This window comes from Geminicoccus harenae, from assembly GCF_019800005.1.
Taxonomy (GTDB): Bacteria; Pseudomonadota; Alphaproteobacteria; order Geminicoccales; family Geminicoccaceae; genus Geminicoccus; species Geminicoccus harenae.
This window is the reverse complement of the sequence record NZ_JABGCL010000004.1, coordinates 57,312-171,664: the sequence shown is the minus strand read 5'-3', so window position 1 is coordinate 171,664 and position 114,353 is coordinate 57,312. Positions and strand designations below refer to the sequence as shown.

The 114,353-nt window shown below is 69.6% G+C and carries 100 protein-coding genes and 1 pseudogene (2 of these 101 cut by a window edge); 61 read left to right on the top strand and 40 right to left on the bottom strand.

Translation table 11 applies throughout. From position 1 onward, the window contains the following. Positions 1-204 carry the 5' portion of a ribonuclease HII gene (rnhB, locus tag HLA95_RS04755; protein WP_222182679.1) on the bottom strand. 408 nt of this gene lie to the left of the window's left edge, so 204 of the gene's 612 nt are visible here — the first part of the coding sequence; it begins with the start codon at positions 202-204; its stop codon lies off the left edge, out of view. 23 nt (positions 205-227) lie between these two features. After that, a complete protein-coding gene (locus HLA95_RS04750; RefSeq protein WP_322100100.1) occupies positions 228-1,238 on the bottom strand; it encodes an asparaginase in 1,011 nt (336 codons plus the stop codon). 330 nt (positions 1,239-1,568) lie between these two features. On the opposite strand from HLA95_RS04750, the gene HLA95_RS04745 reads away from it, so the two are divergent. Both HLA95_RS04745 and HLA95_RS04740 read left to right on the top strand, forming a co-directional pair. After that, on the top strand, positions 1,569-2,309 hold the full coding sequence (locus tag HLA95_RS04745; protein WP_191062492.1) for a hypothetical protein: 741 nt from the start codon (positions 1,569-1,571) through the stop codon (positions 2,307-2,309). Between the two features lie 163 nt (positions 2,310-2,472). Beyond that, entirely contained in the window at positions 2,473-3,408 is a 936-nt protein-coding gene (locus HLA95_RS04740) for a hypothetical protein (RefSeq protein WP_222182616.1), read from the top strand. Between the two features lie 48 nt (positions 3,409-3,456). Here HLA95_RS04740 and HLA95_RS04735 read toward each other — a convergent pair whose 3' ends face one another. Continuing rightward, positions 3,457-4,848, bottom strand: a complete 1,392-nt coding sequence (locus HLA95_RS04735) for an aminotransferase (protein WP_191058846.1) — start codon at positions 4,846-4,848, stop codon at positions 3,457-3,459. Positions 4,849-4,998: 150 nt separating this feature from the next. On the opposite strand from HLA95_RS04735, the gene hemH reads away from it, so the two are divergent. After that, entirely contained in the window at positions 4,999-6,078 is a 1,080-nt protein-coding gene (hemH, locus tag HLA95_RS04730; RefSeq protein WP_191058845.1) for a ferrochelatase, read from the top strand. Positions 6,079-6,318: 240 nt separating this feature from the next. After that, a complete protein-coding gene (locus HLA95_RS04725) occupies positions 6,319-7,962 on the top strand; it encodes a calcium-binding protein (protein WP_191058844.1) in 1,644 nt (547 codons plus the stop codon). Between the two features lie 16 nt (positions 7,963-7,978). Here HLA95_RS04725 and HLA95_RS04720 read toward each other — a convergent pair whose 3' ends face one another. Then, positions 7,979-8,326 (bottom strand): hypothetical protein, encoded by a 348-nt coding sequence (locus HLA95_RS04720; RefSeq protein WP_191058843.1) that lies wholly within the window; start codon positions 8,324-8,326, stop codon positions 7,979-7,981. A 146-nt stretch (positions 8,327-8,472) separates the two neighbouring features. Next, on the bottom strand, positions 8,473-9,135 hold the full coding sequence (locus HLA95_RS04715) for a TetR/AcrR family transcriptional regulator (RefSeq protein ID WP_191058842.1): 663 nt from the start codon (positions 9,133-9,135) through the stop codon (positions 8,473-8,475). A 233-nt stretch (positions 9,136-9,368) separates the two neighbouring features. On the opposite strand from HLA95_RS04715, the gene HLA95_RS04710 reads away from it, so the two are divergent. The 4 genes from HLA95_RS04710 to HLA95_RS04695 all read left to right on the top strand — a co-directional run bounded on the left by HLA95_RS04710 (position 9,369) and on the right by HLA95_RS04695 (position 15,397). Next, positions 9,369-10,538 (top strand): efflux RND transporter periplasmic adaptor subunit, encoded by a 1,170-nt coding sequence (locus HLA95_RS04710; RefSeq protein ID WP_191058841.1) that lies wholly within the window; start codon positions 9,369-9,371, stop codon positions 10,536-10,538. Positions 10,539-10,548: 10 nt separating this feature from the next. Beyond that, positions 10,549-13,707: an efflux RND transporter permease subunit gene (locus HLA95_RS04705; RefSeq protein ID WP_191058840.1), complete on the top strand. Its 3,159-nt coding sequence runs from the start codon at positions 10,549-10,551 to the stop codon at positions 13,705-13,707. A 151-nt stretch (positions 13,708-13,858) separates the two neighbouring features. Continuing rightward, entirely contained in the window at positions 13,859-14,779 is a 921-nt protein-coding gene (locus HLA95_RS04700) for a DMT family transporter (RefSeq protein ID WP_222182614.1), read from the top strand. Between the two features lie 63 nt (positions 14,780-14,842). Next, on the top strand, positions 14,843-15,397 hold the full coding sequence (locus tag HLA95_RS04695) for an NADPH-dependent FMN reductase (protein WP_191061365.1): 555 nt from the start codon (positions 14,843-14,845) through the stop codon (positions 15,395-15,397). On the opposite strand, the gene HLA95_RS04690 is transcribed toward HLA95_RS04695, so the two are convergent. Continuing rightward, positions 15,382-15,945 carry an AAA family ATPase gene (locus HLA95_RS04690; RefSeq protein ID WP_191061368.1) on the bottom strand — a complete coding sequence of 188 codons (564 nt, stop codon included), beginning with the start codon at positions 15,943-15,945 and terminating at the stop codon, positions 15,382-15,384. The genes HLA95_RS04695 and HLA95_RS04690 overlap by 16 nt on opposite strands. Before the next feature lie 136 nt (positions 15,946-16,081). On the opposite strand from HLA95_RS04690, the gene zapE reads away from it, so the two are divergent. After that, positions 16,082-17,254, top strand: a complete 1,173-nt coding sequence (gene zapE / locus HLA95_RS04685) for a cell division protein ZapE (protein WP_255591480.1) — start codon at positions 16,082-16,084, stop codon at positions 17,252-17,254. Positions 17,255-18,138: 884 nt separating this feature from the next. Here zapE and HLA95_RS04680 read toward each other — a convergent pair. Both HLA95_RS04680 and HLA95_RS04675 read right to left on the bottom strand, forming a co-directional pair. After that, on the bottom strand, positions 18,139-18,477 hold the full coding sequence (locus HLA95_RS04680) for a hypothetical protein (RefSeq protein WP_222182612.1): 339 nt from the start codon (positions 18,475-18,477) through the stop codon (positions 18,139-18,141). Between the two features lie 133 nt (positions 18,478-18,610). Continuing rightward, complete coding sequence (locus tag HLA95_RS04675; protein WP_222182610.1) at positions 18,611-19,120, bottom strand: extensin family protein; 510 nt, start codon at positions 19,118-19,120, stop codon at positions 18,611-18,613. Positions 19,121-19,342: 222 nt separating this feature from the next. Here HLA95_RS04675 and HLA95_RS04670 point away from each other — a divergent pair, with 222 nt between their 5' ends. From HLA95_RS04670 to HLA95_RS04660, 3 genes are all read left to right on the top strand, one after another. Further along, positions 19,343-20,302 (top strand): divergent polysaccharide deacetylase family protein, encoded by a 960-nt coding sequence (locus HLA95_RS04670; RefSeq protein ID WP_222182608.1) that lies wholly within the window; start codon positions 19,343-19,345, stop codon positions 20,300-20,302. After that, positions 20,292-20,807 carry an RNA pyrophosphohydrolase gene (locus tag HLA95_RS04665; RefSeq protein ID WP_255591478.1) on the top strand — a complete coding sequence of 172 codons (516 nt, stop codon included), beginning with the start codon at positions 20,292-20,294 and terminating at the stop codon, positions 20,805-20,807. The genes HLA95_RS04670 and HLA95_RS04665 overlap by 11 nt, the downstream gene beginning before the upstream one ends. Positions 20,808-20,894: 87 nt before the next feature. Beyond that, positions 20,895-21,461, top strand: a complete 567-nt coding sequence (locus tag HLA95_RS04660) for a hypothetical protein (protein ID WP_222182606.1) — start codon at positions 20,895-20,897, stop codon at positions 21,459-21,461. 357 nt (positions 21,462-21,818) lie between these two features. On the opposite strand, the gene HLA95_RS04655 is transcribed toward HLA95_RS04660, so the two are convergent. After that, the gene (locus tag HLA95_RS04655; RefSeq protein ID WP_191061086.1) at positions 21,819-22,865 is read right to left on the bottom strand and encodes a LacI family DNA-binding transcriptional regulator; all 1,047 of its coding nucleotides are present in this window, start codon (positions 22,863-22,865) and stop codon (positions 21,819-21,821) included. Between the two features lie 805 nt (positions 22,866-23,670). On the opposite strand from HLA95_RS04655, the gene HLA95_RS04650 reads away from it, so the two are divergent. The 6 genes from HLA95_RS04650 (at position 23,671) to HLA95_RS04630 (ending at position 27,658) form a co-directional block, all read left to right on the top strand. Beyond that, positions 23,671-23,829, top strand: coding sequence for a hypothetical protein (locus HLA95_RS04650; protein WP_191061085.1), 159 nt, complete (start codon positions 23,671-23,673; stop codon positions 23,827-23,829). A 74-nt stretch (positions 23,830-23,903) separates the two neighbouring features. Next, the gene (locus tag HLA95_RS04645) at positions 23,904-25,109 is read left to right on the top strand and encodes a trans-sulfuration enzyme family protein (RefSeq protein ID WP_191061084.1); all 1,206 of its coding nucleotides are present in this window, start codon (positions 23,904-23,906) and stop codon (positions 25,107-25,109) included. A gap of 9 nt (positions 25,110-25,118) precedes the next feature. Next, the gene (locus HLA95_RS29055; protein ID WP_322100099.1) at positions 25,119-25,622 is read left to right on the top strand and encodes an MFS transporter; all 504 of its coding nucleotides are present in this window, start codon (positions 25,119-25,121) and stop codon (positions 25,620-25,622) included. Continuing rightward, positions 25,532-26,083 (top strand): hypothetical protein, encoded by a 552-nt coding sequence (locus tag HLA95_RS04640; RefSeq protein ID WP_322100106.1) that lies wholly within the window; start codon positions 25,532-25,534, stop codon positions 26,081-26,083. The genes HLA95_RS29055 and HLA95_RS04640 overlap by 91 nt, the downstream gene beginning before the upstream one ends. After that, on the top strand, positions 26,080-26,286 hold the full coding sequence (locus tag HLA95_RS04635) for a hypothetical protein (RefSeq protein WP_191061621.1): 207 nt from the start codon (positions 26,080-26,082) through the stop codon (positions 26,284-26,286). The genes HLA95_RS04640 and HLA95_RS04635 overlap by 4 nt, the downstream gene beginning before the upstream one ends. Positions 26,287-26,350: 64 nt before the next feature. Next, positions 26,351-27,658, top strand: a complete 1,308-nt coding sequence (locus HLA95_RS04630) for a calcium-binding protein (protein WP_191061620.1) — start codon at positions 26,351-26,353, stop codon at positions 27,656-27,658. A 54-nt stretch (positions 27,659-27,712) separates the two neighbouring features. On the opposite strand, the gene HLA95_RS04625 is transcribed toward HLA95_RS04630, so the two are convergent. Continuing rightward, complete coding sequence (locus tag HLA95_RS04625; RefSeq protein ID WP_222182602.1) at positions 27,713-28,543, bottom strand: alpha/beta fold hydrolase; 831 nt, start codon at positions 28,541-28,543, stop codon at positions 27,713-27,715. A gap of 140 nt (positions 28,544-28,683) precedes the next feature. Continuing rightward, on the bottom strand, positions 28,684-29,499 hold the full coding sequence (locus HLA95_RS04620; RefSeq protein ID WP_222182600.1) for a DeoR/GlpR family DNA-binding transcription regulator: 816 nt from the start codon (positions 29,497-29,499) through the stop codon (positions 28,684-28,686). Between the two features lie 223 nt (positions 29,500-29,722). On the opposite strand from HLA95_RS04620, the gene HLA95_RS04615 reads away from it, so the two are divergent. The 7 genes from HLA95_RS04615 to HLA95_RS04585 are packed head-to-tail and all read left to right on the top strand — an operon-like array spanning position 29,723 to position 40,328. Then, positions 29,723-30,628 carry an ABC transporter substrate-binding protein gene (locus tag HLA95_RS04615; protein ID WP_255591500.1) on the top strand — a complete coding sequence of 302 codons (906 nt, stop codon included), beginning with the start codon at positions 29,723-29,725 and terminating at the stop codon, positions 30,626-30,628. 8 nt (positions 30,629-30,636) lie between these two features. Continuing rightward, positions 30,637-31,668: a quaternary amine ABC transporter ATP-binding protein gene (locus HLA95_RS04610; protein ID WP_191058779.1), complete on the top strand. Its 1,032-nt coding sequence runs from the start codon at positions 30,637-30,639 to the stop codon at positions 31,666-31,668. Between the two features lie 38 nt (positions 31,669-31,706). Further along, positions 31,707-33,641 (top strand): ABC transporter permease, encoded by a 1,935-nt coding sequence (locus HLA95_RS04605; protein ID WP_191058782.1) that lies wholly within the window; start codon positions 31,707-31,709, stop codon positions 33,639-33,641. Then, a complete protein-coding gene (locus HLA95_RS04600; protein WP_191058778.1) occupies positions 33,638-34,528 on the top strand; it encodes a phosphotransferase in 891 nt (296 codons plus the stop codon). The genes HLA95_RS04605 and HLA95_RS04600 overlap by 4 nt, the downstream gene beginning before the upstream one ends. Next, the gene (locus HLA95_RS04595) at positions 34,525-36,969 is read left to right on the top strand and encodes a GcvT family protein (RefSeq protein ID WP_191058777.1); all 2,445 of its coding nucleotides are present in this window, start codon (positions 34,525-34,527) and stop codon (positions 36,967-36,969) included. Before HLA95_RS04600 ends, HLA95_RS04595 begins: the two co-directional genes overlap by 4 nt. Before the next feature lie 4 nt (positions 36,970-36,973). Then, the gene (locus HLA95_RS04590) at positions 36,974-39,382 is read left to right on the top strand and encodes a GcvT family protein (RefSeq protein ID WP_191058776.1); all 2,409 of its coding nucleotides are present in this window, start codon (positions 36,974-36,976) and stop codon (positions 39,380-39,382) included. A 19-nt stretch (positions 39,383-39,401) separates the two neighbouring features. Further along, complete coding sequence (locus tag HLA95_RS04585; protein WP_191058775.1) at positions 39,402-40,328, top strand: choline/ethanolamine kinase family protein; 927 nt, start codon at positions 39,402-39,404, stop codon at positions 40,326-40,328. Positions 40,329-40,331: 3 nt separating this feature from the next. Here HLA95_RS04585 and HLA95_RS04580 read toward each other — a convergent pair whose 3' ends face one another. Next, entirely contained in the window at positions 40,332-41,444 is a 1,113-nt protein-coding gene (locus HLA95_RS04580) for a hypothetical protein (RefSeq protein ID WP_222182598.1), read from the bottom strand. Continuing rightward, positions 41,441-43,618: a ComEC/Rec2 family competence protein gene (locus HLA95_RS04575; RefSeq protein ID WP_222182596.1), complete on the bottom strand. Its 2,178-nt coding sequence runs from the start codon at positions 43,616-43,618 to the stop codon at positions 41,441-41,443. The genes HLA95_RS04580 and HLA95_RS04575 overlap by 4 nt, the downstream gene beginning before the upstream one ends. Before the next feature lie 87 nt (positions 43,619-43,705). Between HLA95_RS04575 and gltX the strand changes: the two genes are divergently transcribed. From gltX to HLA95_RS04550, 5 genes are all read left to right on the top strand, one after another. Then, entirely contained in the window at positions 43,706-45,133 is a 1,428-nt protein-coding gene (gene gltX / locus HLA95_RS04570) for a glutamate--tRNA ligase (RefSeq protein ID WP_222182594.1), read from the top strand. Positions 45,134-45,279: 146 nt separating this feature from the next. Further along, entirely contained in the window at positions 45,280-46,584 is a 1,305-nt protein-coding gene (locus tag HLA95_RS04565; RefSeq protein WP_191058460.1) for a citrate synthase, read from the top strand. Positions 46,585-46,708: 124 nt separating this feature from the next. Then, the gene (locus HLA95_RS04560; RefSeq protein ID WP_191058461.1) at positions 46,709-47,911 is read left to right on the top strand and encodes a pyridoxal phosphate-dependent aminotransferase; all 1,203 of its coding nucleotides are present in this window, start codon (positions 46,709-46,711) and stop codon (positions 47,909-47,911) included. 161 nt (positions 47,912-48,072) lie between these two features. Continuing rightward, a complete protein-coding gene (locus tag HLA95_RS04555) occupies positions 48,073-48,318 on the top strand; it encodes a hypothetical protein (RefSeq protein WP_222182592.1) in 246 nt (81 codons plus the stop codon). Between the two features lie 42 nt (positions 48,319-48,360). Continuing rightward, positions 48,361-49,056 (top strand): HAD family hydrolase, encoded by a 696-nt coding sequence (locus tag HLA95_RS04550; RefSeq protein ID WP_223861406.1) that lies wholly within the window; start codon positions 48,361-48,363, stop codon positions 49,054-49,056. Positions 49,057-49,079: 23 nt separating this feature from the next. On the opposite strand, the gene HLA95_RS04545 is transcribed toward HLA95_RS04550, so the two are convergent. Both HLA95_RS04545 and HLA95_RS04540 read right to left on the bottom strand, forming a co-directional pair. Beyond that, complete coding sequence (locus HLA95_RS04545; protein ID WP_191058463.1) at positions 49,080-50,540, bottom strand: DUF2231 domain-containing protein; 1,461 nt, start codon at positions 50,538-50,540, stop codon at positions 49,080-49,082. Between the two features lie 91 nt (positions 50,541-50,631). Beyond that, positions 50,632-51,138, bottom strand: coding sequence for a DUF192 domain-containing protein (locus HLA95_RS04540; RefSeq protein WP_222182590.1), 507 nt, complete (start codon positions 51,136-51,138; stop codon positions 50,632-50,634). On the opposite strand from HLA95_RS04540, the gene HLA95_RS04535 reads away from it, so the two are divergent. Next, positions 51,137-51,652 carry an adenine phosphoribosyltransferase gene (locus HLA95_RS04535; protein WP_191058464.1) on the top strand — a complete coding sequence of 172 codons (516 nt, stop codon included), beginning with the start codon at positions 51,137-51,139 and terminating at the stop codon, positions 51,650-51,652. The genes HLA95_RS04540 and HLA95_RS04535 overlap by 2 nt on opposite strands. A 647-nt stretch (positions 51,653-52,299) precedes the next feature. Next, complete coding sequence (locus HLA95_RS04530) at positions 52,300-54,741, top strand: ATP-binding protein (protein ID WP_191058465.1); 2,442 nt, start codon at positions 52,300-52,302, stop codon at positions 54,739-54,741. A gap of 137 nt (positions 54,742-54,878) precedes the next feature. On the opposite strand, the gene HLA95_RS04525 is transcribed toward HLA95_RS04530, so the two are convergent. The 14 genes and pseudogenes from HLA95_RS04525 to HLA95_RS04460 all read right to left on the bottom strand — a co-directional run bounded on the left by HLA95_RS04525 (position 54,879) and on the right by HLA95_RS04460 (position 72,673). Continuing rightward, entirely contained in the window at positions 54,879-56,114 is a 1,236-nt protein-coding gene (locus HLA95_RS04525; protein ID WP_191058466.1) for an MFS transporter, read from the bottom strand. A gap of 3 nt (positions 56,115-56,117) precedes the next feature. Beyond that, the gene (locus HLA95_RS04520) at positions 56,118-57,392 is read right to left on the bottom strand and encodes an MFS transporter (protein WP_191058467.1); all 1,275 of its coding nucleotides are present in this window, start codon (positions 57,390-57,392) and stop codon (positions 56,118-56,120) included. A gap of 231 nt (positions 57,393-57,623) precedes the next feature. After that, positions 57,624-59,213, bottom strand: coding sequence for a helicase HerA-like domain-containing protein (locus HLA95_RS04515; protein WP_255591475.1), 1,590 nt, complete (start codon positions 59,211-59,213; stop codon positions 57,624-57,626). Between the two features lie 81 nt (positions 59,214-59,294). Then, a complete protein-coding gene (locus HLA95_RS04510; RefSeq protein WP_191060076.1) occupies positions 59,295-60,149 on the bottom strand; it encodes a universal stress protein in 855 nt (284 codons plus the stop codon). Between the two features lie 26 nt (positions 60,150-60,175). Then, positions 60,176-62,927 (bottom strand): annotated as a pseudogene (locus HLA95_RS04505) (HAD-IC family P-type ATPase). A 143-nt stretch (positions 62,928-63,070) separates the two neighbouring features. Continuing rightward, positions 63,071-63,484, bottom strand: a complete 414-nt coding sequence (locus HLA95_RS04500) for an iron-sulfur cluster assembly scaffold protein (RefSeq protein WP_191060077.1) — start codon at positions 63,482-63,484, stop codon at positions 63,071-63,073. Continuing rightward, positions 63,481-64,686, bottom strand: a complete 1,206-nt coding sequence (locus tag HLA95_RS04495) for an aminotransferase class V-fold PLP-dependent enzyme (protein WP_191060078.1) — start codon at positions 64,684-64,686, stop codon at positions 63,481-63,483. The genes HLA95_RS04500 and HLA95_RS04495 overlap by 4 nt, the downstream gene beginning before the upstream one ends. Then, positions 64,683-66,326, bottom strand: a complete 1,644-nt coding sequence (locus HLA95_RS04490) for an NTP transferase domain-containing protein (RefSeq protein ID WP_306422238.1) — start codon at positions 66,324-66,326, stop codon at positions 64,683-64,685. The genes HLA95_RS04495 and HLA95_RS04490 overlap by 4 nt, the downstream gene beginning before the upstream one ends. 113 nt (positions 66,327-66,439) lie before the next feature. Further along, positions 66,440-68,764, bottom strand: a complete 2,325-nt coding sequence (locus HLA95_RS04485) for a xanthine dehydrogenase family protein molybdopterin-binding subunit (RefSeq protein ID WP_191057858.1) — start codon at positions 68,762-68,764, stop codon at positions 66,440-66,442. A gap of 100 nt (positions 68,765-68,864) precedes the next feature. After that, complete coding sequence (locus HLA95_RS04480) at positions 68,865-69,317, bottom strand: DUF29 domain-containing protein (RefSeq protein WP_191057859.1); 453 nt, start codon at positions 69,315-69,317, stop codon at positions 68,865-68,867. A gap of 113 nt (positions 69,318-69,430) precedes the next feature. Further along, complete coding sequence (locus HLA95_RS04475; RefSeq protein WP_191057860.1) at positions 69,431-70,129, bottom strand: XdhC family protein; 699 nt, start codon at positions 70,127-70,129, stop codon at positions 69,431-69,433. After that, the gene (locus HLA95_RS04470) at positions 70,126-70,446 is read right to left on the bottom strand and encodes an XdhC family protein (protein ID WP_191057861.1); all 321 of its coding nucleotides are present in this window, start codon (positions 70,444-70,446) and stop codon (positions 70,126-70,128) included. The genes HLA95_RS04475 and HLA95_RS04470 overlap by 4 nt, the downstream gene beginning before the upstream one ends. Next, positions 70,443-71,735, bottom strand: a complete 1,293-nt coding sequence (locus HLA95_RS04465; RefSeq protein ID WP_191057862.1) for a vWA domain-containing protein — start codon at positions 71,733-71,735, stop codon at positions 70,443-70,445. Before HLA95_RS04465 ends, HLA95_RS04470 begins: the two co-directional genes overlap by 4 nt. 17 nt (positions 71,736-71,752) lie before the next feature. Further along, positions 71,753-72,673 (bottom strand): AAA family ATPase, encoded by a 921-nt coding sequence (locus HLA95_RS04460; RefSeq protein WP_191057863.1) that lies wholly within the window; start codon positions 72,671-72,673, stop codon positions 71,753-71,755. Between the two features lie 254 nt (positions 72,674-72,927). Between HLA95_RS04460 and HLA95_RS04455 the strand changes: the two genes are divergently transcribed. Beyond that, complete coding sequence (locus HLA95_RS04455) at positions 72,928-74,739, top strand: M2 family metallopeptidase (RefSeq protein WP_191057864.1); 1,812 nt, start codon at positions 72,928-72,930, stop codon at positions 74,737-74,739. 17 nt (positions 74,740-74,756) lie between these two features. On the opposite strand, the gene HLA95_RS04450 is transcribed toward HLA95_RS04455, so the two are convergent. After that, a complete protein-coding gene (locus HLA95_RS04450; RefSeq protein ID WP_191057865.1) occupies positions 74,757-75,185 on the bottom strand; it encodes an OsmC family protein in 429 nt (142 codons plus the stop codon). Between the two features lie 66 nt (positions 75,186-75,251). After that, the gene (locus HLA95_RS04445) at positions 75,252-76,697 is read right to left on the bottom strand and encodes a helix-turn-helix domain-containing protein (protein WP_191057866.1); all 1,446 of its coding nucleotides are present in this window, start codon (positions 76,695-76,697) and stop codon (positions 75,252-75,254) included. A gap of 176 nt (positions 76,698-76,873) precedes the next feature. Between HLA95_RS04445 and aceA the strand changes: the two genes are divergently transcribed. From aceA to HLA95_RS04430, 3 genes are all read left to right on the top strand, one after another. Beyond that, on the top strand, positions 76,874-78,157 hold the full coding sequence (gene aceA, locus HLA95_RS04440) for an isocitrate lyase (RefSeq protein WP_191057867.1): 1,284 nt from the start codon (positions 76,874-76,876) through the stop codon (positions 78,155-78,157). A 22-nt stretch (positions 78,158-78,179) separates the two neighbouring features. Then, entirely contained in the window at positions 78,180-78,419 is a 240-nt protein-coding gene (locus HLA95_RS04435) for a DUF4170 domain-containing protein (RefSeq protein ID WP_191057868.1), read from the top strand. Between the two features lie 207 nt (positions 78,420-78,626). Beyond that, positions 78,627-79,568, top strand: a complete 942-nt coding sequence (locus HLA95_RS04430) for a hypothetical protein (protein ID WP_191057869.1) — start codon at positions 78,627-78,629, stop codon at positions 79,566-79,568. A gap of 77 nt (positions 79,569-79,645) precedes the next feature. Here HLA95_RS04430 and HLA95_RS04425 read toward each other — a convergent pair whose 3' ends face one another. From HLA95_RS04425 to HLA95_RS04405, 5 genes are all read right to left on the bottom strand, one after another. Continuing rightward, positions 79,646-80,440, bottom strand: coding sequence for an FAD binding domain-containing protein (locus HLA95_RS04425; protein ID WP_191057870.1), 795 nt, complete (start codon positions 80,438-80,440; stop codon positions 79,646-79,648). A gap of 21 nt (positions 80,441-80,461) precedes the next feature. Further along, positions 80,462-82,828, bottom strand: a complete 2,367-nt coding sequence (locus HLA95_RS04420) for a xanthine dehydrogenase family protein molybdopterin-binding subunit (protein WP_191057871.1) — start codon at positions 82,826-82,828, stop codon at positions 80,462-80,464. A 71-nt stretch (positions 82,829-82,899) separates the two neighbouring features. Beyond that, a complete protein-coding gene (locus tag HLA95_RS04415; protein ID WP_191057872.1) occupies positions 82,900-83,373 on the bottom strand; it encodes a (2Fe-2S)-binding protein in 474 nt (157 codons plus the stop codon). A 172-nt stretch (positions 83,374-83,545) separates the two neighbouring features. Next, entirely contained in the window at positions 83,546-84,655 is a 1,110-nt protein-coding gene (locus tag HLA95_RS04410; RefSeq protein ID WP_222182584.1) for an SRPBCC family protein, read from the bottom strand. Positions 84,656-84,724: 69 nt separating this feature from the next. Next, positions 84,725-87,058: a thiamine pyrophosphate-binding protein gene (locus tag HLA95_RS04405; protein WP_222182582.1), complete on the bottom strand. Its 2,334-nt coding sequence runs from the start codon at positions 87,056-87,058 to the stop codon at positions 84,725-84,727. Between the two features lie 137 nt (positions 87,059-87,195). Between HLA95_RS04405 and HLA95_RS04400 the strand changes: the two genes are divergently transcribed. The 9 genes from HLA95_RS04400 (at position 87,196) to HLA95_RS04360 (ending at position 93,821) form a co-directional block, all read left to right on the top strand. Further along, entirely contained in the window at positions 87,196-87,384 is a 189-nt protein-coding gene (locus tag HLA95_RS04400; protein ID WP_191061463.1) for a hypothetical protein, read from the top strand. Further along, on the top strand, positions 87,381-88,805 hold the full coding sequence (locus HLA95_RS04395) for an amidase (RefSeq protein WP_222182580.1): 1,425 nt from the start codon (positions 87,381-87,383) through the stop codon (positions 88,803-88,805). Before HLA95_RS04400 ends, HLA95_RS04395 begins: the two co-directional genes overlap by 4 nt. Then, positions 88,802-89,671: a DMT family transporter gene (locus HLA95_RS04390; protein ID WP_191061818.1), complete on the top strand. Its 870-nt coding sequence runs from the start codon at positions 88,802-88,804 to the stop codon at positions 89,669-89,671. The genes HLA95_RS04395 and HLA95_RS04390 overlap by 4 nt, the downstream gene beginning before the upstream one ends. Positions 89,672-89,803: 132 nt before the next feature. Continuing rightward, positions 89,804-90,703: a type I methionyl aminopeptidase gene (gene map / locus HLA95_RS04385; RefSeq protein WP_159715791.1), complete on the top strand. Its 900-nt coding sequence runs from the start codon at positions 89,804-89,806 to the stop codon at positions 90,701-90,703. Positions 90,704-90,713: 10 nt separating this feature from the next. After that, positions 90,714-91,493: a type I methionyl aminopeptidase gene (gene map, locus HLA95_RS04380; RefSeq protein ID WP_222182578.1), complete on the top strand. Its 780-nt coding sequence runs from the start codon at positions 90,714-90,716 to the stop codon at positions 91,491-91,493. A 147-nt stretch (positions 91,494-91,640) separates the two neighbouring features. After that, complete coding sequence (bamE, locus tag HLA95_RS04375; protein ID WP_223861581.1) at positions 91,641-92,057, top strand: outer membrane protein assembly factor BamE domain-containing protein; 417 nt, start codon at positions 91,641-91,643, stop codon at positions 92,055-92,057. Positions 92,058-92,063: 6 nt separating this feature from the next. Beyond that, positions 92,064-92,588, top strand: coding sequence for a hypothetical protein (locus HLA95_RS04370; RefSeq protein WP_222182576.1), 525 nt, complete (start codon positions 92,064-92,066; stop codon positions 92,586-92,588). Between the two features lie 8 nt (positions 92,589-92,596). Then, positions 92,597-93,022 (top strand): hypothetical protein, encoded by a 426-nt coding sequence (locus HLA95_RS04365; protein ID WP_191060374.1) that lies wholly within the window; start codon positions 92,597-92,599, stop codon positions 93,020-93,022. Positions 93,023-93,239: 217 nt separating this feature from the next. Next, a complete protein-coding gene (locus HLA95_RS04360) occupies positions 93,240-93,821 on the top strand; it encodes a Uma2 family endonuclease (protein ID WP_191060373.1) in 582 nt (193 codons plus the stop codon). Positions 93,822-93,831: 10 nt separating this feature from the next. On the opposite strand, the gene trhA is transcribed toward HLA95_RS04360, so the two are convergent. The 4 genes from trhA to HLA95_RS04340 all read right to left on the bottom strand — a co-directional run bounded on the left by trhA (position 93,832) and on the right by HLA95_RS04340 (position 97,971). Next, positions 93,832-94,437 (bottom strand): PAQR family membrane homeostasis protein TrhA, encoded by a 606-nt coding sequence (gene trhA, locus HLA95_RS04355; RefSeq protein WP_255513219.1) that lies wholly within the window; start codon positions 94,435-94,437, stop codon positions 93,832-93,834. An 86-nt stretch (positions 94,438-94,523) separates the two neighbouring features. Next, on the bottom strand, positions 94,524-95,117 hold the full coding sequence (locus HLA95_RS04350) for a BPSL1445 family SYLF domain-containing lipoprotein (protein WP_159715789.1): 594 nt from the start codon (positions 95,115-95,117) through the stop codon (positions 94,524-94,526). A gap of 136 nt (positions 95,118-95,253) precedes the next feature. Further along, the gene (locus HLA95_RS04345) at positions 95,254-96,876 is read right to left on the bottom strand and encodes an electron transfer flavoprotein-ubiquinone oxidoreductase (RefSeq protein ID WP_191060372.1); all 1,623 of its coding nucleotides are present in this window, start codon (positions 96,874-96,876) and stop codon (positions 95,254-95,256) included. A 117-nt stretch (positions 96,877-96,993) separates the two neighbouring features. Next, positions 96,994-97,971 (bottom strand): TMEM43 family protein, encoded by a 978-nt coding sequence (locus tag HLA95_RS04340; protein WP_222182574.1) that lies wholly within the window; start codon positions 97,969-97,971, stop codon positions 96,994-96,996. Between the two features lie 47 nt (positions 97,972-98,018). On the opposite strand from HLA95_RS04340, the gene HLA95_RS04335 reads away from it, so the two are divergent. From HLA95_RS04335 to mgtE, 16 genes are all read left to right on the top strand, one after another. Continuing rightward, entirely contained in the window at positions 98,019-98,663 is a 645-nt protein-coding gene (locus tag HLA95_RS04335) for a DNA-3-methyladenine glycosylase family protein (protein ID WP_222182572.1), read from the top strand. Then, positions 98,660-99,058: a type VII toxin-antitoxin system MntA family adenylyltransferase antitoxin gene (gene mntA, locus HLA95_RS04330; protein ID WP_191059855.1), complete on the top strand. Its 399-nt coding sequence runs from the start codon at positions 98,660-98,662 to the stop codon at positions 99,056-99,058. Before HLA95_RS04335 ends, mntA begins: the two co-directional genes overlap by 4 nt. A gap of 2 nt (positions 99,059-99,060) precedes the next feature. After that, positions 99,061-99,501 (top strand): type VII toxin-antitoxin system HepT family RNase toxin, encoded by a 441-nt coding sequence (hepT, locus tag HLA95_RS04325; RefSeq protein WP_191059854.1) that lies wholly within the window; start codon positions 99,061-99,063, stop codon positions 99,499-99,501. Between the two features lie 91 nt (positions 99,502-99,592). Next, positions 99,593-102,307 carry a DNA gyrase subunit A gene (gene gyrA, locus HLA95_RS04320; protein ID WP_222182570.1) on the top strand — a complete coding sequence of 905 codons (2,715 nt, stop codon included), beginning with the start codon at positions 99,593-99,595 and terminating at the stop codon, positions 102,305-102,307. 31 nt (positions 102,308-102,338) lie between these two features. Beyond that, complete coding sequence (gene coaD / locus HLA95_RS04315) at positions 102,339-102,842, top strand: pantetheine-phosphate adenylyltransferase (RefSeq protein ID WP_191059853.1); 504 nt, start codon at positions 102,339-102,341, stop codon at positions 102,840-102,842. 4 nt (positions 102,843-102,846) lie between these two features. Beyond that, entirely contained in the window at positions 102,847-103,890 is a 1,044-nt protein-coding gene (gene queA / locus HLA95_RS04310) for a tRNA preQ1(34) S-adenosylmethionine ribosyltransferase-isomerase QueA (protein WP_191059852.1), read from the top strand. Continuing rightward, positions 103,887-105,020 (top strand): tRNA guanosine(34) transglycosylase Tgt, encoded by a 1,134-nt coding sequence (gene tgt, locus HLA95_RS04305; RefSeq protein ID WP_191059851.1) that lies wholly within the window; start codon positions 103,887-103,889, stop codon positions 105,018-105,020. Before queA ends, tgt begins: the two co-directional genes overlap by 4 nt. Positions 105,021-105,142: 122 nt before the next feature. Next, complete coding sequence (locus tag HLA95_RS04300) at positions 105,143-106,129, top strand: aliphatic sulfonate ABC transporter substrate-binding protein (RefSeq protein WP_191059850.1); 987 nt, start codon at positions 105,143-105,145, stop codon at positions 106,127-106,129. Between the two features lie 4 nt (positions 106,130-106,133). Then, positions 106,134-106,967 carry an ABC transporter permease gene (locus HLA95_RS04295; RefSeq protein ID WP_191062607.1) on the top strand — a complete coding sequence of 278 codons (834 nt, stop codon included), beginning with the start codon at positions 106,134-106,136 and terminating at the stop codon, positions 106,965-106,967. Next, the gene (locus HLA95_RS04290; RefSeq protein WP_222182566.1) at positions 106,964-107,734 is read left to right on the top strand and encodes an ABC transporter ATP-binding protein; all 771 of its coding nucleotides are present in this window, start codon (positions 106,964-106,966) and stop codon (positions 107,732-107,734) included. The genes HLA95_RS04295 and HLA95_RS04290 overlap by 4 nt, the downstream gene beginning before the upstream one ends. Next, positions 107,731-108,240 carry an OsmC family protein gene (locus HLA95_RS04285; protein WP_222182564.1) on the top strand — a complete coding sequence of 170 codons (510 nt, stop codon included), beginning with the start codon at positions 107,731-107,733 and terminating at the stop codon, positions 108,238-108,240. Before HLA95_RS04290 ends, HLA95_RS04285 begins: the two co-directional genes overlap by 4 nt. A 173-nt stretch (positions 108,241-108,413) precedes the next feature. Beyond that, positions 108,414-109,364: a transcriptional regulator GcvA gene (locus HLA95_RS04280; protein WP_222182562.1), complete on the top strand. Its 951-nt coding sequence runs from the start codon at positions 108,414-108,416 to the stop codon at positions 109,362-109,364. Positions 109,365-109,404: 40 nt separating this feature from the next. Next, a complete protein-coding gene (locus HLA95_RS04275) occupies positions 109,405-110,151 on the top strand; it encodes a carbonic anhydrase (RefSeq protein ID WP_191061847.1) in 747 nt (248 codons plus the stop codon). A gap of 59 nt (positions 110,152-110,210) precedes the next feature. After that, complete coding sequence (gene larB / locus HLA95_RS04270; protein WP_222182560.1) at positions 110,211-110,906, top strand: nickel pincer cofactor biosynthesis protein LarB; 696 nt, start codon at positions 110,211-110,213, stop codon at positions 110,904-110,906. A gap of 80 nt (positions 110,907-110,986) precedes the next feature. Next, positions 110,987-113,269 (top strand): NADP-dependent malic enzyme, encoded by a 2,283-nt coding sequence (locus tag HLA95_RS04265; RefSeq protein WP_191061627.1) that lies wholly within the window; start codon positions 110,987-110,989, stop codon positions 113,267-113,269. After that, positions 113,266-114,353: the 5' portion of a magnesium transporter gene (mgtE, locus tag HLA95_RS04260; protein ID WP_222182558.1), read on the top strand. The gene runs 289 nt beyond the window's last position; only the first 1,088 of its 1,377 coding nucleotides appear in the window; the start codon lies at positions 113,266-113,268; its stop codon lies off the right edge, out of view. The genes HLA95_RS04265 and mgtE overlap by 4 nt, the downstream gene beginning before the upstream one ends.

Genomic DNA, 114,353 nt, shown 5'->3' with positions numbered 1-114,353 from the left:
GAGCCGGGTGATCTCGCGCACCGAGGCGGCACCCAGCGCCACGATCGCCTGCTCGCGCAGGATGGCGGCGAGGCGCTGGCGCTCGGCGGCGCGCAGGGCCTTGCTGTCGGCCAGGCCTTCCACCGGCGCTGGCAGGATCACCGCGCAGGCGACCACCGGGCCGCACAAGGGCCCGCGGCCGACCTCGTCCACGCCGGCGATCATGACCGGCCCGCCGCCCGTGATCCTCAACGGATGGCCTCCGCGAAGGCCGGGGCGAGCATGATCCGGCCGACCTCCAGCCCGGCCACGTTGCGGATCGGCTTTTCGCCGAAGGCTGCAAGGGCGCCAGGCTCGGCGCCGTCCAGCCAGCCGAGCCGGCCGAGTGCCCCCAGCAGCATCGCCTCGGCGGCACGGGTGGCACCGTCCACCGCCTTCAAGGCCAGGCCCTGGCCGGTGCGGCGGTTGCCGGCGAGGAAGATGCCCTCGGCCCCGGTCTTGGCGACGATCCAGGGGGCGGCCTGCATCAGCGCGGTGCAGAGCCGGCCGGTGCCGGCTACTAGGTCGGGATGGGCGGTCATCGCATTGGCGATCCGGCGCAGGGCCGCGGCACGGGCCGGGAACAGGCGGTCGGGACAGGCGAGGCGGGCGGCGGCGCCGGCCAGCGCATCGAGCGGGATCGGCCAGGACGGCACGCCGCAGCCGTCGATCCCGGGTGCGGGCAGGGGATCGATCCCGGTCAGCTCGCGCAGCACCTGGTCGACCCGGCGCTGCACCGGATGGTCGCGCTGGAGATACGTCGTGAGCGGTGCCTGGAGCTGGCGGGCTGTCATCAGCATCCCGGCATGCTTGCCCGAGCAGTTGTTGCACAAGGGCGAGGGCGGCTGCCCGGCCAGGAGGCGCTGCCTCTGGGCGTCCGGGAAGAGCGGCGGGTGGCTGCCGCAGCGCAAGTCGGTCTCGGCAAGGCCGGCCCGTGCCAGCCACGCCCTGACCCGCGCGACGTGGCGGGTCTCGCCGTTGTGCGAGGCGCAGGCGAGCGCCAGGTCGGCGGCATCGCCGCCCGATGCGTCCAGGGCCCCGGTCTCCACCAGGGGCACGGCCTGGAACGACTTGATCGCCGAGCGGGGGAAGACCGGCTCCGCGACATCGCCCAGCGCCAGCGCGAGCCGCCCGGTGCGGTCGGTGACCGCCAAGCGGCCGCGATGGCGGCTCTCGATATGGCCGCCGCGGGTCACCAGCACCGCGACCGGATCGTCCACCCTGTTCCTCCGATGCCGAAGCCAACATGCACGCGGCTGTGCGCGTGGCATGGGCCGGGCGGCGGCGCAAGCCTCGGGCGGCGGCGCGCGGGGGACCTGCGCCGGGAGCAGGGCAGACCCGCTCCTACGGGATTGTCACTGGTCCGAAGGTAACTTGTGCCCCAGTTTCCGGATGAAGCAGGTGTGACACTCCAATCTCCGGAAATAAGTATGACAAGCATGGAACGGCGGCATTTTCTCGGGGGCCTGCTTGGCCTTTCCACCGCGGCTGCATTGCCGTCCCTGAGCCAGCCTGCGGCTGCTGCCTCGAAGTTCCCCGTCTGGCAGTGCATGCGCTGGGACAAGCTGCCCGGCAGCTTCAGCGCCTGCGGCATGCGCAACATGACGATCTTCTACGAATCGGCGCTGGTGACCAACAAGGCGGTGGACCTGAAGAAGCTGGACAAGGTCGCGGCCCAGATCCGCTCGGCCAGGCCCGCCATCGTCACGCTCGACATCGAGTGCTGGGACCCGGCCACGGCGTCGGGGCGGGACAAGCTGATCCGCTCGATCGAGCGGATCCGCTCCAAGATCCCGAGCTCGGTGAAGCTCGGCTACTGGGGGATCATGCCGGGCTATGCCTATCCGGACTATGTGGCCGGTGGCAGCCGGCTCGCCCGGCAGCGCAGCGCCAACAACGCGATGCGCCCGCTGGCCGCCAAGTGCGACTGGATCATGCCCTCGCTCTACACCTATGACGGCAACCGGACGCGCTGGGCGAAGTTCGCGGACATCATCCTCGCGGAGGCCAATGCCTACGGCAAGCCGGTGATGCCCTGGGTCTGGCCGCAGTTCCACGACCAGTCGCCGGACAAGAGCCTGCGCTACAAGCTGATCCCGGGCGGCTTCTTCCGCAGCGAGCTGGAGAAGGCCCGGGCCAAGGCGGATGCGGTCTGCCTGTGGGGCACGCGGGTGGCGCAGAGCGGCGGCCCGATCCAGCGCCTGACCTGGCAGCCCAATGCAAGCTGGTGGCGGGAGACGCAGGTCTTCCTCAAGGCAACCGGAAATGCATCGAAGAGTTGCAAACTCTAATGGCATAGATTGTATTGCGGCCGCTCCATGCGGGGCGGCCGGTCACCCGCCCGGTTGATGTGCCGGCTATCTGCGGGCAAGACCTGACCAATTACCGGAAATCGATGTCGTCGTGGCGGCCCTGCGGGGACGATCGACCGGTTCTCTATTCTGGAAAGCGGCAATGCAGCGACGAGATTTCCTGGCCGGGATGGTCGCCACCCCCACGGCGCCGGCGCTCACCAGCCTCCTGTCCGACCTGCGCGGCGGCCGGCCGGCGCCCAGCCCGACGCCGACGCCGACGCCGACGCCCCCGCCCAACCCGACGCCGGCTCCCACACCTACGCCCACGCCCGACAAGAAGAACTTCATCGTCTGGGAGTGCATGCGCTGGAACAACGGCCCGGCCAGCCTGGCCGGCTGCGGCATGCCGCGCATGCCGATCTACTACCAGAACGCGCTGATCACCGGCGAGGAGCCGGACTACGGGAAGCTCGACAAGGTCATCGCCGACATCAAGGCGAAGAACCACAAGATGGTGACGCTGGACGTGGAGCGCTGGAACGCCGCATCCGATCGCGAGCGGCCCAAATACATGCGGCTGATGGACTATGTCCGCGAGCGCGTCCCGGCCGACACCAAGCTCTCGCTCTACGGGATCATGCCCAAGCCCCGCTATGCCGACTATGTGAAGGGCGGCGAGCGGCTGGCCTACCAGCGCAGCGAGAACGAGAAGATGCGCCCGCTGGCCGCCAAGTGCGACTGGATCATGCCGATGTTCCACGCCTATGAGGCCAACCGGGCGAACTGGGCGAAGTTCGCCCGGACGATCATCAACGAGGCCCGGATCTACAACAAGCCGGTGATGCCGTGGCTCTGGCCGCAGTATCACGACCTGGCCAAGCCGGAATCGCTGCGCGGCCAGCTCCTGCCCGGCGCGTTCTTCCGCGAGCAGCTCGATATCGCCTACGAGCTGGCCGACAGCATGTGCCTGTGGGGCACGCTGATCGTGAAGCCGGACGGCACGCGGCTGCGCGCCGACTGGAACAGCCAGTCGCCCTGGTGGCTGCACACGAAGGCCTTCCTCCAGGAAAAGGGTCGGAAGGCCTGCGCGATCTGAGCGGACGGCCGGGCAGGGGTGCCCGGCCGTTGCCTTTTCAGGAGGCGGTCAGGCCGCCTGCAGCTTGTCCATCGCGTCGTCCAGGCCCGACCAGAGCCGGTCGAACAGCTGGTCGATCTCGGCCTCGTTGATGATCAGCGGCGGGCAGATGCCGATCGCATCGAACGGCAGGCCGCGCAGGATCAGGCCGTGCGGCAGGCAGGCATTGACCGCGGTGACCGAGGCCTTGGCCGCGGCCGGGAACTGCTCGCGGGTCGCCTTGTCCTTGACCAGCTCGACCGCACCGATCAGGCCCACGCCGCGCGCCTCGCCGACCAGCGGGTGCTGCTCCATGGCCTTGAGGCGCTTCATGAAGTGCGGGGCGACCGACTGGACGTGGCCCAGCGTGTCCTCCTCCTCGTAGATCTTCAGCGTTTCCAGGGCGACCGCCGCCGCGACCGGATGGCCGCCATAGGTGTAGCCCATGCCGATATTGCCGAGCTCGGCCGAGCGGTCGGCCAGCACCTGGTAGAACTCGTCGCTCATCAGCAGGCCCGCGATCGGCAGGTAGGCCGAGGAGAGCTGCTTGGCGACGGTCATCAGGTCCGGCTGGATGCCGTAGGTCTGCGAGCCGAACATCTGCCCGGTCCGGCAGAAGCCGCAGATCACCTCGTCGGCCACGAACAGGATGTCGTGCTTCTTCAGGATCGGGAGGATCTTGGGGAAGTAGCTGTCCGGCGGGACGATCACGCCGCCAGCACCCTGCACCGGCTCGGCGACGAACGCGGCGATCGTGTCGGCGCCATGCTCCTGGATCAGGTCCTCCAGCTCCTGGGCGAGCCGGTCGGTGAACTGCTCCTCGGTCTCGCCCTGCTGGCCCTCACGGTACAGGGTCGGCGGGGTGACGTTCAGGAACCGGTCGGCCATCGGCAGGTCGAAGCCCTTGCGGGCATATTCCAGTGCTGTCAGGTGGCCCGCTGCCAGCGTGATGCCATGGTAGGCGCGCCGGCGGCTGATGATCTTCTTCTTCTCGGGCCGGTCCTTGGCGTTGTTGTAGTACCAGATCAGCTTGATCGCGGTGTCGATCGCCTCGGATCCGGAATTGACGAACCAGACCTTGGTCAGGCTGTCCGGGGCCATCGCCAGCAGCTTCTCGCCCAGCTCGATCACCGGCGTGGTCGAGCGGTGCGCGAACTGGTGCGAATAGGGCATGACCTCCATCTGGCGGCGCGCCGCCTCGACCAGCCGCTTGTTGTCGAAGCCCAGCGCCGCGCACCACAGGCCGGCCAGGCCTTCGATGTACTGCTTGCCGTCATCGTCCTCGACCCAGACACCCTTGCCCTTGGTGATCACCAGCGGGCCCTGCTTCTCGTGAACGCGCAGGTTCGTGTAGGGATGGATCAGATAGGCGATGTCGCGGGCCGCGAGCGAATTCGGCGCGTGGGTCGATGCTTGGGTCATGATGGCGGCGTTCCATGAAGCCAACGGGATTGGCCTTCATGGTAGGGCCCGCGGCGGGCCAGGGCCACCCCCGCCGGCGGCGGCCTTGTCCCGCACTTGCACATGGCCGGTTGGGCATTATCTGGCAGGTGCCAGTCCGGAGGGGGATCGATGATCGGGCAGATCGAGCGGCCAGGCAGCCGCGTTGCGCCACCAGCCGCCGCCACCGGCCCGCTGCCACCGGGCCATCCGCCCGTCCTCCGCGAGAAGATCGGGGTGATCCTGTCCAATCTCGGCACGCCGGACGGGACCAGCTACTGGCCGATGCGCCGCTATCTGTCGGAGTTCCTGTCCGACCGCCGCGTGATCGAGAAGCCGTTCCTGCTCTGGCAGGCTCTGCTCCAGGGCGTGATCCTGACCAAGCGGCCCGGCCGCAAGGGCAAGGACTACGAGACCATCTGGAACAAGGAGCTGGACGAGGGGCCGCTCAAGACGGTGACCCGCTCCCAGGCCGAGAAGGTCCAGGCGGTCCTGGCCGAGCGCTACCCGAACGTGGTCGTCGATTTCGGGATGCGCTACGCCAACCCGGCCCTGCCGGCGGTGGTGGAGCGGCTGTTCCGCCAGGGCTGCACCCGGCTGGTCCTCCTGCCGCTCTACCCGCAATACAGCGCCGCCACGACCGCCACCGGCTGCGACGTGGTGTTCAAGAAGCTCATGAACATGCGCTGGCAGCCGGCCCTGCGCACGGCACCGCCCTATCACGACCATCCGGGCTATGTCCGGGCGATCGCCGACAGCATCCGCGACCATCTGGCCGGGCTGGACTGGCAGCCGGACAAGCTGGTGATGAGCTTCCACGGGATGCCCAAGGAGTACCTCCTGCGCGGCGACCCCTATCATTGCCAGTGCCACAAGACCGCGCGGCTGGTGTTCACCGAGCTGGGGCTGGAGCCGGAGCGGACCCAGGTTTGCTTCCAGTCGCGCTTCGGGCCGGACGAGTGGCTGCAGCCCTATCTGGACGAGACCATGGCCGCCCTGCCCAAGCAGGGCGTGAAGAAGGTCGCGGTGATCTCGCCGGGCTTCTCGGTCGACTGCCTGGAGACGCTGGAGGAGATCGAGGGCGAGAACCGCGAGATCTTCACCCATGCAGGCGGCGAGCAGTTCACCTACATCCCCTGCCTGAACGACGGTGACGCGGGCATCCGGCTGATCGTCGAACTGGTCGAGCGCGAGCTGGCTGGCTGGGTGTAAGCCGGGCCGACTGGCCGGCTCCCGGAGCGGCGTTCCGGCCAGCGCGCGGCTGCCATTCCCGGAAGGCAGCCGCGCTTGGCCGCCAGCGTCACCACTAGCTGAATCTGACAAGTAGCCACAGGAGCCGAGTCGAGATCGCGAGCTGACCTCCGAGTAGGTTGCGCCACATCGAATGATGACGTACTCTTAACGTTATTTTCATCATGTCGATGGATGAGGCCACCACCGCAGGACAGTTCCATGGCCAGCATCAATGGTACCAGCGGCGCAGAGTCGCTGCGCGGGACGACCGGCGCGGACGTCATCTGGGCGCGCGGCGGCAACGACACCGTAAGAGGCCTTGCCGGCAATGACCGCCTGTATGGCGAGGCCGGCAACGACTCGCTCTACGGTGGTGACGGCAACGACCGCATGGGTGGTGGCCTGGGCGACGACCGGCTGTTCGGCGACGGCGGCAATGACACGCTGTTTGGCGATGCCGGCCGCGACTATCTCTGGGGTGGCGCCGGGAACGACGACCTGGCCGGCGGGGCCGGCAACGATGTCCTACGGGGTAATTCCGGCGACGACATCCTGCGCGGGGATGGCGGCAACGACCTGCTGGAAGGTGGCGCCGGCAACGACCTGTTCTACGGCGGGACCGGGTCCGACCGGTTCCTCGGTGGCGACGGGATCGACACGGTCTCGTTCGTCCACGAGTCGTATGGCGTCTTCGTGCACATGGTCGGCAACTATGCGGCCAATGGCGATCCCGAGATGGTCGACCCCACGATCGTGGAGCGGCTCGAAGGCGTGGAGCGGGTGCGCGGCAGCAACCACGACGACCTGATGTTCGCCCAGATCGAGGACGGCTTCCCCATTACCTGGGACAATCCGCTGGCGTTCTTCGGCCTGGGCGGCAACGACCGCATCGTCGGCGGCAGTGCCGGCGACGAGCTGGAAGGCAATGACGGCAACGACTTCATCAGCGGCGACGCAGGCAACGACGTCCTGCGGGGCGGCAATGGCGACGACGTGCTGGAAGGCGGTGCCGGCAACGACCTGTTTTATGGCGAGGCAGGCGCCGACACGTTCATCGGCGGGGATGGGATCGACACGGTCTCCTATGCCGGCGAAGCGCGCGGAGTCTTCGTTCATCTGGCCTCGGCCTATGCGCCTGGCTCCTGGCCGGAACTCGAAGAGACACTGACCTACGAGTCGCTGACGGGCGTGGAACGGGTGCGGGGTACGGCGCATGACGATGCCCTGCGCGGCGTCATCTCGAGCGAGGAGGAACTGAACACGCCCATCGCCCTGTTCGGCCTGGGCGGCAACGATTCCATCACCGGCGGGTTCTCCGGTGACGAACTGGAAGGCAACGACGGCAACGACTTCATCGACGGCAAGATCGGCAACGACCAGGTCAACGGCGGCGCAGGGGCCGACCTGCTGGAGGGGGGCTTCGGCAAAGGCGACGACCGCCTGACGGGCGGCAGCGGGAGCGATACCTTCCGCTACCTGGTCAACCGTCATGGGGATGAGCCGGACGATCCTCCGAACTTCAATCCGGACAATACCGGCGCCGACACCATCACCGACTTCCGTCCGGGCGAGGACAAGCTCGTCTGGAGCGCCCGCGCCGAGGGCAGCGGCAGCGTAGTGTCCTATGCCCAGGGCGCGTTGTTCGACGTGCTGGACACCAACGGCGACGGCGAGATCAGCGGGCTGGACCAGTTTGCCGACAGCAAGCTGGTCGAAGGTGTGCGCAGCCTGGTGATTGACTTTTCAGCGCTCCTCAACGCCACGCTGCCGCCGGGCGACGACCTGAAGGGCACGTTGAGCGGCGACCGTCTCACCCTGCTTGGCGTGAACAGCCTGGATGCTCAGGACATCGCGATCGGGTAGCGACGGTGCTGGGCCCTCAGTGCCGCTGCTCGCCGGTCATGGCCACCACCCTGCCGTCCTGGAGGGTGAAGGTCCTGGTACTGAAGCCGGAGCAGAAGCCGGCCGCCTTGCTGGACCGCTTGCCGTCGCGCCAGTAGTAGCGGGTTTGGACCACCAGCCGGTCGGACGTGTCCTCGAGCACGTCGGCCTGGGTCACCTGCATCGAAGGGCTGATGCAGCGGGCACCTTCCTCCCAGGCATGCGCCCGGTAATAGGCTTCGATGGCGGCGACGGCGTCCGGATGGTCGGGCAGCGGCGGCTGCAGGATGCTGCAGCCGACCAGCGCCGCCAGCGCCGCTGCCGCCAGCCAGGGTCGCATGTTCATCCGGGTCGTACCTCGTAGCTGAACGCGTTCCTGTGGGCAGGTTTGCCCTGATCCGGGCTGGCTGGGAAGGCATCTGGCCCCGGCGCCTGATCGATACGGAATGATCGGATCCGGCTGCCTCGCCCAGAACGGCGTGGGCTGCCGGCCTAGCCGATGGCGTCGGCCGGTTGCGGATCGTGCTGCGCTTCGTTCCCGCCGGGCCAAGCGCGCATTGCCGCGTCGACGGTGGCCAGCAGCTCGTCCCGGCTGGCCCCGTCGCGCGCCTGGATCGTCATGCCCTGCGCCACGGTCTGGTAGAAGGTGGCGAGGGCTGAAATGTCGGTGCCATCAGGCAGCTCGCCTTCCGCCAGCGCCTGGTTCAGCCGGTCGCACAGCCGCTGCAGCGACGCCTTGCGCCGCCGGGTGAGCTCCTCGGCCAGATGGCTGAACTCCTCGCCGCAATTCATCGCCGAGGTTACCGCCATGCAGCCGCGCGGCAGGTCCGGGCGGGTCAGCCGGTCGGCCGTGGCGCGCAGTACCGCCAGGACCGCAGCACGGGCGCTCGGCGCCTGGGCCATGATCTGGGCAGCGGAGCTCAGCACGTCGCCCTGGTAGCGATCGAGCGCCTCCAGGAACAGCCGCTCCTTGTCGCCGAACGCGGCGTACAGGCTGGGCGGGCTGATGCCCATGGCCAAGGTCAGGTCGGCGATCGAGGTTCCGGCATAGCCCTGGCGCCAGAACAGCAGCATGGCCTGCTCGAGTGCCGCGGCACGGTCGAACGAACGGGGCCGCCCGCGTCGCTTCAGGCAGGAATCGTCGGGATGGGTCATGATGGACGATAGATTGGCGCCGCATGGACCGTGAGCAAGGTCCGGCACCCGGGCGGGGGCGCAACGGCGGGAAGTGATATTTGTCACCATCCCCAGGGTTTGACGTGCATTTATCGCTGCCCATTTCGTAGCAACTGATACAGAACCTGGGAAATCATCATGCCCGAGGCTATCGTTGCCAGCCCTGACCTGGGCCGGCCTCGGAGGCTGCATGCCGCAGGTGGGGGACAGTCATGACGACCCGTCGGATCTGGCGCATCGGCGCCGCCTTTGCTGCCCTGACAGCACTTGCCGCGTGCGGGGAGGACGACCAGCAACAGGCCGAGGCGGCGCCCCCGCCGCCCGCCGTCACCGTGGCGAAGCCGCTCGTCCAGGAGATCGTCGACCGGGACGAGTTCACCGGCCGGTTCAACCCCTATGCCATCGTCGACGTGCGCGCCCGGGTGTCCGGCTATCTCGACCAGATCGCGTTCACCGACGGCCAGATGGTCAAGAAGGGCGACCTCCTGTTCGTCATCGACCAGCGGCCGTTCCGCAATGCGCTGCAGGAGGCCGAGGCGAACCTGGTCAGTGCCCGCGCCCGGCAGCAACTGGCCGCCACCGACCTGGAGCGGTCCCGGGCCCTGGTGTCGAGTTCCGCAGTCGCCAAGGCGACCTTCGACCAGCGCCTCCAGGACAAGCAGGTGGCCGATGCCGGCGTGCAGTCGGCGGAAGCGGAACTGGCCAAGGCGAAGCTCGACCTGGAGTTCACCGAGGTGCGCGCGCCGCTGGATGGCCGGATCTCGCGCCGGCTGGTCGATGTCGGCAACCTGGTGGCGGGCGAGCCGTCCGCCACCATCCTGACCACGATCGTGGCGCTCGACCCGATCTATTTCGACTTCGACATGAGCGAGAGCGAGTTCCTGGCCTATAGCCGGGCCGCGGCCGAGGGCCGGATGGCGTCCCAGCGCGACGGCAAGGTGGAGGTCTCGCTGCGCCTGCCCGACGAGCAGAACTGGTCGCTCAAGGGCACGCTCGACTTCCTGGACAACCGGATCGACCCGGCCAGCGGCACGCTGCGCGCCCGCGCGATCGTCGCGAACCCCGACCTGTTCCTGACACCCGGCCAGTTCGGCCGCCTGGGCATGCCGGGCTCCGAGCCCTACCAGGCGATCCTGGTGCCGGACCGGGCCGTGCTGAGCGACCAGGCGCGCAAGCTGATCATGACGGTCGATGCCGAGGGGGTGGTACAGCCCAAGGTCGTGCGGATCGGACCGCTCCATGACGGCCTGCGCGTCGTGCGCCAAGGCATCACCGGCCAGGACGACGTGATCGTGGACGGGCTCGTGCGGGCGCGGCCAGGGGCCAAGGTGACGCCCGAGGCCGGCAAGGTCGAGGTCGAAGTCGCGGCGACGGAAAACTGAGGAGCGGTCGATGCGCTTCACCCATGTGTTCGTCGACCGCCCGATCCTGGCGGCGGTCGTCTCGATCATCATCACCATCGTCGGCGGCATCGCCTATCTGGGCCTGCCGGTGGCGCAATATCCCGAGGTGGCCCCGCCCACCGTCACGGTGCGGGCGACCTATCCCGGCGCCTCGGCGGAGACCGTGGCCGACACGGTGGCAGCCCCGCTCGAGCAGGAGATCAACGGCGTGGAGGACATGCTCTACATGTCCTCCCAGTCCACCGCGGATGGTGCGCTGACCATCACCATCGCCTTCGACCTCGGCACCGACCTGGATAAGGCGCAGGTGCTGGTCCAGAACCGCGTGGCGATCGCGGAGGCGAGCCTGCCCGAGGAGGTCCGGCGGCTGGGCATCACCACCCAGAAAAGCTCGCCCGACATGCTGATGGTCATCCATCTCCTGTCGACCGATCCGGCGGTAGACCTGCTCTACCTCTCCAACTACGCGGTGCTGCAGGTCCGCGACGTGCTGTCCCGGGTCGACGGGGTGGGCGATGTCCAGCTGTTCGGTGCGCGCGAATATTCGATGCGGGTCTGGATCGACCCGGAGCGCGCCGCCGCCCTGGACCTCACACCCGGCGAAATTGTGGCAGCCCTGCGCGCGCAGAACGTCCAGGTGGCCTCCGGCGTGCTGAACCAGCCGCCCAACCCGTCGCCGGGCGACTTCCAGCTCAATCTGGAAACCAAGGGCCGGCTGGTCGAGCCCAAGGAATTCGCCAACATCGTGGTCAAGACCGACGGCAGCGGGCGGGTGACCAGGATCCGGGACGTGGCCCGGGTCGAGGTCGGTGCCGTCGACTACTCGACCATCGGCTATCTCGACGAGGACCCGGCTTTGCCGCTGCTGGTGTTCCAGCGGCCCGGCTCCAACGCGCTGGCGACCTCCCAGGCGCTGCACGCCACCATGGAGGAGCTGTCGCACAACTTCCCCGAGGGCCTGGAATACCGGATCATCTACGATCCGACCGAGTTCATCGCGGAATCGGTGCACGAGGTCTACAAGACCATCTTCGAGGCGGTGGCACTCGTCGTGGTCGTGGTGATCCTGTTCCTCAAGACCTGGCGGGCCTCGATCATCCCGATCCTGGCGATCCCGGTCTCGCTCATCGGCACCTTCGCGGTGATGGCCGCGATGGGCTTCTCGCTCAACAACCTGTCGCTGTTCGGCCTGGTGCTGGCGATCGGCATCGTGGTCGATGACGCGATCGTCGTGGTGGAGAATGTCGAGCGCAACCTGGCGGCCGGCATGACGCCGAAGGAGGCGGCGCACCGGACCATGGACGAGGTCGGCACCGCACTGGTGGCGATCGCCCTCGTGCTGATCGCGGTGTTCGTACCGACCGCCTTCATCACCGGCATCTCCGGCCAGTTCTACCGGCAGTTCGCGCTCACCATCGCCGCTGCCACCGGCATCTCCCTGATAGTGTCGCTGACGCTGAGCCCGGCCCTGGCCGCACTGCTGCTCAAGCCCCACGACCCGCACCACAAGCCCGGCCTGCTGGCCCGGCCGGTGCATGCCTTCTTCCGCGGCTTCGACCATGTGTTCGACCGGATCTCGGGCGGCTATGCCGGATTGACCCGGCGGCTGGTGCGCCTGCCGGTGCTGATCCTGCTCGTCTATGCCGGCCTTTTGGGCTTCACCTGGCTCCAGGTGGAGCGCACGCCCGGCGGCTTCATTCCCGAGCAGGACCAGGGCTACCTGATCACCGTGATTCAGCTCCCGCCGGGCTCGTCCCTGGACCGTACCGACCAGGTGGTGCGCGAGGTGGCGGGGCTGATCCGCGAAACCCCCGGCGTCGCCCACAGCGTGGCCTTCTCCGGCTTCGACGGCGCCACCTTCACCAACACGCCGAGCGGCGGCGTGATCTTCTCCGCCCTGGAGCCGTTCCCCGAGCGGGTGGCAGGGGGCCATGATGCCAACGCGATCCTGGCCGACTTCCGCCAGCGCCTGAGCGGGGTCCAGGAGGCGATGGTGTTCAGCCTGATGCCGCCGCCGGTCCGGGGCCTCGGCACGGGCGGTGGCTTCAAGATGATGATCCAGGACCGCAACGGCCGCGGCCTGCCGGCCCTGGAGGAGGCGACCCAGGCCGTGGCCGGGGCCGCCAATGCCGAGCCGGGCCTCACCTCGGTGTTCTCCCTGTTCAGCACCAAGACGCCCAAGGTCTATGCCGACATCGACCGGGTGCAGGCGGAGATGCTGGAGGTTCCGGCGTCCCGGGTGTTCGAGGCGCTGGAGGTCTATCTCGGCTCCGCCTACGTCAACGACTACAACCTGTCCGGCCGCACCTTCCGGGTGACCGCGCAGGCGGACTGGCCCTATCGCCAGACCCCGCGCGACGTGGCCAGGCTCAAGACCCGCAGCGACAACGGCGCGATGGTGCCGCTGGGCTCGGTCGCGACCTTCCGCGACATCACCGGGCCCTACCGGGTGGCGCGCTACAACCTCTACCCGGCGGCCGAGCTGCAGGGCTCGACCCTGCCGGGTACGTCCAGCGCCCAGGCGCTGACGGCGATGGAGCGGCTGGCGGGCGAGCTGCTGCCGAGCGGCTTCGCCTATGAGTGGACCGAGCTGTCGCTCCAGGAAAAGCTCGCCGGCAACACCGCGGTGTTCGCCTTCATCGCGGCGGTCGTGTTCGTGTTCCTGGTGCTGGCAGGGCTCTACGAGAGCTGGCTCCTGCCGCTGGCGGTGATCCTGATCGTGCCGATGTGCGTGCTGGCGGCGATCAGCGGCGTGCTGGCCGCGGGCTTTGCCAACGACATCCTGGTCCAGATCGGCCTGGTCGTGCTGATCGGCCTGGCGGCGAAGAACGCGATCCTGATCGTGGAGTTCGCCAAGCAGGCCGAGGAGCGCGGCATGGACCGGCTGGATGCGGCGGTGGAGGCGGCGCGCACCCGGCTGCGCCCGATCGTCATGACCTCCCTGGCCTTCATCCTGGGCGTGGTGCCGCTGGTGCTCAGCACCGGGGCGGGGGCGGAGATGCGCCGCACGCTGGGCACCACCGTGTTCGCCGGCATGCTGGGAGTGACCCTGTTCGGCCTCCTGTTCACGCCGGTGTTCTACGTGGTCTGCCGCTGGCTGGCTGGCCGGCGGCGTGGCCGGGCCCAGGCGGCGGTGCCCGCCGCGTGACCAGCCAGGCGGCGGGGAGGGTGCGACACCATCCCCGCCGCTCCGTCCCAACGGCGCCGACGGGCTTGACCGGCCTGGCGGCGCCGTTTCTTTTGCATGGTCGGGACAGCACGCGGGGGTCCGCGCGGCCCGATGGGGGACATGGCTGGGCATGGGCGGCGAGCGGCTGGTCTTGTGGGGCAACCTGGCCGGGATCGCCGGCAACCTCATCTGGGCGACCACCATCCCGGTGACGGAGATCCTGCTGGCGACCTGGCCGCCTCTGGCCCTGGCCGCCGCCCGGCTGACCGTCGCGGCACTGGGCGTCCTCCTGCTGTTCCCGCTGCTGCGCCGCCCGCTGCGGCTCGGCGGCATCCCCTGGCCGGTCGTGCTGCGCCTGTCCTGCCTCTACATGGTGCCGTCCGTGGTGCTGATGATCTGGGGCCAGGACCTGTCCGACCCGATGGCGGCCGCGATCGTGTTCACCACCATGCCGCTGGTGTCCGCCATCATCGGCGCGGTGCAGGGTACGGAGCGCGTGCGGACCAGCCTGCTGCTGGGCGTGGGCCTGGCGATCGCCGGCGGCGTGCTGGCCAGCGGCAGCTTCGACGAGGGTGCGCCCGGCTTTCGCGGCGGCGAGCTCGTGCTGCTGGTCTCGATCACGCTCTGGACGCTGTTCTCCCGTGCCACCGTGCGCGACCTGGACGGCCACGATACGCTGGCACAGTCGCTGGTGACGCTGGCAGCCGGCGGGGCCACGCTCACCCTCTTGTCTGCCGGGCTGACCGGTGCCGGCTGGCTGCCGCCGGCAGCACCGGACGGGCGGGAGATCCTGCTGCTGCTCTGGATGGGCTGCATCGGCATCGGCCTGTCGACGCCGCTCTGGTTTTTGTCCGTGCGCCTGCTGGGTGTCACCGTCGCGTCGATGCACCAGAACCTGCTGCCATTCTATGTCGTGGTGCTGGCGGTGCTGCTGGGCCAAGGCGGGATCGGCGGCCGCACCCTCGCCGGCGCCGCCCTGGTGAGCCTGGGCGCACTGGTGGCCCAGCTCCCCTGGGCCAGGATGTGGCGCGGCCGGGTCACCTCTGTCTGAGCCCTTGCCCCGCAGGACGGTCGCTGCAAGTTCAGAAGACGGGCCATCGTCCGGGAGGGCAGCATGCCGCGTGTCGCCGTGATCGTCGGAAGCCTCCGGCGGGATTCCATCAACCGCAAGCTCGCGCAGGCGCTGGCCAAGCTCGCCGGGAGCCAGTGCCAGTTCGACCTGCTCGAGCTGGCGGACATCCCGCTCTACAACGAGGACCTGTTCGATCCGGAGCCGCCGGCAGCGGTCCGGCGGATGAAGGAAGCGGTGACGGCGGCCGACGCGGTGCTGTTCGTGACGCCGGAATACAACCGCTCGTTCACGCCGGTCGTGAAGAACGTGCTGGACTGGGGCAGCCGCCCGGTCGGCACGAGCTGCTGGCAGGGCAAGCCCGCCGCGATCGTGGGCGCCTCGCCGGGGGCGATCGGCACCGCCGTGGCCCAGTCCCAGCTCCGCCATGTCGTGGTGGGCCTCGGCATGGTGCTGATGGGCCAGCCGGAGATGTATCTGAGCTTCAAGGCCAGCATGCTCGATCCCGAGCACAACGTGGTGGAGGACCGCACCCGCCAGTTCCTGGGCAACCACCTGACGGCCTTCCTCGCCTGGATCGAGCGTCACCAGCCCGGCTGATCCTCCGGATCGGCGTCCATCAGCCGGTCCAGCAGGAACGCCGCGCGTGCCGCCACGGGCAGGCGCGGCACCTCGATCAGCGTGTAGCCGAGCTCGCCATAGGTCCTGACCATCTCGGCATGGGTGCGCGTGGCGATCTCGAGGGATTGCCGCCGCTCCCGGTCCTGGGCGTAGATCTCGGGCCAGGGCGGGCAGACGAATACCTGGTGATGGTAGCGGTGCGCGCGGGCGGCTTCCGTCACTTCGGGCGGCACCGGCAGCCCCTCCAGGCGCAGATAGCCCAGCACGTCCGGGATGCCGCGATCGAACCAGAGCCGGGAACTGCCGGTGACGTGGTGGAAGTTCGCCGTCTCGCGCGCCAGCATGGCCAGGGCGAAGCCGCTCCGGTCGCTCCAGGGAAGGGCACTGCCGCCGCTTCTCATCTGCTCCTGGATGATGGCGCGGCCGGTCTCGGCCACGCAGCGCTCACCCATTCTTTGCAGCTCAGCGAGCAGCGTGCTCTTGCCGGAGCCGGGGCCGCCGGTGAGCACGATACGGCAAGGCTCCATCAAGGGTCGTTCCTCCGATCGTGGGTGGGGTGTGGCGATGGGCGCCGGATGGGCCGATTCTTGCCCTGGGCTTGCCAATCTACCGGGAGTCGGCCTAGTCGCCGGCACCATGACCATTTCCAGCAAAGGCAGGATCTTGACCGGACCTCTCGCGCTCTATCGGGAGAAACTCGCTGACGGCGGGCTGAAGCCTGATCCCGACCAGGAGCGGGCGGTCCAGCGTCTGCAGCGCCTGCACGACGAACTGGCGGCCCGTCCGTCCCAGGACGGCAATGGCAGCGGGTTCTGGAGCGGCCTGTTCGGCCGCAAGGCGTCGCCCGCCCCGCCGGTCAAGGGCCTCTATCTCTGGGGCTCGGTCGGCCGCGGCAAGTCGATGCTGATGGACCGGTTCGTCGCGGCCACGCCGGAGCCGAAGACCCGGCGGGTCCACTTCCATGCCTTCATGCTGGAAGTGCAGCGCCGGCTGCACGAGCTACGCCAAGCCGGCGCCGAGGGCGATCCGGTCGGGCGGGTGGCCGATGCGATCGCCGCGGAGACGCGGCTATTGTGCTTCGACGAGTTCCACGTGGTCAACATCGCGGACGCGATGATCCTGGGCCGGCTGTTCACCGGCCTGTTCGACGCCGGCGTCACCGTGGTCGCCACCTCGAACTGGCCGCCGGACCGGCTGTACTGGGACGGGCTCAACCGCGAGCGCTTCCTGCCGTTCATCGCCCTGCTGAAGCAGAAGGTCGACGTGCTGAGCCTGAACGGCCCGGTCGACTACCGGGTCGAGCGGCTGCGCGACCTCGCCACCTGGTTCTCGCCGCTGGACGAGGCTGCGGCCGAGGCGGCGGAGCGGCTGTTCCTGGCGCTGACCGACGGGCAGCCGGGTTCGCCGGTCGAGCTGTCGGTGGGCACGCGCAGCCTAAGGGTCGCCCGGGCCGAGGGGCCGGTCGCCTTCTTCGACTTTCCCGAGCTGTGCGACCGGCCGCTGGGGGCCGCCGACTATCTGGCGATCGCCGAGCGCTTCCGGGTCGTGTTCCTGACGGGCGTCCCGGTCCTCGCTCCGGCCCGGCGCAACGAGGCCCGGCGCTTCATGACCCTGGTCGACGTGCTCTACGAGAACCGCCGGCTGCTGGTCGTCACCGCCGCCGGGCGGCCGGACGAGCTCTACCCGGTCGGGGAAGGCGCCTTCGAGTTCCAGCGAACGGTCAGCCGGCTCCTGGAAATGCAGAGCAGTGCCTGGCTGGAAGCCGCGGACGCGGCGGGCGGCGAGCTCCTGCGCCGGGACTTCGCCCCGTTCGCGCTGACCTCGGACCTGAACTGAGCAGCGCCAGGCATCCGCGGAGGTGGCAGCGGCGATGAGGGCCAGTGCCGCGGGCAGGGCCGTGAACGGCATCGCCAGCACGGTCATGGCCGGGCGTGCCGCATGGACCTGGCCCAGGCCGTCCCAGAGCAGCCAGGCCGCGAGGAGGAGGAAGCCCGCGACCGCCGCCCAGGGCAGGGCGGCACCGAGCCCGCCGCTCACGGCCGGCAGGACCCGGCGCCAGCACCAGGCGACGGTCAGCATGCCGGCTACCGGGGCAGTGGCCAGCAGGGCCAGGAGCAGGGGCGACACCTGCTCAGGTGCCGCCATGCCGCTCGCCGCCCCAGCCCAGGCCAGCGCCCACTGGTTGAACGTGCCATGGCTGAGCCAAGCAGCCACGAACGCCCCGACGGCAGCGCCCAGGTCGGCGTTCGGCCGGGCCAGCAGCACCACGGCGGCAGCGATCCCGGCGGTGAAATGGGCCGGCAGCGAGACCAGGCTGCGGACCAGCAGCAGCGTGCCGTCCTCGCCCGTGCCGGCCAGGTAGAGCAGGTTCTCGTAGCTGCCGAAGCCCAGCGAGATCAGGATCGCGGCCTCGGCCCGGGTCAGCGCCGCCTCCACCGGCAGGCGCGGCGCCAGCACCAGCCAGAGCGCCAGGGTCTTGGCCAGTTCCTCCAGCAGGCCGGATTCCAGCCAGCCGCTGGCCAGGGTGGCGCCCGCAGGCGGCATGACGGAGGCGAACGGTGCCACGATTGCGAACGGGGCCAGCAGCGGGGCCAGCAGCATGCCCAGGCCGAACGCGTCGACGCGCTGGCGGGGCGTGGCGGCATGGCCGGTGCGGGCAAAGGTCAGGAGCAGGAGCAGGCCGGGCATCGCCACCACACCCGGCAGCCAGAGCAGGCTGCTCATGGCAGGTCGCCACCCGGAGGGGCGACCAGCAGGCCCAGCAGGCCGGACAGCGCCAGCGCCGCGGCCAGCACGAGCGGCGGCAGCAGCAGGGGGCGCAGGCGGCAGGGCCGGCCGATCCGGCCCTGGCCGGCCAGCACCGCCAGCACCGCATGCGCCAGCACGAGGACCAGGGCGGCTGCCATCGGGCGGCCGTGCCAGAGCAGCAAGAAGGGGCTGGCCAGTGCCGCCGCGGCCGCGGCCGGCAGCCCGGCCGACAGCGCCCACCACCCGCCGAACAGGAGGGCCGGCCACGCGGCCGGCCTGATCCCGCCGCCGCTCTGCGCCTGGTCGTCCATGGAGCGCCTTCCGCTGATCGCCTGCCGCATCGCTAGCCGGTTTCACGGCGGGCGTGCGGGGGCATCATGGTTAACGCACATTAAGGTACCGTAGCCGGGCGGGTGCTCCCGTGGCCGGCCGTGCCGCCCGTCCTCAGCCCACCTGGCAGAGCCGCCAGGGGCCGATGTCGACATGGAGATGGTCGTGATGGAAGCGGTCAGCCGGCGGGCCCAGCACCACCTGGAAGTGCCGGCACGCCGCCTTGCCGACCGCCCGCAGGAACCGGCCGGCAGCGTCGCGCCGATACCAGTCCCGTGCGACGTCGATGCGCCTGCCATCCGCCAGCCGGAAACCGCGCAGGTCGAGCGCACGCCCCGTGGCATGGAGGCTCGGCCGGCTGCTGTTGCCGGTCATGGAGCGGCAGGACCAGCTTCCGGCGGTGAGCACCTCCGCCACCGGCGCACCGGCCTCCGCCCATGCCAGCCGGTCCAGTTCCGGCACGAAGCCCGCCCAGGCGGCTGCCATGGCGCAGGACGTCTTGGGCGGCGGCACCAGCGCCGGCCCGGCCCGCTCGAGGATCAGGGGCTGGTCCACTCCGCAGGCACCGCCCGGTGCCGCCGGCCAGGGGCTGAAGCGTGCGCCGGTGGCGGCGAGAGCCGCCATGCAGCCGGGATCGGTCGGGGGTGTGGCAGGCTGCCGGGTAGCGCAGCCGGCGAGCACTGCCAGCAGGGCCAGGGCTGCGACGCGGAAAGGGACGTGAAAATGGGCTTTCAGCATTAACGCGATGTTCACCGGCAGGGAGCGAAGATGGGTGCAGGCGGTGGCGGCCCGCATTGGATTGCGGAGCGGCCCGCCATCGCCATGCCCTGACCGATCGGAGCAGCCTTGCCCTTCCTGCGCCAGTCGTTTCGCCGACTATGCCGCTTCCCGCTGCTCCCCTGGGCGCTGGTCGGGCTGCTCCTGGCTGCCCTGGCTTGGGCGGGCGGTGCGGCGGTCCTGGCCGCGCCTGTGGGGGATGCCCCGGCAGCGGTCGAAGTCGCGATCCTGCGCATGCCGGCCACGGCCGCTATACTGCCCATGGGACCGCCTGACGCCGCGCCTGCCGCCGCCCGGCCGGCGGAACCCAATGGTGCACGGGTAGCGGTGATCCTGGCCGGTGCCGGGCTCGATCCGGCCCTGGCGCGTGCGGCACTCGACCTGCCGGCACCGGTGGCGCTGGCCTGGTCCGCCTATGCCGACCAGCCACCGCCGTTCCAGGCGGAACTGCGCCGGCGCGGCCACGAGATCTGGCTGGACCTGCCGGTGTCGCAAGGCGATCCCGCCCGGTTCGACGCAGGCCCGCTGGCGATCTCGCCGACCCGAAGCGATGCGGACAATCTCGACCGGCTGGCGGGTGCCCGTCACCAGGTCCCGGCACCTGCCGGCGTGCTGCTGGAGCCCGGTGCCTTCGGTGCTAGGCCACAGCGGCTGCTGCCGGTCCTGGCAGCACTCGAGGAGCACCGGCTGCCGGTGGTGCTCCACGGCGAGTTCGCCACGCTGCTGGCCCGGGAGGCCTCAGCAGAAGTCGGGCTGGCCCAGGGCTCCCTGCGGGTCACCAGCCTGCCGGCCAGGGTCGACGAGTTCCTCCACATGCTGGGGGCTGCGGCCTCGGCCGATGGCCGGGCGCTGGGCGTGCTGCCGAGCCATCCCCTGGCGATCGAGCGCCTGGCGCGCTGGCTGCGCGGCCTGCCCGCTGAAGGCTTGACGCTGGTGGCACCTTCGTCGCTCCTGCGCGCCCAGGCCGGTGTCGTGCCGGCCGACGAAGGCGGGGCCGCTCTGGCGGCGGGCCGGCAGCATGAGGGATGAGATGGACGAGGAAGGTAGCTGCATCGTCACCGTCGAGCCGCTGGCAGGCTATCGCCCCTGTGTCGGGATCCTCCTGCATCGGCCGGGCCGGGGCCTGTTCCTCGGGCGGCGGATCGACACGATGGTCGAGGCCTGGCAGCTGCCCCAGGGCGGGATCGACGGCGGCGAAACACCGCTGACCTCGGCGGTGCGCGAGCTGCGCGAGGAAGCGGGCACCGATGCCGCCAGCCTCGTGCGCGAGAGCGGGTGCTGGCGCGCCTACGACCTGCCGCCCGACCTCGCGGCGAAATCCTGGCAGGGGCGCTACAAGGGGCAGACCCAGCGCTGGTTCCTGTTCCGCTTCGACGGCGACGATGCCGACATCGATCTGGTCGGCCATGGCGAGGAAGCCGAGTTCGCCGAGTGGCGGTGGGCCATGCCCGACGAGGTCATGCGGCTGATCGTGCCGTTCAAGCGCGCGATCTACCGGCACGTGTTCCAGGAGTTCGCGCCGGAGCTGGTCTAGGCGGTGCGGCCGGCCGTGGTGCCGGGGCGGCGGAGAGGCCGACGGGGAGCACCCGCCGCAGCCCGGGGGAGCGGTCCGCGGCTACTGGTGCTGCTGCTGGGCGCCCTGCTGGCCGCCTGCGGGCGCACTGCAAGCCCGCCGCCACAGCCGCCACCATTGCCGCCGGCAGCCGCAATCCCGGCGCCCGCGGTGCGGGCGGATGACCAGGAACGGCTCTGCCGCGGGCTGCGGCAGGTGGTGGCGGCCTGGCCGGACGCGTTCATCAGCCTGCGCGGCCAGCCCATCGGACCCTCCCGCTGGCAGGCCCCGCCGCTGGACGACGCGTTCGCCCGCTGCCGGATCGAGGGCAGCGGACGGCTCACCGCCAGCCATGCCTGCCTGGCCCGCCCGGGCGGCGTCGTCGACCACGCGGTGGCGGCCGCGGGCTTCCAGGCGACCGCCGCCCGGCTCGACCGCTGCCTGGCCGACCCCGACCCGGCCGCGATACGCCGCTGGGTCAAGGCGGGAACCGTCGAGCTCGCAGGCGGCGAACGGCAGGTCCTGTGGCACGACGAGGCAGCCTGGCCCCGCCCCGCCGTGCAGCTCAAGCTGGAGGAGGATTACGACCAGCCGGGCGCCTGGCGCCTGCGCCTTGCGACCTACACCATGCGCTGACGAGGCCGAGGGCTGCGCCGGCCGGCGGGAGTGGCGGCCTGGGCATGATCAGCACGCGCGCGGTGCTCGACCAGACCTGGCCAACGAGCGTGCCCGGCCGGAAGCTGCCTCGCCGCCCATCGCCGTGGCGCAGCCTCGCGAATATGGTCCCGCCCCGTAACGCTGATGAGCGGCGGAATCGGCGAAACCATGAGCTAGAGTCAGGCGCGGCGCTGCTGGAACCGGCTGGGCGAATGGCCAGAAGGCGGATGTTGCCCCACCTCCCGTCCCAGCGGTGCGTTCCGTGAACCCATCTGCACCGACGGCGGACGGAAGAACCGAGAAAGCCAGGGAGCTGCCGTCATCCCATGGGCGAATTCATGCCTGAGGCGGCGGGGCGGTGCTGGCGCGCAGCACGAGGGGCGCGTCGAGAACCAGGTGCTCCACCGGCTGCTCGACCCGCTCGCCACGGCCGGCCAGGCGGGTGAGCAGCCGGTCGGCGGCGACGTGGCCCATCTCGTAGGCAGGATTGAGCACGGCGCTGAGCGGCGGGTGGCAGAGCGCGTACCAGTCCTGGTCGTCGAACCCGACGAGCGAGATCTCGTCCGGGATGCGCAGGCCGGCCCGGCGCAGGCCGACCAGCACGCCCTGGGTCATCATGTTGTTGGTGGCGAACAGCGCGGTCGGGCGAGGGTCCAGCTCCAGGAGGCGATCCACGGCGCGCTCGCCGCCCTCGGCCAGGAGGTCGGCGCGCAGGACCAGCGCCTCGTCATAGGCGATGCCGTGGCGAGCGAGGGCGCGCCGGTAGCCTTCCAGCCGGTGCCGGTCGAAGGTGGCATCCATGGGGCCGGTGACGATCGCGATCCGCCGGTGGCCCTGCTCCAGCAGATGGCCGACCACTGCCTCGGCCGTGGCCCGGTTGTCGATCGTGACCGTGTCGGCCTCCAGGCCCGGCACGTCGGAATCGACCAGGACCACCTGCACGCCGCGCTCCTGGGCCTCGTGGAAATGCTCGGCGCTCGCCGCCGAGGTCGCCGCGATCAGCCCGTCGATCTGCTTTTCCACGAGCACGCGGACCAGCGCGCGCTCGCGCTCCAGCGAGTTGCCGGTATTGCCCAGGATCACGCTGTAGCCGGTCTGGGACAGGCGTGATTCCACGCCGCTGGCGATCCCGCCGAAGAACGGGTTGGCGACATCGGCCAGCAGGAGGCCGATCGTGAAGCTCTGGCGGCTGCGCAGGCTGGCGGCGATCGAGTTCACCACATAGCCCAGCCGCAGCGCGGTCTGGCGGACCCGCTCCGCTGTGGCCGGGGTGGAGCCGCTCTCGATCCCGGCCAGCACCCGCGACACCGTCGCCTTGGACACACCGGCCGCCTTGGCCACGTCCTCCATGGTCGGCCGCCTGCGCCACTCCATCGCACGCATTCCTTTATCCATCCGCCGCGCCCGGTTCGGCTGCCAGCATATCGCCGCTGATGGCACGGATCATCCGGAATGAAATCGGTTTAGTAAATCGGTTCCAAACATGTGCCCGTTCATGTCGGCTTTTGGGCGAGCTGCATGGGGCGCGATCTGGCAGGTATGGGGAGCCCGGGCGGATGATGCCGTAGGTGATCGCCTGGGCGAAGTGCCGATCTGCTGGGTCAAGCTCATGCCTGGTCAAACAGGCTGGCCGCGCCGAGGCCACCCATCCTTGTCACACGGCAATGAATCACGTTCGTCGACGCGTGCTGAAGCTGCCCTGATGCTCGTCGGCATGCTGCAGCGCTCAATCTCGATGCGGCGTGGTGCCGGCAGAGCCGAAGCTGAAAGACGCCTGTTTCCAAGTACGACTGCGGCCGACCGGGGCCGCTCGCAGTGGAGGGGGCGGCAAGCCGCATACCGGATACGACCGCAGCAATGTCGGGTGACGCGCGGGCGGATGTGGGCGTGCCGGTTGCACCTCAAGATAGTCCAGGCCCTGCAAGGGATGCGTCGCGCGCCGCTTGAAGGTAGTGGTCCATCTTGCTGCAGTGTTCCGAGCCAAACGTGGCTCTCCAGCCGGCCGATCACCTTCTTTCGCCGAGCGCGGATCGCCGACGCCGCCGGCCGCGACGCTGAGCAGCGGGCCTGCCGGGCTCCACCGAGTTTCCCGAGAACCGGCCACCGGTGGGCACCTCCGCGAACGCTGCGCACCCTCCTGATCCAGTTGTCTGCGGCGGGTAGCCTGGTTGGCGTCTCGGCGACGCTGTTGACGGGAACGTGCCCGAGCCCCTGGATCTCCGCGCGCGGCCTGAACCGCCATCCTGCTGCGGTGCTGGCCCTGGACGATGCCGAACTGAACGTCCATGCCGACCTGGTCGGCAGCCGGCGTCTGGCCGACTTCCTGGCCCACCTGATCCGGCACTGACCGGCAGGTCGCGCTGACGGGACAGGACAGCGCGCCTAGACTGGCGGCATCTTCCCTTCCTGGAGACCGGGCTCTTGGCTGATTCCGCTTCCCTCGGCGACGCGACCCTGAGCCTGCATGGCGGCGCGGAGGACCGTCGGGTGGGTGCGCCTGCGGCACCGCCGCCGGTGCTGGCCACCAGCTTCTTCACCCATCCGGACGCGGTCGGGTTCGCGGCCGCCGAGATCGACGCGGCGACGCCGCATTTCTATACCCGTTGGAGCAACCCGACCCTACAGCTGCTGGAGACCCGGCTGGCCGCGCTGGAAGGCGGCGAGGCGGCGGTGAGCTTTGCGAGTGGCATGGCGGCGGTGACTGCGCTGTTCCTCGACCGGCTGCGGGCGGGTGACCACCTGATCCTGTCCGAGGTCTGCTATGCCGGGGTGGCGGAGCTGGCCCATGCCCAATTGGCCGGGCTCGGGATCGCCACGAGCTTCGTCGACACGTCGGATCTGGCCGCGGTGGCGGCGGCGTTCCGGCCGAACACCAGGCTGGTTCATGTCGAGACGCCGGCCAACCCCACGCTGCGCATCACCGATATTGCCGCCGTGGCGGAACTGGCCCGTGCGCGGGGCGTGCCGCTGTCGGTCGACAGCACGATCGCGACCCCGCTCGGCACCCGGCCGCTTTCGCTGGGTGCGGACTATGTCATCCACTCGCTGACCAAATATCTGTGCGGCCATGGCGATGCACTGGGCGGGGCCGTGATCACCAGTGCCCAGCGGGCCATGTCCCTGCGCAAGGAGAGCCTGATCCATCTGGGCGGCTCGCTCTCGCCGTTCGCGGCCTGGCTGATCATGCGGGGCATGGAGACGCTGGCGCCGCGGATGGCCCTGCACGAGAGCAACGCCCGCAGGCTCGAGGCCTGGCTGGCGGAGCATCCCAAGGTCCTGCGCGTGCTCTGGCCGGGCTCGCCGCGGCATCCGCAGCACGAGCTCGCCCGGCGGCAGATGCGCAACTTCTCCAGCCTCCTGTCCTTCACCCTGAAGGAAGACAATGCCCGGATGGCACGCCGGGTGGCGGAGCGGCTGCGGGTGATCTCGCCGGCCGTGTCGCTCGGCAAGACCAAGAGCCTGCTGTTCTACATTCCCACCGATGACATCATCGGCGCGTCCTGGCGGATGGGCGAGGCGGCGGCGGGGCGCTACCGGACGCTGGCGGGGGAAGGGGTATTCCGCTTCTCAGTGGGGCTGGAGGACGCGGACGACCTGATCGCCGACCTGGACCAGGCCCTGGCCTGAGCCGCCAGCGTGGCCGCGGTCGCGAATGGCATCCATGCGCACGGCACGCGCGCAGCCGAGTTGCGGCGTGCCGTGGCCTGTCGGCACAGCTGGAGCGGGTGGCCAATCTCCAGGCCATCTGCCCGCACCGGGACATCGGCTGCCTGCTTCTTCGTGGCGCTGTCCATCTGTGCCGCCATCCTGAACAGCACCACGCCCTCGACACTTTATGCCGTCTACCAAGCGCGCTGGCAGCTCGGCGCCACGACGCTGGCCGCGATCTTCGCGATCTACTCGGTAGCCACGCTCGCCGCCCTGCTGGTCCTGGGCCGCCTGTCCGACCGGCGGCTGGTGATCGTCCCGGCCCTGCTGGTCTGCGCCGCGGGGTGCGTGCCGCCGTCATGGCCTCGGTCGCGTTCACGGCGGGCGCGTCGCTTGGGCCCATCATCAGCGCTGCCGCCCTGCAGCTCGGCTGGTGGCCCACCCGGCTGCCCTTCGCCCTGCTGGCTGGCCTGTCGCTCGTCACCGCGCTGACCCTGGTGGCACTGCCCTGGCCGGCTGCGGCACGCGAGCCCGCCACCAGTGTCGCCAACTGGCCGGAGCGCCCCGACGGCGTGCTGCCGACCCTGCATGCGATCCGCGTGCCGTTCGTCGCCGCGGCCACCGCACTGATCCTGGCTTGGTCGATCGGCTCGACCTTCATGGCGCTGGGGCCGACCTTCACCGCCCGGCTGTTCGACCTGAACGATCCGGCCGTCGGCGCCTTCACCGTGGTGGGCTTCCAGCTGGTTGCTGGCATCGTCCAGTTCATCTGCCGGCAGCGTGACCCGGCAACCTGCATGATCCGGGGTGCCGTGCTGGTGGTGGCGGCCCTGCTGGCCTGCACTTTTGGTGCCTGGGTCGGCCTGCCGCTCCTGTTCGTCGGCAGCGTGCTCGCGGCCGGGATCGGCTATGGCGCCGCGTTCGTGGGGGCGGCCGGCACGGGAACCTGGTGACCCCACCCGACCAGCGCGCGACCTTCGTGTCCCTGTTCTACGTGGCCGGCTATTTCGGCAACACCATCCCGCTGGTGGCGCTGGGCGTGGTCGCCGATGCGGTGGGGCTGCTGGGCGGACTGGTCTTCCTCGCGACGGCGGCGGTCGCCCTGATCCTGCCGCTCCTGGGCTTGGCACGCCGGCTGCCGGCCGGACGCGACTGACGGTAAATGGACAGATCATTGCCGGTCTGACATGAAGCGCGCGGACGCCGATCAGCAAGGGGGCATGCAAGTGGCGGTCGTGACAGGCTCGATGCAGGACGACGTACTGGAAGGCACGGAGGAGCGTGACCTGATCTTTGCCGAGGACGGCGACGACCAGGCGTGGGGCCGGGGCGGCGACGATGTCATCGAGCTGGGGCAGGGCGACGATTTCGGCCGCGGCGGCGATGGCAACGACCTGATCAGCGGGTTCGAGGGCGGCGACCTGCTCGTGGGCGATGCCGGCGATGACATCCTGCGCGGCGGCCTGGGCAACGACCGGCTACAGGGCGGCGACGGCGCCGACACGCTCCAGGGTGGGAACGGCGACGATGTCCTGCTGGGCCAGGCGGGCCATGACCTGCTGCAGGGCGGGGAGGGTGACGACACGCTCAATGGCGAGGCCGGCGACGACCGGATGCAGGGCGGGGCGGGCAACGACCTGCTCCAGGGCGGCCTCGGCAGCGACACGATCTTCGGCCAGGACGGGGACGACCGCATCATCGCCCAGGCCGAGGAGTACGAGGTTCCGGCCGAGGGGGAGCACTTTCTGTTCGGCGGTGCCGGCGACGATTTCATCATGGCCCCCTACACGCAGAGCACCATCCATGGCGGCAAGGGCGACGACGAGATCCTGCTCGGCCTGGACGACATCTACCTGCCGTCCTTTCCCGGGACGGTCGTGGATGGCGGCGATGGCGACGACCGGGTGGAGGGCGGCTATGGCAATGACCTGGTCCGCGGCGGCACCGGCGACGACTATATCGACATCAGGGACGGCGACGACCGGGTCTCGGGCGGGCTCGGCGACGACATCGTCTGGGGCCAGAGCGGTGACGACGTGCTCGACGGCAACATGGGCGACGACACGCTGGTGGGCGGCAACGGCCACGATCTGCTCAGCGGCGGCAGCGGCAACGACCTGTTCGCCGTCCACTTCATGGACTTCTTCCTTACGGACCGGGAAACGCGGGTCCACCAGGCGGACGACCTGATCCTGGACTTCGTTCGCGGGCAGGACCGGCTGCAGATCACCTTTGCCGCCGAGGGCCACCCTGCCACCGGCGAAGGCGGCGGCCGGGCGGTGGTCCGCTTCCAGGATCTCGACACGGATGGCAGCGGCGTGCTGGACGGCGGCGACGCGGCCGTGTCCGTCCAGCCGGTCAGCCATGACGGCGAGACCAGGGCGTCGCTCGTGATCGATGCCGCGAAGCTGCCGTATCAGTCCCTGGTCGCCACGCACGGCACGATCACCCTGTTCGGCGTCACGGCACTGGGTGCGGCGGACATCGATGCGGCGACGTCGATGAGCGCCTTTCATCCGCCGGCATGAGACCGGCAGCCCGGCGGCCGCGTCGCCGCCGGGCTCGTGCCGAAGCTCCCGGCCTCAGCCCTTGATGAACGCCAGCAGGGCCCGGTTGATCACCTCGGCATGGGTCGTGCACATGCCGTGCGGGAAGCCGTCATAGGACTTGAGCGTGCCGTTCTTCAGCAGCTTCACCGATAGGGGTGCGGAATCCTCGTAGGGCACGATCTGGTCGTCCGTCCCGTGCATGACCAGGACCGGTACCTCGATCTGCTTCAGGTCCTCGGTGAAGTCGGTCTCGGAGAAGGCCTTGATGCAGTCGTAATGGGCTTTGGCACCGCCCATCATGCCCTGGCGCCACCAGTTGTCGATCACACCCTGCGAGACGGTCGCACCTTCCCGGTTGAAGCCGTAGAAGGGGCCGGCCGGGACATCGTGGTAGAACTGGGCGCGGTTGGCGGCCAGGGCCGCGCGGAAGCCGTCGAACACCTCGATCGGCAGGCCGCCCGGGTTCTTCTCGGACTTGACCATGACCGGCGGCACCGCGCCGATCAGCACGGCCTTGGCCACCCGGCCGGGCTCCGCGCGGGCGACATAGTGCGCGACCTCGCCGCCGCCGGTGGAATGGCCGACATGGACCACGTTCCTCAGGTCCAGTGCCGCCACCAGCTCGGCAACGTCGGCGGCATAGGTGTCCATCTCGTTGCCGGTATCGGTCTGGCTGGAGCGCCCGTGGCCACGCCGGTCGTGCGCGATCACCCGGTAGCCCTCCCCCAGGAAGAACAGCATCTGGCTGTCCCAGTCGTCCGCGCTGAGCGGCCAGCCGTGGTGGAACATGATCGGCTGGGCGTCCTCGGCCCCCCAGTCCTTGTAGAAGATCTCGGTGCCGTCCTTGGTGGTGATGGTGCTCATCGGTCGAACCTTTCCTGAAGCGCCTAGTGCCGTTCACGCGAACGAAAGCACAGTGCAGCCTTGCAAGAATCGGGCTGGAGCGGAACCGACAGAATCCGATGGGTTGGGGGATTACGTTCGGCGGGCGGCGTGGTCGGGACTCACGGCGCGTCTGCCGGCGCTTGCGCGGGCTCGGGCGCGGCCGGGTGGGCGTCGCCCGCTGCCGCTAGCCAGACGAGTTCGGTGCCGGCCAAACGCGCCTGCAGGGCAGCCGGCGGCGGGACATCGCACACGATCGTGTCGACCTGCTCGAACCGGCACACCCGCACCCTGGCCCTGGCGCCGAGCTTGCTGCCGTCCGCCGCCACGACCGTACGGGCGGCGGCATCGATCATCGCCCGCGCGACCCGGGCCTCGTCGAGGTCGAAATCCATCAGCCCGTCCGTGGCATCGATCGCGCCGATCGACAGGATCGCAACGTCCGCACGGAACTGCTCGATCAGCGCCAGCGCTTCGGGGCCCACCGCGGCACCGATGTCGGCCCTAAACGCGCCGCCGGCGAGATAGACCCGGTGCTCGCGCCGCCCGAGCAGGGTCCGGGCGATCTCCAGCGCGTTGGTGACGACGGTGAGCCCGCGCCGTTCCAGCAGGGCCTCGGCCACGAAGGTGGTCGTCGAGCCGCCGTCCAGCATCACCGTCTGGCCGTCCTGGATCTGGCCCGCCACCGCCCGGCCGATCCGGCGCTCGATCTCGGTGCGCTCGCTCAAACGCCGGGAAAAGGGCGGCTCGGCCTGGGCCAGCGGCAGGGCCACGGCACCATGGGCGCGCACCAGCCGGCCTTCCTCCACCAGCGCCCGGGTGTGACGGCGCACGGTCTCGTCCGACACGTTCAGGTGCTGGGCCAGTTCGCTGATCGTGCAGCGGCCACGCTCGCGCAGCGTGGTCATGATCGCGGTCTGCCATTTGGTGGGGAACATGCACCGGCCTCGTTGCGTCCGGCGCGGAAGCTGGGGCGCTGTCCTCGCGAAATCAACAAAGTTGTGGTTTTCCTGTTGACCTCGCCACCGTTGCAGGCGGACAGTTCCGGTAAAGGACCGAATGACGGACGGGTGCCAGGCCCGCCACGTCCAGCGGCCCGATAAAGGGGAGGGAGAAGCTATGGTGAGGCGTCTCTTGCTGTCCGCTGCCGTGGCGCTGCCGATGGCGTTCCATGGTGGCGATGCCGGTGCGGTCGAATCGAACGACCCGATCAAGCTCACCCTGCACGACTGGACGGGCCAGCACATCACCACCCGGATCATGGGCTCGGTGCTGGAGAAGGCCGGCTACAATGTCGAATATGTCCAGGCCGACTATCTGGCCCAGTTCGCCGGACTGAAGACCGGCGACCTCCATGTCGCCATGGAGATCTGGGAGACCACCGGCCGCGAGGCGATGGACGAGGCCACCGAGACGGGTCAGGTCGTGAACCTGGGCGAGACCGGGATGCAGGCGATCGAGGAGTGGTGGTACCCGGCCTATCTGAAGGAGCAGTGCCCGGGCCTGCCGGACTGGGAGGCGCTGGCCGACTGCGCCGAACTGTTCTCGACCGCCGAGACCGCGCCGGACGGGCGCTATCTGGGCGGGCCGGTGACCTGGGGCGGGTTCGACGAGGAGCGGGTCGAGGCCCTGGAGCTGCCCTTCGTCGTGGTCCATGCCGGGACCGACGCGGCCCTGTTCGCCGAGCTGGAGAGCGCGTATCAGCGCAAGGCGCCGATCCTGCTCTGGATCTATGCGCCGCACTGGGCGCCCATCAAGTACGAGGGCGAATGGGTGGCGTTCCCGCCCTATGAGCCCGCCTGCTACGAGGACCCGGCCTGGGGCATCAATCCCGACCTCACCCATGACTGCGCCAAGCCGCGCGGGCCGATCTGGAAGGTCGCCTGGCAGGGCGTGGCCGAGAAGTGGCCGGGCGCGCACAAGGCGATCCAGGCCTTCCAGGTCGAGAACGACGAGATGGGCCGGATGATCGGGGCAGTCGACCTGGACGGCCGGCCGATCGAGGCGGTGGTCGAGGAGTGGGTTGCGGCCAACGAGAGCCGCTGGAAGCCCTGGATCGGCCAGTAGGGCCGGCCATGGCGGCCGCCCGCCCGGTCAAGCTCGCGGCAAACGGCATCTGGAAGCTGTTCGCTGCCGATGGTGCCGCCCTGGACCGGCTGGGGCCGGATCCCGACGATGCCGCGCTGGAGCGGGCCGGGCTGGTGGCCGGGGTGGCCGATGCCAGCCTCGCCATCGGCGAGGGCGAGATCTTCGTCATCATGGGCCTGTCCGGGTCGGGCAAGTCCACGCTGGTGCGCTGCCTGTCCCGGCTGATCGAGCCGACCAGGGGCCAGGTGCTGCTGGACGGCCAGGACCTGACCCGCGCGTCGCCGGCCGAGCTGATCCGGCTGCGCCGCCACAAGATGGGCATGGTGTTCCAGAACTTCGCGCTCCTGCCGCATCTGACGGTGCTGGGCAACGTCGCCTTTCCCCTGGAGGTGCAGGGGGTGGCCAGGGCCGAGCGCACCAGGCGGGCGCGGGAGATGATCGCCTTGGTGGGCCTGTCCGGCCGCGAGCACGACCTGCCGCACCAGCTCTCGGGCGGCCAGCAGCAGCGGGTCGGCATCGCCCGCTCGCTGGCGGTGGGGCCGGACCTCTGGTTCCTGGACGAGCCGTTCTCGGCCCTGGACCCGCTGATCCGCCGCGAGATGCAGAACGAGTTCCTGCGCCTGCAGGCCGGCCTGAAGAAGACGATCGTCTTCATCACCCATGATTTCGACGAGGCGATCCGGCTGGCCGACCGGATCGCGATCATGCGCGGCGGGCGGATCATCCAGACCGGCACGCCCGAGGAACTGGTGCTGCATCCGGCGGACAGCTACGTCGCGGAGTTCACCCGCGAGGCGCCGCGCGCGCGGATCCTGACCGCCCGCGCCATCATGCGCCCGCTGGACGAGCGGATCGAGGTGGCGGGTGCGGTGGATGCCGGCGCCAAGGTCCAGGCGATCGCCGCGAAGGTCGAGGCAGCGCCGATCCCCCACCTCGTCACCGAGGGCGACCGGCCGGTGGGGCTGATCGATCGCTCGGCCGTACTGGCCGTGCTGCTGGGCCGGGAGATGGTGCGGTGAGCCTGGCGCTGGTCCGGCCGGCCACGAGCGCGCGGCCCATGCGCCCGGGCCTGCTGCTCTGGACCCTGATCCTGGCAGTGACCCTGGCGCTGGCCCTGCTGCCGCTGCCCTACCCGAAATGGCTCTCCGAGGTGCCGCGGGCCTGGCGGCTCGGCTGGGACAAGGACGTGTCCGCCTTCCTGGCTTGGCTGGTCGAGGATGCAAGCCTCGGCCTGTTCAGCTTCCAGGAGCTCACCCGGGCGATCTCCTGGCTGCTCGGCTGGCCGCTCGAATGGGCGACCGCCCTGTTCGCGACCGGTGTCATGCGCGGCCAGGGCTCGGCAGCAGTGCAGGTCCTCCCGCCCATGCCCTGGTTCGCCGTGGTGGCGGCTGCCGCCATGCTCGGCTGGCATTGGGGCGGGCGGGGCCTGGCGGCGCTGGCCGGGCTGGCCTTCCTCTACCTCGCCGTGTTCGGCCAGTGGGCCAGTGCCATGGTGACGCTGGCTTCGATCGCGATCGCGGTGCCGCTCGGCGTGGCGGGCGGCCTGCTGATCGGGATCGCCGGCTTTCGCAGCCGGAAGGTGGCGGGCCTGATCACCCCGCTGCTCGACCTGATGCAGACCGTGCCGATCTTCGCCTATCTCGTGCCGATCCTGTTCCTGTTCGGCTTCGGCCCGGTCGCGGCGACGCTCGCCACGGTGATCTACGCCATGCCGCCCATGGTCCGCATCACCATGCAGGCGCTGCACGCCGTGCCGCAGGAGGTGAAGGAATATGGCGTGATGGCCGGCTGCACCCGGCACCAGCTCACCTGGAAGGTGCTGGTGCCGGCGGCACGGCCGAGCCTGCTGGTGGGCGTCAACCAGGTCATCATGCTCTCGCTCAACATGGTGATCATCGCCTCGATGATCGGGGCGGGCGGGCTCGGCTACGACGTGCTGACCTCGCTGCGCCGGCTCGACATCGGCGGCGGCCTGGAGGCAGGACTCGCCATTGTGCTGCTGGCGGTAGCCCTCGACCGGCTGAGCCGCGCCACGCAGGAGCGGGCCCCGGGGCAGGGGCAGCGCTTCTGGATCCTGTTCGTCGCGGTCCTGCTGGGCCTCTATCTGCTGGGCCTGCTTCTGCCCGGCATCGCCCGCTACCCCGACGCCTGGACGCTTTCCACCGGGCCGTTCTTCGCGGACCTGGTCGGCTGGATCAACGTCCACTTCTTCGACACGCTGGAGGCGATCAAGACCGCGATCGTCCTGAACCTGCTGGTGCCGGTCCGGCGCTTCCTGACCGAGCTGCCCTGGCCGTGGGTGGTGCTGGTGACGGTGCTGGCCGGCTGGCGCCTCCAGGGTCCGCCGCTCGCCCTGCTGCTGCTGGGGTTCGGTCTGTTCATCGTGTTCAACGGCCAGTGGCAGAACGCCATGCTGACCGTCTATCTGTGCGGCGTGTCGGTCCTGGTGGCCGCCCTGATCGGGATTCCGCTGGGTATCCTGGGCGGGCTCAGCAGGCGGGCATGGCGGGTCCTGGAAGCGGTGATCGACACGCTGCAGACCCTGCCGAGCTTCGTCTACCTGATCCCGGTGGTGATGCTGTTCCGGGTGGGCGACTTCACCGCGATGATCGCGGTGGTGCTCTACGCGCTGGCGCCCGCGGTCCGCTACACCGCGCACGGCATCCAGCAGATCCGGCCGGTGCTGATCGAGGCCGGCACGGCGGCCGGCTGCACCAACCGGCAACTGCTAACCCGGATCCGCCTGCCGCTGGCGCTGCCGGAGATCATGCTGGGCCTCAACCAGACGATCATGCTGGCCCTGTCCATGCTGGTGATCACCGCCCTGGTCGGCACCCGCGATCTCGGCCAGGAGGTCTATGTGGCGCTCACCAAGGCCGATACCGGCAGGGGCGTCATCGCGGGCCTCTGCGTCGCGTTCATCGCGATCACCGCGGACCGGCTGATCCAGGCGGGCGTGGCGCGGCTCAAGGCGAGGGGGGCGGTCGCGTGACACCGGACGAAGCCGCAGCATTGGTGGCGGCACTGCCGATCTGGCGGGGAGCGGTGACGCCCGAGCCCCTGGGCGGCGGCATCACCAACCTGAACTTCGTGGTGGCCGATGCCGGCAAGCACTTCGTGGTCCGGGTCGGCCACGACATCCCGCAGCATGGCATCGTGCGCGCGAACGAGCTGGCGGCCAGCCGTGCCGCCGCGGCGGCGGGCCTGGCACCCGCCGTGGTCCATGCGGAGCCGGGCATCCTGGTGCTGGACCATGTCGAGGCCCGGCCGTTTTCGGCAGAGGACGTGCGGGCACCTGCCAATCGCGACCAGCTGGTGGCACTTCTGCGGGACTGCCATCGCCTGGTGCCGCTCCATCTGCGCGGTGCCGGCTTCATGTTCTGGGTGTTCCACGTCCTGCGCGACTACGGGCACACGCTCCGCGAGGGGAACAGCCGGCACCGTGAGCGCCTGCCTGAATTCGCAACGCTGGCCGACCGGCTGGAGCGCCTGGTGCAGCCGGTCGAGATCGTGTTCGGGCACAACGACCTGCTGCCGGCCAACATCCTGGACGACGGCAGGCGGCTCTGGCTGGTCGACTGGGAATATGCCGGGTTCAACTCGCCGCTGTTCGACCTGGGCGGGCTCGCCTCGAACGCGGAGCTGGAGCCTGGCGAGGCGCTGGCCCTGGCCGAGGCCTATCACGGCCGGCGCCTGACCGACCGCGACCGCGTCCAGGCTCAGGCGATGGCGGCAGCCTCGCTCTTGCGCGAGACCATGTGGAGCATGGTCTCCGAGATCCACTCGACCCTGGACTTCGACTATCCGGCCTACACGGCCGCCAATCTCGCGCGTCTGGAGGCGGCGGTGGCCGCGCTCGACGCCATGGAGCGGGCATGAGCGAGCTTCCTTCCAGTGCCGCGATCGTCGTGGTCGGCGGCGGGATCGTGGGCGCCTCGGTGGCCTATCATCTGGGCCAGATGGGGGCGGGCGAGGTGCTGCTCCTGGAGCAGGGCCGCCTCACCTCCGGCTCCACCTGGCATGCCGCGGGACTGGTCGGGCAGCTGCGCAGCAGCGCCAACATCACCCAGCTCCTGGGCTACTCGGTGGCACTCTACGACCGGCTGGAGGCCGAGACCGGGCACGCCACCGGCTGGAAGCGCAATGGCGGGCTCCGGCTCGCCTGCAATGAAGAGCGCTGGACGGAGGTGCGCCGCCAGGCCACCACCGCCCATTCGTTCGGCCTGGAGATGCACCTGCTCTCGCCCAAGGAGGCGCAGGAGCTGTGGCCGCTCATGGCCGTCGACGACGTGGTGGGTGCCGCCTTCCTGCCGACCGACGGCCAGGCCAGCCCCAGCGACATCGTCCAGGCGCTGGCCAGCGGGGCGCGCAAGGCCGGCGTGGTGATCCGCGAGGGCGTAGCGGTCCAGGAGATCCTGGCGGAAGGCGGCAAGGTCATCGGTGTCAGGACGTCCGGTGGCACGGTCCGCTGCGGCAGGCTGGTGCTCTGCTGCGGCCAGTGGACCCGGCAGCTCGCCCGCACCGCGGGCGTCAACGTCCCGCTCGTCCCGGTGCAGCACCAGTACCTGATCACCGAGGCGATCCCGGGTGTCACGCCGGACCTGCCGACCCTGCGCGATCCCGACCGGCTGACCTACTACAAGGAGGAGGTCGGCGGCCTGGTGATGGGCGGCTACGAGCCGAACCCGCTGCCCTGGATGCTGGAGGTGCCGGACCAGTTCGAGTTCCAGCTGCTCCAGCCCGACTGGGACCATTTCGAGCCGATCATGGAACTGGCGCTGGGCCGGGTACCGGCTTTGGAGACCGCTGGGGTCAAGCAGCTGGTCAACGGCCCGGAAAGCTTCACCCCGGACGGCAACTTCATCCTAGGGGAGGCCCCGGAACTCTCCGGCCTGTTCGTCGGCGCCGGGTTCAACGCATTCGGGATCGCGTCCGGCGGCGGTGCCGGGATGGCGCTGGCGGAATGGGTCAGGAACGGCGAACCGCCCTTCGATCTCTGGCCGGTCGACATCCGCCGGTTCGGCCGCGCCCATGCCGACCCGGACTGGGTGCGCACCCGGACGCTCGAAGCCTACGGCAAGCACTACACCATGGCCTGGCCCTTCGAGGAGCACGAGAGCGGCCGGCCGCTGCGCCGCTCCCCGGTCTATGACCGGCTGAAGACACAAGGTGCCTGCTTTGGCGAGAAGCTCGGCTGGGAGCGGCCCAACTGGTTCGCGGCCGAGGGCGAGGATGCGCGGGACGTCTATACCTATGGCCGGCCGAACTGGTTTGCGGCGGTGGCGCGCGAGCACCGGGCCTGCCGCGAGCGGGTCGTGGTGATCGACCAGACCAGCTTCGCCAAGTTCCTGGTGGTGGGCCGGGATGCGGAGACTGCCCTGTCCTGGCTGTGCGCCAACGACGTGGCCCGCCCGCCCGGCACGCTCACCTACACCCAGATGCTGAACGCACACGGCGGGATCGAGTGCGACCTGACCGTGGCGCGGCTGGCCGACGACGAGTTCTACCTCACCACCGGCACAGGGTTCGCCACCCACGACCTGGACTGGATCCGGCGCAACCTGCCGGATGGCCTGGACGCGCGGGTGGTCGACGTCACTTCGGCCCATGCGGTGTTCTCCCTGATGGGGCCGCGCTCGCGCGACGTGCTCCAGGCGCTGACGGCGGATGATGTCGGTAACGACGCGTTCCGGTTCGGCCGCTGCCGCAGGCTGGCCCTGGCCGGTGCGCCGGTGCTGGCGCTGCGCATTACCTATGTGGGCGAGCTGGGCTACGAGCTGCATGTCCCCGTCGAGTTCGCGGCCACGCTCTATGACCGGCTGATGGCGGCCGGCCAGCCGCATGGCATCGCCAATGCCGGCTATCGTGCCATCGAATCGCTCAGGCTGGAGAAGGGCTACCGCGCCTGGGGCTCCGACATCGGCCCGGATCACTCGCCGCTGATGGCGGGCCTGGGCTTTGCCGTGAAGCTCAAGAAGAACCTGCCCTTCCTCGGGCGCGAGGCGCTGGCGGGCCAGGCGGCGGCAAAGCTGCCCCGCCTGCTCGCGGGCTTCACCGTGGCCGACCCGGAGGTGGTCCTGCTCGGCCGGGAGACGATCTATCGTGATGGGCAGCGGGTCGGCTGGCTCACCAGCGGCGGGTTCGGCCACACGATTGGCCGGCCGATCGGCTACGGCTATGTCCGCCGCCCGGACGAGGGGGTGGACGAGGCGTTCGTGCTGTCCGGGCGCTACGAGCTGGAGGTCGCGAGCGAACGGGTGCCGGCCGAGGTCTTCCTCCAACCGCCCTACGACCCGGCCTCCGCACGCGTGAAGGCCTGACGCCATGACCGATACCCAGGCCCGGATCGTGATCATCGGCGGCGGGGCGATCGGCTGCGCGATCGCCTACCATCTGGCCCGTGCCGGCCAGCGCGACGTGCTGCTGCTGGAAAAGGCCCAGCTCACCCATGGCTCGACCTGGCATGCGGCCGGGCTGGTAGGCCAGCTCCGCTCCAAGCGCAACCTGACCCGGCTGATGCAGGATTCGGTCGCGGTGTTCGACCGGCTGGAGGCGGAATCCGGCCAGGCGATCGAGTGGCGCAAGTGCGGCTCGCTGCGGATCGCGTCCTCCGATGAGCGGATGGCCGAGATCCGCCGCTCGCTGACCCAGGCCAAGGGGTTCGGCTTCGAGGCCCACGAGATCTCGGCGGCCGAGGCGAAGGCACGCTTCCCGTTCATGACGACGGACGGTGTGGTCGGTGCCGCCTGGATCCCGTCGGACGGCTATATCGACCCCTATGGCCTGACCCAGGCCTTCGCCGCGGTGGCACGGCGGGACGGGGTGCGGATCCGGGAGGGCGTGCTGGTCACCGGGTTCGAGAAGCAGGGCCGGCGCATCACCGCGGTCCTGACCGACCATGGCCGGATCAGGTGCGAGATCGTGGTCAACTGCGCCGGCATCTGGGCCAAGCGGGTGGGCGAGCTGGCCGGGGTGGCGATCGCCGCCGGTGCGGTCGAGCACCAGTACATGGTGACCGAGAAGAAGCTCGACCTGCCCAAGGACCTGCCGACCTTCCGCGACCCGGACCGGATCTTCTACCTGAAGCCGGACGTGCGCGCGTTCGCCATCGGCGGCTGGGAGAAGGGGGCGCCGGCCTGCTGGCGAGGCGGCGTGCCGTTCGACTTCGGCCGCGAGCTGTTCCCCTCCGACTTCGAGCGGTTCGAGCCGATAGCGCTCGGCGCCGCCGAGCGACTGCCGGTCCTGAACGACGTGGGCATCCAGACCCTGATCAACGGGCCGATCCCGGTTTCCGCCGATGGCGAGCCGGTGATGGGCCTGGCCCCGGAGCTCGACAATTTCTTCGTCGCCTGCGGCTTCACCGCCGGGATCGCGGCCTCGGGCGGGGCCGGCCTCGCCATGGCCAACTGGATCCTTGAGGGCGACCCCGGCATGGACCTGTGGCCGTTCGACATTCGCCGCTTCGCCCGCCAGCAGGCCAACCGCCGCTATCTCGCCGAGCGCAGCAGCGAGTCCTACGGCAATTATTACAGCATCCACTGGCCGGTGGAGGAACTGACCAGCGCCCGTGGCGCCAGGCGCAGCCCGCTCTACGACACGCTGAAGGCACGAGGTGCCGTGTACGGATCCAAGGCCGGATGGGAGCGGCCCAACTGGTTCCGCCTGCCCGGAAGCCCGGCCGAGGAGCGGCCGAGCTTCCTCCAGCGGCCCGGCTGGTTCGAGGCGGTGGCCGCCGAGCACCGGGCGGTGCGCGAACGGGTGGCGCTGATCGACCTGACCTCGTTCAGCAAGTTCGAGCTGGCCGGCAGCGGCGCCTTTGCCGCCCTGCAGCGCATCGTCGCCAACGACCTCGACCGGCCGGTCGGCAGCTGTGTCTATACCCAGTGCTGCAACGAGCAGGGCGGCATCGAGGCCGACCTCACCGTGATGCGGCTGGCCGAGGAGCGCTTCTACATCGTCACCGGCAGCCAGTTCGGCACGCGTGATGCCGGCTGGCTGCGCCGCCATCTGCCGGACGGGCTGGAGCTGCGCGAGGTGACCGGGGCGCTAGCGGTGATCGACCTGGTGGGCCCGAAGGCGCGCGAGATCCTGGCGGCGGTGAGCGACGACGACGTATCGGATGCAGCGCTGCCCTATCTGACGGGCAGGGAGATCGAGATCGGCCTGGGCCGGGCCCTCGCCGCCCGGATCGGCTATGTCGGCGAGCTCGGCTACGAGCTGCACGTCCCGATCGAGCATGCGGCCCATGTCTACGAAGAGCTGCGCCAGGCAGGCGAACCGCATGGCATCGCCGATTCCGGCTACCGGGCGCTCGACACGCTCCGGCTGGAGAAGGGCTATGTCTACTGGTCCAGCGAGGTGAGCCCGGAGATCGATCCGTTCTCCGCGGGCCTGGGCTTCGCCGTGGCGCTGGAAAAGGGGCCGTTCATCGGCCGCGACGCGCTGCTGCGGATCAAGGAGCAGGGGCCGGCGCGCCGGCTGGTGACGCTCGGCATCGACGGCTTCGCACCGCTGGTCGGCGGGGAGGTGGTGCTGCTGGACGGCCGGCCGGTCGGCAGCACCACCAGCGCCGGCTTCGGCCACACGGTCGGGCACACGGTCGCTTTCGCTTTCCTGCCGACGGAACTGGCGAAGGAGGAGCGGTTCGAGATCGAGGCCTACCGCCAGCGCTGGCCGGCCTGGCGCGGGCGGCGTGCGATCTACGACCCGAAGGGCGAGCGGCTGCGGGGGTGATCCAAGGGGGAGAAGTGCCATGGGTGACGAGGTGGCGCAGGCGCAGGCAGCACTGGCCCGGCTGGGGCTGCCGGGCAGCGATGGCCCGCTGGAGCTGCGCCGCCTGGGCGGGCTCACCAATCTGGTGTTCGCCGTGACCGGCGGGCCGGAGCCATGGTGCCTGCGCCTGCCGGGCCGGGGTACGGAGGACTATATCGACCGCAAGGTCGAGGCGGTGAACGCCCGGGCGGCCGCCGCGGCCGGGGTGTCGCCGGAACTGGTTCATTTCGGCGCGGACGGGGTGATGGTCACCCGGTTCCTGCCCGGGGTGGTGACCATGAGCCCGGAGCGGTTCCGCAGCCGGCCGGGGGCCGTCGAGCGGGCGGCACTCGCGCTGCGGCGACTACACACGGAGGCCAGCGGCTTCACCTTCCGCTTCGAGCTGTTCGGCATGATCGACCAGTACCTGCAGGTGCTGGGCCAGAAAGGGGCGGCGGTGCCGGAACGCTACCACGACGTGGTCCGCGAGGCCGGATCGGTGCGCGCGGCGCTGGCGGCGCACGAGCTGCCGCTCACTGCCTGCCACTGCGACCCCTTGTGCGAGAACTTCCTGGACGATGGCGAACGCATCTGGCTGGTCGACTGGGAATATTCCGGCATCAACGACCCGATGTGGGACTTAGGCGACCTGTCGGTCGAGGCCGAGTTCGACCGGGACATGGACCGGCGCCTCCTCCACGCCTATTTCGGCGGGCCGCCGCACCCGTTCGACGCCGGGCGGATGGTGATCTACCAAGCCATGTGCGACCTGCTCTGGACGCTCTGGGGCCTGATCCAGCATGCCGACGGCAACCCGGCCGAGGACTTCTGGGCCTATGCGGTCGGCCGGTTCGAGCGCTGCCGCCGGCTGATGGCGACCGACCGGTTCGCCCGCAGCCTGCGCGACGTGCAGGCGGGGCCCGGCTGAGCCTCAGGACGCGCGGCGTGCCGCGCCGTCCGTGGCCCTGACCCGCTGGGTCACCTGGTCCAGCCGCGCCAGCACCCGGTCGACGAGGGCAGTCATCACCTGGTCATCGGGCTGGCCGCTGCCCGTCAGCACCGGCCGCTCGCCATGGCGGCGCAACTGCTCCTTGGCGACCATCTCCACGATCGAGTGCAGCGCGGTGGCGCCGCCTTGCGGCTGCTCCGGCGAGGGGCCCGGGGTAGTGGGTAGCGACAGGTCGAGGCGAAGCGGCGGCGCTGCCGGGGCGGGCGGTGTCGCGCGTTCCGCCTGGCTAGGCACCAAGTCGCGGATTTCCTCCAGGAGGCGCTGCTGCTCGGCGGGCACTCTTTCGGCGGGCGGCGGCTCCTGGACACAGCGCCGCGCCAGGAGGCCGATCTCGTCGCCGCGCTCGGCCAGGCGCGCCAGTTCCGGTACGTCACCGGTGGCGAGCCCACCCGCCAGCCGGCGCAGCGGGAGGAGCAGCCCCAGGCGCAGCCAGCCGGCCAGCAGGAGCGCGCTTGCCGCCAGCAGGCAGGCCGAACCGGCCAGCAACAGCATCAGGCGGTCGGGCAGGCCGGCATGGCTCGAAGCAGCCTGATCACGCAGCGTCTCGATGGCGTGGTCCAGCACGAGCAGAGGCTCGATCACCGGCAGGTCGAGCAGCCGGCCGCTCGGTTCGCTCAGGCCCGCGCGCAGCAGGATCTCCGCTCGCCGTCCGGCAGCCTCCAGCTCGTCGAGCGCGCCTTGAACTTGACCGGTCGCGTCGTCCAGCCGGCCACGCAGCAGCCCGATTGCGGCGCGTGCCCGACGCAGGCCAGCCTCGGCCGCAGCGCGGATCGTCGGATCGCCACCCCCGCGCAGCCGCTCCAGATCGTGGGCGATGCCGTCATAGCCGAAGCTCCGGCGCAGATCGGCGATGGCGGCGGCCACGGCCGGGTCCGGCGCCGGCGACCCGGCCGCGTCCAGCCGGGCACCCCAGGTAACGGCCGCCACCAGCACCAGGGCGGCTGCCGCCACCAGAGCGGTCAGGAGGTCGCTGGTGCGCAGCCTGGCACCGATACGGCGGAGCAGCGGATCCGGCAGGTCAGGGGGCGGCGTCATGGTTGGGATCCGGGGGTGCGGGGTTGCGGATGGGCGCTCCGGCTCCAGGGCCGGTCGCCGCGGGCGGCGCTGAGGGCGGCGAACCGGAGGCTGCCGGACTCGAGCCTGGCTTCCAGGCCGCGGGCGGCCCGGAGGGCACTGCGCCCGATGGTGCGGGTCGGCGGCGGGCAGGCTCGTTCGGCCACCAGATCGAGCACCAAGTCGGCATGGCGGCAGTCGTCGCCGGGATCGCCCTGGCCGGTCAGCACGGCGACCCGGTGCCCGGCCAACTCCAGGGTGCAGCCGAACGGGTCGCAGCCGGGCCGGCCGGGTGCCGCCTCGGGCCAGCGGGCGAGACGCCCGGAGGCGCCGGTGCGGGTGCGCCAGGCCTCGGCCACCCGCCCGTCCAGTTCGCCCGGCGTGCGCACGAGCCGGCCGTCCTCGGCCAGCACGGCCACCACTTTGGCATCGGGCGCCACGAACAGGCGCGGTGGCTGGCCCAGTACCGCCATACCCAGGCCCAGCAGCACGGGCGGCAGGCCCAGCAGCCGCCAGGGGCGCTGCCAGATGGCCAGCCACATCCCGCCCAGCACGATCAGGGTGATGCAGCCGCCGGTCATGCCCGGGATGGCGAAGCTGGCATGCGGCCAGGCGGCGATCTCCGCCGCGAGCCACAGCACCAGGGCCACGCCGGCACCCATGACCATGAAGGCCGGCTGGTCCAGGCCCAGCGGCAGCAGGGCCGTACCCAGCACCGCGGCCGGCATCACCACGAACGAGGTGAGGGGTACGGCCAGCATGTTGGCCACCACGCCCCAGGTCGCGACCACGCCGAAATGCCAGGCGCCGAACGGTGCGGTGGCGATCGTCGCGATCACCGTGGTCAGCATGATCCCGCCGAGATAGGCCAGGACGCGTCGGGTCGGGCCGCTCGAGGTGGCGGGCTTGCGGGCGCGCCGTGCCGAGAGCGCCTCGAAGAGCGCGATCAGGCCGACCATCGCCGCGAAGGTGAGCTGGAAGGACGGGCCCAGCAGGCTGTGCGGGGCCGCCAGCAGCACGGCCGTGGCCGCCACGGCCAGCAGGCGCAAGGAGATCGGGTCGCGGTCCACCAGCACGGCGGTGAACACGATCGTGGCGGTAACGAAGGAGCGCTGGGCCGGCACGGAGGCGCCCGAGATCACCAGGTAGAAGGCGCAGGCCAGGATTGCGGCGACCGCGGCACCCTTCTGGGCCGGCAGGCGCAGGCAGAAGCGCGGCCACAGCGACAGGCCCCAGCGCGCCAGGAAGAACACCACGCCGGCCACCAGGGTGAAGTGCAGCCCCGAGATCGAGATCAGGTGGGCCAGGCCGGAGCGCTGCATGTCCTCCCAGACCCGGTTGTCGACGGCACCCCGCTGCCCGGTCACCAGAGCCGCGGCCACCGCCCCGGCAGCACCCTCGGTGGCGCCGGCGATCCGGTTGCTCAGCGCGGTGCGGATCCGCTCGACGAACAGAGCGGGGCCGCTCTCACCGGCACCGGCCACCAACAGGGTGGGCGCGCCCAGCGACCAGCCCACCGCACCCAGGCCCTGGAACCAGGCGTCGCGCGCCCAGTCATAGCTGCCGGGCAGGGCCGGCGGCTGCGGAGCCTCCAGACGGGCGCGGATCCGGATCCGGTCGCCGGCGGCCAGCAGTTCGGCACCCTTGGCCACACCGATGCGGATGCGCTGCGGCACCGCGGCTAGCTCGCGGTCCAGCACCGCCACCTGGTCCAGGGTCAGGCGGTGGCCACGCGCCCGCCCCTCGACCGCGACGATGCGGCCCTCGACCTCCAGCGTGAGCGGGCGGGCCAGCGAGATCGTGTCGACTTGCCCGGTGCGCCAGACGGCGACGAGATATCCCGCGGGCAGGGCGGCCAGCAGGCAGGCCAGGGTCGCCAGCGCGGTCTGGCGCGCGTAGAGGGCGCGCAGGGCGGCGAGTGCTGCCGCGGACAGGACGAGGAGGGCCATGCCCGTCCAGCCGTTCGGCGGATCGTCCGGCGGTACCATATAAAGGAGGACACCCAGGCCCATGAGCACGGGCGCCCACAGCGCCCAGCGATGCCGTTCCGCCAGGAGCAGGCGGTGCAGGGCGAGGAGAGCTGCGAACGAGCGGAGGGCGCCCCTCCCGGCACCCTGCCGGACTGCCGCCGACCAGGTCGTCCGACCTTGCTGCACCTGCGAGCGGTCCCGTGCTAAAGCGCGACGCGCGGGCTAGCGTCGCATCAACTTAAGGTTAATTCGGGTCGGACAGGATATCAACTAATGAGTGTAATCGTCCGGTTCGCACCCTCGCCGACGGGCTATCTGCATATCGGCGGGGCGCGTACGGCCCTGTTCAACTGGCTGTTCGCCCGGTCCAAGGGCGGCAAGTTCCTCCTGCGCATCGAGGACACCGACCGCGCGCGCAGCACCGAGGACGCGATCCAGAAGATCTTCCAGGGCCTCGAATGGCTGGGCCTGGACTGGGACGAGGAGCCGGTATTCCAGTTCGCCCGGGCCAGCCGCCATGCCGAGATCGCCCACCGGCTCCTGGCCGAGGGCAAGGCCTATCGCTGCTGGTCCACGCCGGAGGAGCTGGAGGCGATGCGCGCCAAGGCGCGCGCAGAGGGCCGCCAGCCCCGCTATGACGGGACCTGGCGCGACCGGGATCCGGCCCTGGCGCCGGCCGGCGTCGATCCGGTGATCCGGCTGAAGATGCCGCAGACCGGCGAGACCACCGTCCAGGACATGGTCCAGGGCGACGTCACCGTGGCGAACGTCCAGCTCGACGACATGGTCCTGCTGCGCGGCGACGGCACGCCCACCTACATGCTGTCCGTGGTGGTGGACGATGCCGATATGGGCATCACCCACGTGATCCGCGGCGACGACCATCTGACCAACACCTTCCGCCAGGTGCAGCTCTATCGCGCCATGGGCGTGGAGCCGCCCACCTTCGGCCATATCCCGCTGATCCACGGGCCGGACGGGGCCAAGCTCAGCAAGCGCCATGGCGCGCTCGGCATCGAGGCCTATCGCGACATGGGCATGCTGCCGGAAGCGATGCGCAACTACCTGATGCGCCTCGGCTGGTCGCATGGTGATGCCGACGTGATCTCCACCGAGGAAGCGATCCGCTGGTTCGACATGGCGCAGGTCGGCCGCTCGCCGTCCCGCTTCGACATGCAGAAGCTGACCTCGCTGAATGCCCACTGGCTGCGCACGCACGCCGACGCGGACCTGATCGGGCTGATCCGCCCGATCCTGGCCGAGGTCGGCTTCACCCTGGACGAGACCGGTGCTGCGCGGCTCCAGGCGGGGATGGGCGGGCTCAAGGCGCGCTGCCGCACGCTGGTCGAGCTGGCCGAGGCAGCGGCCTTCTACGTGGAGCCGCGCCCGATCCGGATCGCCAGCGACGCCGCCAAGCTGCTCGACCCGGCGGCGCGCGAGCGGCTGGGCGCGGTGGCGGCCCGGCTGGCGGCGGTGGAGCCGTTCGACGAGGCGACGCTGGAAGCCGAGTGCCGGGCCTATGCCACGGAGATCGGGCTGGGATTTGGCAAGCTGGCGCAGCCGCTGCGTGTGGCACTGACTGGTTCTACGGTGTCGCCCGGGTTATTCGAGGTCATGGTGGTGCTGGGCAGGGACGAGGTGAGGGCCCGGCTGGAGGACGCCGCGGCCGGCCGCAATCCGGAGAAGAACCCCCGTCGGTGACGCGCAACCGGCGCGTCGATGCTGCGTTTCCTGCACGCATCGATGAGCCGCAGCCAGATGTCGACCAAGGACAATCCGTGCCAATCTCCGGCTGACCGGGTGAAGACTGGCGTTTCGACAATGCAAGGAACAACGAGGAGAGCTCGATGACAGCTTCAACCGGCAAGTCGGCGACCTTGACCATGCCTGATGGCAAGACCGCCGAGCTCCCCGTGCTGGGCGGCGTGCTTGGGCCCAACGTCATCGACATCCGCAAGCTGTACGCCCAGACCGGGATGTTCACCTACGATCCCGGCTACACGTCGACCGCCAGCACCACCTCCAGGATCACCTATATCGACGGTGACGAGGGCGTGCTGCTCCATCGTGGCTACTCGATCGAGGAGCTGGCGACCAGGAGCGACTATCTGGAGGTCTGCTACCTTCTCCTGAACGGCGAGCTGCCGACCGCCTCGGAGAAGGCGAAGTTCGTGCATGACATCACCTACCACACGATGCTGCACGAGCAGATCCACTTCCTGTTCCGCGGCTTCCGTCGCGACAGCCACCCGATGGCGGTGATGATCGGCGTGGTGGGGGCGCTCTCGGCCTTCTACTACGAGGACCTGAACTCCGACGATCCGCACCACCGGATGGTCGCGACCCACCGGCTGATCGCCAAGCTGCCGACCATCGCGGCGATGGCCTACAAGTACACGATCGGCCAGCCCTTCGTGTACCCGCGCAACGACCTGTCCTATGCCGAGAACTTCCTGCACATGATGTTCTCGGTGCCGTGCGAGCGCTACGAGGTCGATCCGATCCACGCCAAGGCGCTGGACCGGATCTTCATCCTCCATGCCGACCACGAGCAGAACGCCTCGACCTCGACCGTCCGCCTGGTGGGCTCGACCGGTGCCAGCCCCTATGCGGCGATCGCGGCGGGCATCGCCGCCCTGTGGGGGCCCGCCCATGGCGGTGCCAACGAGGCCGTGCTCACCATGCTGCGCGAGATCGGCGATCCTGCGCGCATCCCGGAGTTCATCGAGAAGGCCAAGGACAAGGACAGCGGCTTCCGCCTGATGGGCTTCGGCCACCGGGTCTACAAGAACTACGACCCGCGCGCCCAGGTGCTGAAGGAAAGTGCCGATCAGGTCCTGGCGCAGCTCGGCAAGGCCGACAACCCGCTGCTGGCGATCGCGCGCGAGCTGGAGCGGATCGCGCTCTCCGACGATTATTTCGTCAAGCGCAAGCTGTTCCCGAACGTCGACTTCTATTCGGGCATCATCCTGGAGGCGCTGGGCATCCCGTCCAAGATGTTCACCGCGATCTTCGCCCTGGCCCGCACGGTCGGCTGGGTCGCGCAGTGGGACGAGATGATCCAGGACCCCGAGCAGAAGATCGGCCGGCCGCGCCAGCTCTATGCCGGCTACGACCGCCGCTCGTTCACCCCGCTCGACCAGCGCGGCTGAACCGCCCGATCGTCCTGCCGCTGCATGAATCCCGCGGGACCGTGCGGCGGCAGGGGTGGGAAGTACGGGATTTGCCTGCTAGATGCAGGCCGCAAACCGTCTCGATCATGCTCGGGTAGCTTCCATGGCTCTCATCTCCGCGGCGCTGGGCCGGATCAAGCCCTCGCCGACCATCGCGATCACCAACCTCGCCCGCGAGCTCCAAGCCAAGGGCCGGGACGTGATCGGGCTGGCGGCCGGCGAGCCGGACTTCGACACGCCGGACCACATCAAGGCCGCGGCGATCGAGGCGATCAACCAGGGCCAGACCAAGTACACCGCCGTGGACGGGACGCCGCGCCTGAAGAAGGCAATCGTCGCCAAGTTCAGCCGCGAGAACGGCCTGGACTATGCGCCGGAGCAGATCACGGTCGGCACCGGCGGCAAGCAGGTGCTCTACAACGCCTTCATGGCGACGCTGAACCCGGGCGACGAGGTGGTCATCCCGGCACCCTACTGGGTGAGCTATCCCGACATGGTGCTGCTGGCCGGCGGCACCCCGGTATTCGTGCCCTGCCTGGAGCAGCATGGCTTCAAGCTCCAGGCCGAGGATCTGGACCGGGCGATCACGCCCAAGACCAAGTGGCTGGTGCTGAACTCGCCGAGCAACCCCACCGGCAGCGCCTATACCGCCGCCGAGCTCGAGGCGCTGACCGAGGTGCTGCTGAAGCACCCCCAGGTCTACGTCATGACCGACGACATGTACGAGCACCTGGTCTATGACGGCTTCACCTTCGCGACCCCTGCCCAGGTCGAACCGCGCCTGATGGAGCGCACGCTCACCTGCAACGGCGTGTCCAAGGCCTTCGCCATGACGGGCTGGCGGATCGGCTATGCCGGCGGGCCCAGGGACCTGATCAAGGCCATGGGCACGATCCAGTCGCAGAGCACCTCCAACCCCAGCTCGATCAGCCAGGCGGCAGCCGTGGCGGCTCTGGAGGGCGACCTGTCCTTCCTGCCGGAGCGCAACGAGGTCTACCGGCAGCGGCGCGACATGGTGGTGGCGCGGCTGAACGAGGCCCCCGGCCTGTCCTGCCACAAGCCCGAGGGCGCCTTCTATGTCTATCCGTCCTGCCAGGGCGTGATCGGCAAGAAGACCCCGGAGGGCCAAGTGATCGGGTCGAGCGAGGATTTCGCCCGCTACCTCCTGGAAGGGGTTGGCGTGGCCGTGGTTCATGGCAGCGCGTTCGGCCTGGACCCCTACTTCCGGATCTCCTACGCGACCGCGACCCATGTCCTGGAGGATGCCTGCGCGCGGATCCAGAAGGCCTGCGCGGCGCTTTCCTGAACGGTCCCGACCCGGGGTGGACGCAGCGGGCGGTGTGGCGCCGGATACCGGACTACACCCGTAACGCGTTCCCCCTGGACGTCGCCCGGCGTCGGTTCTACGCAGGTCCCTTCCGGAAAACGCCTCCGGACTGTCATATTCGAGTGAGGGGGGACCTCCATATGAACCCGTTCATGTCCGACATGGAGCTGCTGGGGCTGGCCGCCAGGCGCCTGGGCATGGAACCCGAGATGCTGATGCAGCGTTATTACGGCTCGATCCTGGATGCCGAGCACGAGTTCGAGGAGTTCTGCCGCAGCGGCCGCTTGCAGGACAGCTTCAGGGCGATGCTGCGGGCGCGGCTGAACGCCATGCCGGGCGAGGCGCAGGAAAGCGGTGACGCGGGCATGGTGACGGTCCCGGCCTGAACCCGGATCCCGCGCCGGCCAGGCCAGTGAAAGGCTACCTGGATGACCGGCGCCTCGACCATCGCACCTCGCCCCATGGCCCTGGTGTTCGACCTCGACGGCACGCTCGTCGACAGCGTGTATCAGCACGTCCTGGCCTGGCACCATGCGCTGCTGGAGAGCGGCATCGAGCTGTCGATCTGGCGCATCCACCGCAAGATCGGCATGAGCGGCGGGCTGTTCACCCGCGCCCTGCTGCGCGAGACCGGCCGGGACCTGGATGAGGACGTGCTCCGCCAGCTCCAGGAGCGCCATGCCGTGGCCTACCGGCAGCTCGCGGGCGACGTCCGGCCGCTGCCCGGGACGCTGGAGCTCCTGGCGCACCTGACGGAGCTGGGCTGCCCCTGGGCGATCGCGACCAGCGGGCGGATGGAAACGGCCGGCCCGGTCCTGGAACGCCTGAAAGTGCCCCGGCACGTCCCGATCATCACCCGCGACCTGGTACGGCACGCCAAGCCCGACCCGGACCTGTTCCTGGCGGCCGTCGAGAAGCTCGCTCTGCCGGCGGCCGATGCCTATGTGGTCGGCGACAGCGTGTGGGACATGCTGGCGGCCAGGCGGGCCGGCATGCTGGGCGTGGGGCTGCTCTCGGGCGGCTATGGCACGGATGAGCTGGAGCGCGCCGGAGCGTATCGTGTCTATGACGACCCGGCGATGATGATGCGCCATCTGGACGAGCTGGGGATCCGTCGCCTTTAGCGGGCGGGCCGCGGCGGCGGGCGTCAGGCCGGCTCCAGCGCCCTGATCTTGAGGGCGCGCCTTGCCCGCTGCAGGCGCGATGCCCGCAGCTCCAGGAGCCTGCTCTCCAGAACGGCGCCGAGTTCGCGCAGCCGGTCTTCGCCCAGGCGCTGCGCCTCCACGAACATCGAGGTCTCCTCGGAGCGCGCATGGTGGTCCACCGCCTGGTACAGGGCCCGCAGATGCTCGTCGAACGCTGCGGACGACGTGTCCAGCCCGACCACCACCGCCAGCATGTCCGCGAGCTGATGGTGCTCGGCATGGGCGATCGGGACCTCCTCGCTCACCGGCTGCACGGCCGGATAGAAGATCTCGTCCTCGATCTGCTCGTGCATCTCCAGCTCGTCGGCCAGAATCCGCATCAGGAGCCGCCGCTCCGGATCCTCCCGGGGCGTGGCCAGGATCTGGGTGAAGGTGAAGCGCAGCAGCTCGTGATGCCGGAACAGGAACTGGTCGGCCTTCTCGCCGCGGCGGCCAGTCTCGGCTTCTTGCCGGACCGGGACCGTCACCGTGTCGTCGCCGGGCTGCGGCAGGCGGCGGATCTCGACCATGCCGGCACGCACGCGCACCTCGTAGCGCGGCTGGGGCGCCGTCGATGGCCCATCCAGCTGATGGCCCGAGGAGAGGCAGAAGCGCGAGCCGTGCCAAGGGCAGACCAGTCCGCCCTCCAGAACCCAGCCCTCGTCCAAGGGCCCGCCCATGTGCGAGCAGCGGCTGCCCAGCGCATGGACCTGGCCCCGGTGCAGGACCAGGGCGACGCCGACCGCGGCACGGGCATGCTCGTCCCAGACTTCCACCCGGCGCGGCCGATCCTCCTCCAGATCGGCCAACGGAAAGACCGGCAGGAAGTGACGCGGCTCGGAGCCACGGTCGGCATGGTCGACCCCGATCCGGCCCCGATAGACGAGATGGCCGCCGAGATAGCCGCCGGCCAGCGTGAAGAGCCAGGCAAGCGCGCTGACCAGCCGGCCCTCCTGCCGCCGCCCCTGCCGGCGCCATCGCACCGAGGCGGCGTACAGCCCGAGCGACGCCGTGTTGACCAGCGCGTGGACCAGCCCGACCCGGCGGTCCCGTCCATGGGTGTATTGCCAGTCGATCATCCCGGCCAGGGCAGCGCCGACGGCGGTCAGGCAGCCGGCCTGCAGGTTGAGGTCGGCAGCTTGGTCGAACCGCGTGCCGTTCCCGGGCCGGAGTGCCCCCAGCAGATCCAGCGCCAGGGACACGGTCCAGGCGCCGATCGGGACGGTGACCAGGAGGGGATGGAGCGGGTGACCCAACCAGCTCCCGTGCAGCGCATTGCGGATCGGCTGGGCGTGACATCCGGTCAGGCGCTGGGGCAGGGCGACGGCGTTGCCGATCCGGTAGCCGGCATGATCGAGTGCGGCGGCTCCCTCGACCTGGGCGATCGTCCGGTCTGCCGCCGCCGCCAGCCGGTGCTCCCGCATCGCCGATCCTTTTCGCTACCCTTGCCGCCTCTTCCGTCAATCCTTTCCGGACGCCCGGGTTCCGGTCAGCCAGCCAGCCAGCGGGCCGCACTCATTTCGGCAGAGGCTCGCCCAGCCGGTCGCCTACCCGGATACCGCGCTCCCTGGCCGTGCCGCCCAGGATCTCCAGCACGTACCGGACCGGCTGGCCCGACGGCAGCAGCTTCTGGGAAAAGGGTTCGGCCTGTTCGGTGATACGGACGATCTCGCCGTCCGCCTTGATGAAGATCAGGTCGAGCGGCAAAGGCGTGTTCTTCATCCAGAAGGACACCGACTGCTCCTCGCCGAAGTCGAACAGCATGCCGTGGTCCTTCGGCAGCTCCTCGCGGAACATCAGGCCCCGGCTGCGTTCGGACGGGGTGCGGGCCAGCTCGACGAAATAGGTGAGCGGGCCTTGCCTCGTGTGGATGGTGAGCTCGGTCAGGTCCTGCGCCAGGGCCACCGGCGCCAGGGAGATCGCCAGGGCGAAGGCCAGGAGCAGGCCGGCGCCTCCGGCTTTACCCTGCCGCACCACTCTGGCAACCATGCGCGCCGAACGAGCCAAGAGTTCCGCGCCCATGGACATCTCCGCCCACATCCGCACCGTCCCTGATTTTCCCAAGCCCGGCATCCTTTTCTATGACATCTCGACCCTGCTCGCGAACCACCAGGCCTACCGGGCGGCGATCGAGCGGATGGCCGGGATCGCAGCGAGGTACCGGCCGGACGTCCTGGTGGGGATCGAGAGCCGGGGGTTCATCTTCGCCGCACCCTTGGCGCTCCACATGGATCGCGGCTTCGTCATGGTCCGTAAAGTGGGCAAGCTGCCCGGTGCGGTCGTCAGCCACGACTATGACCTGGAATATGGCAGCGACACCGTCCAGATCGTCGAGGACCTGATCCCGAAGGGGGCCAGGGCCGTGCTGATCGACGACCTGATCGCGACCGGCGGCACGGCCGAGGCCTCGATCCAGCTCCTGCGCAAGATCGGTGCCGAGCCGGTGGCCGCGGTCTTCCTGATCGAGCTGGACGGCCTGGGCGGGCGTGGGCGGCTGAGCGTGCCGGTGGAAACGGTCCTGACCTACTCGGCCTGAGGCATCGCCGCCCCGGCAATGGCGACCGGATGTTGCTTTCAGAAAATTGATCAGCAGGTTCCGCCATGCTGCGGACAGCCGGCCGGCACAATGGCCGGAGGCGGGTCAACGAGCTGGCGCAAGCTGGCGGCAGTGGCGACCGACGGGTTCTTCCCGGGCTACGGTGAAGACGGCTGCGCGCTGTCCATTACGGGCTGGACCTGGACGTCAGGCCAGCCGCCCATCGGCTAGATGGTCCGTCGCGCCTGCTGATCCGGGCCCGGCAGAACCTGCCGAGCCTGGACCTGGTGACGCTGAAGGTGCGCAAGGCCGGATCATCGGCAGCCCGGCGAGGTTCGGCCAGCTCCGCGGCAAGCTGACCATCACGCCCGAGCGGCCCATCCGTAAGGGGTGGCCGTTCATGCTCACGACCGGCCATGGCGGCAGGCCATTCCTACGGCGCGTTGCCGCAGCACGGATTGCCTCAGATCTGCTTTCCAGATACATAAGAAAATTGCCAAGCCGCGCGGCAGTGGCCCGATGAATAGCTGCGCATCTGCTGGGAAATGGCGAGGCTGAGTCAGGCTCCCTCTCAAGACAGGGTCGAGCTTTCATCAGAAGGATCCGTTCCCCTTACTGCCACTCCATAAGATTGCATCATGCCATCAATGATCCGCGGGGCTCTGGAAAAGCTGCGGCCCAGCATGCCCGCGCCTGGCGTCGCGCTGGCGGTCCCTCTTGCGTATTTCGGCGCTGGCCTCCTTTCGCTCATGCTGACGGAGACGCTGGACGACATTGCGGCGGTGTGGTTCGCAACGGCCATCCTGTATGCGGCACTGCTGCGCCATCAGCCGCGCACCTGGATCTGCCTCACCATCCTGGCTTGCATGGCGGACTTCGCCAGCGGCTATGTCAACGGAACGGACTGGCGAACTGGACTAGCGAACACAGCCATCGCGGCCAGCGAGGCGCTGCTGGGTGCCTGGCTGATCCGAAGGTTCGGCGGTCCCGGCTGGAGCATCAACACGGCGCGTGGTGCCGTGATCTTCGCGCTCGTCGCCATTCTTCTTCCGGTGGCCTCCGCGACCGCGGCGGCAGCTCAGCTCTTCTTCCGGGGCCTTGCGCCCTTCGGTATCGTCTGGTCGACCTGGTACACGTCGGAGGTCCTAGGCCTGCTGCTCGTGGTGCCTTTCGTGCTGAGCTGGACCGAGCCGGGCCTGTGGCGGGAGAAGATGAGACGATCGATCATCGAAGCCGTGCTCCTGAGCTGTCTCATGGCCGTTCTCGCCGCCTTGGTCTTCGCCGAGAGTCTCCTTCCCACGTACTTCACCTTTCCGCTGCTGCTGCTCGCCATCTTTCGCACGGGGCTCCGGGGAAGCTCGCTGATGGTGATCGTGCTGGCCGTCCTCGCCATCCAGTTCACGATGGCCGGCCACGGCCCGCTCCTGCGGGTCTTTCCCGATGCCGACACCATCGAGCTGATGTTCGCGCTCCAGCTCTATCTGGCGGTGGCGCTGCTTTCGACCCTGCCGATGGCGGTGGTTCTGTCGCAGCGCGAGGTGATGATCAGCGAGTTGGTCTCTGCGAAGGCGGCGGCGGAGGCGGCCGGCCGCGCCAAGTCGCAGTTTCTGGCCGCCATGAGCCACGAGATCCGCACTCCGATGACGGGGGTGCTGGGCATGGCCGACCTTCTCGCCGCCGAACCGTTGGAGCCTCGGCAGCAGGCGTACCTCCGTGCCATCCACACGTCCGGCCAGCATCTCCTTCACGTGATCAACGACGTCCTGGACTTTTCGCGGCTTGAGTCTGGCGGTGTCGTCCTGGAACAGGTCGACTTCTCGGTGCCGGAACTGCTGGAGCAGGTGCAGATGATCATGTCGTCGCAGGCTGCCGAGCGTGGGCTGCGGCTGAGCTTCGATCTCGACGAGCATTCGCCGCCCGTCGTGCGGGGCGACCCTACGCGGCTGCGGCAGGTCCTGGTCAATCTGATCGGCAATGCGCTGAAGTTCACCTCCGAGGGCGGTGTCCAAGTCAGGATCGGGCACACGCCGCTTCCGGACGGCAGGATCCAGTTCCGGTTCGACGTCCAGGATACGGGCATCGGGATCGCCGAGGAGCGACTGGAGCAGCTATTTCGACCCTTCACCCAGGCGGATCAGTCGATCTCACGCCGATTCGGCGGCAGCGGGCTGGGCCTCACCATCTGCCGGCAGCTGGTGACGGCCATGGGGGGCGAGATCGGCGCGACCAGCGTGGCGGGCCGGGGCAGCCGCTTCTTCTTCACCATTCCCTTCGCACCCGGCGACGCGGTCGTGGCCGCCCGGAAGATGACGGCACCCCCTCCCAGACCGACGCAGCCGCTACGGGTTCTGGTCGCCGACGATGTGGAGATCAACCGGGATCTCTTGCATGCGGGCCTGACCAGGGAGGGCCATCACGTGTCGATGGCCGCGAACGGGGAGCAGGCGGTGGCGAAGGTTGCCGGGGAGGACTTCGACGTCGTGCTCATGGATGTGCAGATGCCCATCATGGATGGGATCGAGGCGACACGACGGATCCGCAGCCTGCCTCCGCCGCGCAACGCGGTTTCGATCATCGCCGTGACAGCCAACGTGATGGAGGCGGAGCGGCAGCGCTGCCTGGCGGCCGGCATGAGCCAGGTTCTGATGAAGCCGGTGATCTGGGACGAGCTGTTCCGCGCGCTGCCGGCGGGGCAGCAGGAGGTCCAGGCTGCGCAAGTTCCAGAAGGCCGGCCGCCGGAGCTTGGCGAGCCGCTGCTCGACCGGGCGCGGATCGAGGGGCTGGAGGCGATGGCTGGACCGGAAAAGCTCACGCAGTTCCTGAGCGGCGCACTGAGCTCCGCCGAGCAGCTGGCGGCCGAGGTCGAGAGGCTGCAGGAAGACCTGCAGGCCGTGGCAGGTCCGGCGCATCGGCTGGCGGGCACGGCGCCGAGCTTCGGCCTCTTGCGCATCGGCGTGCTGGCCCGTTCGATCGAGCAGCGGGCCAAGGCCGGCCGCGAGACCGGCGATCTGGTCGTCCAGCTGCGGCAGGCGGTCGAGACGACCAGGGAGGAGATGAGGCGCCTGCAGCTGTTGCCGTCACCCCATTGAAGCCTCGGCCCCAGCAAGGGCACTGCGACCGCAGCAGGGTCGTCGGGAACGAGAGGGTTCCAGGTTGCGGTAGATGCTCAGGGACCGGCGCTCGAGCAAAAATTGACGCTTTGCCCCCGGGAGCCGCTCAATCCGGTTCAGGTGACCGCGGCCTTGGCAGTCGGATGGCCGGCGAGCAGCACGGCCAGGATGAACGCCGCCGCCAGCACCACGGTGGCCAGGGTGATCGCCCACATCACCCAGTCATAGCTGCCCGTTGCCGCCCAGAGCAGCGCGGCACCCACCGGTGCCGCGGCGCGCACGATCGTGGCCGGCACCGACAACAGCCCGTTCACCGCGCCATAGTTCTCCCGGGTGACCATCTCCGGCACGGCGATGCCGCGCGCGATGGTCATGATGCCGTTGGCGGTCCCGTACACCGCCGTGATCAGCACGATGGCGGCGAGGCTGGGCGGCGCCAGGGTCAGGGCCAGGAAGGACAGGGGGAAAGCCAGCGCGGTGACGATCCCCAGCCGTCCGACGGGGATCCTGGGTGCAAAGCGCCAGAGCAGCATGCGCGCCGCCACCTGGGTGGGCCCGATCACCGTCATGGCCAGCACCACGTCTCCGGCGGCAAAGCCTCGCTCCAGCAGGAGCGGATAGAGGTGGAACAGGAAGGCCGAGAGCGCCGCCGACTGGGCGGTGAACGCCAGGGCCAGCGCCCAGAACACCGGCAGGCGCAGGATGGCGCGGGTGGTCAGCGCCGCCGGCCGCGGCCCATCGGCCGGCCCCAGCCGCTCGACCCGGTCGAGCTTCCGGTCGATCACCAGGAAGTTGAGGCTGGCGGTGAGCAGGAGGTTGACCGCGGCCAGCACGACGAGCGTGGTGCGCCAGCCCTGATGGTCCAGCAGGAACTGGATGATCGGCAGGAACACGGTGCTGGAGAAGCCGCCCCACATGGTCAGCGCGACGATCCCGCGCCTGGCCTCGGCCGGCCCGAACCGCCGTGCCGCCACGGCGAAGACCGGGTCGTAGAACACGGCGGCCTGGACCAGGCCCAGCGCCCCCAGGATCAGGTAGTAGGGCAGCAGCGAGTCCACCTGCGACCAGAGCAGCAGCAGGAAACTGCCGAGCACGGCACCCCCGCCCATCACCGCCCGGCCATGGCCGCGGTCGATCAGGACGCCGACCGGCCAAGCCGCCAGGGCAGCCACGATCAGGCCCAGGGCAGCCGCGCCATAGATCACCGGCTTGCCCTGGCCCAGATCCCGCGCCATCGCCTCGCCGATCAGCGGGAAGCCGTAATAGAGCGAGCCATAGGAGCAGATCTGGCCGATGCCGAGGCCGGTGAGGAACCAGCGCTCGCTCTTCAGCCCCGGCCGGCCGGTGGCCACCGCTCAGCCGCGCGCAGCGGCGCGCTGGCGCATCCGGGACGTCTCCAGGTTCGGCAGGAACCAGGTCAGGATGCCGATCAGCGGCAGGAAGGAGCAGACCTGGTAGACGAAGGCGATGGAGGTGTGGTCGGCCAGCCAGCCGAGCAGGGCCGCACCCAGGCCGCCCATGCCGAAGGCGAAGCCGAAGAACAGGCCGGCCACCATGCCGACCTTGCCCGGCAGCAATTCCTGGGCATAGACCACGATCGCCGGGAAGGCCGAGGCCATGATCAGCCCGGTCAGGATGGCGAAGACGTCGGTCCAGAACAGGTTGGCATAGGGCAGGGCCAGGGTGAACGGCACCACGCCCAGGATCGAGATCCAGATCACCAGCTTGCGCCCGATCGCATCGCCGATCGGCCCGCCCAGGATCGTGCCGGCGGCAGCCGCACCCAGGAACAGGAACAGGTGGACCTGTGCCGACTGGATCGACAGGTCGAACCGGTCCATCAGGTAGAAGGTGTAGTAGCTGGAAAAGCTCGCCATGTAGAAGTTCTTGGAGAACGTCAGCAGGATCAGGATGGCGAGCGAGATCTGCACCATCCGTTTGGACACGGGCGAGACCAGCGCCTTGGCGACACTCTTGGTGCGCCGGGCGATCAGGTGCCGGTTGTACCAGTTGCCCATGTAGGACAGGATCGCGATGCCGATCACGGCCGCCAGGATGAAGAACAGGACGTTCTGCCGCCCATAGGGCACCACGATGAAGGCGGCGAGCAGCGGCCCGATCGCGGTACCGAAATTGCCGCCCACCTGGAACAGCGACTGGGCCAGGCCATGGCGGCCGCCGGACGCCAGGCGTGATACCCGCGATGCTTCCGGATGGAACACGGACGATCCCACGCCGATCATGGCCGCGGCGATCAGCACGCTGGTAAAGCCGCCCGCGAAGGCCAGCAGGACCAGCCCCACCAGGGTGAAGCCCATGCCGACCGGGAGCGAGAACGGCATCGGATGCTTGTCGGTCCACATGCCGACGAAGGGCTGGAGCAGCGAGGCGGTGAGCTGGAAGGCCAGCGTGATGATGCCGATCTGGACGAAGTCGAGCTGGAAGTCGTCCTTGATGAGCGGATAGATCGACGCCAGCATCGACTGCATCATGTCGTTCAGCAGATGACAGACGCTGGCGGAGATCAGGATCGCGATCGCGATGTCACTGCCCGACCGGTCGGGGGCGGTGACCGGAGCGCTCAGGGGCTCGGCGGTGAGCGTGCCGGAGGCCGTGGGGCCGGAAGCCATGGAATACGTCACCCAGTAGGTCGGTGCCCGTCAGGCCGGGCGAGAGCGTGTCCCGGAAGACCGGCCGGGTGATCGTTCACCGGCCGGAATCCTGGGTCGCGCAGGACAGGCAAACTGATCCCGTCCTGCCCGGATGTCCACCACTCTTGTCCGGTCGAGCGTGCCGCCGGCGCCGCATCCGACAGTAAGAGCACAGTCACGCGCAAATTGTGCCGAGACAATGGCAACTTTTCAGCGACCGCCCTTCAGCAGCGAGCCCAGCACGCCGCGGACCAGCGCGCTGCCCACGCGGGAGCCCAGGGAGCGGGCCACGGACGAGGCCATGTTCCTGACCGCGGTGGTGGCGATCTGCTCGGCCATGGAGGCCGGCGGTGCGCGCCGGCTGCCACTCTGCCGCCGGGCAGCCGGCTCCGGCTCGGGCGGTGGGTAGCGGGTACCGCCGCGAGGCCGCGCGCTGGTTCGGCCCAGCGCCGCGTCGAGCCTGGCCGCCAGTTCAGGGTCGACCGTGCCGGCCGCGGCCGCGGGAGGGGCAACGGCGACACCGGCCCGCGCCGCCAGCAGCTCTGCCGCGGACTCCCGGTTGACCGCCTGGTCGTAGCGGCCGGCCATCGGGCTCGCCGCCAGCTCGGCCTTGCGCTCCTCGGCCGTGAGCGGGCCGACGCGGCTGCACGGCGGTGCGATCAGGGTCCGTTGCACTTCGCCCGGCACACCCTTGGCATCGAGGGTCGAGACCAGCGCCTCGCCGATGCCGAGCTCGGTGATCGCCGCGGCCGTGTCGAAGGCGGGATTGGCCCGGAAGGTCTCGGCTGCGGTCCGCACCGCCTTCTGGTCGCGTGGGGTGAAGGCGCGCAGCGCGTGCTGCACCCGGTTGCCGAGCTGGCCCAGCACCTGGTCGGGCACGTCCGCCGGGTTCTGCGTGACGAAATAGACGCCGACTCCCTTGGAGCGGATCAGCCGGACCACCTGCTCGATCTTGTCGAGCAGCACCTTGGGCGCGCCGTCGAACAGGAGATGCGCCTCGTCGAAGAAGAACACGAGCTTGGGCTTGTCCAGGTCGCCGGCCTCGGGCAGCTCCTCGAACAGCTCGGACATCAGCCAGAGCAGGAGCGTCGTGTAGAGCCTGGGGCTGTGCAGCAGCCGGTCGGCGGCCAGCAGGCTCACCTGGCCGATCCCGTCCGGCGTGGTGCGCATCAGGTCGGCGAGCGCCAGGGCCGGCTCGCCGAAGAACCGGTCGCCGCCCTGCTGCTCCAGCACCAGCAATGCCCGCTGCACGGCACCCACCGAGGCCTTGCTGACATTGCCATAAGTGGCGCGCAGCTCGTCCGCCCGCTCGGCCACCTCGTTCAGCATGGCGCGCAGGTCGGCGAGGTCGAGCAGCAGCAGCTTCTCCTCGTCGGCGATGCGGAAGACGATGTTGAGGACGCCCTCCTGCACCTCGTTCAGCTCGAGCAGCCGGGCGAGCAGCAAGGGCCCCATCTCGGCCACGGTGGTGCGCACCGGATGGCCCTGCTCGCCGAACACGTCCCAGAACAGGGTAGGGACGCCGGCCGGTACCCAGTCCGGAATGGCGAGCTCGCGGGCGCGCTCCGCGAGTCTGGAGTCGGCAGCACCGGGCTTGGCGATGCCGGAGAGATCACCCTTCACGTCGGCCGCGAACACCGGCACCCCCGCCCTGGCGAAGCTTTCCGCGAGCCGTTGCAGCGTCACGGTCTTGCCGGTGCCGGTGGCACCCGCGACCAGGCCGTGCCGGTTGGCCTGGCGGAGCAGGAGATGCTGGTCCAGCGTCCCGGCCTTGCCGATCAGGATCTCGGACCCGCTCATCATGCTCCCCCGCTACGTGACGCCGGCGAGCCTAGCGGACGGGGTGCCGCCGGTCCAAGAGGCTCCGGCGGCGGGACAGGGTCAGCGCCGCACCACCAGCGTGTCGCAGCACACCGTCGCCAGGATCTCCTTGGCGGTGTTGCCGAGCACGATCTCCCGGAGCGGGCTCTGGCCGCGCGCACCCACCACCACGAGGTCGGCCGGATGGGTCTCGACATACTCGGCCAGGAGCTGCCCGGGGAAGCCGTCCTCCAGCACCATCTCCAGGCCGTTGCGCAGGCGCTCGGGCAGGTCCAGCTTCGCCACGAACGCCTCGCAGTCCTTGCGGACCACGCCGTCGCCATACTGGCGCCGGTAGCTGGCCGGATCCCCGGTGATCCCGGCGAGCGGCGTCGAATAGCCGTGGAACAGGACGATGCGCTCGGGCTGGAACAGGGTGAGGGCGGTGTCGAGCGCCAGCCTGGACGTGTCCGAGAAGTCGGTGGCGAACACGAGCGTGCCGTAGTCGCCGCGCACGCGGTTCTTCACTACCAGGACCGGCGAGGTCGACCGGCGCAGGATGTCGTCGACCGTGTCGCCCAGGAACATCCGGCCGATCGTTTCCTCGCGCGCCACGCCGGTGACGATCAGCCCGCAATCCTGCTCCCTGGCATAGCGGGTCACCACCTCGGCCGGCTTGCCGTCCGCCACCACCAGGATGGCCTGGTCGCCGAGCGCCGCGAACTCGGCGGCGAGCCGGCGCCTGGCCGTCACCTCGGGATTGGGCGAGCCTTTGCCGAGCGGCAGGACCTTGCTCTCCGGGGGCAGGGCATGGACCGCCACGAGCCGCGTCCCCCAGGCCTGCGCCAGGGCGATGGCGCGGTCGGTCGCCCGGTCCGACCGGGGCGTCAGGTCGGAGGCGAGCAGGATGGTCGGCTTTGGCTGGGCAGTGGTCATGTCGGTCCTCCCGAAGGTGATGATATTCAGTTCTGCAGGGTCTGGAAGATGCCGAAGCGGACGAGGAGAGCCTTCTCCGCTTCCAGCACGACGAGGAGCACGATGCCGATGACCACCGTCAGGATGCCGTCGGTGAGCGCCAGCGGGCGGCTGTCGAAGGTCGCGTTCATGAAGGGCAGATAGGTGAAGGCGAACTGCGCCACCACCACGGCGGCTACCGCCGCCAGCACGGCCGGCGTGCCCATGGCACCCTTCCAGGTGATCGAGGTCATGTGCAGGTAGCGCACGTTGAACAGGTAGAAGATCTCCAGGACGACCAGCGTGTTCACCACCATGGTCCGGGCGGTCGCCACGTCGTCGCCCCGGCCCTGCACGTAGAAGAACACGGTCAGCACGGCGAGCGTGAACAGGACCGAGACGAACACCACTCGCCAGAGCAGGAAGGGTGAGAGCAGCGGGGCTTCGGGCCGGCGCGGCGGGCGCGCCATCACCCCTTCCTCGGACGGCTCGAACGCCAGCACCAGGCCCAGCGTCACGGTCAGCACCAGGTTGATCCACAGGATCTGGGTCGCCGTCATCGGCATGACGAAGCCGAACAGGATCGCCGCGATCACCGCGATCACCTCGCCGCCATTGGTCGGCAGGGTCCAGGAGATCACCTTGCGGATATTGTCGTAGACGGTGCGCCCCTCGTGGACCGCGGCCACGATCGAGGCGAAATTGTCGTCGAGCAGCACCATCTCGGCCGCCTCCTTGGCGGCCTCCGTGCCCTTGTTGCCCATGGCGACGCCGACGTCGGCCTGCTTGAGCGACGGCACATCGTTGACCCCGTCGCCGGTCATCGCCACCACCGCACCCTGCTGCTGCAGGGCGCGCACGATCCGGAGCTTGTGCTCGGGGCTGGTGCGGGCGAACACGGTGGCACGCCTGGCTGCCTGGCCCAGCGCCGCCTCGTCCATCCGGTCCAGCTCCGCACCGGTGACGACCTCGGGATTCTCGCTCATGCCGAGCTGGCGGGCGATGGCCCCTGCGGTGGCGGCATGGTCGCCGGTGATCATCTTGACCCTGATGCCCGCCGAGCGGCACTCGGCGATGGCGTTCATCGCCTCGGCGCGCGGCGGATCGATGAAGCCGACGATGCCGAGGAAGCTGATCTCCGCCCGGTCCAGCTCGGCGAAGCCCAGCTTGTCCTGGCCATCCGGCAGCTCGGCCATGGCGAAGCCCAGGATCCGCTCGCCGTCCCGCGCCGTCGCGGCGATGGCGTCGGTCCAGAACGCCTGGTCGATCGGCCGGGACCGGCCGTCCGGACCCTGCTCGGTCCGGCTCATCTCCAGGACCCGCTCGGGTGCGCCCTTGACGAACAGGGTGGTCCCGCCGCCCGGGCGACGGTGCAGGCTGGCCATGAAGCGGTGCTGGGCGTCGAACGGGATCTCGTCGAGCCTGGGCCACTCGGCGCGGACATGATCGGGATCGAGGCCGGCCTTCATGGCGAGCGCCACCAGCGCGCCCTCCATCGGGTCGCCGTTCACGCTCCAGCCCTGGTCGCCCCGGCGGAGCTCCGCGTCGTTGCAGAGCAGGCCGCACTCGATCAGCGGTGCGGCCGCGGCCAGTGCCGCCGCATCGTCATCGATCCCGACCGCCTCCAGCGCACCCTCGGGCTGGTAGCCGGAGCCCTCCACCTGGATCCGGTGGCCGCCGGTGACGATCCGGCGCGCGGTCATCTCGTTGCGGGTCAGCGTGCCGGTCTTGTCCGAGCAGATCACCGAGGTGGCGCCCAGCGTCTCCACCGCCGGCAGGCGCCGGACCACCGCCCTGCGCGCCGCCATGCGCCGCACGCCCACCGCCAGGGTGATGGTGATCACGGCCGGCAGGCCCTCCGGCACCACGCCGACCGCGACCGCGACCACCGCCACCAGCGATTCGCTCCAGTCATAGCCCTGGACCAGGATCGCATAGGCGAACAGCAGCAGCGCGCAGACGAAGACGAACAGGGTGAAGCGTTCGGCGAAGCGGTTGATCTGGCGCAGGAGCGGCGTGGTCAGCTCCTGCACCGAGCTGATCAGGTGGCTGATCCGGCCGATCTCGGTGCCGCTGTCGGTCGCGACCACCACGCCCGCTGGCCCGCCCTGCCACCACCAGCGTGCCGGAGAACGCCATGCCGTGGCGATCGCCCAGGGCGGCGTCGGCCGCGGCCGGCCGGCCGTCCTTCTCGGCCGCCACCGATTCCCCGGTGAGCGCCGCCTCCTCGACCAGCAGCCCGTGAACCTTCAGCAGGCGCAGGTCGGCCGGAACCCGGTCACCCGCCTCCAGCAGCACGACGTCACCCGGGACCAGCTCCGCCACCGGCACCGCCACTCGCTGGCCGTCGCGCAGCACGTTGGCCTGCGGCGAGATCATCTGGCGGATCGCCGCCAGCGCCTGCTCGGCCTTGCCTTCCTGCACGAAGCCGACGATCGCGTTGATGGTGACGACCAGCAGGATCACGACCGCGTCGACATGATGGCCGAGCAGCCAGGCCCCGAGTGCGGCCGCCAGGAGGAAATAGATCAGCGCACTGTGGAACTGGGCGAGGAAGCGCAGGACCGGGTTGCGCCCGCGGGCTTCCGGCAGGCTGTTCGGACCATACCGTTCCAGGCGCCGCCGCGCCTCGTCGCCCGGCAGGCCGTGCCGGTCGGCATGGAGCCGTTCCAGGACGTCCTCGACGGCCAGCGCATGCCAGGGTGCCTCGGCCGGCTCGGGTGCCGGTCGCCGCTTGCCTGCATCGAGGGCCGTCGCCATCGCGTCCTCTGTTCCTTGTTCGCGCTCGTTCGCCCCCGGGAAGTGCCTGAGCCGTTCGGGCCGGGCATTGATCGGAATCAACTGTCCCGGTCAGCGCTTCCCGTCCAGCCTCGCGACGGTGGAACCCGGGCGGTGCTGCCCGGTCAGCCTCGCTTCTCCAGGTCGGCCAGGGCGTCCGCCAGGGCCTGGAACGGCAGGGTGACACAGTCCCAGCGGCTCTTGGCGTTGCGCACCGGGGTGAGGATGGCGAACCGCTCGTCGTCCTGCCCCTTGACGAACGCATCGATCGCGGCGCGCAGCTCACGGGCCGCCGCGACATCGCCGCCCTTGGCGTAGCGCGCCAGCAGGGAGGCGGAGGCCTGGGTGAGCAGGCAGCCGCGGGTCTTGTGCGCGAGGTCGCTGATAGCCCCGTCCTGCACCGCCAGGTCCACCGTGATCCGGTCGCCGCACAAGGGGTTGTCGCATTCGGCGGTGACCGTGGGGGCGTCCAGCCGGCCGGCGCCGGTCTTGGACCGGGCCTCGGCGATGATCGCCTGGTCGTAGAGAGCGTCGTTCATGCCAGCTTCCGGCGCACGGCTTCGAGGCCATTCAGCAGCGCGTCGACATCCGCGCCATCATTGTAGGGGGCGAGCGAGGCGCGCACGGTGGCGACCGTGTCGAACCGCTCCATCAGCGGCTGGGCGCAATGGTGGCCGCCGCGCAGCATCACGCCGTGGTCGCTGTCGAGCAGCTGGCAGACGTCATGGGCATGCACGTCCTCCAGCTCGAACGAGACCACGCCGATGCGCTGCTGGGTGCCGGTGTCGCCATAGATGCGGCAGCCCGGAAGCGAGGCCAAGCCGTCCAGCATCCTGCCCGCCAGCTCCCGTTCCTGCGCGCCCAGCCGGTCCCAGTCCTGCGCCATCGACCATGCGAGTGCCGCACCCAGCGCAATGGCCCCGCCGATCGGTGGGGTGCCGGCCTCGTAGCGGTGCGGCGGCGGCGCGAAGGTCGAGCGCTCGATGCTGACCCGGCGAATCATCTCGCCCCCGCCCAGGAAGGGCGGCGCGGAGTCCAGCAGGTCGTAGCGGCCCCAGAGCACGCCGATCCCGGTCGGGCCGAAGCATTTGTGGCCGGAAAAGGCATAGAGGTCGCAGCCCAGCGCCTGCACGTCGAGCGGCCCGTGGGCGGCCCGCTGGGCGCCGTCCAGCACCAGCAGCGCGCCGGTCGCGTCGCAGAACGCGCGCAGCCGGGCGACATCGGTGATCGCCCCGGTCACGTTGGAGGCATGGGTCACCGCCACGATCTTCACCCGGTCGGCCAGCTCGTCCAGCCGCTCCAGGTCGAGCCTGCCGCCATCGGTCACCGGGATGGCGCGCAGGCTGGCGCCACGCCGTTCGGCGGCGAGCTGCCAGGGTACCAGGTTGCTGTGGTGCTCCAGCAGGCTCACCAGGATCACGTCGCCGGGCTTGAGCCGGTCCTGGAGGATGTGCGCTGCGGTGTTCAGCCCGAGCGTGGCGCCCGAGGTGAACACGATCTCCTCAGGGGAGGGTGCGTTCAGGAACTCCATCGCCGCCTTGCGCGCATCGTCGAACGCCACCGAGGCGCGCTCGGCACGGGCATAGACGCCGCGCTTGACGTTGGACCGGTCGTCGGTCTCGAACCGCACCAGCGCTTCCAGGGCCGGCCGGCAGATCTGGCTGGTCGCGGCATTGTCCAAAAAGTGCAGCGGCCGATCCAGTCGGTCGAAGGCCGGGAAGTCCTGGCGGATCGGGTTCACGTGCGGTTCTCCAGATAGGCGGCGAGCGCCTCGGGCGTGTCCAGGTCGACCAGCGGCCCGCGATGCTCGACGGCGATCTCCGCCACCTGGTCCTCGTGCCGGTCGATGAGCGCCCTGGCACCGGCGTCGCCCGCTAACTCGCGCATCTCGGCGAAGAACGCGCTCGACCAGAGCACCGGGTTGCCGCGCCGGCCGTCCGCCACCGGCACCACGATCGAGCGGCGGTCGGCCGGGCTGAACGCCGCGATCATCCGGTCGATCAGCCGGCGGTCGATGTCCGGCATGTCGCCCAGCAGGACCAGCACCCCGTCCGCATCGGCCGGCACCGCCGCCAGCCCGGCTTTCAGCGAGGAGGCGAGACCATCGGCGAAGTCCGGGTTGTGGGTCAGGGTGAGGGGCCGGCCGGCCAGGACCTCGGTCAGCTCGGCCTGCATGTGGCCGGTGACCACCACCACCCGGTCGCAGGACGACGCAAGTGCCGCGTCGACCACATGGCCGACCAGCGGCTTGCCGTCGATCGGGGTCAGGAGCTTGTTCGGCCCACGCATCCGCGACGAACGGCCCGCGGCCAGGACCAGCGCGGTGATCCGCGGCAGGCGCATCGTGGCACCGGCCTGCTCGCCGGGCTTGGCGCCGCCGCGCGGCTGCGGCCGGGTGGGGATCTCAGAAAGCAGGCCGCCGACCCCCATCGCCATGATGTCCTGCGGCGTCACCCGGAGCCCCGCCGCCAGCCGCTCCAGCACCCAGTCGAACCCGTTCAGCTTGATCGAGCGGGCGCAGCCGGGCAGGCCGATGACCGGGATGTCGCCGTGGCGGCCGAACACCAGGAGATTGCCGGGATCGACCGGCATGCCGACATGGTCGACCGTGCCGCCTGCGGCCTCGATGCCGCTCGGCAGCACATCGCGCCGGTCGGTCACCGCCGAGGCCCCGGCGATCAGGACCATGTCGCCGCCCTCGGCGAGGCTGGCCGCGACTGCCGCCGCGATGCCGTCCGTCGTGTGCGGGCAGCGGCGCTCGCCCAGGAGCGTGGCGCCCACCGCCTCCAGGCGCTGCCGGGTCACCTCCACCGTCTTGTCCAGGAGCTTGTCCGAGGTCGCCGAGGTGGCCGACTGGACCAGACGCACCCGCAGGCCGACAAAGGGTGCCAGGCGCAGCAGCGGCCCGCCTTCGGTCACCGCCAGGCCGCGCGCCAGCACGTCCTCCTGCGTGGCGAACGGGATGATCTTGACGGTCGCCACCATGTCCTTGGCGGCGACCCGGGCGAACGGGGGCAGGGTGGCGATGGTGAGGTCGGGGTCGACCCGGTTGAGCGCCTGGAGGCGCTCCAGGTCGAGCACCAGGATGCCGTCCCCCTCGGCAAACAGGTTGCTGCGGCCGGTGAACGGCTCGGCCACCCGCAGGCCCGGGCCGGCCACTGCCTTGGCGAGGCTGTGCGCGGCGGCGTCCTCCTCGACATCGCCCGGCTCGAAGCGGACGGCGCTCACCTGCTCGATGCCCGCCTCCGCCAGGAGCGCCAGGTCGGCCGCGTCCAGGGTGCGGCCCTTCTTGAAGCCGCTCCGGCCGAATTTCACGCCATGAGCCAAGGTGGCGCCCAGGGCGTCCCTCACCGCCATGCTGCCGAAGAACATCGCTACCATCCGTCGTTTCCCGTCAGATATAGCGATCCGGCCCGGGAATCACGAGGGCGGGACCGTCGCCGATCCCGCCCTTCGTCAAGATGCGCTCGCCGGGGTTGCCGGGCGAGGGGCGATCAGGCGGCCTTCGCCACCTTGGCACCCTGGATGTACTGCCAGACCTTTTCCGGCGTGGCCGGCATGTCGACGCGGTCGACGCCCAGCGGCGCCAGCGCGTCCAGGAGCGCGTTCATCACCGCGCCGCAGGCACCCACGGAGCCGGCCTCGCCGCAGCCCTTCACCCCCATCTCGTTGTTCTTGCACAGAACCTCGTAGGTATCGGTGTCGAAGTTCGGCAGGTTGTCGGCGCGCGGCATGGTGTAGTCCATGAACGAGCCGGAGATCAGCTGCGCGGTGTCGTCATAGACGACCTGCTCGTAGAGCGCCTGGCCGATGCCCTGGGCCACGCCGCCATGGACCTGACCCGCCACCAGCATCGGGTTCAGCACCTTGCCGAAGTCGTCGACCACCGTGTAGCGGTCGACCTTGGTGACGCCGGTGTCCGGGTCGACCTCGACCTCGGCGATGTGGCAGCCGTTCGGGAAGGTCCAGGCGTCCAGCTTGATCTTCACGTCGGCGTTCAGGCCGTCGATGCTGCCGGGCTGCGCCTTCACGGTCCGGGCCAGGGTGAAGAGGTCGACCTGCTTGTCGGTACCCTTCACCTTGAAGACGCCGTCCTCGTACGCGATGTCCGCCGCGGCCGTCTCGAACTGCTGGGCCGCGGCCTCGACGCCCTTGCGGATGACCTCGCGGGCACCGGCGCGGATGGCCACACCCTGGGCGGTCAGCGAGCGCGAGCCGCCGGTGCCGCCACCGAACTTCACCACGTCGGTGTCGCCCTGCTTGACCCGGATCCGCTCCATGTCGATGCCGAGCGCGTCGGCGAAGACCTGGGCGTAGGCGGTCTCGTGGCCCTGGCCGTTGGTTTGGGTGCCGACCCAGACCTCGACCGTGCCGTCGTCGACGAACTTGATCGCCGCCGCTTCCTCGGGATTACCCATCGTGGATTCGATGTAGTAGGCCAGCCCGATGCCGCGCAGCAGGCCCTTGGCCTCGCTCTGCGCCTTGCGGCTGGCGAAGCTCTCATAGCCGTGCTTGGCCAGCGCCAGGTCGGTGACCTTGGCGAACTCGCCGGTGTCGTAGGTCTCGCCGGCCGGCGTGGTGTAAGGCATCTGCTCCGGCTTGATGTAGTTCTGCTTGCGCAGCTCGATCGGGTCGACCCCGAGCTGGCGTGCAGCGGCATCCATCAGGCGCTCGATGCAGTAGATCGATTCTGGACGGCCGGCGCCGCGATAGGCGTCGACCGGGGTGGTGTGGGTGAAGATGCCCTTCACCCGGTAGGTCAGCGTCTTGATGTCGTAGACGCCGGGCAGGACCTTGAGCGCCGCACCGGTCGGGATGTAGGGCGCGAACATCGACAGATACGCGCCCATGCCGGCATGGACCATGACGCGCAGCGCCAGGATCTTGTTGTTGGCGTCGAAGGCGAGCTCGGCCGTGGTGATGTGGTCGCGGCCCATCACGTCGGACAGGAAGCCCTCGGTCCGCTCGGCGGTCCATGCCACCGGGCGCCCGATCTTGCGCGCCGCCCAGGCCGCCATGGCGTACTCGGGATAGAAGAACGCCTTCATGCCGAAGCCGCCGCCGACGTCCGGCGTGACCACCCGGACCTTGTCCTTGGGCAGCTTGAGGATCAGCTCGGCCAGCATGTCCTGGAACATCCAGCCGCCCTGGGTGCCGGCATGCATGGTGAGCTTGCCCTCGGCGGCATCCCACTCGGCGACGCAGGCCCGCGGCTCCATGGAGTTCGCGACGACCTTGTTGTTGATCAGGTCGAGCTTCACGGTCTTGGCCGCGGCGGCGAACGCCTGGTCGGTGGCGCCGGCATCGCCGTACACCCAGTCGAAGCACAGGTTCGAGCTGGTGCTGTCGTGCACCAGGGGCGCCCCCGGCTCGATCGCCTTCAGCATGTCGGCCACGGCCGGATGGGTATCGTAGTCGACGGTGATCAGGTCGGCCGCATCCTTGGCCTGCTCCATGGTCTCCGCGACGACGAACGCCACGTGATCGCCGACATGGCGGACCTTGTCGACCGCCAGGATCTGCCGGCCCGGGTCGGCACGGTCGGTGCCGTCATGGTTCTTGAGCGGGATGAGGCAGGGCAGGTTGTTGGCGTCCGCGGCGGCCAGTTCCTTGCCCGTCACCACGCAGAGCACGCCCGGAGCCGCCTCGGCGGCGGACGTGTCGATGGCGGTGATGGTGGCGTGCGCCACCGGCGAGCGCAGGACGTAGCCCACCGCCTGACCCGGGACGCTGACGTCGACGGTGTAGCGCCCCTCACCCTTGACCAGGCGCGCATCCTCCACGCGCTTGACCGACTGCCCGAAGCCGAATTTAGCCATGCCTTGTTCCCCTGCCTGCGGCGGCGCTGCGCCCGACATACCCAGGCTTTGCGCTGGATTCTAGTGTGGCAATAAAGTGAAGCGAGCCGCAGAAAGCCGCTCAACCCGGCAGGAAGCCGTCGTCCTCGGCCTGGGGACGCGAAAAGGGTGGGCTTTCGGGGAAGGCCGCAAGGGCGAGACCGGTCTCGGCGGCGGCGAGCTTGCACGCATCAGCATAGGCGCTGAGGAAGAGTTCGTCCTGACGCGGGCGCAGGCCCGGGTTCGAGCTCATCACCTTGCGCACGCGCCGCCGCTGCTCGGTGATCGTGAGCTTCCAGGAGCGGCTGCGGCGCCTCGGCTGGAACTGCCACTTCAGCAGGTGGTGGAGAAGGACGACATAGGCGCTGTCGAGGCGATGGAGCTGTTCCTTGCCCAAGCTCTCGATCTCTTCGGCCACATTCTCCCAGTCGATCGGCTCCGACGTGTTCACCCGCTCGGCGGCCGCCCTGCGGATGGCCTTGGCCTGCTGCTCAGCCCAGGTGACGAAGTCCTGATCGTAGAGGTCAGGGGTCACGGCGTTGGCGGCTCCGGCCAGATATCGAAGGATTCCAGCTCAAGTCCGTCTCGTACAGACCAGCGCTCATGCGGTGCTCCCGGCAGACCCTTGCGGGCCTGCGGAAGACTAGCTCAAGCGCCCTGGCGAAGCACGCGCGTGCATTCGGCCAGCACCGAGATCGCAATCTCGGCCGGGCTCACCGCACCGATGGGCAGGCCGGCGGGGCCGCGGATTCGTGCGGTCGTCGCCGGGTCATGGCCCAGCGCCTGCAGGCGCTCCTGCCGGGCGGCGGCATTCTTCTTCGAGCCCAGGGCTGCGATGTAGAAGGCATCGCTCTTCAGCGCCACGTCCAGGGCCGGATCATCCAGCTTCGGGTCGTGGACCAGGGCGATCACCGCGGTGCGCCGGTCGGGCGCCAGCTGCTCCAGCGCCTCGTCGGGCCATTCCTGGGTGACGCGCGTGTTCGGGAAGCGCTGGTCGGTGGCGAACGCGCGGCGCGGGTCGACCACCGTCACCTCGTAGCCGGCCAGCTCCGCCATCGGCGCCAGCGACTGGGTGATGTGGACGGCGCCCACGATAATCATGCGCAAGGGCGGGTTGAACACCTGGAGGAAGGCCTTGCCGGCACTGGTGTCCCCGGTCTTCGAGCGATCCTCGCGCAGTGCGGCGCGCGCTGCCTCCAGCACGTCCTCGGGCAAGGGCGCACCCTCGGTCTGCTGGCCGTCGACCACCAGCGCCTCGGTGCCGCCCTGGTCCAGAAGGCGGACCAGGCAGACTTGGCGCTTGGCCTTGCGCGCGGCTTCCAGCGCGTCCAGCAGGGCCAGCTTCATTCCACCGCCTCGACCCAGACCTGGACCTTGCCGCCGCAGGCCAGGCCGACTTCCCAGGCCTGCTCGTTGGTCACGCCGAACTCGAGCAGCTTCGGCGCCGCACCGTCCATGACTTCGCGGGCCTCGCGCACCACCGCTCCCTCGATGCAGCCGCCCGAGACCGAGCCCATCATCGCCCCGGTTTCGTCCACGACCAGCTGGCTGCCGGCCGGGCGGGGCGAGCTGCCCCAGGTGCTGACCACGGTGGCCAGCGCCACCTTCTTGCCGGCCTGCTTCCAGTCGCGGGCCAGCTCCAACAGATTCTCGTCGGCGATCATGCCGCCTCCTTCCGGGCGCGTCTCACCCAGCTGTCGACGCTCTCCGGCCGGCGCTGCCCTTCCTGGGACAGGACCTGGGTGAGCTGCTTCAGGCTGGACAGGCTGTGCACCGAACGCAGCTCGTCCACGTGCCGGATCATCGCCTGGGCACCCTTCGAGATGGGTTCGTAGCCGTCATAGCGCAACAACGGGTTCAGCCAGATCAGGCGGCGGCAGGACTTGTGCAGCCGCTCCATCTCTTCCTCCAGCCCGTCGCCGGCATCGCGGTCCAGGCCGTCGGTGATCAGCAGCACCATGGCACCCTGGCCCAGGACGCGGCGCGACCAGCTCCGGTTGAAGTCCTCCAGCGCATGACCGATCCGGGTGCCACCTTCCCAGTCGTCGACCAGCTTGCCGATCTTGTCGAGCGCCACGTCCACGTCGCGCGCGCGCAGCGCCCGGGTGACATTGGTGAGCCGCGTGCCGAACAGGAAGCTATGGACCCGGTCGCGGTCGTTGGTGATCGCGTGCATGAACAGGAGCAGCATGCGCGAATAGCGCGCCATGCTGCCGGAGATGTCGCACAGGACCACCAGCGGCGGATGGCGGCGGACCCGCTCCTTGCGGGCGAGGTCGATGGCGGCACCGCCGCCGCGCAGCGAGTTGCGCAGGGTCTTGCGCATGTCGACCCGGGCACCCAGCGCGTCGGCCCGGAAGCGGCGGGTCGGCACGTCCACGATCGGCAGGCGGAGCCGCGCGATCTCGCGCTTGGCCTCCTCCAGCTCGTCCGCGGACATCTGCTCGAAGTCCTTCTTCTGGAGGAGCTCCTTGTCCGACCAGGTCAGCGACATGTCGAGCTCGATCTCTTCCTCGGCGAGCTCGCCCTCGTCCTCGCCCTGACCGGGCAGGCGCTGCGGGGCCAGCGCCTCGGCCAGGCGCCGGTTCGGCTGGTCGGTCTGCTTGAAGTTCTCGTCGGGGCGGATCTGCGGCAGCAGCATCTGCATCAGCCGCTCGAGCAGGCGCGGGTCCTTCCAGAAGATGTGGAAGGCCTGGTCGAACAGTTCCTTGTGCTCGCGGCGCGCCACGAACACGGAGAACAGCGCCCAGTAGAAGTCGTCGCGCCGGCCGACGCCCACGGTGCCCACCGCCTCCATCGCGCGCAGCACATGGCCGGGCCCGACCGGCATGCCGGCGGCGCGCAGGGTGCGGGCGAAATGCATGATGTTGAGGGCCAGGCGGCCGGGCGTGCCGGTCGTCTCGAACACCTCGACCGGGGCGCGGGTGCGCGCCGGCGCTTCGGACTTCTCCATGCCGTGCTCGTCCGGGCTCAGCGCACGGCCGGCCGGGTGGCCAGGTTGACCTCGCTGAGCAGCCGTGCCGCCTCGCTGCCCTGGATGCGCTGGATGTCGTCCTGGTACTTCAGCAGCGTGCCGAGCGTGTCGTTGATCACCTCGTTGGTGAGCTCCATGCAGTCCAGCGTATTGAGCGCCCGGGTCCAGTCCAGGGTCTCTGCGACACCCGGCAGCTTGAACAGGTCCTGCTGGCGCAGCTTCTGGACGAAGGCCACGATCTGCTCGCTCAAGGCACGCTCCACCTCCGGCATCCGGGTGCGGACGATCTCGACCTCGCGCTCGGCACTCGGATAGTCGACCCAATGGTAGAAGCAGCGGCGCTTGAGCGCGTCGTGGATCTCGCGGGTGCGGTTGGAGGTGATGATCACGATCGGCGGCTGGTCCGCCCGGATCGTGCCGAGCTCCGGGATGCTGATCTGGAAGTCGGACAGCACTTCCAGGAGATAAGCCTCGAACGGCTCGTCGGTGCGGTCCAGCTCGTCGATCAGCAGCACCGGCGCCCCGCCGACATCGGGCTCGAGCGCCTGGAGCAGGGGCCGGCGGATCAGGAACTCCTCGGAGAAGATGTCCTTGGCGAGCGTGGTGCGGTCGGTGTCGCCCGACGCCTCGGCCAGCCGGATCTCCAGCATCTGCCGGGCATAGTTCCACTCATAGACCGCCGAGGCGACGTCCAGCCCCTCGTAGCACTGCAGGCGCACCAGCTTGCGGCCGAGCGTCTCGGACAGGACCTTGGCGATCTCGGTCTTGCCGACGCCCGCCTCGCCTTCCAGGAACAGCGGCCGGCCCAGCTTCAGGGCGAGGAACAGCGAGGTCGCCAGCGAACGGTCGGCCACATAGGAGCCATGGCGGAGCAGGTCGACGGTGGTGTCGACGGACGAGGGCATCGGCAGGGGCATCAGATTCTCGTGGACGGTAAAGCACAGGTGGCTGCCCTGGCAGGATAATGGAATCATGGCCTGCTGCCAGCCGCTATTCAGTTGGCCACCGGAGCCGGCCGGGACAAGCCTGCCTGGCTGCCCCGAGAAAACGATGCCGGCGCAGCGTTCCGGGCCGGGGCGATGAAGTCGCGGGTCCTTTGACGGGCAGGACGCAAGGGCGCAGTGTCGCCGGCTGGCAGATCCATGCCATGGTTGGGTGAGGGAGCGACCCGATGAGCCGCAACCTGTTGCTGGGCCTCGTAGCGCTGGCAGCCCTGCATCCAAGCCCTGGATCGGCGGCGGGCGACGGCCAGGTGGTCGCACCCGGCGTCGCCGAGGCCCAGGCCTTCATCGACGAGGCGGAGGCACAGCTCGCCCAGGCGCGCGAGCTGTGGAACCGGACGCTCTGGGTGAAGCAGAACTTCATCACCTTCGACACCGACCTCCTCGCGGCCAATGCCACCGAGAACTACAACAATCTGATCGTGGGCCTGCTCGGGCGCGCCAAGGCCTATGACGGAATGGACCTGCCGGGCGAGCTCGCGCGCAAGCTCGAGCTGCTGAAGCGCCAGATCGACGTGCCGCCGCCCGACGACCCGGCCAAGTCGGCGGAGCTGGCCAGGCTCACCACCGAGCTGGACAGCATGTATGGCCAGGGCGAGTACTGCCAGGACGGCAAGTGCCGGGACCTGGAGGAGCTGTCCGAGCTGATGCGCAGCTCGCGCAATGAGGCGGCGCTGCTCGACGCCTGGACCGGCTGGCATAGCATCGCACCGCCCATGAAAGACAAGTACGTCCGCATGGTGACGATCGCCAACGAAGGGGCCCGCGACCTGGGCTTCGCCGACGTCGGCAGCTTCTGGCAGTCCCGCTACGACATGCCGCCCGCCGACTTCGTGGCGGAGACCGACCGGCTCTGGAACGAGGTCAAGCCGCTCTACCAGGCGCTGCACTGCCATGTGCGGGCGAAGCTCGGCGAGGCCTACGGTACGGACGTGGTACCACCGGCCGGGCCGATTCCCGCCCACCTGCTCGGCAATATGTGGGCGCAGGAATGGGGCAACATCTACGACCTGGTGGCGCCCGAGGACGCCGACCAGGGCTATGACCTGACCGAGATCCTGGAGGCCCGGAAGTTCGACGCCGAGGGCATCGTCCGGACGGCGGAGGGGTTCTTCACCAGCCTGGGCTTTTCGCCCCTGCCGGAGACGTTCTGGCAAAGGTCGCTCTTGACCAAGCCCGAGGACCGCGAGGTGGTCTGCCACGCCAGTGCCTGGGACCTGGACGACCAGGAGGACCTGCGCATCAAGATGTGCGTCAGGATCAACGAGGAGGACTTCCGCACGGCCCACCACGAGCTCGGGCACAATTTCTACTTCCGCGCCTACAAGGACCAGCCGCTCCTGTTCCGCGACGGGGCCAATGATGGCTTCCACGAGGCGATCGGCGACACGATCGCCCTGTCGATCACCCCTGAATATCTCGTGCGGATCGGCCTGCTCGATCAGGCGCCGGATGCGTCGCGCGACACGGGCTTGCTACTGAGGCAGGCGCTGGACGGGGTGGCCTTCCTGCCGTTCGGGCTGCTGGTCGACCGCTGGCGTTGGCAGGTCTTCAGCGGCGAGGCGGGACCTACCGAGTACAACGCGACCTGGTGGCAGCTCCGGGAGGACTATCAGGGGATCAAGGCGCCGGTCGCACGCCCACCGGACGCGTTCGATCCGGGGGCGAAGTACCACATCCCCGGCAACGTGCCCTATATGCGCTACTTCCTGGCCCGCATCCTCCAGTACCAGTTCCACCAAGCCGCCTGCGCGCAGGCCGGCTTTGAGGGGCCGCTGCACCGCTGCTCGATCTACGACGACAAGGAAGTGGGCCAGGGCCTCCAGGCGATGCTGGCGATGGGCGCCAGCAGGCCATGGCCGGAGGTCCTTCAGGCGTTCACGGGTACCGACCGCCTGGATGCCACGGCGCTGCTGGCCTATTTCGCCCCGCTGAAAACCTGGCTCGACGAGCAGAACCGCGATCGCCAGTGCGGCTGGTAGCCTTTCGCGCCGGGCCGCTATCCGGCCAGTGACGCGTCCAGGCTGATCTTCGCGTTCAGCACTTTCGAGACCGGGCAGCCTGCCTTGGCCTTGTCGGTGAGTTCCTGGAACTGCGCCTGGTCGATGCGGGGGATCTTCGCCTTCAGGGTCAGATGGACGGCCGTGATCGCGAAGCCGTCGCCCTGCTTGTCCAGCGTCACGTCCGCCCTTGTGGACATCTCGTCGGCGGTGAAGCCGGCCTCGCCCAGGATCAGCGACAGGGCCATGGTGAAGCAGCCGGCATGGGCCGCGCCGATCAGCTCCTCGGGATTGGTGCCGGGCCTGCCCTCGAAGCGGCTGGCAAAGCCATACGGGTAGTTCTCGAGCGCGCCGCTCTTCGTCGAAATGGCGCCCTTGCCGTCCTTCAGGCCGCCCTGCCAGATCGCCGACCCGCTGGTGGTGCTCATCCGTTTCATTCCCCCGAGTTTGGTGGTGCTTTCACCTAGTTGCCCGGCCGGGGCCGGGTTCCCCGGTCAGGACGGGCGGGGCTCGAACAGGTAGTTGTTGGGGCCGCGCAGGTTCTCGTCGACCACGATGCGGTGGTTGAGCGGCGGGAAGGCGCGCTGGTCGCAGTCCAGTCGCTCGCACAGGCGGCAGTGCAGCCCGATCGGCACGGCGGTGTCGTCGGAACGGAAGTTGATCCCGTCCGCATAGACGATGCCCGCGGCATGGGCGACGTCGCAGGCCAGGGCCAGGGCGAAGCTCTTGCCGGGCGTGCGGTAGCCGACACCCGGCTTGTTGATCAGCCGGGCTACGCTGAACCAGCGCATGCCGTCCGGCATCTCCGAGACCTGGACCAGGATGCGCCCGGGTGCGCGGAAGGCGTCGTACAGGTTCCAGCGCGGGCAGGCGCCGCCCTGGCGGGCGAACGCAGTATGGGCGCCGCCCAGCCGCTTGGACACGTTGCCGGCCTTGTCGCCGCGGATCAGGATGAACGGGATGCCCTTCGCACCCGGGCGGTGCAGGGTGGTGAGCCGGATCGCCACCTGCTCGAAGCTGGCGCCGAAGCGGCTCTGCAGGAGCTCGATGTCGTAGCGCAGTGCTGTGGCCGAGCGCCAGAAGCGCTCGTAGGGCATCATCACCGCACCGGCCAGATAGTTGGCGAAGACGATCCGGCCGAGCCGCGCCGTGTCCGGGCCGGAGAGGCCGGTGCGGGCCACCATCTCGTCGAGCAGCGGGCGATAGCGCAGGAGCGCCACCTGGACCGCCAGCTGGAAGGTCCGGCTCGGGATCGGCAGCATCTCGGACAGGAGGATCCGGCGGCTGTGCCGGTCGTGGCGCCGCCGCACCGTGCCCATCACGTCGACCGGCATCACCCGCACCTTGAGGGCCAGCTCCTGCTCGAGATAGCGGACCAGCCCGCCCAGCGTGTCGCCGTCCTCGATCTCGCCCACCTGCCAGATCTCCTCGGCGGCGGCCTCCAGCTCCGGGAAATGATGCTCGCGGCCCTGCATCCAGTCGTTGATCTGGTCGAACGGCGAGCTGGTCCGGAGCGGCGCATCGGGCACGGCCTCCTGCTCGCCCAGGAGGCGCAGTGTTTCCCGCGCCTCGGCGAACGAGCGGTAGAGGGTGATCACCGCTTCCGCGGCGGCCGGCGCCTGGCTAGCCAGATCGAGCAGGTCCTGGCGCGCCAGCGGGCCGCCCGGCCGGCCGGACTGGCTGAACAAGGGGTCGCCGAACACTTCGGTCAGGCCGCTCACCAGGCGCTCGGCCTCGTCCTCGGCAAAGCTCGCGAGGTCGACGTCGAATACCGCGCCGACCTTGAGCAAGATCTCGACGGTGACCGCGCGCTGGTTGCTCTCGATCAGGTTCAGATAGCTGGTGGAGATGGCGAGCTGCTGGGCGAGCTGGGCCTGGGTCAGGCCGCGCTCGCGGCGCAGCCGGCGGATCTTGTGGCCGAGCATGCGCTTGCGGCTCATCGGTCCTCGCATTGTAAAGACAGCTACAAACTTACAGAAGTTGACTAATACGATTTACAACTTCGCCTGATCACCTTGCCCTGGCCTGTCCTGGCCCATTGCGAAGCGCCCCCCATTGATGATCATGCAAGACACCCATCGCCCACCGGGCATCAGGTGTAAAGGATTTACAAAATATGGGCAGGGACGCATTGCCGGTGCTCGAGCGCCGGCCGACCGTCGGCGGCAGGTTCGACGGCATCCGCCGCGACTACCGCGAGGAGGACGTGGCGCGGCTGCGCGGCTCGCTGCACATCGAGCACACGTTGGCCAGGCTCGGCGCCGAGCAGCTCTGGCAGATGCTGCACAGCCGCGAGTTCGTGAACACGTTCGGCGCCACCAACGGTAACCAGGCCATGCAGATGGTCCGCGCCGGGCTGGAGGCGATCTACCTGTCCGGCTGGCAGGTCGCGGCTGACGCCAACACCGCCGGTGCGATGTATCCCGACCAGAGCCTGTATCCGGCCAACTCGGTCCCGGAAGTGGTGCGCCGGCTCAACCGCACCCTGCAGCGCGCCGACCAGATCGAGCATGCCGAGGGCGGGGCGCAGCGCCGCTGGTTCGTCCCGATCGTGGCCGACGCCGAGGCCGGCTTCGGCGGGCCGCTCAACGCCTTCGAGCTGATGAAGGCGATGATCGAGGCGGGTGCCGCCGGGGTGCATTTCGAGGACCAGCTCGCCTCGGAGAAAAAGTGCGGCCATCTGGGCGGCAAGGTGCTGGTGCCGATGCGCAGCTTCGTGCGCACGCTCAACGCGGCGCGGCTGGCCGCCGACGTGATGGACGTGCCGACCGTGCTGATCGCGCGCACCGATGCCGAGAGCGCCAAGCTGATCACCTCGGACATCGACGAGCGCGACCATCCCTTCATCGACCGGACCAGCCGCACCGACGAGGGCTTCCACCCGATCCTGCCCGGCCAGCGCATGGAATACTGCATCGCCCGTGGCCTGGCGTTCGCGCCCTATGCCGACCTGCTCTGGATGGAGACCTCGACCCCCGACCTCGACCAGGCGCGACGCTTTGCCGAGGCCATCCACCGCGAGTTCCCGGGCAAGCTCCTGGCCTATAACTGCTCGCCCAGCTTCAACTGGAAGGCCCGGCTGGACGACGCCACCATCGCCAAGTTCCAGCGCGAGCTGGGCGCCATGGGCTACCGGTTCCAGTTCATCACGCTCGCCGGCTTCCACAGCCTGAACTACGCGACCTTCGAGCTGGCCCGCGGCTACGCCCAGCGCCAGATGGCGGCCTATGTCGAGCTGCAGCAGGCGGAGTTCGCCGCCGAGGCCCAAGGCTACACCGCCACCCGCCACCAGCGCGAGGTCGGCACCGGCTATTTCGACCTGGTGAGCCTGGCCATCTCCGGCGGCCGGGCCGCGACCACCGCCCTGAGCGAATCCACCGAGGCCAGCCAGTTTCATTGACCAGACGGGCAAGGAGAGCGTCATGACCCCGATCGCGAGCAAGTTCTGGATCATCGGTGCCGAGTACGACGACGTCAGCTTCGAGCGGCTGGTCGACGGCACCCAGAGCCTGACCGGCCCGTTTGCGACCTATGAGCGGGCATTGGGCGAGTGGCGACGGCTGGCCGAGGGGACCCGCTGCAACGCGCATCACCGCTATGTCATCGCCCACGAGCCGCCGCCGCGGCGCCATGGCCAGCCGGCGGCAGTTCTACAAGCCTGAAGGCGGGCAAGCACAGGATCGGACCAGCCAGGGCACGTCTGGAAGATCGACGGCCCCGCGCATGGAGAAGCGATTTCCGATCGCGATATTGCCATCGACATGCCGGTAGTGTTCTCTGAGATCAATGTTGCCGTCCTGCCAGCGGACCATGATCGCGAAGCATGGTCGCCGCTGGACGGGCTCGTCACTTTGGTCAGGGAACCGTCGATGGCGATCAACTTGGCCGTGAAGTTCGCGATCACGGCAGCGGCACTTGGCTGCGCCACGCGCAAGGATCTGGCCCGCGCCTTCGCCAGGGCCAACCCCGCGACCAGCTTCGACCTGGACCGCTCCTACAAATGGCTGCAGGGCCGGGCCCAGCCGCGCGATCCCAGGCTGTATGGCGAATGGCTGGGCCTGCTCGGGCTGGCCCGGTCGCGCGACTGGATCCTGGAAAGCAGCTCGGACGAGTTCCTCGATGCGGTCGCCGAGAGCCTGGGGCAGGCGAGGGCGGAACTCTGGCAGCAGGCCAAAGCCTTCCTGGGCGAGGAGACCGCCGAAGGCTCGCCGATGGCATTCCGGCGGCAGATGGAAGGGGTGTTCGCCGCCTATTCCTGGGCCTGGTCGCCCTATCAGACCGGCCGGCTCATCCGCGGCACGCTGGCGATCCAGGGGTCGCGGCGGCCGGGCCGGCTGGATGTCGTGTACAGCGAGATGCTGGGGGCAGGCCTGACCCGGATGTACGGCAGCAGCCTCGACAATCCCAGCTCTGTGGTGCTGAGCCTGACCCATGCCGAGGGCGAGCAGCCGCTGTTCTTCTCGCTGCTGCGCCCGAACGCGCCCAGCAGCGTGCTGATCGGCCATCTGACCGGTGCCGCCCTGATCGGCCCGCAGCCGCCCTTGTGCACCTCCCGGATCGTGGTGGTGCGGGTGCCGGCCGCCCAGGAGGAGGTCGAGGCGGGCAACCGCTACCTGCCTGCGGATCAGCCCATCACCGCCGACCTGGCGCAGCTCGGCCTGCCGCTGGCGCCGGCGGAGCCGGTGGAGCAGGCCATCCGCCAATTCCTGAACGGGGCGGTGGAGCAGGGGGTGGACCGGGTCACCACGGACCTCCTGTCGGTGATCGCCCGGCTCCTGGACCCGCTCTGGCTGAACGACGGCACGGCCTGAACCCCAGGGGTGTCGAATAAGCAAAGGGCCCCGAAAAGGGGCCCTTTGCCGTCAGCGATCCGCCTGTTGAGGCCTGATCACCCGATCTTCGCCAGCGCCCGCTTGGCGACCACCTTGATCAGATGGGCGCGATACTCGGCCGAGGCATGGATGTCCGCGTTCAGGCCGCTTGCATCGACGTTCAGGTGCTGGATGGCATCCGCGGCGAAGTTCGTGGACAGCGCCTGCTCGAACTCGGGCAGGCGGAACACGCAGGGGCCGGCCCCGGTCACCGCGACCCGCACGCCGCCGGCCGTCTTCGCGACGAACACGCCGACCATGGCATAGCGCGAGGCGGGGTTGCGGAACTTCTCGTAGGCGGCGGCCACGGGCTTGGGGAAGCTCACCGCCGTGACGATCTCGCCTTCCTCCAGCGCGGTCTCGAACAGGCCGGTGAAGAAGTCCTCGCCAGCGATCTGGCGCCGGTCGGTGATCACCGTGGCACCGAGGCCGACCACGGCACCCGGATAGTCCGCGGCCGGGTCGTTGTTGCTGATCGAGCCGCCGAGCGTGCCGCGATTGCGGACCTGGGTGTCGCCGATCACGCCCGCCATGTCGGCCAGCGCCGGGATCATCGACTTCACCGTGGCATCGCGCATGACCTCGCCATGCTTCACCATGGCGCCGATCACGACATTGTCGCCCTCGGCACGGATGCCGCGCAGCTCGGCGATGCCGCCCAGGTCGATCACGTCGGAAGGCTGGGCCAGCCGCTGCTTGAGCGTCGGGATGAAGGTCTGACCGCCGGCCAGCAGCTTGGCGTCCGGATGATCGGCCAGCAGCTTCACCGCATCCGCGACCGACCCGGGCCGATGATATCCGAATGCATACATCGCTTCAGCTCTCTCTCAGGTTCACTCGGCCGCCTGGGCCAGTTGGGTCTTCTGCAGGGCGCGCCACACCTTCTCCGGGGTGGCCGGCATGGAGATGCGGGTGCCGATCGCATCGGCGACGGCGTTCATCACCGCGGGCGGCGAGCCGATCGCACCCGCCTCGCCGCAGCCCTTCACGCCCAGCGAGTTGTGGGTGCAGGCCGTGCCGGCCGTGGTGTGCACCACGAAGGAGGGCAGGTCGTCCGCGCGCGGCATGGTGTAGTCCATGTAGGACGCGGAGATGAGCTGGCCGCTCTCGTCATAGACCGCGTTCTCGAGCAGCGCCTGGCCGATGCCCTGGGCGAGCCCGCCATGCACCTGGCCCTCGACGATCATCGGGTTGATGACGTTGCCGAAATCGTCGACCGCGGTGAACTTCTGGATCTCGACGACGCCGCTGTCCGGGTCGACCTCAAGCTCGCAGATATAGACGCCGGACGGGTAGGTGAAGTTCGCCGGGTCGTAGTAGGCGGTCTCTTCCATGCCGGGCTCAAGGCCGGGCGGGTAGTTGTGCGGCACCAGGGCTGCGAACACGATCTCGCCGATCGACTTGGACCGGTCGGTGCCCGCCACCGAGAAGTTGCCGTCCTGGAAGACGATGTCCTGCTCGGAGGCTTCCAGCAGGTGCGCTGCGATCTTCTTGCCCTTGGCGATGACCTTGTCGCAGGCCTTGACCAGCGCCTCGCCGCCGACCGCCAGCGAGCGCGAGCCATAGGTGCCCATGCCGACCGTGGTCTTGGACGTGTCGCCGTGGATTACGTCGACATCCTCGTAGGCCACGCCGAGCTTGGAGGCGACGAGCTGCGCGAACGTGGTCTCGTGGCCCTGGCCGTGGCTGTGCGTCCCGGTCAGCACCTGCACCTTGCCGGTATGGCTGAAGCGGACCTTCGCACTCTCCCACAGGCCCACGCCGGCACCGAGCGACCCGATCACCGCCGAAGGGGCGATGCCGCAGGCCTCGATATAGGCGGAAAAGCCGATGCCGCGCAGCTTGCCCTTCGCCTCGGACTGCCGGCGCCGCTCCGGGAACCCGGCATAGTCGGCCAGCTCCAGCGCCTTGTCCAGGCAGGGCTCGTAGTCGCCGGTGTCGTACTGGAGCGCCACCGGGGTCTGGTAGGGGAAGGCGTCCTTGGGAATGAAGTTGCGCCGGCGGATCTCCGCCGGGTCCAGCTTCATGTCCTTGGCGCACTCCTCGACCAGCGTCTCCACGAGGTAGGTCGCCTCTGGCCGGCCAGCACCGCGATAGGCGTCCACCGGGGCGGTGTTGGTGTAGTAGGCCTGGACGTCGCAATAGATGGCCGGGGTCTTGTACTGACCGGCCAAGAGCGTCGCGTAGAGATAGGTCGGGATGCAGGACGAGAAGGTGCTCAAGTAGGCACCCATGTTCGCCTTGGTGTTCACCCGCAGCGCCAGGAACTGGCCGTTCTCGTCCATCGCCATCTCGGCGACCGAGACATGGTCACGGCCATGCGCGTCGGAAAGGAACGCCTCGGTACGGTCCGCGGTCCACTTGACCGGCCGGCGCACCTTCTTGGACGCCCAGAGGCAGACGCATTCCTCGGCATAGATGAAGATCTTCGAGCCGAACCCGCCGCCCACGTCGGGTGCGATCACGGTGAGCTTGTGCTCAGGAGCGATGCCGACGAAGGCCGAAATCACCAGCCGGGCCACGTGCGGGTTCTGGCTGGTGGTGTAGAGCGTGTAGGCGTCCATGCCCGTGTCGTAGTGACCGAGCGCGGCCCTGGGCTCCATCGCGTTGGGCACCAGGCGGTTGTTGATCAGCTCGACGCGGGTGACGTGCTTGGCCTGGGCGAAGGCTGCGTCGGTCGCCACCTTGTCGCCGATCTCCCAGTCATAGACCAGGTTGTTCGGGATGTCGTCGTGGATGTCGACGCCGCTGTCATGCGTCTTGGCGACATCCACCGCGGCCGGCAGCACGCCGTACTCGACCTCGACCGCCTCGGCCGCGTCGCGGGCCTGCTGCAGGGTCTCGGCCACCACCACGGCGACATGGTCGCCGACATAGCGGACCTTGCGGTGCGCCAGGATCGGATGCGGCCCGGCCTTCATCGGCGAGCCGTCCTTGGACTTGACCATCCAGCCGCAGATCAGGCCGCCCAGCCCGTCGGCCGCCACCTCCTCGCCGGTGAACACGCCGAGCACGCCCGGCATCGCCTCGGCTGCGGAGCGGTCGATCGAGTTGATCGTCGCGTGGGCATGCGGGCTGCGCACGAAGCAGGCATAGGCCTGGTGCGGAAGCTGGATGTCGTCGGTGTAGCGTCCGCTCCCGGTGATGAAGCGCAGGTCTTCCTTGCGCTTCACCGAGCTACCGATGCCGTTGGTCGCCATGTGGTGGTCCGCCCCTGATCACGAGGTCAGCTATCTTCGTTGTTCTTGTCGGATGCCGGCAGGCCGCCGGCTCACATGGCCTGGGCGCCGGCGATCACCGCCTTGACGATGTTGTGGTAGCCGGTGCAGCGGCAGATGTTGCCTTCCAGACCCTCGCGCACATAGTGCTCGTCGATCGTGATGCCCTGCTCCTTGGCCTTCTTCACCAGGTCGACCGAGGACATGATCATGCCGGTCGTGCAGAAGCCGCACTGCAGGCCGTGGTTCTCGCGGAACGCCTCCTGCATCGGGTGCAGGGTGCCGTTCTGGCCCAGGCCCTCGATCGTGGTCACCGAGGCGCCGTCGAACTGCACCGCCAGCGCGGTGCACGACTTCACCGAATCGCCGTCCACATGCACCACGCAGCAGCCGCACTGCGAGGTGTCGCAGCCGACATGGGTGCCGGTCAGTCCCAGCTCCTCGCGCAGGAAGGTGGAGAGCAGCATGCGCGGCTCGATATCCTTCGTAACCGCCTTACCGTTGACGGTCATCGTGACGCTGGTCATCAACCTCTCCCCCACCCGCCTTCCGGCGCGGGCCTGCCTGCACCTGTCCTGCGCCGCCTGGTCCGGAACGGACGCGGCCCGCTGGAGGCGGGCCGCTGGAACCACGCGGTCTTTGCGCGGAAGCTATTGAAATGCCAACGCAGCGTCAACGCGGCGTTGGTGCTTTCTAAAGTCAGCCCAGAAGGAACAGGAGGATCAGCACGACCACGATCGCGACGATGATCCAGGTCCAGGGCAGGCCGCCCTTGGCCGGTGCCGAGGGCGTGGTCGGGCGCGGCTCGGCCTTGGGCATCGGCGGCGCCGCGGGTGCGACCGGCGGCGGCGGGGTCACCGCGGCAGGCTCCGGGGCGGCCTGGATGTGGGCCGAGGTCCGGGCGGGATCGTCCACCGAGACCGGCTCCAGCGGCTCGGAGGCGGTGGCGACCGGGCCGGGCGGGGCGGTGGTCGGCTGCGTGGTGACCCGGCCGGGCTCGTAGCCCCCGCCATGCGGGTCGGTCCCGGCCACCGGCTGGGGCTCCGGCATCCCGCCGACATAGGGCCGCTCCACCGCACCCTCGCCGGTCGCCGCACCCGGGTCCGTGACGGCGTCCGCTGCAGGCGACGGGAAATCGCGCGGCGGGACCGTACCGAGGTCCGGCGGCGTGGCCGGCTCGGGGGCTGCCGTCCCGGCGAGCGGCTCGGCCGGTCGCGGCGACACCTGGTCGGCCGACGGGTAGGTGCGGGCGATCGGTTCGTGCTCGGTCGGCGTCTCCACGACCGGGGCGGCCACGGCGGCTGCGGCCGGCGGGGCGGTGGTCGAGGCGATCGGGGCCGCCGGTGCCGGCGCGCCGCTGGCCGCCGCCCGCTGGCTCACGAGCTGGGAGAAGCGGCCGAAGAAGTCGTCGGCCATCTTCTTCGCGGTGCCGGCCACCAGGCGCGAGCCGATCTGGGCGAGCTTGCCGCCCACATCCGCCTTCGCCTCGTAGCGCAGGATCGTCTCCGCACCCTCGTCGATCAGGTCCACCTTGGCGCCGCCCTTGGCGAAGCCCGCGGCCCCGCCCGAGCCCTCGCCGACGATCCGGTAGCCGTTCGGCGGGTCCAGATCCTCGAGCGTCACCTTGCCGCCGAACTTGGCCTTCACCGGCCCGACCTTGGCGGTGACCTTGGCCTCGAAGCTGTTCGGGCCGGTGCGGTTCAGCTCCTCGCAGCCGACGATCGCCGCTTTCAGCGTTTCGGGGTCGTTCAACGCGTCCCAGACGATCTGGCGCGGAGCCGGGATCCGGTACTCGCCGGTCATGTCCATGTACAGCGTTCCTCTTGTCTAAATCTCGGCCCCGGGCAGCGGTGCCCCAGGACCCGAAAACACGCAAGCTTATCGAGCGGTTCCAGAATTCACGATAACGCTCCTGGACAACCTCGCCACCATGGCGCGTGCCGCCGCGTCCACGATCGCCAGCGGATCCAGCCCGTGCACCGCATAAAGGTCCGGGATGTCCGCCGACTGGCCGAACCGGTCCACGCCCAGGCTCTCGACGAGCTGGCCGCGCACCGAGCCCAGCCAGGCGAGGGTGGCGGGATGCCCGTCCAGCACGGTCACCAGCGCCGCGTCCGGCGCAAGCGGCGCGAGCAGCCCGGCCACGTGCGCGTTCCTGCCGGCCGAGCGCCAGTCATGGATCAGCCGGTCGGCGGAGCTCACCACCAGGAGGCCGATGCCCGGCACGTCCTCGGCCAGCTCGGCATGGGCCGCCATCGCCTCGGGCAGCACCGCCCCCTGGGCGACGATCGCCAGCTCCGCACCTTCGGCCGGCGGGACCAGCCAGTAGCCGCCGGCCAGCAGATCCGCCTCGTCAAGCTTGCGCTGCGGCTGGGCGATCTGCCGGGTGGACAGGCGCAGATAGACCGAGCCGCCGCCGTCGGCCTGCATGTGCGCGAAGGCGAAGCGCATGAGCGGCGCCAGCTCGTCCGCGAATGCCGGCTCGAAATAGGTCAGGCCGGGCTGGCCCATGCCGATCAGCGGCGTGGAGATCGACTGGTGGGCACCGCCCTCCGGCGAGAGCGTCACCCCGGAAGGGGTAGCCACCAGCAGGAAGCGGGCGTCCTGGTAGCAGGCATAGTTCAGCGCATCGAGGCCGCGGCAGATGAACGGGTCATACAGCGTGCCGATCGGCAGGAGGCGCGCGCCGAAGGTCTCGTGCGCCAGGCCCAGTGCCGCCAGCAGCAGGAACAGATTGTTCTCGGCGATGCCCAGCTCCATGTGCTGGCCCGTGGGCGAGGTCCGCCAGCGGGTCGGCGAGGCGACGTTGTGCTGGCGGAACACGTCCTCGCGCGCCGTGCCGTGGAAGACCGCGCGCCGGCTGACCCAGGCACCCAGCGAGGTCGACACGGTCACGTCCGGCGAGGTGGTGACCAGCCGCCCGGCGAGTTCGGAATCGCTCCGCCCCAGCTCCGCCATCAGCTTGCCGAACACTTCCTGGGTCGACGCGGTCTGGCCGATCGTCACCTCGCCCAGGCCGTCCGGCACCGCCACCGGCGGCGCCTGGTGGCGGAAGATGCGCTGGCGGAACGGCACCTGGTCGATGAACGCGGTGAGATCGTCCGCGAGCTCGGTCATGCCCGCGAACGGCTGCCATTCCTCACCCTGCGCGATGCCCATCTGCGTGCGCAGATGGTCGATCTGGTCGGGGGTCATCAGCCCGGCATGGTTGTCCTTGTGCCCGGCCAGCGGCAGGCCCCAGCCCTTGACGGTGTAGGCGATGAAGCAGCGCGGCAGGTCGTCCTCGACCGCGTCGAACGCCTCCAGCATCGCCTCGACGTCATGGCCGCCGAGATTGGTCATGAGCTGGGCCAGCTCGTCGTCGCCCAGCCGCTCCAGCAGGCCTGCGATGAACGGGTCGCTGCCCGCGGTCGCCTGCAGCTCGGCCCGCCAGGCAGCTCCGCCCTTGAAGGTCAGCGCGGCATAGAGGTCGTTCGGGCAGTCGTCGATCCAGCGCCGCAGCACCTCGCCGCCCGGCTCGGCGAACACGGCCTGGAGCTTCTTGCCGTACTTGACCGTGACGACCTCCCAGCCGACCTCGTCGAAGAAGCCCTCGATCTTGCTGAACAGCTTTTCCGGCACCACCCGGTCGAGCGACTGGCGGTTGTAGTCGATCACCCACCAGACGTTGCGGACCTCGTACTTCCAGCCCTCCAGCAGGGCCTCGAACACGTTGCCCTCGTCCAGCTCGGCATCGCCCACCACCGCGATCATCCGGCCGGGCGGCGACGTGTCGTCGATCAGCCCGCGCTGGCGCAGGAGGTCCTGGGTCAAGGAGGCGAACAAGGTGACGGCCGCACCCAGGCCGACCGAGCCCGTGGAGAAGTCGACCACCGGCACGTCCTTGGTCCGCGACGGATAGGCCTGGGCGCCGCCCAGTGCCCGGAACCGCTCCAGCCGTTCCCGCGGCTCCAAGCCCATCAGATAGAGGGCGGCGTGCATGATCGGCGAGGCGTGCGGCTTTACCGCGATCCGGTCGGCCCCGCGCATCGTGTGGAAGAACAGGGCGGTCAGGATGGTGGCGCAGGACGCGCAGGAGGCTTGGTGGCCGCCGACCTTGAGCTTGTCGCGCGCCGGGCGCAGGTGGTTGGCGTGGTGGATGGTCCAGGACGCGAGCCAGAGCAGCTTCTTCTCGATCGCCTCCAGCCTCTGGATGGTGCGCGGCTCGATCATGAGGGCTCCTCTCTGCTCTTGTTGTCGCCGTGGCTGTCTCAAAGCCTAGCGGAGTGCTAGACGCACGGCCATGCACTGACAGGCGGGGCGATGCGCCGACATGCAGGCAGCACCGACTTTCAAGGGGGTGGTTCAGGGTGGCGGGCGAAGCTGACAATCAGGTCGATACCGTATCGGGCGTGGCCGTGCCGCCCTCGGCGGCCGCGACCTGCGAGGAACTGGTGGCACTCCTGCGCGAGCAATGCCGCGACCTGCCGGTGGAGTGCGAGCCCGGCGACTTCCTGGTCGCCCTGGAGCGCAACGCCACGCCGGAGCCGAAGTCATGACCACTGCCATCCTGGCCCTGTCGCTGGCCGAGCTGGCGGACAGCATCCGCACCGGCAAGCTCAGCTCGGTCGAGGCTACCGAGGCGGTGCTGACCGCATTGGAAGGGCGCGGCCGGGCGCTGAACGCTACCGCACGGCTGTGGGGCGACTATGCCTTGAGCGAGGCTGCACGCTGCGACGAGGAGCGCGCCCGCGGCCGGCTGCGCGGGCCGCTGCACGGCGTGCCCATGGCGCACAAGGACATGTTCTACCGCCAGGGCCAGATCGCGGGGCAGGGCTCGCGCATCCGCGCCGACTTCCAGGCCGCGCGCACCTCCACCGTGCTCACCCGCCTGGACCAGGCCGGTGCCATCGATGTCGGCCGGCTCAACATGGTCGAGTTCGCGCTGGGCGTGACCGGCCACAACAACCATACCGGCACGCCGCGCAACGCCCACGACCCGGAGCGGATCACCGGCGGCTCGACCTCGGGCGGTGCCACCGCCGTGGCGGCGGGCCTGGTCCCGGCCACGCTCGGCTCCGACACGGGCGGCTCGATCCGCATCCCGGCCTCGTTCTGCGGCCTGGTCGGCATCAAGCCGACCTATGGCCGGGTCAGCCGGGCCGGCGCGATGACGCTCAGCTTCTCGCTGGACCATGTCGGCCCGCTCGCCCGCACCAGCCGGGATGCGGCGCTGGTGCTCCAGGCGATTGCCGGCCACGACCCGGACGACACCACCACCAGCCGCCTGCCGGTCCCCGTCTATACGGCCGGGCTGGAGCGCGGGGTGGGCGGGCTGCGCCTGTTCCACGCGACCTCCGGGCTCGGCTGCAAGGTCGACCCGGTGGTCGACGCCGCGGTGCGCGACGCGATCCGGGCGCTCGCCGAGGACGGCGCCAGCGTCACCGAGGGCGGCATGGAGAACATCGCGGGGATCACCGCGATCCGCCGCCTGGTGCTGATGGCCGAGTGCAGTGCGGTGCATCGCGCCCATGTCCAGGAGCGTTACAACGACTTCGTCCCGCAGACCCTGGCGCGCATGCAGCCGGGCTTCGCGCTGGGCGCCGTCGACTATCTCTCCGCCATGCGCAGCCGGGGCAGGGCGCTCGACCATTTCTGCGCCACCGTCTTCAGCCAGGCCGACCTCGTGGTGCTGCCGACCTGCCCGGTGCAGGTTCCACGGATCGTCGACACCGACACGGGCGGCGACGCGCGGTTCGTCGAGACCGCCAACGCGATCGGCCAGCTGATCGGCCTGTCCAACTGGCTGGGCCTGCCGGCCGTGTCGGTGCCGGTGGGCCTGGACGGCAACCGCATGCCGATCGGGCTGCAGATCATCGGCCGGCCGTTCGCCGAGGCGCTGGTCCTCCAGGCGGCCGCGGCGGTGGAGCGGGTGTTCGGCCCGTTCCGGCCGTCCGGCTTCGCCCTCGCCGGGACGTGACGCTCGACACCAAGACCAAGGGCATCCTGATCTGCCTGTGCGGCATGGCGTGCTTTGGCTGGATGGACGCGGCGAGCAAGACCCTGTCCACCCAGCTGCCGCCCGTGCAGATCCTGTGGGTGCGCTATGCGCTCTCCATCCCCCTCGCACTGGCCCTGGCCATGCCGGGCGGGCTGCGCACCACGCTGCGCAGCGCCCGGCCGAAGCTGCAGATCGCCCGCGCGATCTTCATCGCCGCCGAGATGACCTTCGTGGTGGTGGGCTACCAGACCGTGCCGCTGGCGGACGCCCATGCGATCTTCGCGCTCACCCCGCTGCTGGTGACCGCGCTCTCCGTGCCGCTCCTGGGCGAGCAGGTCGGGCTGCGCCGCTGGATCGCGGTGGGCGTGGGCCTGGTGGGCGTGCTGATCATCGTCCGGCCGGGCTTTGCCGAGATCAGCCCGGGCATGCTGATCATGCTGGGCTGTGCCGTCATGTATGCCTTCTACCAGGTGATGACCCGGATCGCCGGTCGCCACGACGCTGCCGCCACCTCGATGGTCTGGCAGACCGTGGGCGGCACCATTGCCCTGTCGCTGGTGGGCCCCTTCTTCTGGATCGATCCCACGGCCGAGCAGTGGCTGCTCCTGGCGGTGGTGGCGGCACTCGGCGTGTTCGGCCATTTCGGCCTGGTGCTGGCGCTGCAATACGCGCCGGCCGTGGTGGTGCAGCCGTTCACCTACACCATGCTGATCTGGGCCGCCCTGTCGGGCTGGATCGTGTTTGGCGACGTTCCGGGCCCATATGTGGTGCTGGGTGCTTTGGTGATCGTCGCCAGCGGTCTCTATGCCGCCTGGCGCGAGCGCCTGCGCGTCCAGCCCGGTTGACTTCGGCGCGAGCGCCCGTGTAGCCGGACCCGTCCACCGCCCGACCTGTTGTGACCCTGCCGAATGAACCGCCCGACCAAGCCCGCCAAGAGCATCTACAAGAAGCCCGAGGAAATGTTCGACTTCGCGTCCATGGCCGGGATCGAGGCCGCGGCGGAGACGTTCGCCAACAGCTTCATCGAGCGCGGCCTGGAGAACCGGCCGATCCCGATCCATGACGAGGCCGGCTTCGAGGGCATGCGCAAGGCCGGGCGCCTGGCCGCCGACACGCTCGACTTCATCACGCCCCATATTCGCCCGGGCATCAGCACGGCCGAGCTCGACCGGCTGATCGAGGGCTACATGCTCGACCATGGCGGCATCCCGGCCACCAAGAACTACAAGGGCTACCCGGCCTCGTCCTGCATCTCGATCGGCCGGGTGGTGAACCACGGCATCCCCAGCGAGAAGAAGCTCCTCCAGCCGGACGACACGCTCAACATCGACGTCACCGTGATCCTGGACGGCTGGTACGGCGACACCTCGCGCATGTTCGCCCTGCCCAAGGCGAAGGTGAAGGACCTGCTCCTGATCGAGCGGACCTACGAGGCGATGTGGGCCGGGATCAATGTGGTGAAGCCCGGCGCCACGCTCGACGATGTCGGCGAGGCGATCCAGAAGGTGGTGGAAGAGCGCCGCCACGGCGTCTCGTTCTCGGTGGTCGAGGAGTTCGTGGGCCACGGCGTCGGCCGCAACTTCCACGACGCGCCCGAGGTCAAGCACTACAAGACCCCGCGCAAGCTGCAGTTCGAACCCCGCCCGCCCGTGGTGCTCCAGCCCGGCATGTTCTTCACCATCGAGCCCATGGTGAATGTGGGCCGGCCGGACGTGCTGGTGCTGGCGGATGGCTGGACCTGCGTGACCCGCGACAAGACCTCCTCGGCCCAGTTCGAGCACACGGTCGGTGTCACCGAGACCGGCGTCGAGATCTTCACCCGCTCGGCTCTGGGCTACGAGAAGCCGCCCTACAAGCTGGTCCAGCAGGTCGGCTGACCCGCCCGGCATGGCCATCGCCCGCCATGGTCCCGACGCGTTCGCCGCCATGCGCCGAGCCGGCCGGCTCGCTGCCGAGGCGCTGGCCGCGGCCGGCGCTGCGGTCCGCCCCGGCGTCACCACGGCGGAACTGGACGCGATCGTCGAGGAAACGATCCGTGCCGGGGGCGGCGAGCCCGCCACCAAGGGCATGCGCGGCTTTCCCGCCGCCGCCTGCATCTCCGTCAACCATGTCGCCTGCCACGGCATCCCGAGCCCCGCCAAGCGGCTGGTCGAGGGCGACCTCGTGAAGATCGCCTTCAAGGCGAAGCTCGACGGCTGGCACGCCGGCATCTGCCGGACCTTCCATGCCGGCCGGCCCACGCCGCGCGGCCGCCTGCTGGCCGAACGCGCCGAGCAGGCACTGGCCGCCGGCCTCGCCGTACTCCGCCCCGGTGCCACGCTGGGTGATCTCGGCCACGCCATCCAGCAGGCCGCCGAAACCCGGGTCGCCGGCGTCGCCTTCGCCGTCCTCCGCGACCTCGGCGGCCACGGCATCGGCCGCGAATTCTTCACCGAGCCCCACGTCCACCACTGGGGCCGCCCAGGCGAGGGCGACGTGCTGGAAGAGGGCATGTTCCTCTCGGTCCAGCCGATCCTGGTCGCCGGTAAGGCGGACACCAAGACCCTGCCCGATGGCTGGTCGATCGTCACCCGCAACCGGGGCTGGGCGGCGCAGGCGGAGCATACGGTGGGGATCACGGCGGATGGGGCCGAGGTGTTCACCGCTGCCCCGGAAACTCCCTGTTAGCTTAGCCGGCCGATTGCCAGTGCCGGTCACGTTACATTATGGTCACATAACGCTCATCTATGCGAGGCGCTCATTCAGCGGCTCTTACACCGGTAAGTGCAAAGAAGCATTCCTGCCGTCCTGGAGATATTCTTCAAGGACTAGAGGATGGCCAGGAAGCCATTTTTGTTGCCGGCCCTAATGATTCTCGTTCCACTTGCTGCGTCGTGTACTTCGCCTCAGCAGTTGTCGCAGAATGTTTCCGACACGTCGGGTGACCGCATCTCGGTCGGAACGGTCCAGCGCGAGATCAAAGTAGGCATGTCCAGCGCGGACGTCGTCGCCGCCCTCGGATCGCCGAACATGGTGACCACTGACGCGCAGCGCCGTGAAACCTGGGTCTACGATAAGATCGCCACGAGCAAGGTTCAGTCTTCCTCCAGCGGTTTTGTATTCCTTCTTCTCGGCGGCGCGGACGGTTCAAGCTCGGCACAGAGCAGTTCGCAGCGGACGCTGACCATTATCGTGAATTTCGACGAGAACAATCTCGTCCGAGATTATTCATATCGCCAATCCTCGTTTTGAGGTGTGATGATGAACCGTTGGTTCATGCTTGTTGTCATAGCTGTGACATTATCCGCTTGTCAGGCAGGCATTCCGCCCGAGGCATTGCAGCTCGATAGCGAGAGTCTGCAGCGACGGCAGTTGCAGACGCGGACCTTCGATACCGAGGACGAGGCATTGCTCCTGCAGGCTGGTGCCGGCGTAATGCAGGATCTCGGCTTCTCGCTGGATGAAAGCGAAACGGACGTCGGCGTCATCGTCGGCTCCAAGGTCAGGGACGCCACGGAAGGAGGGCAGGTAGCCGGCGCCATCGTCATGGCGGCATTGTTCGGTGTTTATGTGCCTACCGATGATGAGCAGAAGATCCGCCTGGCCTTCGTGACGAGCCCGCTGGAAGCCAACCGCACCATGACCCGTGTCACCTTCCAGCGGATCGTCTGGAATGACCAGGGTAACGTCTCGAAGCAGGAGTTCCTGGGCGAGCCGGAACTGTATCAGCAATTCTACGACAAGCTTTCGCAGTCCGTCTTCCTGACGGCGAATTCGATATGAGGTCGCCGATGCGTGGGCATTTCCTGGTGGCAGCTATCTGTGCAGTCACGGTTCTGTCGGGCTGCCAGATGAACAGCCGCGATCAAGTCCTCCAAACGAGCGCCAGCGCGGTCCAGTTGCGGAGCTTCCAGACCAGGACGTTCGACACTGCCGACCGGACGCAGACGCTCCGTACGGTGATCGCGACGCTTCAGGATCTCGGTTTCGTCGTGGACAAGGCTGATGCGACCCTCGGGTCGGTCAGCGCGACGAAGCTGGAAGGCTATGCGCTTCGCATGACGGTCACGGTCCGTCCGCTGGGGCCGGAGCGGACGATGGTTCGCGCGAACGCCGAGTACAACGCCGAAGCCGTGGAAGACCCGGCGCCTTACCAGCGCTTCTTCGACGCGCTGGAAAAGGCGATGTTCCTCACCGCTCATGAAGTAGAAGGCTGACAGGGAGGTCACCCGTTCCGGCTCGGAGCGGGTGACCTGCCGTCTTTGTCGTCTGCGTCAGCCGGCATGATAGCCGCGGCTGATCCTGCTCCTGTCCATGCCCGTTGCTCGTGTCCATGAGCCATACCCATGGAGCATCCGGCCGCACCGTCGTGGGTGGGAGATGTTCACGGACGTGAACCCGGCGTGCTAGCTATCGCGCCGTGGAGGTGGGGCGATGGTGGAACCGAGGCCGGACCAGCCCGAGCCGATGAGCCGGGAGGAGTACTATCGCTGGCGTGAGTCGCGCGACGAGCCCTGGGAGTATGTCGACGGGCGGCCGATGCCGAAATTCCCGGCCGAGGATAATCCCCTCGTCGCGATGGCGAGCGGCACCCGCAACCATCACCTGATCCAGGGCAACTGCTACACGGCCATCCGCAGCCGCCGGCCGAGAGGGTGCAGCGTCACGGCCGACGCCTCGATCGAGGTCGAGAACGGCACGCGCATTCCCGATGTCGCCATGACCTGTGCACCTCCGGGTGATGGGCTGGTGGTGCCGTCTCCCGCGCTGCTCGTCGAAGTCACCTCGCCGTCCAGCCGATCCGTCGACTTCCTGCTCAAGCCCGGCGAGTACAGTGAACTGGAGTCGGTGCGCGAGATCTGGGTGGTGGAGGGGCATCGCCGCCGGGTCCGGACCTGGACCCGCACGGAACGCGGCTGGGAGATCGTGGACACGATCGGCTCGGGCACGTTCCGCTCCGAACTGCTGGGGGCCGACATCACGCTGGACGAGGTCTACGAGGACACGACGGTCTGAGAAGCGGCGCTCAGGCCGGCACCAGGTCCAGCACCACCAGGTAGTGGCAGCCGGCGGCGAGCAGGACGAGCAGGTGCCAGATCACCGTGTGGAAGCGCAGCCGCTCCCACAAATAGAAGCCGACGCCGATGCTGTAGACGATGCCGCCCGCGGCCAGGAACGCCAGGCCCCGGCCATGCAGTGCCGCCATGATCTCGCCCGGTGCCGCCAGCACCGCCCAGCCGAGCGCCAGGTAGAGCGTCACCGACAGCCATTCCGGCACGCGCAGCGCCAGCAGCTTGATCGCCATGCCGGCCAGCGCCACCAGCCAGACGAAGGCCAGGAGCCACATGGCGCGCGGGCTGCCCACGCCGATCACGAGCAGCGGCGTGTAGGTGCCGGCGATCATCAGGAAGATCGCGGCATGGTCGAGGCGGCGAAAGCGGTGCTTGCGCGCCGGGTCGCGGGTCAGGTGGTAGAGGGCGGAGCAGCCGAGCATGGCGACGAGGCCCAGGCCGTAGAGCGCCAGCGCTGCGGCTTCCCCCGGCCCGGTGCGGCCACGGGCAACGAAGGCCAGCAGGCCGCAGCCGAGGACGGCCAGGGACAGGCCGATGAGGTGGACGGCCGCATCGGCCAGCCGTTCCTCACGCGTATAGGTCTTGAGCTCGCCCGGCAGGCGTCGCGCTGGGTGGGCTCCTGCCGGGGCGGGGGCGTGCGGGCCGCTCAGGGCTCGATCTTGGTGATCTTCTGGCCGGCGACCGAGACGTCGGCCATCAGGCCGGAAGTGTTGTAGACGATCGCCTGGACCGGGGAGTTGGCGGTGCGGGTGTCGACCACGCCGCCGGCACCGATCTTGAGCAGCGCCACCGAGGCATCCGCACCCGCCGTCCAGCCATTGCTTTCCCGGAACTGCCGCAGCGATTCCTCGGTGTTGAACAGGATGACCTGCGCGGTCTCCTGTACGCCGGCGGTGAGCCCGAGCGACCCGGCGGTCAGGCTGTAGAAGCCCTCCGTCCGGCCGTTCACCCGCAGCGCGCCCTGGCCATACTCGGCGCCGGCGATGAAACCAGCCTTGGTGATGGACGGGAACACCAGCACGCCGTTGGCCCGCTCGACCAGGGCCTGAGCACCGGGGGCGGCACGGTACAGGTCGAGCAGCGAGGCATCGACCGCGGCGTTGATCGTCTCCGCCTTGGACGGGGTGGGCGTCGCCTCGGCGGCCGGCGTGCCGGGCCGCTCCGTTCCGGCCGGCGTGCACGCCGCCATCAGGCCGGCGGCGAGAAGCGCTGCACCGACTGCCTGCGCACGATTCTTCATGACGGCTCTCCGAGGGACGCAAACCGGCCCCGCGCCCGGGGGTGCGGCGAACATATGCCCCGTCGGTGACATGCGACCAGTGTGGAAATCACCGCCGGTCTCACGTCACCGTGCGCCGCCTCCACGTCCTTGGCCGTCACATCGTGCCGTACACGGGCCCGCCGCCGCCCTGCGGGGTCACCCAGTTGATGTTCTGGGTCGGGTCCTTGATGTCGCAGGTCTTGCAGTGCACGCAGTTCTGCGCGTTGATCTGCAGCCTGGGCTCGCCGTCCTGGCCCTGCACGATCTCGTAGACCGCGGCCGGGCAGTAGCGCTGTTCGGGCGCGTCATAAGTCGGCAGGTTGATCCGGGTGGGTACGGTCGGGTCCTTGAGCTGCAGGTGGCAGGGCTGGTCCTCCTCGTGGTTGGTGCCGGACAGGAAGACGGAGCTCAGCCGGTCGAAGGTCAGCTTGCCGTCGGGCTTGGGGTAGTCGATCGGCTTGTGCTTGGCCTTGGGCTCGGTGGCGCTGTGGTCGGCATGGTGATGGAGGGTCCAGGGCGCCTTGCCCTTGAACACGTAGGTGTCCAGCGCCGAGTAGGCGAGCCCGGCCATCAGGCCGCGCCGGAAGGAAGGCCGGATGTTGCGTACCCCGTGCAGCTCCTCGTAGAGCCAGGACTTGCGGAACGCCTCTGGATAGGCATCCAGCAGGATCGGCGAGTCGCCGCCGGCCTTGAGCGCCGCCGCCGCCGCCTCGGCGCACAGCATGGCGGACTTCATCGCGGTATGGGTGCCCTTGATCTTGGGCACGTTCAAGAAGCCCGCCGTGTCGCCGATCAGGGCACCGCCCGGGAAGACCAGCTTCGGCAGGGACTGCAGCCCGCCCTCGGTGATCGCCCGCGAGCCGTAGCTGATCCGCCGCCCACCCTCGAAGACTGGGCGCATCGCCGGGTGCAGCTTCAGGCGCTGCAGCTCGCCGAACGGCGAGAGATAGGGATTGGCGTAGTCCAGCCCGACCACGAAGCCGAACGCGATCTGGTTGTCCTTCCAGTGGTAGAGGAACGAGCCGCCATAGGTCTTCTGGTCGAGCGGCCAGCCGATCGAGTGGACGGCGCGGCCCAAATGGAACTGCGCGGGATCGACCTCCCAGAGTTCCTTGATGCCGATCCCGTAGGTCTGCGGGTCGACGCCGTCGCGCAGGTTGAAGCGCTGGAACAGGGTCTTGGTAAGCGAGCCGCGACAGCCCTCGGCGAACAGCGTGAGCCGGCCGACCAGCTCCATGCCGGGCTGGTAGGCGTCGGTCGGCTGGCCGTCCCGGCCGACTCCCATGTCGCCGGTGGCCACGCCACGCACGGCACCCGCCTCGTCATAGAGCACCTCGGCCGCGGCGAAGCCCGGGTAGATCTCCACCCCCAGCCCCTCGGCCTGCTCGGCGAGCCAGCGACACAGGAGACCCAGGGAGATGATGTAGTTGCCCTGGTTGTGCATCTGCGGCGGGGTGGGCAACTTGCGGCTGCCGGTCTCGGTGAGGAGCAGGAACTGGTCCTCGGTCACCGCCGTCTCGACCGGTGCCCCCTGCGCCTGCCAGTCAGGCAGGAGCTCGTTCAGCGAACGCGGCTCCAGCACGGCACCCGACAGGATGTGGGCGCCGACCTCGGCCCCCTTCTCGATCACGCAGACCGACAGTTCCTCGTCGATCTGCTTGAGGCGGATCGCGGCGGCGAGGCCGGCAGGCCCGGCACCCACGATCACCACGTCGTAGGCCATCTGCTCGCGTTCCATCCCGATCCTTCCTTGCTGCGCACCGGCGGCGTCGTTGCGGCAGGTGCGGGGGTAGCACGCCGCCTTGCTGCTTTGAAGCGCGCTAAGGCAGCGGAAAACCCACGTTCGGCTCGTAGGTTAGCGTAGCCGGAAGAGTAACCAGGCAGTTACCGACACGATCAGCCAGACCGAGCTGCCCAGCAGGAGCCCGGTGAGCGGCCCGCCCCCGCCGAGCCCCGCCGCCACGCCGACACCGCCGCGCTTGAGGCCGAAGGCGAGGATGCAGCCGCCCAAGAGGCACGCCGCCAGGAGGAAGGCGCGCAGCTTCCAGGCCTCCAGCGTCGCGGCGGCACCCGCCGTGCCCAGCAGGTTGGCGGCCGCGACATCGCCCTGGCCGGCCAGGGCCAGCACCGCCCCCTTGCCGTCGACCGGTGCCCGCAGCGTCCCGGCTTGGGCCTGACCGATCATCGTCGCAAGGCCGAACGGCACGGACCGGTAGCGCAGCCGGATGTCACCCGGGGCCGGCCGGTCCGGATCGCCCGACCACCACCATTGGCCGCCGCGCGCCACCGTGCCGATCCCCGCCACCTCCAGCCGTTCGGGCAGGGCGACCGGATCGGTGGCCGGCAGGGCCAGCCAGAGCGGCGGCTCCGCCTGCCAAGCACCCAGCATCGGCGACGGCGCGACCAGGCTGGCGCTGGACAGGCGCAGCGGCGGGTTGGGATGGGCGCCGCCGGCATCGCGGAACCGGGTCGAATCGATCCGGACCGCCGACCATACCAGCTCATAGACAAGGTCGCGCCCGCCCTGGGTGTTGATCTGGCGTTCCTGCCACTGCGCGGTCTCGACCTCGCGGTCCAGCCGCAGGAGCTGGAACGTCCGGCCCAGTGCCGGCTCCTGCACCGGGCCCGCCGCCCTGGTCTCGCCCACGACCCGGACGAACCGCCCGTCCGGCACGCCAGTGGCGTCATCCGCCGCAGCATCGACGACCTCGGCCCCGACGACCGCGCGCAGGTCGGCCGCCGACGCGGTCCGCCATTCATGCCAGACGGAAACCGCGACTGCCGCCAGCAGGATGAGGCTGCCGATTGCGACCGGCACGACCGACTTGCTCAATGGAACTCTCCTGGGCAGCTTGCGGCGTCAGGTCCGAGGACGGCAGCATGATGGGCTTCACGCCGCTCGACGAGGCCCGGATCCGCCTGGGCATGGACGAACTGGCCGGGCGTGACCCGCAGGTCGCGGCGCTGCGCACCCGGATCGGTGACCCGCCGCCCAGGATCCGCCCGCCGGGCTTCGCCACCCTCCTGCAGATCATGACCGCCCAGCAGATCTCGGTCCGGGCCGCAGCCGCGATCTGGCGCCGTCTGGAAGTGGCGGCCGGGGCCACGCCCGACCATGCCTGGCTGGCGGCGCAGACGGTGGCGACGCTGCGGGCCTGCGGCATGGGCCACCGCAAGATCGCCCATGCCCAGGCACTGGCCCGGGCCGTGCAGGCGGGCACGCTCCGGATCGACCGCCATCACGCGGCTAGCGAGGCGGAGGTCCTGGCCGAGATCACCGCATTGCCGGGCTTTGGCCGCTGGAGTGCCGAGATCTATCTCCTGTTCGCGCTGGGCAGGGCCGACGTGCTGCCGGCGGGCGACCTCGCCGTGCAGGTCGGCTACCAGCGCCTGCGCCGCCTGCAAAGCCGGCCGGGCGAGCAGGAGCTGCGCCGGGCGACGGAGGGCTGGGCGCCCTGGCGTGGTGTCGGCGCCCTGTTCCTGTGGCACTATTACGGGGCGACCACCTTGGAGGACGCGCGGTGAGGGAAGTGCCTGGAGACGATGCGATCGTGGCGGCCGTGCGCAAGGCCCTGCCGGACGTGGTCGGCATCTGGTTCTACGGCAGCGCCGCGCAGGGCCGCGCCGGACCGGAGAGCGACCTGGACATCGGCGTGCTGGGCGGAGCGCGCTACGACTTCGACCAGCTCTGGAAGGCGACCGATGAGCTGATGAAGGATCTCGGCTGGGAGCGGATCGACCTGGTCGACCTCAGCCAGGCCGGCGAGACCCTGCGCTTCATGGTGACGACCGAAGGCCGGCGGCTGTTCGCCGGGGACGAGCTCGCCTGCGACCTGTTCGAGACTCATGCGATGTCGATGTTCACCAGGCTCTATGCCTCGAACCGGCCGATCGTCGATGCCATGCTGGCGGAGCGTTGATCGTGGCCGATGCGGTGATCGAGACGAAGGCCGGCATCATCGAGCGCTGCATCGCCCAGGTCTATCTCTACTATCGCGGACATGAGGACGAGTTCCGGGACGACCAGATGCGCCAGGACGCGGTGGTCATCAACATCACGCGTGCCTGCGAGGCGGCGATCGACATCGCCCAGCGCGTGGCGCTGCTGCGCAGGCTGGGACCGGCGATGAGTTCCGCCGACCGGTTCCGGGACCTCGCCCGCGCCCGGCTGATCGACCGCACCATGAGCGAGAAGCTCGTCGCCATGACCGGCTTTCGCAACGTCGCGACCCATGAATACCAGAAGCTGAAGATCGAGGTCGTCGAGGCGATCGCGCAGGGCGGCATCGAGGACCTGCGCAGCTTCGCCAGGCTCATGCTCGAGGCTCATCCCCGGATCCTGCCGGCCAACCCTGGCACCTGAGGCCACCGCCTGCTAGAAGGCTGGCGCGCGCGGGCGGCGAGGCCCGCCGGCGCCGCATGCCGTCCGTTCACCGCGTCAGAGACCACCGACCTTGGCCACCGAGCAGTCGCGCCCCTTCGACATCGTCCCGATCGAAGAGGAGATGAGGAAGAGCTACCTCGATTACGCGATGAGCGTGATCGTGGCGCGTGCTCTGCCCGATGTCCGCGACGGCCTCAAGCCCGTGCAGCGCCGGATCCTGTTCTCGATGAAGGAGAACGGCTTCGATCCGGGCAAGCCGCACCGCAAGTCGGCGCGCATCGTCGGCGACGTGATGGGCAAGTACCATCCGCACGGCGACAGCGCGATCTACGACGCCATGGTCCGCATGGCGCAGCCCTTCTCGCTGCGCCTGCCGCTGATCGACGGCCAGGGCAATTTCGGCTCGCAGGACGACGATCCGCCGGCGGCGATGCGCTACACCGAGGCCAGGCTGTCGCGTGCGGCGCTCTCGGTAATCGGCGAGATCGACGAGGACACGGTCGATTTCAGGCCGAACTACGACGAGAGCGCGGAGGAGCCCTCCGTCCTGGCCGCGGGCTTCCCGAACCTATTGGTGAACGGTGCCGGCGGCATCGCGGTCGGCATGGCGACCAACATCCCGCCGCACAATCTGGGCGAGGTCATCGACGGCTGCGTGGCGCTGATCGAGAACCCCTCGATCGAGCTGCCCGATCTGATGGAGATCATCCCGGGGCCCGACTTCCCGACCGCCGGCATCATCCTCGGCCGCGGCGGGATCATGTCCGCCTACCAGAACGGCCGCGGCAGCATCGTCATCCGCTCCAAGAGCCATGTGGAGGAGATCCGCAAGGACCGTCCGGCGATCATCATCACCGAGGTGCCCTACCAGGTGAACAAGGCCCGGATGGTCGAGCGGATCGCCGAGGTCGTGCGCGACAAGAAGGTCGAGGGCATCGCCGACCTGCGCGACGAGAGCGACCGCCAGGGCATCCGGGTGGTGATCGAGTTGAAGCGCGACGCCGACCCGGACGTCGTGCTGAACCAGCTCTGGCGCTACACGCCGGTCCAGACCTCGTTCGGCATCAACATCGTGGCCCTGGTCGGCGGCCGGCCGACCACGCTCGGCCTGATCGACATCCTCAAGGCGTTCCTGGAGTTCCGCGAGGACGTCATCCTGCGCCGCTCGGCCTACCGGCTGGGCCAGGCGCGCAGCCGGATCCATGGCCTGATCGGCCTCGTGATCGCGGTGCTCAACATCGACGAGGTGATCGCCCTCATCCGCTCGTCGAAGGATTCGGCCGAGGCACGCGGCCGGCTGATGGCGCGCGACTGGCCGTCCGCCGACATCCTGCCGCTGCTGGAGCGGGCCGAGGCCGGCCTGGTCGACGCGCCGCCGCCATCCGAGACCTATCGCCTCACCGAGGCGCAGGCCCGTGCGATCCTGGCCCTGCAGCTCCAGCGCCTGACCGCCCTTGCCCGCGAGGAACTGGTCGAGGAGGTCGAGAAGCTGGCCGAGGAGATCAAGGAGCTCCTCCACATCCTGAACGACCGCGACCGCCTGCTCGAGGTGATGCGCGAGGAGCTGCTGGAGATCCGCCAGAAGTTCGCCGACGACCGCCGCAGCGTGATCGACCTGGACAGCGACCTCGACCAGGACATCGAGGACCTGATCCAGAAGGAGGACATGGTCGTCACCGTCACCCATGCCGGCTACGTCAAGCGCGTGCCGCTGGTGACCTATCGGGCGCAGCGCCGCGGCGGCAAGGGCCGGGCGGGGATGCGCACCCATGAGGACGACGTGGTCACCCGGCTGTTCGTGGCCAACACCCACACGCCGGTCCTGTTCTTCACCACGGCCGGCCGGGTCTACAAGCTCAAGGTCTACAAGCTGCCGCTGGGCAACCCGCAGGCGCGCGGCCGGGCGATGATCAACCTGTTCCCGGCCATGGAGAGCGGCGAGGCGATCTCGACGGTGCTGCCGCTCCCTGAGGACGAATCGACCTATGGCGACCTTTCGATCGTGTTCGCGACCGCGAAGGGCAGGGTCCGGCGCAACGACCTCACCGACTTCATCCGGGTGCCGTCCAACGGCAAGATCGCGATGGGCCTGGACGAGGGCGACCGGCTGATCGGCGTGGATGTCTGCGACGACGGCCACGACATGCTGCTGGCGGCGCGCGGCGGCCGGGCGGTGCGCTTCCCGGTGGAGAGCCTGCGCGTGTTCAAGTCGCGGGCCTCGGAAGGTGTCCGCGGCATGGACCTCGCCAAGGACGACGAGGTCGTGTCCATGTCGGTCCTCCATCATGTCGAGCTGCCGATCGAGCAGCGCGACGCCTACCTGAAATACGCCAATGCGCGCCGCCGCGCCGAGGGCGAGGAGGGCGAGGGCGGCAATGGCGAGGCCACGGTCGACCTCAGCGAGGAGGAGATCCAGAAGCTGCAGGCGGACGAGCAGTTCCTGCTCACCGTCACCCGCAACGGCTTCGGCAAGCGCACCTCGGCCTACGAGTACCGGATCACCAACCGGGGCGGGCAGGGTGTGATCAACATCGAGACCTCGGCCCGCAACGGCGAGGTCAGCGCCACCTTCCCGGTGACCGACGCCGACCAGCTCATGCTGATGACCGACCAGGGCAAGCTGATCCGCATGCCGGTGGACGGAATCCGCATCACCGGCCGCAACACCCAGGGCGTACGCCTGTTCAACGTGGACGAGGACGAGCACGTGGTGGGTGCGGTCCGTCTCCTGGACGCCGCGGAAGAGGAAGAGAACGGGCTGGCGGACGAGCCGGTGGAGGAATGATCCTGGCCCCGGCCGGCTGGAGAAGCGAGGGATGAGCAAGGCACGCACCGGGGTCTATCCCGGCACCTTCGACCCGCTGCACAACGGCCACATGGACGTGATCCGCCGGGCGACCGCGCTGGTGGACCGGCTGGTCATCGCCTGCGCGATCAATGTCGGCAAGGAGCCGCTGTTCCCGCTGGAGGAGCGGGTCGCGATGATCCAGGCCGAGGTCGCGGCCCTGCCGGAGAACGGCACGCGCATCGAGGTGATCCCGTTCGAGACGCTGCTGGTCCATTTCGCGAAAGAGCAGGGGGCGCAGATCGTGGTGCGCGGCCTGCGCGCCGTGTCCGACTTCGAGTTCGAGTTCCAGATGGCCGCGAACAACAAGCGCCTGGCGCCCAAGCTGGAGACGGTCTTCCTGATGGCGTCCGAGCACTGCCAGTGGATCTCGTCGCGCTTCATCAAGGAGATCCACGGGCTGGGCGGCGATGTGTCCAGCTTCGTCAGCCCGCAGGTGCTCGGGCGGCTCGACCAGCGGCGGGGGCGCGGCTGAAGCCTTGCGCATCACCGAGTTCGACTTCGAGCTGCCCGAAGGGGCGATCGCCCAGGCGCCGGCCGAGCCGCGCGAATCGGCACGGCTGCTCCATGTCGCCGACCGGCTGGCCGACCTCCATGTGTCCGACCTGCCGGGCCTGCTGGAGCCCCGCGACCTCCTGGTCCTGAACGACACCGCCGTCCTGCCGACCCGCTTCTTCGGCAGCCGCGGCGAGGTCCAGGTCGAAGTCACCCTGGTCCGCCCGGAAGGGGAGGATGGCTGGTGGGGCCTGGCGCGGCCGGGCAAGCGGCTGCGGCCGGGCGACCAGGTGCAGCTCGCCAGCGAGCTTCGGGCCGAGGTGGTCCGGAAGGACCCGGACGGGCTGGTGCTGTTCCGGTTTGCCTGTGGCGGCCAGGAGCTGATCCGCCGGATCAAGGCGGAAGGGCGGATGCCGCTGCCGCCCTATATCCGCCGGCCGCGCGGCGGCGACCCGCTGGACGACCAGGCCTACCAGTCCGTGTTCGCCAGGCGCGACGGCTCGGTTGCCGCCCCCACCGCGTCGCTGCACCTGACGCAAGCGCTGCTCGAAACGATCCGCGCCAAGGGCGTGCCCATCGAGTTCGTCACCCTCCATGTCGGCATGGGCACCTTCCTGCCGGTCAAGGTCGAGGACACCGACGACCATGTGATGCACGCCGAGTGGATCGAGCTGCAGGAGGACGCGGCGGCGCGGATCGAGCGGCATCGCCGGGAAGGCGGGCGGGTGGTCGCGGTCGGCACCACCGCGCTGCGCACCCTGGAAAGCATGGTCCGCCCCGACGGCACGCTCGGCCACGGCACGAAGGACACGAGCCTGTTCGTCACGCCCGGCTACCGCTTCGGCGTGGTCGACCGGCTGCTCACCAACTTCCACCTGCCGCGCAGCACGCTGTTCATGCTGGTCTGCGCCTTTGCCGGCATGGCGCGGATGAAGGACGCCTACGCCCACGCCGCCGCCACCGGCTACCGCTTCTTCAGCTACGGCGACGCCTCCCTCCTCGAACGCAACGACCCGAGCCCGTCTTGACCGAATTCCGCCACGAGACCGTCGCCACGGACGGCGCCGCCCGCGCCGGCATCCTGCACACCGCCCACGGGTCCGTCCCGACCCCCACCTTCATGCCGGTCGGCACCGCTGCCACCGTCAAGGCGATGACGCCGGAGATGGTAACCTCCACCGGTGCCGGCATCGTGCTGGGCAACACCTACCACCTGATGCTCCGCCCGGGTGCCGAGCGGGTCGGCCGCCTGGGTGGCCTGCACCGCTTCATGAACTGGCCAGGGCCGATCCTGACCGATTCCGGCGGCTTCCAGGTCATGTCGCTGGCCAAGATCCGCAAGCTCACCGAGCGCGGCGTCACCTTCGCCTCGCATATCGACGGCAGCCGCCACGAGCTGACCCCGGAGCGCTCGATCGAGATCCAGCACCTGCTGGACGCCACCATCACCATGCAGCTCGACGAATGCCTGCGCCTGCCGGCCGAGCGGCATGAGGTCGAGCGGGCCATGGAGCTGTCCTTGCGCTGGGCGGCCCGCTCCAGGGACGCCTTCCAGAAGCGCCCCGGCTATGCGCTCTACGGCATCGTCCAGGGCGGTACCGAGCCTGAGCTGCGCCGCCGCTCTGCCGAGGGGCTGCGGGAGATCGGCTTCGACGGCTATGCGGTGGGTGGCCTCGCCGTGGGCGAGCCGCAGGCCGAGATGTTCCAGACCCTGGACGCGACCGTGCCGTTCCTGCCTGGCGACCGGCCGCGCTACCTGATGGGCGTGGGCAAGCCTTCCGACCTGGTGGGCTCGGTCATGCGCGGCATCGACATGTTCGACTGCGTGATGCCGACGCGCTCCGGCCGCACCGCCCAGGCCTTCACCCGGCGCGGCACCGTCAACCTGCGCAACGCCCGCCATGCCGACGATCCGCGCCCCCTGGACGAGACCTCGGACTGCCCGGCCGCGCGCGACTATTCCCGCGCCTACCTCCATCACCTGGTCCGCAGCGACGAGATCCTGGGTGCCATCCTGCTGACCTGGAACAATCTCTGGTACTACCAGTCCCTGATGCGCGGGATGCGCCAAGCGATCGTCGAAGGCTGCCTCGCCGACTGGGCCGCCCGCTTCGCCGAGGAGCAGGCGCTGGGCGACCTGCCGCCCTGGACCGGCTGAGCCGCCAGCCTGACCTTTAGGTCAGCTTCACCCCTCATGCAGAATTGCTGCGGTTGTCTGTCGCACCGCAGCCATTAAGCCCGTCCTGCGTTGTGCGGCAAAGAACAAGGGGGGGAGTAGCCATGGCGCAGGACCGTCGCGGTTTTCTGGCGTCGCTGTCGGCAGCGGCACTGATCGGCAGCGGGATGGCGCCGGCGGCCCGGGCGGCCGATCCCGATACGCTCACCCTGGACTGGGCCTACTACAACCCGCTGAGCCTGATCCTGCGCGACCGGGGCATCCTGGAGGAGCGGCTCGAGCCGCGTGGCATCGCCGTGCAGTGGGTGCAGTCGCTGGGCTCCAACAAAGCGGTGGAGTTCCTGAACGCCGGCAGCATCGCGTTCGGCTCGACCGCGGGTGCGGCGGCCCTGCTCGGCCGCGTCGCCGGCGCGCCCTTCCGCACCGTCTATGTCTATTCCCAGCCGGAATGGACCGCGCTCTTGACCCGGCCCGATACCGGGATCGGCAAGGTCGCCGACCTGAAGGGCCGCAGCGTCGCGGTCACCAAGGGCACCGACCCCTATGTCTTCCTGCTGCGCTCGCTTCAGGGTGCCGGCCTCACCCAGAACGACGTGCAACTCGTCCTGCTCCAGCACGACCAGGGGCGGCTCGCGCTGGAGCGCGGCGACGTCGACGCCTGGGCCGGGCTGGACCCGATGATGGCGCAGTCCGAGCTGGAGGCCGGCTCGCTCCTGTTCCACCGCGACCCGGGCCTCAACAGCTATGGCGTCCTGAACGTCCAGGAGGAGTTCCTGGCCAGCTCCCCCGACCTGGTGCGCGAGGTGCTCTCTGCCTACGAGCAGGCGCGCGAGATCGCCAAGGCCGAGCCCGACGCGCTGGCGGCGCTCCTGGTGAGCGCGGCGAAGCTCTCGCCCGAGGTCGCCGCCCGGCAGCTCGAGCGCACCGGCCTGGACGAGTCCTGGCCCGAGCAGCGCCATGTCGAGACGATCCAGGGTGCCGGCCTGGCCCTGCAGGAAGCCGGCATCATCGCGGCCGATGTCGACGTGGCGGCCACCACCGCGGAGCTCGTCGACCTGCAGGCGGTCGCATCGCTGCGCGGCCAGGGCTGAGCCCGTGGCGACCATCCTGGCCCGCACCGCCGCGCCCGGCAGCCGGGCAAGATGGCACCCCTTCAGGCTGGGCCTGCCGTTCGCCGGCATCGCCCTGCCGGTGCTGCTGGCCCTGCTGCTGGAGCTGGGTGCCGCCACCGGCTGGCTGCAGAGCCGCTTTTTGCCGCCGCCCAGCCGGATCTTCGCGACGCTCGCCGGCCTCTGGACCACCGGCGACCTCGCCGGCCACATCCTGATCACGCTCTGGCGGGTGGCGCTGGGCTTCCTGTTCGGCGCGCTGGCTGCGACCGTCTTGGGCATGGTGGCCGGGGCCTCACCGCTCTGGCGCCGCTGGGTCGACCCGACCCTCCAGGGCCTGCGCAGCATCCCGTCCATCGCCTGGGTGCCGCTGTTCATCCTCTGGTTCGGCATCTTCGAGACGCCCAAGATCGTGCTGATCGCACTCGGCGCCTTCTTCCCGGTCTATCTGTCGCTCTCCACTGCGCTCCGCGAGGTCGACCGCAAGCTGGTCGAGGTCGGCCAGGTCAACGGCTTCGACCGCCTGACCATCCTGCGCCGGATCATGCTGCCGGCAGCCCTGCCGGGCTGGGTGGTCGGCCTGCGCGGCGGGCTGGCGCTGGGCTGGATGTTCGTGATCGCGGCCGAGCTGATGGGGGCCAGTGCCGGCGTCGGCTACCTGCTGCTGGACGGGCAGATGACCGGCAATGCCGCGCAGATCGTGGGCTGCCTCTGCCTGTTCGCGCTGCTGGGGCGCCTGTCCGACCTGGTCCTGGTGATGCTCGCCCGGCCCTTCATGACCTGGCAGGACAGCGTGGCCGAGCGGGAGCAGATCGCATGAGCCAGTTCCGCCTGGAAGTCGTGCAGCGCGCGTTCGGCGAGCGCGTGGTGCTGAACCGGCTTTCCCTGTCGATCGCCGAGGGCGAGGCGGTGGCGGTGGTCGGGCGCAGCGGCTGCGGCAAGAGCACGCTGCTCCGCCTGCTGGCCGGCCTGGACCGGCCGGACGCGGGCCGGGTCACGATCGACGGCACGCCGGTGACGGGGCCGCGGCCGGACGTGGCGGTGGTGTTCCAGGAGCCGCGCCTGCTGCCCTGGCTGGACGTGCTGGGCAACGTGATGGTCGGCCTGGGCGGGCGCGGTAACCGCGAAGAGGCCCGGGAGCAGGCATTGCGGGCGCTCCGGCGGGTGGGCCTGGCGGAGGCTGCGGCGAAGCTGCCGAAGACCCTGTCCGGCGGCATGGCGCAGCGGGTCGGCATCGCCCGCGCACTGGTGCGCCGGCCGCGCCTCCTGCTCCTGGACGAGCCGTTCTCCGCGCTGGACGCGCTGACCAAGATCGAGCTGCAAGGGGAGCTGGACCGGATCCGGGCGGAGGACGGGCCGGCGCTCCTGCTGGTGACCCACGACCTGGAGGAGGCCGCGGCGCTGGCCGACCGGGTGGTGGTGCTGGAAACGGCACCCGCCGGGATCGTGCTGGACCTCACGATCGATCTGCCCCATCCCCGCAACCGCCGCTCCGCCGCCTTCCAGGCGATCGAGGCGCGGCTGGCCCGGGCGCTGGGTGGCGCGGACGCGGCAGAGGACGATGCAGGGATGGAGCGAGCAGCATGAACGGTGACGAGTTGCGGGCGATGCAGGCGCCGCTGAAGGACCGCTACCGGTCGGAGCCGGAAGCCGCCCTGGTAACGCTCAGGGCATCCGGCAGCCTGGACGGCGAGGGCATTGCCTGCCGGGTCGAGACCGGCCGTGCCCTGGTCGAGGCCGGCCTGCATCCCGCCACGGGCGGCAGCGGCCTCCAGGCCTGCTCCGGCGACATGCTGCTGGAGGCGCTGGCCGCCTGCGCCGGCGTCACCCTGCGCGCGGTGGCGACGGCGCTGGGCATCACCCTGCGCGGCGGCGAGGTCCAGGCCGAGGGTGACCTGGACTTCCGCGGCACGCTCGGCGTGGACCGGACCGCCCCGGTGGGCTTCCAGGCGATCCGGCTGCGTTTCCGGCTCGACACCGACGCGGACGAGGCGACGCTCGCCAAGCTCCTGCAGCTGACCGAGCGCTACTGCGTGGTGCTCCAGACGATCGCGACCCCGACGAAGGTGGACGCGACGGTCGCCACCGCCTGAACATCGGCAGCACCCGCCCGGAACTCCTGGGCGGGTGCGCCTGCGTCATGGCTACATTGCACACATACTCTACGTTATATGTGTAAAAACTACGCGGCGGGAACCGATGTTTCTGGTTGACGGAACGGCCTGGCTTGTCGATCCATCCGCCAGAAAATTTCCTGCGAGCCCCCATGCCGCGTCCTATCCATCGCCTGCCGCCGCTCAACGCCCTCCGCTGCTTCGTGGTGGCGGCCAAGCATCTGAGCATCAGCCGTGCCGCCGAGGAGCTGTTCGTCACGCCCGCGGCGGTGAGCCAGCAGATCAAGCAGCTGGAAGACCATCTGGGCTGCCTCCTGTTCCGCCGCACCGCCCGATCCCTCCTGCTCACCGACGAGGGCCAGGCCTGCCTGCCCGGCTTGGCCGAAGGCTTCCAGAAGCTCTCCGAGGCGCTGGACGAGATCGAGCTCCTGCAAAAGGGCGGGGTGCTCACCGTGTCGGTGGCCCCCTCCTTTGCCGCCAAGTGGCTGATGGGCCGGCTGGAGGACTTCCAGGAGCAGCATCCCGACATCGACGTCCGGATCTCCGCCTCCAACCAGATGGTCGACTTCGCCAGCGAGGATGTCGACTGCGCGATCCGCTACGGGGCTGGCAACTACTCGGGCCTGGAGACCGACCACCTCCTGTCCGAATCGATCGTGCCGGTGGCGGCACCGGCACTGATCGAGCAGGCGGGCATCCGCGAGCCGCAGGATCTGGCGGGCGTGCCGCTCCTGCACGACGACGGCCCGGAGCGGGATGCGAGCTGCCCGGACTGGCCGATGTGGCTGAAGGCGGCGGGCGTGCGCGATGCGGACGGCAAGCGCGGCCCGCGCTTCGACCAGTCGGCCCTGGTGCTGGAAGCGGCGATGGCCGGGCGCGGCGTGGCCTTGGCCAAGGTCCGGCTGGCCGAGCACGATCTGGAGGCCGGGCGGCTGGTGCGGCTGTTCGATCTGGAGCAGCCGTTGCGCTTCGCCTATTTCCTCGTCTGCCCGGCGCGCAAGGCCAAGCTCGCCAAGGTCGCCGCGTTCCGCACCTGGCTGCTCAGCCATACCCGCGAAACGGAAGGCGGCCCGCATCCGGCCCGGGTGGCCGCTTCGGCCTGAAGCGGCCTGGCCGTTCATTCCGAAGCGCAAGGCAGGGCTGATGGTCCATCCGCTGCAGAAGTTGATCAATGGATTCGAGCGGTTCCGGTCCGAAGGGATCGATGACCCGCATCTGTTCTCCCGGCTCCTGGAGGATGGCCAGAAGCCGGAAGTGATGGTGATCGGCTGCGCCGACAGCCGGGTCGACCCGGGCGTGGTCACTTCCTGCAAGCCGGGCGAACTGTTCATCCTGCGCAACGTCGCGGCGATCGTGCCGCCCTACGGGCCGGACGAGCGGCCGCACGCCGCCTCCGCCGCGATCGAGTTCGGCGTCCGCCGCCTGTGCGTGAAGCATATCCTGGTGCTGGGCCACCAGGCCTGCGGCGGCATCCGGGCGCTGGCCGAGGGCACGGTCGGGCTGGAGTTCATGGCGCCCTGGGTGGGCGTGATGGACGATGCCCGCCGGATCGTCGCCGGCAGCGGCCTGGAGCCCAAGGCCCAGCTCCTGCTCCTGGAGCAGGCCGCCGTGCTCGGCAGCCTGCGCAACCTGCTGACCTTCCCCTGGATCGAGCAGCGCGTGGTCCGGGGCGAGCTCACCCTGCACGGCTGGTGGTTCAACCTGGCGGAAGGCCGGCCCATGGCCTTCGACCCGCTGCACCAGCGCTTCGTGCCGCTCACCGACACGATCCGGCCGATCGACCACCGGGTCGACGTGACCGCGACCGGCCGTGCCGCCCCGCTCTCGCTGGAGGGCTTCGTGGCCCGCGCCGTGGCAGATGCCGGCATGGCGCCGTTTCCTGGGGCCTGAGCGGCCGGCGCATTTGAGCGGATGGCTTTTGCCTGTGGCTCGTGTAAGCGCCTTGGCGCATGGCTGACGACGAGTTCGAGATCGACTGGGTGAGGGAGGAGCGCACCGGCGTGGCCGAGGCGGTCCTGTGTGCGCCCAAGTCCGACGAGCAGATCCGCGCGATCCTGCGCCAGGCGCAGGAGGCACGGCACCGCCTGTTCCTGACCCGGCTGGGGCCGGAGCGGTTCGGCCGGCTGCCCGCCGACCTGCGCGCCGAGCTCGACTACGACCCGGTCTCGCGCACCGCCATGCTGGGCGGCTCCGCTCCGGCCGGCCCGGCCCGGGTGGCCCTGGTGGCCGCCGGCAGCTCCGATCTGCCGGTCCTGCGCGAGGCCGAGCGGACCCTGGCCTTCCATGGCCGTGCTGCGCACCACGTGGTCGATGTCGGCGTGGCCGGGCTGCACCGGCTGCTCCGGCGGATCGACGAGCTGCGCGGCTTCGACGTGATCCTGGCCTTCGCCGGCATGGAGGGCGCCCTGTTCACCGTGCTGGGCGGGCTGGTCGACGTGCCGGTGATCGCGGTGCCGACCTCGGTGGGGCTGGGCGTGGGGCAGGGCGGCCGCGTGGCGCTCCAGTCAGCCCTGTCGAGCTGCGCCCCCGGCATCACCGTCGTGAACATCGACAACGGCTTCGGTGCCGCCTGTGCCGCGGTGAAGCTGCTCAACCTCGCCGACCGCGCCCATCCGCTCCGCGGCGTCCGGGCCACCGCGCACTGAGCCGATCGCGGCGCCTTTGCACTTGCGCCTGCCGGTCCAAGCGGTTCTTTCCCAGTTCGGACCGTGCTCGGGAGATCGGAATGAGCCAGCTGCGTGACGACGCCTTGGACTACCATGCGCGGCCCGTGGCCGGGAAACTAGAGGTTCGTGCGACCAAGCCGCTCTCCACCCAGCGCGACCTGTCCCTGGCCTACAGCCCGGGCGTGGCTGCCGCCTGCGAGGCGATCGCGGCGGACCCGCAGGAGGCGGCCAGGCTCACCTCGCGCGGCAATCTCGTGGCGGTGGTCACCAACGGCACCGCGGTGCTGGGCCTGGGCTCGATCGGGGCGCTGGCGTCCAAGCCGGTGATGGAGGGCAAGGCGGTCCTGTTCAAGAAGTTCGCCGGCATCGACGCCTTCGACATCGAGCTGGACGAGCACGACCCGGAAAAGCTCTGCGACATTGTCGCGGCCCTGGAGCCCACCTTCGGCGCCATCAACCTGGAGGACATCAAGGCGCCGGAGTGCTTTCTGATCGAGCGCAACCTGCGCGAGCGCATGCGCATCCCGGTATTCCATGACGACCAGCACGGCACCGCGATCATCGTGGCAGCCGCGATCGCCAATGGCCTGGTCCTGGTCGGCAAGCGCATCGAGGAGGTCCGGCTGGTCTGCAGCGGGGCAGGGGCGGCGGCCCTGGCCTGCCTGGATCTCCTGGTGGCGATGGGCGTGCGGCCCGAGAACATCACGGTCACCGACATCGCGGGCGTGGTCCATGAGGGCCGCAACGAGCTGATGGACCCGTGGAAGGCCAAGTGGGCGCGGCCGACCGCGGCCCGCACGCTGGGCGACATCATCGTCGGCGCCGACATCTTCCTAGGGGTGAGCGCCGCCAACGTGCTCAAGCCCGAGATGCTGGCGGCCATGGCGGACCGGCCGATCGTCCTGGCCCTGGCCAATCCCAACCCCGAGATCCCCTACGAGCTGGCCAAGGCGACCCGGCCGGACGCGATCGTGGCGACGGGGCGGAGCGACCATCCCAACCAGGTCAACAACGTCCTCTGCTTCCCCTACATCTTCCGTGGCGCCCTCGACGTGGGTGCCACCACCATCAACACCGAGATGGCGCTCGCCTGCGTGCGGGCCCTGGCCGACCTGGTGCGCACCACCACCCCGGAGATGGTGCACCTGGCCTACCAGACCGAGTACCTGTCGTTCGGCCCGGAGTACCTGATCCCCAAGCCCTTCGACCCGCGCCTGGTGGTGGAGCTGCCGGTGGCGGTCGCCAAGGCGGCGATGGAGACCGGGGTGGCGAGCCGGCCGATCGAGGACCTGGCCGTCTACCGGGCGAGCCTCGACCAGAAGGTCTACAAGTCCGGCCTGATCATGCGCCCGCAGATCAACCGGGCGAAGGCCAGCCTGCAGCGCCTGGCCTTCACCCATGGCGAGGAGGAGCGGATCCTGCGCGCGGTGCAGGTGGTGGTCGAGGACAAGATGGCCCGGCCGATCCTGATCGGTCGGCCGGACGTGGTGCAGGCCCGGATCGAGCGCTACGGCCTGCGGCTCGTCCAGGACCGCGACTTCGACCTGGTCAACCCGTACTCCGACCCGCGCTACAACGACTATGTCGCCTTCTACCGCGACCAGATGGGCCGGCGCGGCGTCACCCCGGAACTCGCCCGCGAGGTGGTGCGCACCGAACCCACCGTGATCGCCGCGATCATGGTGGCGCGCGGCGAGGCGGACGCGATGATCGCCGGCCCGGTCGGCCGGTTCATCGACCATCTGCGCGACATCCAGGACGTGATCGGGATGCGCCCGGACATCCGCGAGGCATCCACCGTCCACGGCCTGGTCCTGGACCGGGGCGTGCTGTTCCTGGCCGACACCTATGTGAGCGACGCGCCGACGGTCGAGAAGATCGTCGAGACCACGCTGGCGGCCAGCCAGGCGGTCAAGCGCTTCGGCATCGAGCCCAAGGTGGCGCTGATCAGCCACAGCAATTTCGGCAGCCGGGAATCGCCTCAGGTCAGGATCATGCACGACGCGCTGACGGCGATCCGGGCCCGCGCGCCGGGCCTGGAGATCGACGGCGAGATGCATGCGGACAGCGCCCTGATCCCGAGCCTGCGCGACAAGATCCTGCCGGATTCGACCCTTACCGGCGAGGCCAACCTCCTGATCATGCCGGGCCTGGATGCCGCGCACATCGCCTACAACCTGGTGAAGGCGGTCACCGGCTGCGTCTCGATCGGGCCGATCGTGCTGGGGCCGCGCCTGCCGGCCCATGTGGTCACCCCGTCGGTGACTGCCCGGGGCATCACCAACATGGCGGCGATCGCCTGCGCCGAGGCCATCGCGCTCCGCCAGGGCGAGGCCGGATGAGCGGTGCCGAGGAGGCCCGCGCCTCCCAGAGCGAGGGCATCGACGAGGCGGCGGTGGCCGGGCTGGCCAATGCGGTCGGCCGGGCCGACCGGGAGGCCGTGCTGGAATGGCTGGCGCCGCTGCACCCGGCCGACCAGGCGGCCCTGCTCCATGCGCTGAGCTACGACGAGCGCCGCCAGGCGGTGGCGCTCGGTGCCGAGGTGCTGGAGCCCGAGACCCTCAACTGGCTGGACGGCGACGTCCGCGACGAGGTGGTGGACGCGCTGGGGCCGAAAGCCGCGGCCGCGGCCCTGTCCGAGTTGGAATCCGACGACGCCGTCGAGATCATCGAGGATCTGGCCGAGGAGGACCGCACCGCGATCCTCCTGGAGATGGGCCCGGCCGAACGCGCCCAGGTCGAGCAGGCTTTGTCCTATCCCGAGTACACCGCGGCGCGCCTGGTCAAGCGCGACAATGTCGTGGTCCCGGACTTCTGGACGGTCGGTCAGACCATCGACTACTGCCGCGACCATGGCGAGAGCCTGCCCGAGGAATTCTGGGACATCCTCATCGTCGACCCGAAGATGCGGCCGGTGGGGCAGGTCCATGTCGCCGAGGTGCTGCGCTCGCGGCGCGACGTCACCATGCGCTCCTTGCGCCTGAAGGAGCAGGTGCTGATCGAGGCGATCACCGACCAGGAGGAGGTCGCCCGGATCTTCCGCCGCCACGGGCTGAACTCGGCACCGGTGGTGGACGCGGCCGGCCGGCTCATGGGCGTGGTCACGCTCGACGACATCCTGGAGGTGGTCGAGGAGGAGGCCGAGGACGACCTGCTCCGACTGGGCGGCGTGATCGACAGCGACCGCTATGCCGGTGCCTGGCGCACCACGCTGAACCGGCTGCCCTGGCTCGCCATCAACATCGTGACCGCGCTGATCGCCTCCATGGTGATCGGCCGCTTCGAGGAGTCGATCGACAAGCTCACGGCGCTGGCCGTGCTCATGCCGATGGTGGCGAGCATGGGCGGCAATGCCGCGACCCAGGCGCTGACCGTGACGGTGCGGGCGCTGGCAGTCGGCGGCCTTGGCCGGCGCGAGGCCTGGCG

What these genes read in the sequence shown, in the direction of transcription:
- HLA95_RS04675 (WP_222182610.1), bottom strand. Translation starts at nt 19,120, where the DNA reads ATGGCGGCTCTCGCCGCCACCGGCGCACGCTTCAGCCCCTGGCCGGCG.
- HLA95_RS04300 (WP_191059850.1), top strand. Translation starts at nt 105,143, where the DNA reads ATGGCGCAGGACCGTCGCGGTTTTCTGGCGTCGCTGTCGGCAGCGGCA.
- HLA95_RS04485 (WP_191057858.1), bottom strand. Translation starts at nt 68,764, where the DNA reads ATGGCTAAATTCGGCTTCGGGCAGTCGGTCAAGCGCGTGGAGGATGCG.
- HLA95_RS04740 (WP_222182616.1), top strand. Translation starts at nt 2,473, where the DNA reads ATGCAGCGACGAGATTTCCTGGCCGGGATGGTCGCCACCCCCACGGCG.
- HLA95_RS04435 (WP_191057868.1), top strand. Translation starts at nt 78,180, where the DNA reads ATGACCCCGATCGCGAGCAAGTTCTGGATCATCGGTGCCGAGTACGAC.
- HLA95_RS04370 (WP_222182576.1), top strand. Translation starts at nt 92,064, where the DNA reads ATGATGAACCGTTGGTTCATGCTTGTTGTCATAGCTGTGACATTATCC.
- map (WP_222182578.1), top strand. Translation starts at nt 90,714, where the DNA reads ATGGCCATCGCCCGCCATGGTCCCGACGCGTTCGCCGCCATGCGCCGA.
- HLA95_RS04560 (WP_191058461.1), top strand. Translation starts at nt 46,709, where the DNA reads ATGGCTCTCATCTCCGCGGCGCTGGGCCGGATCAAGCCCTCGCCGACC.
- HLA95_RS04475 (WP_191057860.1), bottom strand. Translation starts at nt 70,129, where the DNA reads ATGAAGCTGGCCCTGCTGGACGCGCTGGAAGCCGCGCGCAAGGCCAAG.
- HLA95_RS04520 (WP_191058467.1), bottom strand. Translation starts at nt 57,392, where the DNA reads ATGGCTTCCGGCCCCACGGCCTCCGGCACGCTCACCGCCGAGCCCCTG.
- HLA95_RS04460 (WP_191057863.1), bottom strand. Translation starts at nt 72,673, where the DNA reads ATGCCCCTGCCGATGCCCTCGTCCGTCGACACCACCGTCGACCTGCTC.
- HLA95_RS04620 (WP_222182600.1), bottom strand. Translation starts at nt 29,499, where the DNA reads ATGTTCCCCACCAAATGGCAGACCGCGATCATGACCACGCTGCGCGAG.
- HLA95_RS04590 (WP_191058776.1), top strand. Translation starts at nt 36,974, where the DNA reads ATGACCGATACCCAGGCCCGGATCGTGATCATCGGCGGCGGGGCGATC.
- HLA95_RS04665 (WP_255591478.1), top strand. Translation starts at nt 20,292, where the DNA reads ATGAGGGATGAGATGGACGAGGAAGGTAGCTGCATCGTCACCGTCGAG.
- HLA95_RS04555 (WP_222182592.1), top strand. Translation starts at nt 48,073, where the DNA reads ATGAACCCGTTCATGTCCGACATGGAGCTGCTGGGGCTGGCCGCCAGG.
- HLA95_RS04285 (WP_222182564.1), top strand. Translation starts at nt 107,731, where the DNA reads ATGAACGGTGACGAGTTGCGGGCGATGCAGGCGCCGCTGAAGGACCGC.
- larB (WP_222182560.1), top strand. Translation starts at nt 110,211, where the DNA reads ATGGCTGACGACGAGTTCGAGATCGACTGGGTGAGGGAGGAGCGCACC.
- HLA95_RS04405 (WP_222182582.1), bottom strand. Translation starts at nt 87,058, where the DNA reads ATGATCGAGCCGCGCACCATCCAGAGGCTGGAGGCGATCGAGAAGAAG.
- bamE (WP_223861581.1), top strand. Translation starts at nt 91,641, where the DNA reads ATGGCCAGGAAGCCATTTTTGTTGCCGGCCCTAATGATTCTCGTTCCA.
- HLA95_RS04395 (WP_222182580.1), top strand. Translation starts at nt 87,381, where the DNA reads ATGACCACTGCCATCCTGGCCCTGTCGCTGGCCGAGCTGGCGGACAGC.
- HLA95_RS04290 (WP_222182566.1), top strand. Translation starts at nt 106,964, where the DNA reads ATGAGCCAGTTCCGCCTGGAAGTCGTGCAGCGCGCGTTCGGCGAGCGC.
- HLA95_RS04420 (WP_191057871.1), bottom strand. Translation starts at nt 82,828, where the DNA reads ATGGCGACCAACGGCATCGGTAGCTCGGTGAAGCGCAAGGAAGACCTG.
- HLA95_RS04610 (WP_191058779.1), top strand. Translation starts at nt 30,637, where the DNA reads ATGGCGGCCGCCCGCCCGGTCAAGCTCGCGGCAAACGGCATCTGGAAG.
- HLA95_RS04690 (WP_191061368.1), bottom strand. Translation starts at nt 15,945, where the DNA reads ATGGAGCCTTGCCGTATCGTGCTCACCGGCGGCCCCGGCTCCGGCAAG.
- HLA95_RS04615 (WP_255591500.1), top strand. Translation starts at nt 29,723, where the DNA reads ATGGCGTTCCATGGTGGCGATGCCGGTGCGGTCGAATCGAACGACCCG.
- HLA95_RS04415 (WP_191057872.1), bottom strand. Translation starts at nt 83,373, where the DNA reads ATGACCAGCGTCACGATGACCGTCAACGGTAAGGCGGTTACGAAGGAT.
- HLA95_RS04630 (WP_191061620.1), top strand. Translation starts at nt 26,351, where the DNA reads ATGCAAGTGGCGGTCGTGACAGGCTCGATGCAGGACGACGTACTGGAA.
- hemH (WP_191058845.1), top strand. Translation starts at nt 4,999, where the DNA reads ATGATCGGGCAGATCGAGCGGCCAGGCAGCCGCGTTGCGCCACCAGCC.
- HLA95_RS04530 (WP_191058465.1), top strand. Translation starts at nt 52,300, where the DNA reads ATGATCCGCGGGGCTCTGGAAAAGCTGCGGCCCAGCATGCCCGCGCCT.
- HLA95_RS04540 (WP_222182590.1), bottom strand. Translation starts at nt 51,138, where the DNA reads ATGGGCGCGGAACTCTTGGCTCGTTCGGCGCGCATGGTTGCCAGAGTG.
- HLA95_RS04745 (WP_191062492.1), top strand. Translation starts at nt 1,569, where the DNA reads ATGCGCTGGGACAAGCTGCCCGGCAGCTTCAGCGCCTGCGGCATGCGC.
- HLA95_RS04550 (WP_223861406.1), top strand. Translation starts at nt 48,361, where the DNA reads ATGACCGGCGCCTCGACCATCGCACCTCGCCCCATGGCCCTGGTGTTC.
- HLA95_RS04595 (WP_191058777.1), top strand. Translation starts at nt 34,525, where the DNA reads ATGAGCGAGCTTCCTTCCAGTGCCGCGATCGTCGTGGTCGGCGGCGGG.
- HLA95_RS04720 (WP_191058843.1), bottom strand. Translation starts at nt 8,326, where the DNA reads ATGAACATGCGACCCTGGCTGGCGGCAGCGGCGCTGGCGGCGCTGGTC.
- HLA95_RS04535 (WP_191058464.1), top strand. Translation starts at nt 51,137, where the DNA reads ATGGACATCTCCGCCCACATCCGCACCGTCCCTGATTTTCCCAAGCCC.
- HLA95_RS04455 (WP_191057864.1), top strand. Translation starts at nt 72,928, where the DNA reads ATGAGCCGCAACCTGTTGCTGGGCCTCGTAGCGCTGGCAGCCCTGCAT.
- HLA95_RS04365 (WP_191060374.1), top strand. Translation starts at nt 92,597, where the DNA reads ATGCGTGGGCATTTCCTGGTGGCAGCTATCTGTGCAGTCACGGTTCTG.
- HLA95_RS04510 (WP_191060076.1), bottom strand. Translation starts at nt 60,149, where the DNA reads ATGACCACTGCCCAGCCAAAGCCGACCATCCTGCTCGCCTCCGACCTG.
- coaD (WP_191059853.1), top strand. Translation starts at nt 102,339, where the DNA reads ATGAGCAAGGCACGCACCGGGGTCTATCCCGGCACCTTCGACCCGCTG.
- HLA95_RS04500 (WP_191060077.1), bottom strand. Translation starts at nt 63,484, where the DNA reads ATGAACGACGCTCTCTACGACCAGGCGATCATCGCCGAGGCCCGGTCC.
- HLA95_RS04545 (WP_191058463.1), bottom strand. Translation starts at nt 50,540, where the DNA reads ATGCGGGAGCACCGGCTGGCGGCGGCGGCAGACCGGACGATCGCCCAG.
- HLA95_RS04735 (WP_191058846.1), bottom strand. Translation starts at nt 4,848, where the DNA reads ATGACCCAAGCATCGACCCACGCGCCGAATTCGCTCGCGGCCCGCGAC.
- gltX (WP_222182594.1), top strand. Translation starts at nt 43,706, where the DNA reads ATGAGTGTAATCGTCCGGTTCGCACCCTCGCCGACGGGCTATCTGCAT.
- HLA95_RS04410 (WP_222182584.1), bottom strand. Translation starts at nt 84,655, where the DNA reads ATGGACATGACCGGCGAGTACCGGATCCCGGCTCCGCGCCAGATCGTC.
- aceA (WP_191057867.1), top strand. Translation starts at nt 76,874, where the DNA reads ATGGGCAGGGACGCATTGCCGGTGCTCGAGCGCCGGCCGACCGTCGGC.
- HLA95_RS04565 (WP_191058460.1), top strand. Translation starts at nt 45,280, where the DNA reads ATGACAGCTTCAACCGGCAAGTCGGCGACCTTGACCATGCCTGATGGC.
- HLA95_RS04605 (WP_191058782.1), top strand. Translation starts at nt 31,707, where the DNA reads ATGCGCCCGGGCCTGCTGCTCTGGACCCTGATCCTGGCAGTGACCCTG.
- HLA95_RS04515 (WP_255591475.1), bottom strand. Translation starts at nt 59,213, where the DNA reads ATGAGCGGGTCCGAGATCCTGATCGGCAAGGCCGGGACGCTGGACCAG.
- HLA95_RS04430 (WP_191057869.1), top strand. Translation starts at nt 78,627, where the DNA reads ATGGCGATCAACTTGGCCGTGAAGTTCGCGATCACGGCAGCGGCACTT.
- HLA95_RS04655 (WP_191061086.1), bottom strand. Translation starts at nt 22,865, where the DNA reads ATGCGTGCGATGGAGTGGCGCAGGCGGCCGACCATGGAGGACGTGGCC.
- HLA95_RS04585 (WP_191058775.1), top strand. Translation starts at nt 39,402, where the DNA reads ATGGGTGACGAGGTGGCGCAGGCGCAGGCAGCACTGGCCCGGCTGGGG.
- HLA95_RS04450 (WP_191057865.1), bottom strand. Translation starts at nt 75,185, where the DNA reads ATGAGCACCACCAGCGGGTCGGCGATCTGGCAGGGCGGCCTGAAGGAC.
- HLA95_RS04700 (WP_222182614.1), top strand. Translation starts at nt 13,859, where the DNA reads ATGGGCGGCGAGCGGCTGGTCTTGTGGGGCAACCTGGCCGGGATCGCC.
- HLA95_RS04335 (WP_222182572.1), top strand. Translation starts at nt 98,019, where the DNA reads ATGATGGGCTTCACGCCGCTCGACGAGGCCCGGATCCGCCTGGGCATG.
- HLA95_RS04625 (WP_222182602.1), bottom strand. Translation starts at nt 28,543, where the DNA reads ATGAGCACCATCACCACCAAGGACGGCACCGAGATCTTCTACAAGGAC.
- HLA95_RS04265 (WP_191061627.1), top strand. Translation starts at nt 110,987, where the DNA reads ATGAGCCAGCTGCGTGACGACGCCTTGGACTACCATGCGCGGCCCGTG.
- HLA95_RS04465 (WP_191057862.1), bottom strand. Translation starts at nt 71,735, where the DNA reads ATGGAGAAGTCCGAAGCGCCGGCGCGCACCCGCGCCCCGGTCGAGGTG.
- HLA95_RS04715 (WP_191058842.1), bottom strand. Translation starts at nt 9,135, where the DNA reads ATGACCCATCCCGACGATTCCTGCCTGAAGCGACGCGGGCGGCCCCGT.
- map (WP_159715791.1), top strand. Translation starts at nt 89,804, where the DNA reads ATGGCCGGGATCGAGGCCGCGGCGGAGACGTTCGCCAACAGCTTCATC.
- HLA95_RS04445 (WP_191057866.1), bottom strand. Translation starts at nt 76,697, where the DNA reads ATGAGCCGCAAGCGCATGCTCGGCCACAAGATCCGCCGGCTGCGCCGC.
- HLA95_RS04280 (WP_222182562.1), top strand. Translation starts at nt 108,414, where the DNA reads ATGCCGCGTCCTATCCATCGCCTGCCGCCGCTCAACGCCCTCCGCTGC.
- HLA95_RS04580 (WP_222182598.1), bottom strand. Translation starts at nt 41,444, where the DNA reads ATGACGCCGCCCCCTGACCTGCCGGATCCGCTGCTCCGCCGTATCGGT.
- HLA95_RS04470 (WP_191057861.1), bottom strand. Translation starts at nt 70,446, where the DNA reads ATGATCGCCGACGAGAATCTGTTGGAGCTGGCCCGCGACTGGAAGCAG.
- HLA95_RS04345 (WP_191060372.1), bottom strand. Translation starts at nt 96,876, where the DNA reads ATGGAACGCGAGCAGATGGCCTACGACGTGGTGATCGTGGGTGCCGGG.
- HLA95_RS04695 (WP_191061365.1), top strand. Translation starts at nt 14,843, where the DNA reads ATGCCGCGTGTCGCCGTGATCGTCGGAAGCCTCCGGCGGGATTCCATC.
- HLA95_RS04705 (WP_191058840.1), top strand. Translation starts at nt 10,549, where the DNA reads ATGCGCTTCACCCATGTGTTCGTCGACCGCCCGATCCTGGCGGCGGTC.
- HLA95_RS04490 (WP_306422238.1), bottom strand. Translation starts at nt 66,326, where the DNA reads ATGGTAGCGATGTTCTTCGGCAGCATGGCGGTGAGGGACGCCCTGGGC.
- HLA95_RS04725 (WP_191058844.1), top strand. Translation starts at nt 6,319, where the DNA reads ATGGCCAGCATCAATGGTACCAGCGGCGCAGAGTCGCTGCGCGGGACG.
- HLA95_RS04275 (WP_191061847.1), top strand. Translation starts at nt 109,405, where the DNA reads ATGGTCCATCCGCTGCAGAAGTTGATCAATGGATTCGAGCGGTTCCGG.
- HLA95_RS04360 (WP_191060373.1), top strand. Translation starts at nt 93,240, where the DNA reads ATGGTGGAACCGAGGCCGGACCAGCCCGAGCCGATGAGCCGGGAGGAG.
- HLA95_RS04350 (WP_159715789.1), bottom strand. Translation starts at nt 95,117, where the DNA reads ATGAAGAATCGTGCGCAGGCAGTCGGTGCAGCGCTTCTCGCCGCCGGC.
- HLA95_RS04680 (WP_222182612.1), bottom strand. Translation starts at nt 18,477, where the DNA reads ATGGACGACCAGGCGCAGAGCGGCGGCGGGATCAGGCCGGCCGCGTGG.
- HLA95_RS04710 (WP_191058841.1), top strand. Translation starts at nt 9,369, where the DNA reads ATGACGACCCGTCGGATCTGGCGCATCGGCGCCGCCTTTGCTGCCCTG.
- HLA95_RS04425 (WP_191057870.1), bottom strand. Translation starts at nt 80,440, where the DNA reads ATGTATGCATTCGGATATCATCGGCCCGGGTCGGTCGCGGATGCGGTG.